The sequence below is a fragment of the Pseudomonas sp. LBUM1678 genome (assembly GCF_059695575.1).
Genome location: NZ_CP166775.1, coordinates 6286840 through 6402182, shown reverse-complemented (window position 1 = coordinate 6402182; position 115343 = coordinate 6286840). Strand labels below are relative to the sequence as shown.

Genomic DNA, 115343 nt, shown 5'->3' with positions numbered 1-115343 from the left:
GCCTGGAACGATTTGATTGCAGCTTCCGTGGTGCCCGCAGGCGAGGTCACGCGACGACGCAATTCTGCGGCGTCGACATCGCTGGCCACGGCCATGTGCGCGGCGCCCAACGCGGTTTGCACCGTCAATTGTGCGGCGATGTCCGCTGGCAGACCGAGCTTCACGCCGGCGGCGGTCATCGCTTCAATCAGCAAAAAGAAGTACGCAGGGCCGCTGCCGGAAACGGCGGTGACCGCGTCCAGTTGCTGCTCTTCGTTCAGCCACAGGGCAATGCCCACGGCCGACAACAGTTCTTCAGCTTGCTGGCGTTGTTCAGCGTTTACTTCGCTCGTGGCGAACAAGCCGCTCACGCCCTGACGCAGCAGCGCCGGGGTGTTGGGCATGCAGCGCACGATCGGCTGGGCACCGAGCCAGTTGTTCATGCTGGCGCAGGTGATGCCGGCCGCAATCGAGACCACCAGTTGATTTGGCTTCAAGCTTGGGCGAATCGCTTCGCACACGGCTTTCATCGCCTGGGGTTTGACCGCCAGCACGACCACGTCTGCGTCTTGAATGGCATCGGCGTTGTCGGCGAAAACTTCAATGCCGTGTTCGGCCTGCACTTTGGCGCGGGTTTCGGCGCCCGGATCGCTGGCGCGGATCTGTGCGGCGTCCAGACCTTTGGCACGCAGGCCGCCGATCAGGCTGGCGGCCATGTTTCCGGCACCGATAAAGGCAATACGAGTCTTGCTCATGTCAGGTCCTTATAGAGAGGTGCGTCAGCCATGGTTCATGGCTGACTGTAGTCGCGGGCGCCGAAAAGGGCCGTACCGATGCGGACCCAGGTGGCGCCCATGGCGATGGCCGACTCGAGGTCGTGGCTCATGCCCATGGAAAGTGTGTCGAGCGGCAGGTTCAGGCTGGCTTGCAGGCTTTGTACGGCAGCAAAAGCAGCGTCCTGGGCGGCGCGATCTTCAGTCGGCTCAGGAATCGCCATCAACCCGCGCAGCTGGATGCGCGGCAATTCGCTGATGGCCTTGGCCAGGGCTGGCAGGTCGGCCGGGGTGCAGCCGGATTTGCTGGCTTCACCGCTGACGTTGACTTGGATGCAGATATTCAAGGGGGGCAGATCGGCAGGGCGTTGTTCGGACAGGCGTTGTGCGATTTTCAAGCGATCCACGGAATGCACCCAGGCGAAGTGCTCGGCGATAGCGCGAGTCTTGTTCGATTGAATGGGGCCGATGAAGTGCCAGATCAAGGGCAGGTCGGCCAATTCGAGCTGTTTTCCCAAGGCTTCCTGCAGATAGTTTTCGCCAAAGTCCCGCAGGCCGGCGGCATAGGCTTCGCGCAGGGCCTCGGCGGGCTTGGTCTTGCTCACGGCCAGCAGCTGGACGCTGTGTTCGTCGCGGTGGGCGGCGAGGGCTGCGGCGTGGATGCGTGAACTAACCAGTGCAATGTTGTCTGCTATCGTGGACATTCAAGAGGCGCCAGCGGGTCTGAGGTTGGCGGCATTCTACTGGAATTGAGGAGCGCTATGGATATCACTGAGCTGCTGGCCTTCAGCGCTAAACAGGGCGCGTCCGACCTGCACCTGTCTGCCGGCCTGCCACCGATGATTCGCGTTGACGGCGATGTGCGGCGCATCAACCTGCCGGCCCTGGACCACAAACAGGTGCATGAGCTGATCTACGACATCATGAACGACACCCAGCGGGTGGACTTCGAGAAACACCTGGAAACTGATTTTTCTTTTGAGGTGCCCGGCGTGGCGCGTTTCCGGGTCAATGCCTTCAACCAGAATCGGGGTGCAGGCGCGGTGTTCCGGACCATTCCGTCGAAGGTCCTGAGCATGGACGACCTCGGCATGGGCGAGGTGTTTCGCAAAATTACCGAGGCCCCGCGCGGGCTGGTGCTGGTGACGGGGCCCACCGGTTCCGGCAAGTCCACCACCTTGGCGGCGATGATCGATTACCTCAACAACCATCGCCATCACCACATCCTCACCATCGAAGACCCGATCGAGTTCGTCCACGAATCACGTAAATGCCTGATCAACCAGCGCGAAGTCCATCGCGACACCCGCAGCTTCGCCACGGCCCTGCGCTCGGCATTGCGGGAAGATCCGGACGTGATTCTGGTGGGGGAGATGCGCGATCTGGAGACCATCCGCCTGGCGCTGACCGCCGCCGAGACCGGTCACCTGGTGTTCGGCACGCTCCACACCACGTCAGCGGCGAAGACCATCGACCGAGTAGTGGACGTGTTTCCGGGGGACGAGAAATCGATGGTGCGTTCGATGCTGTCCGAGTCGTTGCTGGCGGTGGTGTCGCAGACACTGATCAAGAAGATCGGTGGCGGACGCATTGCGGCACACGAAATCATGCTCGGCACCTCGGCGATCCGAAACCTGATCCGCGAAGACAAGGTGGCGCAGATGTACTCGTCGATTCAGACCGGGGGCAATTTGGGGATGCAGACGCTGGATATGTGCTTGAAGGACTTGGTGACCAAGGGCTTGATCAGCCGGGAGCATGCGCGGGAGAAGGCGCGGTCACCTGATAATTTCTGAAGGATTGAGCGCGGACCTGTGGCGAGGGAGCTTGCTCCCGCTGGAGTGCGCAGCGCTCCTTTTTTTAGGTCTGCTTCGCAGCCCAGCGGGAGCAAGCTCCCTCGCCACAAATGCCGTGAAGGCGTCAGCAGATCAGCGCTGAACAACCTGAAGGGTGTTCTTCTCTTTCGGCAGAACCCGCTTGGCAACAACGTAGTGGCTTTCCCAATACGGTTTCTTCAAGGTGTCGATGGTCACCGACTTGCCACGACGCGGTGCGTGGATGAAGCGGTCGTTGCCCAGGTAGATAGCAACGTGATTGACCCGACGGCTCTTGATGTTGAAGAAAATCAGGTCGCCCGGCTTCAGATCCTTGCGATCGACTTTCTCGCCATGACCGCTGGCCATGGCATTGGACGTGCGTGGCAGGTCGAACGTGGCGTCGTTGAACGCGTATTTCACCAGGCCGCTGCAATCGAACCCTTTACTTGGGCTGCTGCCGCCCCAACGGTAAGGAGTACCGAGGACGTTGACGGCGCGGCTCAGCACGTTGCTGCTTTCCTTGGTCGCCATCGGCGGAACAAGGCTGCTTTTGCTGACCAGCTGTGGAGCACGTTTTTCGGATTTCTTGTTTTTGCTCGAAGGAGCAGAAACATGGGATTTTGGGGTGTAACCATTAACGTTTGGAAGACGTTGCTCACGATTGGTGGCGTGGGCGGCCAGTGGCATCAAAAGGCAAATGGTTAGCCATGTCTTGAAAAATGGACGCATTAGGCAAGGCTCATATAAGTTAGCGCGCAACTTTATAACAGAGTTTTTTGACGTTCCGAGGCCGTTGGTCGATTCAAGTTGTGGTCAACGGAACCAAATAAGCGGCAAATGGACGCAATTGTCGGACAGAAGTCAGGTGGTATAAGGCTTTGACGGAACCGACATTAACATTTGCCATACGTCGGCTACCTGTAAAAAAGTCACAAAGAATTCAAGAATATTTATCTATCGTGTGAATCGAGGTCCTTCATGAACACCTATCAACAGGCCGGATCGCAGCAAGACACGCACAGCAAACTGATCGGCTACTTGCTGTGGATTTTTGGGTTTACCGGGGCTCACCGCTTCTATTACGGCAAGCCGGTGACCGGGACGATCTGGTTTTTCACCCTTGGATTGCTGGGCGTTGGCTGGCTGATCGACGTCTTCCTGATCCCGGCCATGGACCGTGAAGCAGACCTGCGTTTCACCGCCGGGCCTATCGAGTACAACGTTGCGTGGATTCTGCTGACGTTTCTTGGGGTATTCGGCGTACACCGGATGTATCAGGGGAAGTGGATCAGCGGATTGCTGTACCTGGTGACGGGCGGGTTGTTCTTTCTGGGGGTGTTGTATGACTTCTGGACGCTGAATGACCAGGTGTCCGTGCGTAACGCTCAGAATCGCGGCACTTTCCAGTAAGCCATCGCTAGCAGGCTAGCTCCCACACAGGATCTGTGAACAACACAAATCCCCTGTGGGAGCTAGCCCTGCTAGCGATTGGGACAACTCAGTCTCAAGCCTGGTGGCTGATCCGTCCATCCACCAGGGTGTAGCGCACCACGCTTGGCAAGCTATGTCCAATAAACGGGCAGTTCTCGCCCTTGGACAGCCAGGTTTCACCCGCAACGGTCGAAGCCGTCGGATCAAACAGCACGATGTCCGCCGGCCCACCTACGGCTAATTTGCCCGCTGGCAAACGCAACGCCTCGGCAGGTCCAGTGCTCAGGCGCGCCAACAACGTCGGCAGATCCAGCAACCCATCCTCCACCAACGTCATCGCCAGCGGCAGCAGCAGTTCAACACTGCTGATACCCGGCTCGGTCGCGCCAAACGGTGCCAGTTTGGCGTCCCGCTCGTGCGGCTGGTGATGGCTGGAGATCGCCGAAACCACGCCCGACTTCACCGCTGCACGCAAGCCATCGCGGTCGGCGCGGGTGCGCAGCGGCGGCTGGACGTGATAGAGGCTGCTGAAGTCGATCAGCGCTTCGTCGGTCAGGATCAGTTGATACAGCGCCACATCGGCGGTCACGGGCAAGCCACGGGCCTGGGCCTGAGCGATCAGGGCGACGCCGCGAGCGCTGGTGAGCTGGCTGAAGTGCGCACGCACGCCACTTTGCTCGACCAGCAGCAGGTCCCGGGCCAGAGCCACGGTTTCAGCGGTTTCCGGAATGCCCGGCAAGCCAAGGAAACTCGCGGTCGGGCCTTCGTGGGCCAGGCCACCTTCGGCCAGGTCGTGGTCCTGAGAGTTGAAAATCACCGTCAGGTCGAAGGTCGCCGCGTATTCCAGCGCCCGGCACAGCGTGCGGGTGTTGCGGAAACTGTCCAGGCCGTTGCCGAAGGCCACACAACCGGCATCGCGCAAAGCAACGAGTTCTGCAAGCTGTTCGCCTTCCAGGCCTTTGCTCAGGGCGCCGATCGGGAAAACTTTGGTGTTGCCGGCCTCGCGGGCACGGTCGAGGATCAGTTCGGCCACGGCCGAGGTGTCCAGCACCGGTCTGGTTTTCGGCGGGCAGCACAGGCTGGTCACGCCACCGGCGGCGGCGGCGCGGGTTTCACTGATGATCGAGCCTTTGCGGCTGTAACCCGGCTCACGCAGGGCGACGTTCAGGTCAACCAGGCCAGGCGCGGCCACCAGGCCTTTGGCGTCAATGGTGTCGACGGGCACAAAACCGGCGGGCGCGGCACCAAGGGCGACGACCTTGCAGGCTTCAATATGAATGTCGGTCACTTTATCCAGGCCAGTGGCTGGATCGATGACACGGGCGCCGAGAATGCTGAGCTTCACTGGGCGTTCTCCTGCTCGAATTGGCGCTGGGCAGTCTGCCCGCTCATGGCCATGGACAACACGGCCATACGAATCGCGATGCCGTAGGTGACCTGGTTGAGGATCACCGAGTGCGGACCGTCGGCCACCGCCGACTCAATCTCCACCCCACGGTTGATCGGCCCCGGGTGCATGACGATGCAATCCGGTTTGGCCCCGGCCAGCCTCGCGGTGGTCAGGCCGAACAGGCGGTAGAACTCGCCCTCGCTCGGCAGCAGGCCACCGGCCATGCGCTCGCGTTGCAGGCGCAGCATGATCACCACGTCGACGTCTTTGAGGCCTTCGGCCATGTCGGTGTAAACCTTCACACCGTATTGCTCGATGCCGATCGGCAGCAGGGTTTTCGGTGCGATGACGCGGATGTCCGGGCAACCGAGGGTTTTCAGCGCCAGCATGTTCGAGCGTGCCACCCGCGAATGCAGGATGTCGCCGACGATGGCCACCGAGAGGTTTTCGAAGCCGCCCTTGTGCCGACGGATCGTCAGCATGTCGAGCATGCCCTGGGTCGGGTGCGCGTGACGGCCATCGCCGCCGTTGATGATCGCCACTTGCGGGCAGACATGTTCGGCGATGAAGTGCGCCGCGCCGGAATCACCGTGACGCACGACGAACATGTCGGCAGCCATGGCTTCCAGGTTGCGCAGGGTGTCGAGCAGGGTTTCGCCCTTGCTCGCCGACGATGTCGACACGTTCAGCGTGATCACGTCGGCCGACAGGCGCTGGGCTGCCAGTTCGAAGGTGGTGCGGGTGCGGGTGGAGTTCTCGAAGAACACGTTGCACACGGTTTTGCCGCGCAGCAACGGGACTTTCTTCACTGCCCGGGCGCCGACTTCGAGGAACGAGTCGGCGGTGTCGAGGATTTCCGTCAACAACTCGCGGCGCAAACCGTCGAGCGAGAGGAAGTGTTGCAGCTGGCCCTGATCATTGAGCTGCAGCGGGCGCTTGGTTTCTAGAGGCGTCATCGCGAAGGGGACTCTCAATAGGGCGAATTAAAGGGCGAGGTCTTGCAGTTCGAGCTTGAGCTCCGGACCGGACAGCTTCACGCGCTCGTGAGCAGCCAGTTCCAGCGTCGCGCCCACCACGTTCGGGCGGATCGGCAGCTCGCCGGCGTCCAGGTCCAGCAGGCACACCAGCGTTACGCTGGCCGGGCGGCCGTAGTCGAACAGCTCGTTCATGGCGGCGCGGATGGTCCGACCGCTCATCAGCACGTCGTCGATCAGCACCAGGTGCTGGCCTTCGATTTCGAACGGCAGCGCCGAGGGGCGCACTTGCGGGTGCAGGCCGTTCTGGCTGAAATCGTCGCGGTAGAAGGATACGTCCAGGGTGCCAAGGGGCGAATCGCTGCCCAGTTCTTCGAGCAACGCCTGGGCGACCCAGACACCGCCGGTACGAATGCCGATGTAGCGCGGTTCGCTGATGCCGCGGTGTTCCAGGTGTGCCTTGAGACTGATCGCCATCTGGCTGATCAGTTCGGCGGGATTGGGCAGGCTCATGGTTGCTCCTTCTTGGGCCCGAGCCCTGCCTTTGAGTAAGGCTGCGGGGTTTGGCTCGGGTTGTAGCTAAGAGAGACGCCGTGACGGCTCTTCAGGATTCGAACAGTGCGGTGTTTTCGTCGAGCCAGCCTTGCAGCAGCAGAGCGGCGGCGATGGCGTCGACCGGGTTGTCGCGGTAGCTGCCTTTTTGTCCGCCACGATCACGCCGTTCACCCTTGGCTTCGAAGGTGGTCAGGCGTTCGTCGTGGGTATAGAAGGGCAGGTTGTAGCGGCCATTGAGGCGACGGGCGAATTTCTCCGCGCGCAGGCACATGTCGCTCGGCGTGCCGTCCATGTTCAGCGGCAGGCCGACGACCACAGCGTCAGGCTTCCACTCTTTAATGAGGGCCTCGACCTGGTTCCAGTCGGGAATACCGTTTTGCGCTTTCAAGGTACACAGCTCGCGGGCCTGGCCGGTAATCACCTGGCCGACCGCAACGCCGATCTGTTTGGTGCCGTAGTCAAACCCCAGAATCAGTCGCAGGGCCATCAGGCGTGGCCCGCCTGGCTGGTGAGCAGGCTGAGATTGACGCCGAGGTGCTTGGCCGCCGCTTCCAGGCGCAGTTCGCTGCTGGTGTTGAACAGGATGTCGGCTTCGAACGGGCAGGTCAGCCAGGCGTTCTGCGCCAGTTCGGCTTCGAGCTGCCCGGCTTCCCAGCCGGCGTATCCAAGGGCGATCACGCTTTTCGCCGGGCCGACGCCGTCAGCGATGGCGAATAGCACATCCTGGGAGGTGGACAAGGAAAGGTCGCCTTCCAGATCAACGGTCGCCTGAAAGGTCTTGCCCGAGGGGTGCAGGACAAATCCGCGATCGGTCTGGACCGGGCCGCCGATAAAGATCGGCACATGCTGGCAGAGCACGGGCGGTTCGATGTCAGGGCGCAATTGCTCGAGGATATCGGCCAGATTCAGGTCTTGCGGCCGGTTGACCACCAGCCCCATGGCACCATTGGCCGTGTGCTCGACGATGTAGGTCAAGGTGTGCGCAAAGTTCGGGTCGGCCATGTGAGGCATGGCGATCAGGAAGTGATGCTTGAGGTAGCTGGGGCTGACGTTCTTCATGAGCGCTAGTGTGGCGTTGGAGGGGCGAACTGACAAGCTGGGGATGCACAGGAATTGCCGCAAATGCCAGCAACAACACAGATTAACTGTGGGAGCTAGCCTGCTAGCGATTGCGGTCTTTCAGGCACTTTGATGCTGAATGTGATGCCGCTATCGCGAGCAGGCTCGCTCCCACAGGGGCTTGTGGGGTGTCAGTTGCTGGAAAGCCGATCGCCGCGGGCGAATTTCCACGTACGGATGATTTCCAGCCGGTCAATGTCCGACAAATCCCCGGTAAACGGTGAAAACGGCGCCGCCAGCCGCACAATCCGCTGTGCCGCCTGATCCAGCAGCGGTTGCCCGGAGGATTCCAGTACCAGCACTTCATACAGCGAGCCGTCGCGGTTGATTGAGACCATCAGGCGCAAATTGCCGTAGATCTGCTTGCGTCGCGCTTCGTCGGGGTAATTCAGGTTGCCGATGCGCTCGACCTTCTTGCGCCATTCGTCCTTATACCAGGCGCCCTTGTCTTTCATGGTCGAAGCAGCGCTCAGGCGGTGGATGCGCGGGCGCTTGGCGTACAGCTGTTGTTCGTTGGCCAATTCCGCTTCCAGGCTGGCGATGTCGCTGGACAGTTGCTCGGTGTCGAACGTCGGCGCCGCCACGGCGGGTTTGGTGAGTGGCTTGACCTCTTCGTTCTTGGCCGGGGCTTTTTTCGGCTTCGGCGCAACGGTGGTCACGGCAGCCTTGGGCGCGGCTTCCGGCACTGGCGGCTTGGCGGCCGGCGGTGGCGTGACTTTCTGCACCTTGTTGTCCTGGAACGGCGCGACCTCGGTGGTCTTGGGAATCGCCTTTTTATCCAGGGTGCCGCTGCCTTCCTGATTCTCCTGGGCGAGGAAATCCGCTTTCGCAGGCTTTTTTTCGCTTTTGAAGGTGGCGAGGGTGATTTCCAGGGTTTTGCTGATCTGCTTGGGTTCGACCATCGTAAAGCCGACGCCCAACAGCAAGGCCAGGTGAATCAACGCCGCGAGAAACAGGGTAAATCCGAGGCGATCGGCCGCGCGCACGCCACGATGGGCGAGTTCAGGGGGCAGATCGGACGGGAGCGTCATGACAAAAAGACCAACATCGCGTTTTTCACAGGCCGCGGATGATAACGCAATGTTGGTCGTTTCTTGGCTGTTCTATATCAACGAGCCTTGAGCTTCTGATCGATGGCATCCATCAGCAGGCCGCCAATGTCGGTGCCGAACGCGTTATCAATCTCGCGAATGCAGGTCGGGCTGGTGACGTTGATTTCGGTCAGGTGCTCGCCAATCACGTCCAGGCCAACGAACAACAGGCCTTTCTCACGCAGGGTCGGGCCGACCTGGGCGGCGATCCAGCGATCCTTGTCGCTCAGCGGACGGGCTTCGCCACGGCCACCGGCGGCGAGGTTGCCACGGGTTTCGCCTGCGGCAGGAATCCGCGCCAGGCAGTAATCCACCGGCTCGCCGTCGATCATCAGGATGCGTTTGTCGCCGTCCTTGATCGCCGGCAGGTAGGCCTGGCCCATGATCTGCTGGGTGCCCAGCGCGGTCAGGGTTTCCAGAATCACCGACAGGTTCGGATCGCCCGCGCGATGACGGAAGATCGAGGTGCCGCCCATGCCGTCCAGCGGCTTGAGGATCACGTCGCCATGTTTGGCGGCGAATTCACGCAGCACGTCGGCGCGACGGCTGACCACGGTCGGCGGCGTGCACTGCGGGAACAGCGTGGCGAACAGCTTTTCGTTGCAGTCACGCAGGCTTTGCGGCTTGTTGACCACCAGCACGCCCGCGCGCTCGGCTTGTTCCAGCAGGTAAGTGGAGTAGACGAATTCCATGTCGAACGGCGGATCCTTGCGCATCAGGATCACGTCCAGATCGCTCAGCAACGCGTCGGTCTCGGCTTCCAGTTCAAACCATTTTTCCGGATTGGCGAAGACTTTCAACGGACGCATCCGCGCACGGGCCTCGCCTTCGCCCTGATACAAATCGCGCTGTTCCATATAGAACAGTTCCCAGCCGCGCTTCTGTGCGGCCAGCAGCATGGCCAGCGAGCTATCCTTTTTATAGGAAATGCTGGCAATAGGATCCATGACAATCCCGACGCGAACGCTCATGGGTTTTTCCTCGAATTTGGGTGGTCCGAATGGACACGAAAAAGTGGCGTCAGATTGGCGCCCAGTGTGTTTCCGGTCAAGGAAAAACCACCGCGCCAGTCCCCCGATAGATTGCATTTAGAGACTGTGCTAAAAAGGCTGCCATATCGTTCCGGCCCTTAAACATCAAGGGTTTCGAGCCTCCGGTTATCGGAAATGGACAATTTGATTCGCAAAGGCGACGGCAGAGCATTTATGGACCAGCATTCCAGCGCCTTGAAGGTCATGGTGATCGACGATTCGAAGACGATTCGTCGCACCGCCGAAACGCTGTTGAAGAACGTGGGTTGTGAAGTCATCACGGCGATCGATGGTTTCGATGCCCTGGCCAAGATTGCCGACAATCACCCCGGCATCATCTTTGTCGACATCATGATGCCGCGCCTGGATGGCTATCAGACCTGCGCGCTGATCAAGAACCACAGTGCGTTCAAGTCCACGCCAGTGATTATGCTGTCGTCCAAGGACGGGCTGTTCGACAAGGCCAAGGGGCGCATCGTCGGCTCCGACCAGTTTTTGACCAAGCCTTTCAGCAAGGAAGAGCTGCTGAACGCGATCCAGGCCCATGTACCGGGCTTCGCCGCTGTTTTGCCGCAGTAGGACACGCACAGTGACGCTCGGCCAGCGGGCCCGGCGTCGACAAGAATGGGGAAGACCATGGCACGTATTCTGATCGTCGATGATTCGCCGACCGAAATGTACAAACTGACCGGCATGCTGGAAAAGCACGGTCATGAAGTGTTGAAAGCCGAAAACGGCGCCGACGGCGTGGCCCTGGCCCGCCAGGAAAAACCTGACGCCGTGCTGATGGACATCGTCATGCCCGGCCTCAACGGTTTCCAGGCGACCCGCCAGCTGACCAAAGACCCGGACACCGGGCACATCCCGGTGATCATCATCACCACCAAGGATCAGGAAACCGACAAGGTCTGGGGCACACGCCAGGGCGCGAAGGATTACCTGACCAAACCGGTCGACGAAGACACCCTGATCAAAACCCTGAACAACGTGCTGGCCGGTTGATCGTGCGGCCATGACCGAGTCGCTGACGGCTTTCGAACTGCTGCTGCAGATCGACCAGCGCTGTCGTCTGCTGGCGGCGGATCTGCCGTCCCAGCCGACCCGGCAGGATCGCTGGAGCGGCATCGGTTTTCGCCTGGGCGAGCACTGGTACGTCGCGCCCATGGGTGAAGTCAGCGAAGTCCTGCACGAACCGCGTTTCACCCAATTGCCGGGCGTCAAACCCTGGGTCAAGGGTGTGGCCAACCTGCGCGGGCGATTGCTGCCGATCATGGACTTGTGCGGCTTCTTCGGTCATGAACAGTCGACCCTGCGCAAACAGCGGCGGGTGTTGGTGGTGGAACACGGCGAAGTGTTTGCCGGGTTGATGGTCGACGAAGTCTTCGGCTTGCAGCACTTTGCCCAAGACAGTCTGGAACCGGTGTCGATGACTGATGTGCACGGGCCGATTGCAGCGTTCGTCCAGGGCCGGTTTCAGCGTGAGCAGACGTGGCAGGTGTTCAGCCCGTTTACGTTGGCGCAGTCGCAAAGCTTTATGCATGTAGCGCTGTAAACGCGGACCCTTGTAGGAGCGAGCCTGCTCGCGATTGAACGATAACGCGGTGTTCCTGAGACACCGAGGCGCCTGAATCGCGAGCAGGCTCGCTCCCACAGGAGACCTTCGTTGTGCTTTAGGGTGTTGGTTAACAGGCGAGGACCGATGATAAAAACAAAGACAGGCAAGCCAGAAGGATCGCGCAGCCGCTCGCAGATCATCGTGCTGTTCATCGCGCTGATCATCTTCATCATGCTGCTGTTCGCCAACTTCGCTTACCTCAACACTCAAGCCACGTACGACAAACAGTACATCGGCCACGCCGGTGAGTTGCGCGTGCTGTCCCAGCGCATCGCCAAGAACGCGACCGAAGCCGCTGCCGGCAAGGCTGCGGCCTTCAAGCTGCTGAGCGATGCACGCAACGACTTCGCCCAGCGCTGGGGTTATCTGAAGAAGGGCGACCCGGCCACCGGCCTGCCGCCGGCGCCGTCCACCGTGCGCCCGGAAATGCGCGCGGTGCAGCTCGACTGGGAACGTCTGCTGAAAAACACCGACGCGATTCTCTCCAGCGAGCAGACCGTGCTGTCGCTGCATCAAGTCGCCGCGACGTTGGCCGAAACCGTGCCGCAGTTGCAGGTCGAATACGAAAAAGTCGTCGAGATTCTCTTGCAGCGCGGCGCTCCGGCCGCTCAGGTGGCCATGGCCCAGCGTCAGTCGCTGCTGGCTGAACGCATTTTGGGCGCGGTGAATACCGTGTTGTCCGGCGATGAAAACTCGCAGCAAGCCGCCGACGCTTTCGGTCGTGACGCCGCGCGATTCGGTCAGGTGCTCAATGGCATGCTCCAGGGCAATGCGTCGCTGCGGGTCAGCCAGGTCGAAGACCGCGATGCGCGCATCCGGTTGACCGAGATTTCCGAACTGTTCGAATTCGTCTCCGGCTCTGTGGATGAAATCCTCGAAACCTCGCCGGAGCTGTTCAAGGTTCGCGAATCGGCGACCAACATTTTCACCTTGTCGCAAACCCTGCTCGACGAAGCCTCGCACTTGGCCACCGGTTTCGAAAACCTGGCCGGCGGGCGCGACACCGACACCATCGGCGGCTATGTATTGGGCCTGCTGGCCCTGATGTCGATCATCCTCATCGGCCTGGTGATGGTGCGCGAAACCAATCGCCAGCTGCGTGAAACCGCCGAGAAGAACGAGCGCAACCAGAACGCGATCATGCGCCTGCTCGACGAGATCGAAGACCTCGCTGATGGCGACCTCACCGTGACCGCCTCGGTGACCGAAGACTTCACCGGGACCATCGCCGACTCGATCAACTATTCCGTCGATCAACTGCGGGATCTGGTGGCAACCATCAACCTCACCGCCGGCCAGGTCGCCGCCGCCGTGCAGGAAACCCAGGCCACCGCCATGCACCTGGCCCAGGCCTCGGAGCATCAGGCCCAACAGATCAGCGAAGCCTCGACCGCGATCAACGACATGGCGCAGTCCATCGACCAGGTCTCGGCCAACGCTGCCGAGTCCTCGGCGGTGGCCGAACGTTCGGTGGAAATCGCCAACAAGGGCAACGAGGTGGTGCACAACACCATCCATGGCATGGACAACATTCGCGAGCAGATTCAGGACACCGCCAAGCGCATCAAGCGTCTGGGCGAGTCCTCTCAGGAAATCGGCGACATTGTCAGCCTGATCGATGACATTGCCGATCAGACCAACATCCTTGCGCTCAACGCGGCCATCCAGGCCTCGATGGCAGGTGATGCCGGGCGCGGTTTTGCGGTGGTGGCCGACGAAGTGCAGCGGCTGGCCGAGCGATCGTCCGCCGCCACCCGGCAGATCGAAACCCTGGTGCGGGCAATCCAGACCGACACCAACGAAGCCGTGATTTCCATGGAACAGACCACCACCGAAGTGGTGCGCGGCGCGCGTCTGGCGCAGGATGCCGGAGTGGCCCTGGAAGAAATCGAAGGCGTATCGAAGACCCTGGCAGCGCTGATCCAGAGCATTTCCAACGCCGCGCAGCAGCAGACGTCTTCGGCCGGTCAGATTTCCCTGACGATGAACGTGATCCAGCAGATCACCACGCAGACGTCATCGGGCTCCACCGCCACCGCCGAAAGCATCGGCAACCTGGCGAAAATGGCCAGCCAGCTGCGGCGTTCGGTGTCCGGTTTCACCTTGCCAGCGGCCAAGGCGCAAGCTGTGGATAAAGTGTGAAGGCCCGCAGGCGTTTGCGTTTTTTTGAGTAGAGCAGTGATTTGGAGTGGTTATGGGTGATCGGCACGACTATGTGGCCCTCGAATGGGTCAAAGGCGAGATTGCCGAAACGCTGAAAGTGGCTCATCAAGCGATCGAAACCCTGCTTGATGACCCTCAGGCGACGCACGCCCTGAGCGATTGCCTGGCGTGCATCCATCAGGTTCACGGCAGCTTGCAGATGGTCGAATTCTACGGCGCGGCCCTGCTCGCCGAAGAAATGGAACACCTGGCCACCGCCTTGCAGCAGGACCGCGTCAGCCATCGCGACGAGGCGCTTCATCTGTTGCTGCAAGCCCTCGGGCAATTGCCGATCTACCTCGACCGGGTTCAAGGCGCGCGCCGTGACCTGCCCTTGGTGGTGCTGCCGTTGATCAACGATTTGCGCAGTGCCCGGGGCGAAAGCCTGTTGTCGGAAACCAGTCTGTTCAGCCCGCAATTGCTCGACCTGCCGGCGCTGGACGAAGAGTCGCTGGCCCTGCTTGAACCGGCGGAGTTACCCAATGTGCTGCGCAAGTTGCGGCAGATGCTGCAAATGGCCCTGGTCGGGTTGCTGCGTGAACAGGATGACGACACTAATCTCGGATATCTCACCAAGGTTTTTTCACGCCTTGAAGGGCTGTGCGGCAATGCGCCCTTGAGCCCGTTGTGGCAGGTCGCCTCGGCGCTGGTCGAAGGCATGCGCGGTGGCTCGATTGCCAACAGCCCGGCGCTGCGCAGCCTGTTCAAGGACGCCGACAAAGAACTCAAACGCCTGCTCGAACAGGGCATACGCGGCATCAATCAACCGGCACCGCCGGAGTTGCTCAAGAGTTTGCTGTTCTATATTGCCAAGGCCGAACATCCCACCGGGCAGATGCTGACCATGAAAGATCGTTACTCACTGGACGACGCGCTGCCTGACAGCGCAATGGTCGACGAAGAACGCGCTCGCCTGGCAGGTCCCGACCGTGACGCCATGCGCTCGGTGCTCGCCGCACTCTGTGAGGAGCTGGTGCGGGTCAAGGAGCGCCTCGATCTGTTCGTGCGCAGTGACCGCCAGCACACTTCGGATCTCGAAACACTGTTGGCGCCGCTGCGGCAAATCGCCGACACCCTGGCGGTGCTGGGTTTCGGCCAGCCGCGCAAAGTCATCATCGATCAACTGGCGGTGGTGCTGAGCCTTGCTCAGGGCCAGCGCCAACCCAACGACGCCATTCTCATGGACGTCGCCGGGGCCTTGCTCTACGTCGAAGCGACGCTGGCCGGCATGGTCGGCACCGTAGAGCCGGAGAGCCAGGAAGAAAGTCACCTGCCGACCACCGACCTGACGCAGATCCACCAGATCGTGATCAAGGAAGCGCGCATCTGCCTGCAACAAGCCAAGGACATGATCGTCGACTACATCGACGCCGACTGGGACCGCCAGCATTTGCAGGCATTGCCGGCGTTGCTGACCCAGGTGCGCGGCGCACTGTCGATGATTCCGTTGAGCCGTGCGGCAAGCCTGATCGAGACCTGCAATCACTTCATTCGCGAACATCTGCTGCTGGACCCGGACCAGCCCGGCTGGCAGGAGCTGGACAGCCTGGCTGACGTCATTACCAGCATCGAGTACTACTTGGAACGTCTCAGCGACGATCCCGAGGCACCGGGCGAACAATTGCTCGATGTGGCGGAAAAAAGCCTGGCGTCACTTGGATTTTTCCCTAGCGAACAGCATGTGCCGATGCTTGAGGATGTGCTCAGCCCGAGTGAAGCCCAGGTGATGCAGGACCTGCAAGAACTCGATGATCCCGATACCGTCCAGTCGCTGGCCGATGTCTTGGCCAGCCCGGTGTCTTCGGTCAATCCGCCAGCGCTGACCACCCCGGGCAGCCTGTTGCCGCCGCCCGCCGGCGAAGAGCCGGTGGACGATGAGCTGCGGGAAGTCTTCCTCGAAGAAACCGGTGAAGTCCTGGATATCCTCCGGGAATACTTGCCGCGCTGGACGGCCAGTCCGGACGACAAAGCCGCGTTGAGTGAATTGCGCCGGGCGTTCCACACCTTGAAAGGCAGTGGCCGGATGGTCCGCGCGTTGGTGCTGGGCGAACTGGCGTGGGCCGTGGAAAACCTGCTCAACCGCGTGCTGGAACACAGCGTTGCGCCCGGGGCGGCGGTGCAACAATTGCTCCGCGATGCACTGGACCTGCTGCCGGAGCTGGTGGCCGAATTCGCCGCCAATGCCCAGCGCCAGCGCAACGACGTCGACCAATTGGCCGCTCGCGCCCATGCCCTCGCCAAGGGCGATTTACCTGCCAGCGACGAAGACACCCAGGACGTCGCGGCCCTCGATCCGCTGTTGCTGGAGATCTTCCGCAAGGAAGCCGAGACCCATCTCGCCAGCCTCAATCGCTTCCTCGATCAAGCCGCCGAGCATGTGCCGCTGCAGGCCAGCGACGAGTTGCAGCGCGCATTGCACACCTTGAAGGGCAGCGCCTCGATGGCTGGCGTGTTGCCGATCGCCGAACTGGCGACGCCGCTGGATCAACTGGCCCGCGAGTACAAGGCGCACCTGATCGCCCTCGACCTCGACGAAGTCGAGCTGCTGCTGGAGGCCGAAGGCTTGTTTCGCCTCGGGCTGCGGCAACTCAAGGGTGATCCGCTGGCCGCGATTCCGGGCGCTCATTCGTTGATCGAGCGCACCAAGGCGCTGCTCGCCGAGCGTCTGGACGCGCTGTTGAAAGCGCCCAGCACCGCGCTGCGGACCAAGCGTGATCCACAACTGATCAACAACTTCCTGGCCCAGGGCATGGACATCCTGCTGGACGCCGAAAGCCTGTTGCAGCGCTGGCAGCAGCACCCCGGCGAGCGTCAGGAACTCAGCGCGTTGCTGGACGAATTGACCACGTTGGGCGAAGGCGCGCACCTCGCCGATCTGCACCCGGTGGATGAACTCTGCGAAGCGTTGCTCGACCTGTACGGCGCGGTGGAAGAAAGCAGCCTGGCGGTCAGCGACCGGTTTTTCCATGAGGCGCAAGGTGCCCACGAAGCGCTGATCAACATGCTCGACGAACTGGCCGCCGGCCAGGAAGTCAGCCCGCAGCCGGAACGCATCCGGGCCTTGCGCGGCTTGCTGGATGAAAGCCTTGATCCGACGTCCATGGGCCTGATCCGTAGCGACGGCAGCCGCGCCCTGAGCATCCGGGAACTGGGCAGGGCCACCGCGGAACTGGAACAGACCGCGACTCAGGTCGAGCTCGATGACGAGATCGTTTCGATCTTCCTCGAAGAAGCGGTGGATATTCTCGAGAGCGCCGGCCAGGCCTTGCAGCGCTGGCTGAGCGACCCGGAAAACGCCGCGCCGCTGTCGTCCTTGCAGCGGGATTTGCACACCCTCAAGGGCGGCGCGCGGATGGCCGAGGTCGAGCCGGTCGGCGACCTGGCCCATGAATTGGAAAGTCTTTACGAAGGCTTGGTGGACCGCCGTTACAGCCACAGTGAAACCCTGGCGCACCTGCTGCAACAGAGCCATGACCGCCTCGCGGTGCTGCTTGAGCAACTGCAAAGCCAGCACGCCCTGAGTGCCCCGAACGAGCTGATCGAAGCAATTCGCGAGTTCCGTCAGGGCAACGCCAACACCGCCGAAGTGACGGAGCCCGCCCCGGCCAATGACTCGCCGGGGCATGATCCCGAACTGCTGGACATCTTCCTTGAGGAAGGTTTCGACATTATCGAAAACTCCGGCGCGGCACTCGTGCGCTGGCAAGCCGAGCCGTCAAACCGTCAGGAAGTGGAAACCCTGCTGCGCGACCTGCACACGCTCAAGGGCGGCGCGCGGATGGTGGAGATTGCCCCCATCGGCGATCTCACCCATGAGCTGGAATTTCTCTACGAAGGCCTGTCCGCTGGCGTGCTGCAACCGACTCCGGCGCTGTTCGGGCTGCTGCAAAGCAGTCACGACCGACTGGCACAAATGCTCGATGCCACCCGCGCCGGTCAGCCCTTGCCGGCGGCCGATCGGTTGATTGACGCGATCAAGAACTTCAGTCATCCCGCCGTTCTCGATACGCCGGTGGTGCTGCCCGCCGCGCCGAAGCCCGATACCCCCGCACCGCAAGCCGACGCGGGCGCCGACATGGTCAAGGTCTCGGCAGAACTGCTCGACGACCTGGTCAATCTGGCCGGAGAAACGTCGATCTTCCGTGGCCGTATCGAGCAACAGGTCAACGATGCGCAGGTGGCCCTGAGCGAGATGGAAACCACCATCGAGCGGATGCGCGATCAGTTGCGCCGGCTCGATACTGAAACCCAGGGCCGGATTCTCAGCCGCCAGCAAGTCGAAGCGGAACGCTTGGGCTACGAAGAATTCGATCCGCTGGAAATGGACCGTCACTCGCAGTTGCAGCAGTTGTCGCGGGCGCTTTTCGAATCCGCCTCCGACCTGCTCGACCTCAAGGAAACCCTCGACCGACGCAATCAGGACGCAGAAAACCTGCTGCAACAGCAGGGCCGCATCAACACCGAATTGCAGGAAGGCCTGATGCGTACGCGCATGGTGCCGTTCGAACGCATGCTGCCGCGCTTGAAACGTATCGTCCGCCAGGTCTCTGGTGAGCTGGGCAAAGACGTCGAGTTCATTGTTGGCAACGCCGAAGGCGAGATGGATCGCAACGTTCTTGAACGCATGGCGGCACCGCTGGAGCACATGCTGCGCAACGCCGTGGACCACGGTCTGGAATCGGCCGAGGTACGTATCGCCGCGGGTAAACCGGCACAGGGTCAGATCACTCTTGACCTGTCGCGAGAGGGCGGCGACATCATTTTCGACATTCGCGATGACGGCGCGGGCGTGCCGCTGGACGCGGTACGGCGCAAGGCGATCAAGCGCGGCTTGCTGGCCCCGGACGCCGATATCAGCGACCGCGACGTGCTGCAATTCATCCTGCAACCGGGGTTTTCCACCGCCGAGAAAATCACCCAGATCTCCGGGCGTGGCGTGGGCATGGACGTGGTTCACGAAGAGGTTCGGCAACTCGGCGGCACCATGGTCATCGACTCGACACCGGGGCAGGGCGTGCACTTCCGCATTCGCCTGCCGTTCACCGTGTCGGTCAACCGCGCGCTGATGGTGCAATGCCTGGAGGATCAATACGCGATCCCGCTGAACACCATCGACGGCATCGTTCGCGTTCTGCCCAACGAACTTGAAGGGCATTACCGGCTCGATCCGCCGACCTACGAATACGCCGGGCAGCGTTACGAACTGTGCTACCTCGGTGAGTTGCTGAAAACCAGCACCCGCCCGAAACTGCTGGGCCAGAGCCTGCCACTGCCGGTCTTGCTGGTGCAATGCAACGAGCGGCATATCGCCGTGCAGGTTGACTCCATGGCCGGCACTCGGGAGATCGTGGTCAAAAGCCTCGGCCCGCAGTTTGCGTCGGTGCAGGGGCTGTCCGGGGCGACGATTCTTGGCGATGGCCGGGTGGTGCTGATTCTCGATTTACTGGCGCCAATCCGCGCCATGCAGGCGCAGGTGCCGCAACGCACGCAAACCCTGGACGTGGAAGTCGAGCCGCATAAACCGCTGCTGGTGTTGGTGGTCGACGATTCGGTCACCGTGCGCAAGGTCACCAGCCGTCTGCTGGAACGCCACGGCATGAACGTACTGACCGCCAAGGACGGGGTCGACGCCATGTTGCTGCTCGAAGAACACATGCCCGACCTGATGCTGCTGGACATCGAAATGCCACGCATGGACGGTTTCGAAGTGGCGACCCAAGTGCGCAGCGACGAACGTTTGCAGCACTTGCCGATCATCATGATCACCTCCCGCACCGGCCAGAAACACCGCGACCGTGCGATGGCCATCGGCGTCAACGACTACCTCGGCAAGCCGTATCAGGAATCGGTGCTGCTCGACAGCATCGCCCTGTGGAGCAAAACCCATGCTTGAGCACCGCACCAGCAATCTCACCGGGCTGCTGTTGCCCTTGGCTGACCGTAACCTGATTCTGCCCAACGTGGCGGTGGCGGAGTTGATTGACTATCAACCGGGGGCGTTCGATCTGGACACGCCACCGTGGTATCTGGGGCTGGTGAAGTGGCGGGACCGGCAGATTCCGTTACTGAGTTTCGAGTCGGCGTGCGGCCAGAAAATCGTCATCGGCGAGCGGGCGCGGATCGTCATCCTCAATGCTCTGGGAGGGCGCCCGGAGCTGAAGTTCATTGCGCTGCTGGTGCAGGGGATTCCACGGTCGTACAAGCTTGATAGTCAGTTGAGCTATGTCGATGTGCCGTTGTGTCCGCTGGAACAGGCAGCGGTGCAGGTGGGGGAGCAAGTGGCGAAGGTGCCTGACTTGCTGGCGTTGGAGGAGCTACTGGTAAGTGCAGGGTTGATCTGACCCGTATCCTGTGGCGAGGGAGCTTGCTCCCGCTGGGTTGCGAAGCAGCCCCAAAATCTCCAGCGAACCGATTATTTAGCGACTGCTGCGCAGCCGAACGGGAGCAAGCTCCCTCGCCACAGGGGTTATGCACTAGACTTTGGCGCGCAGCTGCATCTGCAACGCCTCGTTATGGTCCAGCGCCCGCTCCACCAACAACTGCACGCCATCGGCCATTCGACTGAGCGCCAGGGCTACCGAGCGCCGCGACCCTTCCACATCGTCCGCCAGATCGGCAGCGATAGCGCTAATGGACAGTAAATCTTCGGAGGCGTTGGCCAGCAGGGCTTCGGTGTCGATATCAGGGGATACGGTGAAGAGGGGGTGTTTACGGCGCTTGCCCGGTTTTTCGTGGGCTGGGGGGAAGTAATGAGCGAAGGCGCGGTCGGCGGCCTCCTTGAGTTTTTCTGCTTCGAGGGCTGCGTCGGAACCGGTGTCGGTTTCCGGGGGATTGGGAGTGGCTTTGAACATAGTGAATCTCCGCTTATGGTTTAGAGCTGTCCCTTTCGGTTTCCGATCGAATGGGTGGCAGCTGTACGCAGGATGGAAACCCGGGAAACGGCAACCCGGATGACCCGAAGGTCTCCCGCGCACAGCCGCCATAACGGAGTGCACACTTTAAAAGTGCGCAAGCATACGTCATGAGTGGCGCTTTTATGCCGTTTGCTCCTCGGGGTTTCCAATCCCGGTCGCTGAATTGGCAGCGACCCATAAACGATAAAGATCAACGTAAAACCCCACCAGTCAGCGGGTTCCCGCATTGCTGTAGGTAGCAACGTCAGACTGCGTAGTCGCTCACCCTTCCTGCCGCGCAACTTTTAAACACAAATCCCCATTCGGCTCGCGACAGGTTGAAGATTCCCAAAAAGGGACCTATCGTTCCCTTTTTGGGACTCATCGGTTGCCTCTGTGAAAAACCTTTCCCTCAGCGAAGCCCTGTTCACGACCACTCAGCAAAAAGTGCTGGGCTTGTTGTTCGGCAAACCCGACCGCAGTTTTTACGCTAACGAGATCGCCCGCTGGGCTCAAGTGGGTAAAGGCAGCCTCATGCGCGAGCTGGATCGATTGCAGCAGGCCGGCGTGCTGACCCTGACCCGTCAGGGCAACCAGACCCACTATCAAGCCAATCCGCAATGCCCGATCTATGCCGAACTGTCAGGCATCGTCCGCAAGACTTTTGGTATTGCCGAGCCTTTGCGCCAAGCGCTGCAACCCTTTTCCGAACAGATCACCTGGGCATTTGTGTACGGTTCAATCGCCAAGGATTCGGCAAACGCATCCAGTGACATTGATCTCATGCTGATCGGCGAAAGCCTCCACTACAGTGAAGTGATGGAGCGGCTCATGCCTCTGGAGGAACAACTGGGCCGCGTCCTCAACCCGACGCTCTACACCCCCGACGACTGGGCCGCAAAACTGGCGGCTGAAAACAGCTTTGTGGTGCGGGTGGCGCAGCAGGACAAGATCAACCTGATGGGGGGAAACCCTTTGGAGTCCAAGGATGGGCAGCAACGAGAATCTGGAGAACCTGTTACGTAGCGGTGGATTGAAAGCCGAGCCACCGGACCGCAAGGAATGCGAAGGGCTGAGTTGCTGGTTCGTGTGCAGCAGATGACAAGGCTGTAATGCTGAAATCTGCGGTGAATGTTCTGGCCCCATCGCGAGCAGGCTCACTCCTACAAGGTTTGTGTACGCCGCCGATCCAGTGTGGGAGTGAGCCTGCTCGCGATGGCGTCCGCCCAGTCGATCATTACCCTGACCGTAACTATCCGTCTCTCTGCTTGATTGATGCCCCCACCCAACACTCCTAAGGTGACTCCCACGACAGCGAACCCGTGGAGTGGTCATGACAACAACAATATCCCCCGACTCGCGATGGACGCGGCGGCGCAGCGAAAAGCAGCGGCGTCTCGAGCTTGTGCGAGGCCTGGCCGACGGTGTGGTGCTGCCCACCGACAACATCGTCGCAGCGCTGGAAGCCTTGATTCTGCCCGGCGACCGCGTGGTGCTGGAGGGCAACAACCAGAAGCAGGCGGATTTCCTCTCCCGCTCCCTGGCCAAGGCTGATCCTGCCAAGCTGCATGACCTGCACATGATCATGCCCAGCGTCGGCCGTTCCGAGCACCTGGACCTGTTTGAACGCGGCATCGCCCGCAAACTCGACTTCTCCTTTGCCGGCACCCAGAGCCTGCGCATCAGCCAATTGCTGGAAGACGGCCTGCTGGAAATCGGCGCGATCCACACCTACATCGAGCTCTATGCGCGGCTGGTGGTGGACCTGATTCCCAACGTCGTGCTCTCGGCCGGTTTCATGGCCGACCGCGCCGGCAATATCTACACCGGCCCGAGTACCGAAGACACCCCGGCATTGATCGAGCCGGCCGCCTTCAGCGACGGCATCGTCATCGTCCAGGTCAATCAGCTGGTGGACGATGTCAGCGACCTGCCGCGCGTCGACATCCCTGCGTCCTGGGTCGATTTCGTGGTGGTGGCCGACAAGCCGTTCTACATCGAGCCGCTGTTCACCCGCGACCCACGGCACATCAAGCCAGTACACGTGCTGATGGCGATGATGGCGATCCGCGGGATCTACGAAAAACACAACGTCCAGTCCCTGAACCACGGCATCGGTTTCAACACCGCCGCTATCGAATTGATCCTGCCGACCTACGGCGAATCCCTCGGCCTCAAAGGCAAGATCTGCCGCAACTGGACGCTCAATCCGCACCCGACCCTGATTCCTGCCATCGAAAGCGGCTGGGTCGAAAGCGTGCATTGCTTCGGCACCGAATTGGGCATGGAAAACTACATCGCCGCGCGGCCTGACGTGTTCTTCACCGGACGCGACGGCTCGCTACGTTCCAACCGGATGTTCTGTCAGCTCGCCGGGCAATACGCGGTGGACCTGTTCATCGGCGCCACCCTGCAAGTAGACGGCGACGGGCATTCCTCCACCGTGACGCGCGGTCGCCTGGCCGGTTTCGGCGGCGCGCCGAACATGGGCCACGACCCGCGCGGTCGCCGGCACAGCACGCCGGCCTGGCTCGACATGCGCCATGACGATGCGCCCGAAGCGCTGCTGGAACGCGGCAAAAAACTCGTGGTGCAAATGGTCGAGACCTTCCAGGAGGGCGGTAAACCGACCTTCGTCGAAACCCTCGATGCGATAGAAGTGGCGAAAAAAAGCGGCATGCCGCTGGCGCCGATCATGGTCTACGGCGACGACGTCACCCACCTGCTGACCGAAGAAGGCATCGCCTATTTGTACAAGGCGCGTTCGCTGGAAGAACGCCAGGCCATGATCGCCGCCGTGGCCGGGGTAACCGCCATCGGCCTGCGCCACAACCCGAAAGACACCGCGCGCATGCGCCGCGAAGGCCTGATCGCCTTGCCCGAAGACCTTGGCATCCGCCGCACCGACGCCACCCGCGAACTGCTCGCGGCTAAAAGCGTGGCCGATCTGGTGGAGTGGTCCGGTGGCCTTTACAACCCGCCCGCCAAGTTCAGGAGCTGGTAATGCACGCATTCAACCTGCAACCGAAATCGCTGTCCCTGGCGGAACAGCTGGCGGACATGGCCGTGGACGCGCTGATCGACGAAGCGGACCTGTCGCCCAAACCGGCACTGGTCGACCGTCGTGGCAATGGCGCTCACACCGATTTGCACCTTGGGCTGATGCACGCCTCGGCGCTGTCCCTGTGGCCTGCATTCAAGGAAATGGCGGAAGCGGCCATTGAATTTGGCGACGTTGGTTTGCCGCTGCGCGAAGCCATCGGACGGATTGGCCGGGAAGGAGAGCAAGCGATGCTCGCCACGACTGGCGGCGTGAACACTCATCGCGGGGCGATCTGGGCCTTGGGGCTTTTGGTCACTGCCGCCGCGCTGGAACCTGAGTCCAGCACCGCAAACGCGGTCACTTTGCGCGCCGCACGACTCGCTTTACTCGACGACCGTTACGCACCACGTCCACTCAGCCATGGCGCCCAAGTCGCCCAGCGTTACGGCGCTCGCGGTGCCCGTGAAGAAGCCCAGCTTGGCTTTCCTTCGGTCCTGCAACGCGCGCTGCCGCAACTCAAACGCAGCCGTACCTTGGGCCATGGCGAGCAGAACGCCCGGCTCGATGCCTTGTTGGCGATCATGACGAACCTGGCCGACACCTGCGTGCTCTACCGCGCCGGCGAACACGGTCTGCACGCCATGCAACGCGGTGCCCAGGCCGTGCTCGATGCGGGCGGCAGTGCCAGCCTCGCCGGTCGCCGCCGTTTGCATGAGCTGGACGAACACTTAATCGCATTGAATGCGTCGCCCGGTGGTGCAGCGGATTTACTCGCCGCCTGCCTGTTTATCGACCGCATCGAGTCCGGAGCTTGCTGATGGAAACCTTATCCTTTGAATTCCCCGCCGGGCAGCCGCCACGGGGCCGCACGCTGGTGGGCTGTGTTGGTTCGGGCGATCTCGAAGTGCTGATCGAACCGGGTCAGGCCGGCACACTGACGATCAAGGTACAGACCTCGGTCAATGGCGCCGAGCAACGCTGGCAGCATCTGTTTGCCCGGATGTTCGATGGCCAGACACCGCCGGCGATGGCCATCGATATCCACGATTTCGGCGCGACACCCGGCGTGGTGCGCTTGCGTCTGGAACAGGGCTTCGAGGAGATTGGCCATGACTGATCTCCTCCAGCCATCCCTACAAAGACACAGCTTCGTCGAACTCGGCGCTCGACAACGGGCGAAGGCCTTGCTCGACGCCGGCACCTTCCGCGAACTGCTCGACCCGTTTCAGCGCGTCATGTCGCCGTGGCTGTCGCGCCAGGGCGTGGTGCCGCAAGCCGACGACGGGGTGGTGATTGCCAAAGGCAGCATCGGTGGTTTGCCGGTGGTGATTGCTGCGATTGAAGGCGCATTCCAGGGTGGCAGCCTCGGTGAAGTCGGCGGGGCGAAAATGGCCGGCGCGCTGGAATTGGCCGCCGAAGATAACCGCAACGGCATTCCAACCCGCGCTGTGTTGCTCCTTGAAACCGGTGGCGTGCGCTTGCAGGAAGCCAACCTTGGTCTGGCGGCGATTGCCGATATTCACGCGGCGATTGTCGACCTGCGCCAATACCAGCCAGTCGTTGGTGTCGTCGCCGGTAGCGTGGGTTGCTTTGGCGGGATGTCGATTGCCGCCGGGTTGTGCAGCTATTTGCTAGTGACTCAGGAAGCGCGCCTTGGCCTCAACGGTCCGCAAGTGATCGAACAGGAGGCGGGGCTTGAGGAATATGACTCTCGTGACCGTCCTTTCATCTGGAGCCTGACCGGTGGCGAGCAACGGTTTGCCAGTGGTTTGGTGGACCGTTATGCCGCCGATGATGTGGCGCAGATTCAGCAGCAGATCAGTGAATTGCTCAAGCAAGGTCTGCCGGAACAACAACGCAGCCGTCAGGCCGATCTGTTCCTGCAACGGCTGGCCCGTCTGGACGCCGAGCCGCAAATCGAGCCGGCAACGGTTCGCGATCTGTATCAAGGAGAGCGCTCATGAGTTCGTATTCCCTGAGAGGCTTGAACTGGTTCAACGCCCTGAGTTCGGGCGCGGAACCGGTCGACGGTTTGCCGGCTTCGTTGAAAGTCGCTGATGGTGTGTTGGGTGATCAACCTGTTCGGTTTATCGCGGTGGTGGCTGATCCCGACAACCGCTTCGTCCGCGCCCGCAATGGCGAGGTCGGTCTGCTGGAAGGCTGGGGCCTGGCCAAGGCTGTGGAGGAGATCATCGCCGCAGACGCGGATAAACCGTACAAGCGCGCCTTGATCGCCATCGTCGATGTGCCGAGTCAGGCCTACGGTCGGCGCGAAGAAGCGCTCGGGATTCATCAGGCCTTGGCTGGCGCGGCGGACAGTTATGCCCGCGCCCGGTTGGCCGGCCATGCGGTGATCGGTTTGCTGGTGGGCAAGGCAATGTCCGGGGCGTTTCTAGCGCACGGGTATCAGGCCAATCGCTTGATTGCCCTGCGTGACCCCGGCGTGATGGTGCATGCGATGGGTAAAGCGTCGGCAGCGCGAGTGACCTTGCGCAGTGTCGAGGAACTCGAAGCGCTGGCCGCCAGCGTGCCGCCGATGGCCTATGACATTGACAGCTATGCGAGCCTTGGGTTGCTTTGGGAAACCTTGTCGGTGGAACAGATCGAGCAACCGACTGCGGCGGATCTGACGCGTGTGACTGAATGCCTGAACCAGGCGATTGGCGATGTTGCCGCCAACGGTCGCGACCTGAGCAGCCGCTTGGGCGCGACCAACCGCGCGGCATCGAGCAAGGTTCGCCAACTGCTGAGAGCACAGTGGTGAATACCTTTCTGGCCCACGACTTGCTCTGGGGCATGACTCCGGAGCAACTGCCGGTGGACGCGCCTGCATGGGTGATCGATTCGATCAGCGCTGGTCAGCCGGTGGTGGTTCGGCGTGCATTGAGTGCGCCGGATTACGTCGCGGTCGGGGTGCGTGGGCGGTTGCGTGAGCAGCGTTTTGCAACGGTGATGTCGATCGATGCGATTTCGCGTCGGGTTAAACCGGAAGAACTTTGTCATGTCTCGATTGATCGGGATGTACCGGTAGTGCACGCCCTCAATCATTTACGGCCGATGCTTGATGCCTGCGGTTGGGAGTGGGGTGTCAGCGGCAGTGCCGGGTTTGAATTGGCCAGCGGTTTTCAGGCCCTGCATGAGCGCAGCGATCTCGACTTGATCCTGCGCACGCCGCAACCACTGGATCGATTGAAAGCGCAGGTGCTGGTGAAGATTCTGGACACGGCTGCGTGCCAGGTAGACATGCAGTTGCAGACGCCTTTCGGCGCCGTCGCCCTGCGCGAATGGGCCGGTGCGGCCCGCCGGGTTTTGCTGAAAAACGCCCGTGAAGCCTGCCTGGTCATTGATCCGTGGGAGCAAGCAGCGTGAGCAGCTTGCTGGTGTTCCCAGGGCAAGGCGCGCAGCAGCCGGGCATGCTCCATCGTTTGCCTCGCGAAACGGTGATCGAGGCGAGTGAAGTGCTTGGCGAAGACGCGTTGCTGCTGGATTCTGCCGAGGCATTGAAGTCGACGAGGGCAGTTCAGCTTTGTCTGCTGATTGCCGGTGTCGCCGCTTCACGCCAGTTATCAATGACACCGGATTACGTCGCCGGTCTCTCCATCGGCGCCTACCCGGCAGCAGTGGTAGCCGGCGCCTTGAGCTTCAGCGATGCGCTTCATCTGGTCAGCCTGCGCGGCGACTTGATGCAGCGAGCTTATCCACAGGGCTACGGCATGACCGCGATCATCGGCCTCGATTTGTCCACAGTGGAAGGTTTGCTGGCGCAGGTTCATAGCGCCAATACGCCGGTTCATCTGGCCAATATCAATGCTGATAATCAGGTGGTCATCGCTGGCAGCGATGCAGCGATGAAAACCGTCGCAGAACTGGCGCGAGTTCGCGGTGCAGGCTTGGCCAAACGCCTGGCCGTCAGCGTGCCGTCCCATTGCCCGCTGCTGGAAACTCCTGCGAAAACCCTGGCCGAAGCCTTCACGCACGTGCAACTGAAAACCCCGACAGTGGGCTACCTGAGCGGCAGCCGCGCCCGGCCCATCATCAACACCGAAGCCTTGCGCGATGACCTGGCATTCAACATGTGCCGCGTCGTCGACTGGCGCGGCACCGTGCAAAGCGCTTACGAGCGTGGCGTACGTCTACAGATCGAACTGCCCCCCGGTGCGGTACTGACCGGGCTGGCGCGCCGGGTGTTCGAGCAAGGCACCGTGATCGCTTTCGACGGTGCTCGCCTCGATACCTTGCAGGCGCTGTTGCGTGAGGAGGGAAGCCGCCAACCCTAAACCACCGACTCAGGCCTTCGAACAACAAAAACAACATTCGACGATGCACTTTGAGGACTACAACAATGATTATTTACGGTGTGGCGTTTCTCGCCTTTTGTACCCTGACGGGTATTTTTATTGGCGAACTGCTCGGCAAGTTGATTGGCGTTCCGGCCAACGTGGGCGGGGTGGGTATTGCGATGCTGCTGTTGATCGGGCTCGGCAGCTATCTCAACAAAAGCGGTTGGTTCAAGGGCAAGACCGAGCAGGGTGTGGAGTTCTGGAGCGCGATCTACATCCCGATCGTGGTCGCCATGGCCGCGCAGCAAAACGTCTACGGTGCGCTCAAGGGTGGGCCGATGGCGATCCTGGCCGGTACGGTGGCCGTGGCCATTGCCTTCGCTCTGGTACCAGTGCTGGTGCGCATCGGCAACAAAGCGCCTGAAACCATCACGCCACCAAAAACCATAGGGTGATCGCCATGTACGAATCGATGATGAAGGTGATTACCGGTTACGGGCTGATCAGTGGCTTTGCGATTGTCGGCGTTACCATGTGGGTGTCCTACTGGATTTCCAACACGTTTACCAAAGGCCGTCTGCATGGCTCGGCCATCGCCATTCTGCTCGGCCTGTTGCTGTCTTACATCGGTGGCGCGCTGACGGGTGGCCAGAAAGGTGTGGTCGACATTCCTCTGCTCTCGGGCATCGGGCTGCTCGGCGGGGCCATGTTGCGCGACTTCGCCATCGTCGCCACGGCATTCGGCGTGAGTGTCGATGAACTCAAGCGCGCCGGTTTCGTCGGGGTACTGGCGTTGTTCGTGGGCGTCGGGACTTCGTTCATCGCGGGTGTCGCGGTGGCCATGGCGTTTGGATATACCGATGCGGTGAGCCTGACCACCATCGGTGCGGGCGCGGTAACTTACATTGTCGGGCCGGTGACAGGTGCGGCCATTGGAGCCAGCTCGGAAGTCATGGCGCTGTCGATTGCGGCGGGGCTGATCAAGGCGATTCTGGTCATGGTCATGACGCCGTTCGTGGCGCCGATGATCGGTTTGAACAATCCACGCAGTGCGGTGATTTTCGGTGGGTTGATGGGCACCTCCAGCGGCGTGGCCGGCGGATTGGCGGCGACTGATCCGAAGCTGGTGCCTTATGGTTGCCTGACGGCGGCGTTCTATACCGCACTGGGCTGCCTGCTCGGACCTTCGCTGCTGTACCTGATCATGCGCGGCTTACTCGGTTAGGTCTCGACAGGGCTGGCGCCTTCGCGAGCAAGCTCGCTCCCACATTGGAATGCATTCCCCTGTGAGAGCGAGCTTGCTCGCGATGGGCGCGACGCCGTCTCAAACCTGGCGATTGGCATACATCCGACACTCCGCCAACAACGCCAACAAATTCGGATCCCGCTCCTTGGCCTTCAAAAACACCACGCCGATGTGCTGCTGCAACCGATACTTTTCCTGCAACGGGATCAGCTTCACCCGATTCTCGTACACCGCCGCAATCCGCCCCGGCAGCAGCGCATAACCCACCCCTGAACTGACCATGCTCAGCAAGGTGAAGATGTCGTTGACCTGCATCGCCACCTTCGGCTCGAACCCCGCCTGCTTGAACACCCGGTTGCCGTCCTGGTGCGTGGCAAACCCTTGGGTCAGGGTGATGAAGGTTTCGTCGCGCACTTCGGCCAGGTCAACTTCCGTCCGTTGGGCAAACTTCGAATCCGCCGGCGTGGCCAGGAAGATGTCATCGGAAAACAGCGGAATCTGCTCGCAGTCCGGGTCGTTGACGCTGTCGTCCAGGGACACCAGAATCGCGTCGACTTCCATGTTCTTGAGCTTGTATAGCAAGTCGAAATTCGAGCCGAGGATCAGGTCAATGTTGAGTTCGCTGCGGCGGATTTTCAAGCCCATGATCAGCTGCGGCACGGTCTTCACCGTCAGCGAATATAACGAGCCGAGCTTGAAGCGTTCCGCCGAGAACCCGGCCGCTTCGCGGGTCAGGCGCACGGTTTCGACCACGTCCTGAATCAGTTTCTGCGCCCGCTCTTCCAGCACATAAGCGCTTTCCAGCGGCGTCAGGTTGCGGCCTTCGTGTTTGAACAGCGGGCAGCGCAGGGCGCTTTCCAGGGAGTGAATGGCGCGGTGCACGCTGACGTTGCTGGTCTGCAACTCGGCGGCGGCCCGGGCCAGGTTGCCAGTGCGCATGAAGGCGAGGAACACCTCGAGTTTTTTCAGGGTCAACTCTTCGTCGATCAGCATGGCGTGGACTCTTATTCGAATGGCTCGATTGTGCACGCATGCGATCTTTTGTAGCAGATGTCGAGTGAAACGAGGCTGCGATTTTTCAAGATCAAAAGATCGCAGCCTCGTTTCACTCGACAGCTCCTACAGTTTGCGCGATGTTGCAGTGAATTTTGAGGTGAGCAATACATGTATCACGGGGAAAGATTGAACGCCTGGACGCATTTGGTCGGGGCGGTGGCAGCGACGGTCGGGGTGGTGTGGATGCTGGTGATTGCCAGCATGGACGGCAGCCCGTGGAAGATCGTCAGCGTGGCGATTTACGGATTTACCTTGATGGTGCTTTACAGCGCATCGACCATTTACCACAGCGTGCGCGGACGCAAGAAAGCGATCATGCAGAAGGTCGATCACTTTTCGATCTACCTGCTGATCGCCGGCAGTTACACGCCGTTTTGCCTGGTGACCTTGCGCGGGCCGTGGGGCTGGACACTGTTCGGGATTGTCTGGGGGCTGGCGCTGATCGGCATCCTGCAAGAGATCAAGCCGCGGTCGGAAGCGCGGATTCTGTCGATCGTGATTTATGCGGTGATGGGCTGGATTGTGCTGGTGGCGGTCAAGCCGTTGCTCGCGGCGCTGGGCAGTACAGGGTTTGCCTGGCTGGCGTCGGGCGGGGTGCTGTACACCGTTGGGATTGTCTTTTTTGCCCTGGACAGCCGTTTGCGGCATGCGCACGGGATCTGGCATTTGTTCGTGATTGCGGGGAGTGTGCTGCACTTTGTCGCGATTTTGTTTTATGTCCTGTAGACCGCGTTGCGGCCAATCGCTAGCAGGCTAGCTCCCACAGGAGATCTCCAGTGAATATGAACCGGGTGAACACCCAAAATTCATTGTGGGAGCTAGCCTGCTAGCGATGGCGGCCTAGAAGTCACCCCAAAGCTGCTGGGCCACTGCCAGTGCAACCACCGGCGCGGTCTCCGTGCGCAACACCCGAGGCCCGAGGCGAGCGGCATGAAAACCAGCCCCTTTAGCCTGATCAACCTCAGCATCCGACAACCCGCCTTCCGGCCCAATCAAGAACGCCAGCGTCCCAGGCTTCTCATGACTCACCAACGGCTCAGCCACCGGATGCAGCACCAGTTTCAATTCAGCCTCGGTCTGCTTCAACCAGTCTGCCAGCAACAGCGGCGGATGAATCACCGGCACCCGTGAACGCCCGCATTGCTCGCACGCGCTGATCGCCACCTGGCGCCAATGCATCAAGCGTTTGTCGGCGCGTTCGTCCTTCAGGCGGACTTCACAGCGGTCGCTGAAAATCGGGGTGATTTCAGTGACGCCTAGTTCAGTTGCTTTTTGAATCGCCCAATCCATGCGCTCGCCACGGGACAAGCCCTGGCCGAGATGGATCGCAAGGGTCGATTCGACCTGCCCGGCGAAGCTTTCATCGATCTGCACGACGACGCGCTTCTTGCCGACCTCCGCCAGCGTGGCGCGGAACTCATGGCCCGAGCCATCGAACAGTTGCAGCGCATCACCCTCGGCCATGCGCAGCACGCGGCTGATGTAATGGGCCTGGGCTTCTGGCAATTCGTGTTGGCCGATGCTCAAGGGGGCGTCGATGAAGAAGCGGGACAGTCTCATGCTGGGTCTCTACTGAATCAGTAAGTTGGATCGAGTCGCAAATGTGGCTGGCTTTTGTGGCGAGGGAGCTTGCTCCCGCTGGGGTGCGAAGCAGCCCTGAAAAGGGACTGCTGCGCAGTCCAGCGGGAGCAAGCTCCCTCGCCACAGGGTTTCTCGGTGACTTTCAGCCCGGATCGCGGAAGCCGGGGTGGAAGTCTTTCGGCACGGACACACTGACGCCATCACGTGTCGCGATGTCGATGCCTTCACTGGCCACTTCGGCCAGAAAGTCGATCTGCTCCGGGGTGATCACGTACGGCGGCAGGAAGTACACCACGCTGCCCAACGGTCGAAGTAAAGCACCGCGCTCCAACGCATGCTGGAACACCTTCAAGCCGCGACGTTCCTGCCACGGGTAAGCTTCTTTCGTCGCCTTGTCCTTGACCATCTCGATGGCCAGGACCATGCCGGTCTGGCGCACTTCCGAGACGTTCGGGTGATCAGCCAAGTGCGCAGTGGCGGAGGCCATGCGCTGCGCCAATGCCTTGTTGTTCTCGATGACGTTGTCTTCTTCGAAGATATCCAGCGTCGCCAATGCCGCCGCGCACGCCAGCGGGTTGCCGGTGTAGCTGTGCGAATGCAGGAAGGCGCGCAGGGTCGGGTAGTCGTCGTAGAACGCGCTGTAGACGTCTTCGGTCGTCACGCAGGCCGCCAGCGGCAGGTAGCCGCCGGTCAGGGCCTTGGACAGGCAGAGGAAGTCCGGGCGGATGCCGGCCTGTTCACAGGCAAACATCGTCCCGGTGCGGCCGAAGCCGACGGCGATTTCGTCGTGGATCAGGTGCACGCCGTAGCGATCACAGGCTTCGCGCAGCAATTTGAGGTACACCGGGTGGTACATGCGCATACCGCCCGCGCCCTGGATCAGCGGCTCGACGATCACTGCCGCGACGGTGTCATGGTTCTCGGCCAGGGTCTGTTCCATGGCGGCGAACATGTTGCGCGAATGTTCTTCCCAGCTCATGCCTTCGGGACGCAGGTAGCAATCGGGGCTCGGCACCTTGATGGTGTCCAGCAGCAACGCCTTGTAGGTTTCGGTGAACAGCGGCACGTCACCTACCGACATCGCCGCCATGGTTTCGCCGTGGTAGCTGTTGGTCAGGGTGACGAAGCGCTTCTTGTTCGGCTGGCCGCGGTTGAGCCAGTAGTGAAAGCTCATTTTCAGCGCGACTTCGATGCAGGACGAACCGTTATCGGCGTAGAAGCACCGGGTCAGGCCTTCCGGCGTCATTTTCACCAGGCGCTCGGACAACTCGATCACCGGCTGATGGCTGAACCCGGCAAGGATCACGTGCTCCAGCTGATCGACCTGGTCCTTGATGCGCTGGTTGATGCGCGGGTTGGCGTGGCCAAACACGTTGACCCACCAGGAGCTGACGGCGTCGAGGTAGCGTTTGCCTTCGAAGTCTTCCAGCCACACGCCTTCACCACGCTTGATCGGGATCAGCGGCAGCTGTTCGTGGTCTTTCATCTGGGTGCAGGGATGCCACAACACCGCGAGATCGCGTTGCATCCACTGATTATTCAGGCCCATGTTCAGTCTCCTCGAGGCGGCTCGCTGGTTTCGCGGGCAAACAATCGCGCAAGCCTATGCAATGCATCGCACGGGGACAACCCATTGTGTCGATTGAGCTACTTTGTATAGGTCGATAGACGTTGCTAGCGGCGTTTTGATGGCTGACGTATTCTTCGCGGTTCTTTGAGTCGTCTGACTCGCAAAACCGCTATTTCCTCGTGTATTTCCGGAGTTCGCTGAATGTCTGCTGGTTGGCTGCGCGCCTGTGCGCTGGTGATGTTGGGGCTGTTCAGCGTGTCTGCGCTGGCCAAGGATAAAACGGCGATCGTGATCGGCGGCGGGCTCTCGGGTCTGACGGCGGCTTACGAACTGCAGAACAAAGGCTGGCAGGTGACCCTGCTGGAAGCCAAGCCGAACCTGGGCGGTCGCTCCGGTATGGCCACCAGTGAGTGGATCGGCAACGACAAGACCCAGCCGGTCCTGAACAAATACGTATCGACCTTCAAGCTGGGCACCACGCCAGCCCCTGAGTTCGTGCGGACTCCGAGCTACCTGATCGATGGCGTGTATTACACCGCTGCCGATCTGGCCACCAAGGAACCGGCCACTGCCGAAGCACTCAAGCGCTACGAAAAGACCGTGGATGATCTGGCGCGTTCGATCGAAGATCCTCAGAACCCGGCGGCCAACAGTACGCTGCACGCTCTGGATCAGATCAACGTCTCCAACTGGCTCGACCGTTTGAGCCTGCCAGCCACTGCACGCCAGTTGGTGAACCAGCAGATTCGTACCCGTTACGACGAACCTTCGCGCCTGTCGCTGCTGTATTTCGCACAGCAGAGCCGTGTTTACCGTGGCGTCTCCGACCGTGACCTGCGTGCCTCGCGCCTGCTCGGCGGTAGCCCGGTACTGGCCCAGGCCTTCGTCAAACAGCTGAAAACCATCAAGACCAGTTCCCCGGTGTCGTCCATCACCCAGGACAAGGACGGCGTGACCGTCAAAGTCGGCAGCGTTGGCTATCAGGCTGACTATGTCGTGGTAGCGGTGCCGTTGCGTGCACTGAACAAAATCCAGATGATCCCGGCGCTGGATGCCCAGCACATGGGCGCCATCAAAGGCACCAACTACGGCTGGCGTGACCAGATCATGCTGAAGTTCAAGACGCCAGTGTGGGAAAGCAAGGCGCGCATGTCCGGCGAGATCTACAGCAACACCGGCCTGGGCATGATGTGGGTCGAGCCGGCGCTGAAGGGCGGCGCCAACGTGGTGATCAACCTGTCCGGCGACAACGCGCGCGTCATGCAGGCGTTCGGCGACAAGCAAATGGTCGACCAGGTGCTGATTCGTCTGCACGCGTTTTATCCACAGGCGCGCGGTTCATTCACCGGCTATGAAATCCGCCGCTACAGCACCGACCCGTCGATGGGCGGCGCTTACCTGGCCTTCGGCCCGGGCCAGATCAGCAAGTACTGGCGCCTGTGGGAACGTCCGCTGCAACGTGTAGCGTTCGCTGGCGAACACACCGACACTTTGTACCCAGGCACGCTGGAAGGCGCATTGCGCACCGGTCAGCGCGCGGCCAGTCAGGTTGAAGACCTGGCGGCGGGCAAGTCGTTTGAACCGGCTAAGGTTGTTCCGGCAGCGACTGCTGTAGCGGCCGGCGCGGTGGCGGCGAAGAAAGGTAACTTCTTCACCAACCTGTTCGGCGGTTCGTCTGATGACGACAAGAAGCCGGAACTGGTCAAGGCACCAGAGCCTGTCGCTCCGCCAGCACCGGCTCCTGCTCCAGCGCCAACTCCGGCCCCTGCACCAGTTGAAGCAGCGAAGCCTGCTGTGCCGGTAAAAGCCGAGCCCGCCAAGAAGGCAGCCGCCAAGCCTGCGGCGAAGAAACCAGCGGCTAAAACCGAAGCCAAAAAGGCTCCGGCAAAAGCTCCTGCGAAGAAAGCTGAACCGGCGAAGAAGCCAGCGGACAAACCCGCTACGACTCCGGCAACAGATACCAAAGCGCAGTAAGCTTTGGGATTAAAGAAACGCGGCGCAAATGCCGCGTTTTTTTATGGCTGAAGAAAAGAACCGAATAAACCTCATTGGGCAGGTGTTCTTGATTTGGACGTCATTTTTTTCACACATTGGTCTTTAATCTTTCCTTAACTCACCGATTTCAGACTCTTGATCGTATTTCTCGATATTTCAAAGCGAAATTTTCCGCTTTAATTCGATAGGTAACTCGATAGTCTTGGTCGCAGTTCTCACAGGATTTGGGCAATGCAGCTACGTAACTCTACTTCCCGCTACGGTTGGGTCAGCATCTTCATGCACTGGGGCGTGGCGCTGGTGGTCGTTGGTTTGTTTGCGCTGGGCTTGTGGATGGTCGGTCTCGACTACTACAGCACCTGGCGCAAAGACGCGCCGGAATTGCACAAGAGCATTGGCCTGGTGTTGTTGGCCGTCATGGTCCTGCGGGTGTTGTGGCGCTTTGTCAGCCCGCCACCGCCGGCACTGGAAACGTATAGCCGCATGACGCGTCTTGGCGCCAAATTCGGTCATTCGTTTCTGTACCTCGGTCTGTTTGCTGTGATGATTGCCGGATACCTGATTTCCACCGCAGACGGTGTCGGGATTTCGGTGTTTGGCCTGTTTGAAGTTCCTGCGCTGGTTTCCGGACTACCGGACCAGGCAGACACCGCCGGTGTGATTCATCTGTATCTGGCGTGGGTGCTGGTAATTTTTTCCGGTCTCCATGCGTTGGCAGCATTGAAGCACCACTTTATCGATCGTGATGCGACCCTCAATCGAATGCTGGGCCGCAAAGCCTGAAGTTCAACCTCGACTCCAAAGGAATAGAAAGCATGTTGAAAAAAACACTCGCTGCTCTGGCAATCGGTTCGGCTCTGCTGTCCGCTAACGTGATGGCGGCTGACTACGTCGTCGACAAAGAAGGCCAGCACGCCTTCGTTGACTTCAAGATCAGCCACTTGGGCTACAGCTTCATCACCGGTACCTTCAAGGACATCGACGGCAAGTTCAGCTTCGACGCTGCCAAGCCAGAAGACAGCAAGATCGAGTTCAACGTGAACACCGCCAGTGTGTTTACCAACAACGCTGAGCGCGACAAGCACATCTCCAGCAAAGACTTCCTGGACGGGTCTAAAGCCAAGTTCGTCTCCACCAGCGTCAAATCCACCGGCAAAAACGCCGCTGGCAAAGACACTGCCGACGTGACCGGTGACCTGACTATCCTTGGCGTGACCAAGCCAGTCGTGGTCAAGGCTACCTTCCTGGGCGAAGGCAAGGATCCATGGGGCGGCTACCGTGCCGGCTTTGAAGGCACCACCAGCATCAAGCGTTCCGATTTCGGCAAGCAGAAAGACCTGGGCCCATCGTCCGATGCGGTCGAGTTGTACGTGACGTTTGAAGGTGTGAAAGCGAAGTAATATTCGCGCCTGACACAAAAACGCCCCCGATCTCGCGATCGGGGGCGTTTTTTATTGCCTGCCGCAATCTTCATGTACGCCACCCCCCCTGTAGGAGCGAGGCTTGCCCGCGAAGGCTTCACCTCGGTTTCCGTGGTGTCGCAGATGACCCCTTCGCGGGCAAGCCTCGCTCCTACAGTTAATCGGTGCGGCATAAAAAAATGCCCCGGATCGTGAGATCCGGGGCATTTTTCATTGCAGCGCTAAATCAGCGATTGCGGGTCAGCAACGCTGGTTTCTCACCACGAGGACGACCTGGCAGTTGATCAAGTTGCTCAGGAGTCGGGAAACGATCGGTTTTCGACTCCTTGTGAATGATCTTCGGTGCCGGGCCGCGCGGGTTTTGCACGGCCGGTTCCGAACGGGGCTGGTCGTCGGTGCGGGCCGGGCGACGGTTGCGCGACTCTTCGCGACGGGCCTGGCCGTCACGTGGAGCACCGTTGCGTGGACCGCTGCGCTTGGCCGGCGGCGTGCCGGTGGTGGCGCCGTCGCTGCTGCGCGGACCGCTTTGGCGACCCTGAGGCTTGCCGCCGGTGCGCGGAGCACCTGCGCCAGCGCCGGCTGCCGCGCCTTGTGCCGGAGCACCCGGACGACGACCACGGCCCTGGGCCGGTTTGGCCTGGGGAACGTAGTCAACGCGGTTACCGAAGTTATCCACGTCGTCGTCCAGGAACTCGTCCGGAGCACGATCAGCAGCAGCGCGTGGCGCCGGACGCTGTTGTTCGCGAGCCGGGGTGCCTTCACGTGGTTTGTGCTCACGGGCAGGGCGATCGCCACGGCCAGTGGCAGCAGGTTTTTCCTTGCCGCCCTTGTCCTTGCCTTTGTCCTTACGACCGCCGCCACCGCCAGTGCCGGTCGGGCCGTCGCCGCGCGGGCCACGTGGGTTGCGCGGGTTACGCACATCCGGACGCTCGCGGACTTCTGGCTTCTCGGCTTCTACAGCGCTGGAGTCGAAGCCCATCAGGTTGCCGTCGGCAATCTTCTGCTTGGTCATGCGCTCGATACTTTTCAGCAGCTTTTCTTCGTCCGGAGCGACCAGCGAGATCGCCTCGCCCGAACGACCGGCCCGGCCAGTACGGCCGATACGGTGAACGTAATCTTCGTCGACGTTCGGCAGTTCGAAGTTGACCACGTGTGGCAACTGGTCGATGTCGAGGCCGCGAGCGGCGATATCTGTGGCAACCAGGATGCGCACTTCACCGGCCTTGAAGTCGGCCAGGGCTTTGGTGCGGGCGTTCTGGCTCTTGTTGCCGTGGATCGCGACGGCAGCGAGGCCGTGTTTGTCCAGGTACTCGGCCAGACGGTTGGCGCCGTGCTTGGTGCGGGTGAACACCAGGACCTGTTCCCAGGCGCCAGCGGTGATCAGGTGCGCCAGCAGCGAACGCTTGTGGTTGGCTGGCAGGCGGAAGACGCGTTGCTCGATGCGCTCGACCGTGGTGTTCGGCGGCGTGACTTCGATGCGTTCCGGGTTGTGCAGCAGCTTGCCGGCGAGGTCGGTGATGTCTTTGGAGAACGTCGCCGAGAACAGCAGGTTCTGGCGTTTGCTCGGCAGACGAGCCAGGACCTTCTTCACGTCATGGACAAAGCCCATGTCGAGCATGCGGTCGGCTTCGTCCAGTACGAGGATTTCCACGTGGGACAGATCGACGCTGCCTTGGCCGGCGAGGTCGAGCAGGCGGCCAGGGCAGGCCACCAGCACGTCAACACCGCGGGACATGGCCTGAACCTGCGGGTTCATGCCGACGCCGCCAAAGATGCAGGCGCTGACGAACTTCAGGTCACGGGCATAAACCTTGAAGCTCTCGTGTACTTGAGCCGCGAGTTCGCGAGTAGGGGTCAGGACCAGTACGCGCGGTTGGCGCGGGCCGTGACGCTGGGATTTGTCCGGGTGACCGCCCGGAAACAACCGCTCCAGAATCGGAAGGGCGAAGCCGCCGGTTTTACCAGTACCTGTCTGAGCCGCAACCATCAGGTCGCGACCTTGCAACACGGCGGGAATAGCCCGCTGTTGCACCGGAGTAGGCTCGGTATAGCCCGCTGCCTCGATGGCGCGGACTAAAGCCTCGGAGAGACCGAGGGAAGCAAAGGACATGAGTAATCCTGTTTTAGTTAGGGCTTGGCCCAATGGGAGTCTTGCCTGGCGCGAATGGCGTTTAAGAAGAACGCAATCCCGTCCGGTCCTGCTGGGCCTTGAAAGCTCGTCTGGAGTGCTCGCGCGGGCTGAAAAGCTGCGCTGTAGCGGATCGAGATGCCTTGAACAAGTCCGAGCGTCCGGGCGTGAGCCTGGCGGGAACGCCGGAGTATAACAGAGCAATCACTGCGCGCCGCTTTCCTGCTGCTCAACGGTTTTTACCGTGGCCGTGGTGGCGGTGGTGGCTTGCCCCCCGGTGCCGGGACCCGCGCCGTAACGGGCGCTGAGCTCAGCGTAGGCGGGCTCGCGCTTGAAGCGCTTGAGCTCGGCACCGAAACGCTGCACCAGCAAATCCATGCCGGCGTTGCGCCGTACCGCCAAAAACTGGCTCTGATGGCTGATGACAGTCGGGTTTTCGGTGATCTTGTCGCGGATGCCCAATTCGTCGAGCAAGTGCTGCCCGACCCGGCGATCGGTGATCAGCAGGTCGATCCGCCCGCGGACCAGTTTGCCGAAGTTGGCTTCATGGGTCGGAGCCGGCTCCCGGGTGAACAGGGCCGATTCGCTGAAATCCTTGCTGTAGAGGTAGCCCGGCGAGGTGCCGATGGTCAGGCCTTTGAGGTCGCCCAGGGTGCGAAACGGATGGGGGCGCTCGTTTGCATAGAACATCACGAACTCGACTTCCGACAGCGGTTCGCTGGGGTAGAGCAAGGTGGCGTCGCGTTCATCGCTGTGAAAAATGTCCAGCGCGCCATCCGCCTGGCCCGTTTCAAGCATCGACAGGCAGCGTTTCCATGGCAGGAACTGCCAGTCCACTTCGATCCCCAGGCGTTTGAAGACGATGGCCGTGGTTTCGTAATCCAGGCCCAGGGATTTGCCGTCTTGCTCATAGACATAAGGCGCCCATGGCTCGGTAACAATGCGCAGCTTCTCGCCCCGAGCGGCAAAGCTCAGGCAAGTGAAAAGAAACACGGTCAGTAACTGGGCGATCAAAGGCATGGCTTGAGATTACGACGAGAAATCACAAAGAGCCAGAAACCGGATCCACAAGTGCGGGCCCGATGCGCAATCCATAAAAAAGGCCCTGGATTGCGCCAGAGCCTTATCGGAGTGCTGCACTGTTTCAGCGCGGCAGCTTCAGGTTGTTCCACACCGCCAGGCTCGCTTCAGCCTGATTCAGTGTGTAGAAGTGCAGCCCCGGCGCGCCACCTTGCAGCAGGCGTTCGCACATTTCGGTGATGACTTGCTCACCAAAGCCTTGAATGCTCTGGGTGTCGTCGCCGTAGGCTTCCAGCTGCTTGCGAATCCAGCGCGGGATTTCCGCACCGCAAGCGTCGGAAAAACGCGCGAGCTTGCTGTAGTTGGTGATCGGCATGATCCCCGGCACGATCGGGATGTTCACGCCCATCGCCCGTACACGCTCGACGAAGTAGAAGTAACTGTCGGCGTTGAAGAAGTACTGGGTGATCGCACTGTTGGCGCCAGCGTTGGCCTTGCGCACGAAGTTGTTCAAATCGTCTTCGAAATTGCGCGCTTGCGGATGCATCTCCGGATAAGCAGCAACTTCGATGTGGAAATGATCGCCGGTTTCTTCACGAATGAATTGAACCAGGTCGTTGGCGTGGCGCAATTCGCCGCTGGCCATGCCCATACCCGAAGGCAGGTCACCGCGCAGGGCAACGATACGCTTGATGCCGGCAGCCTTGTATTCAGTCAGCAGGCCGCGCAGATCGTCCTTGCTGTCGCCAACACAGGACAGATGCGGTGCGGCCGGGACTTTGACTTCGCTTTCGAGCTGCAACACGGTGTTGAGCGTGCGATCACGGGTCGAACCGCCTGCGCCGTAGGTGCAGGAGAAGAAATCGGGGTTGTACGTAGCCAGCTGACGAGCAGTGGCGAGTAGCTTTTCATGCCCAGCGTCGGTCTTCGTAGGGAAGAACTCGAAGCTGTAGCGACGGTCTTGGGACATGGTCATATCCTTTAAAACGCGTAAGCCTGTGGGGCCGGTTTGTCCGCAATCGCCAGCAAGCCGGCTCCTACAGGGGAGCGGTCGTACGTGAGTAACGTGTACGACACAAACCCTGTAGGAGCCGGCTTGCTGGCGATGCAGGCAACGCGGTGTATCAGAACACCGCTATTGCCGGTCAGCGAATCAGTAGCGGTAAGCGTGCGGCTTGAACGGGCCTTCGACGGTCACGCCGATGTAGTCGGCCTGGGTCTTGGTCAGTTGAGTCACAACGCCGCCGAAACCGCGGACCATTTCCAGGGCCACTTCTTCGTCGAGTTTCTTTGGCAGTACTTCAACAGTCAGACGCTCGGCTTTCTGGGCTGGCGACAGGTCGGCGTACTTCTGGCCGAACAGGAAGATCTGTGCCAGAACCTGGTTGGCGAACGAACCGTCCATGATGCGGCTTGGGTGGCCAGTGGCGTTACCCAGGTTAACCAGACGGCCTTCGGCCAGCAGGATCAGGTAGTCGTCGTTCTGGGCATCGAATGCGCCAGCGCCGGTACGGTGAATTTTGTGAACCTGTGGCTTCACTTCTTCCCATGCCCAGTTCTTGCGCATGAAAGCGGTGTCGATTTCGTTGTCGAAGTGGCCGATGTTGCAGACAACAGCGCGCTTCTTCAGGGCTTTGAGCATGTTCGCGTCGCAAACATTGACGTTGCCGGTGGTGGTCACGATCAGGTCGATCTTGCCCAACAGTGCTTTGTCGATGCTGGCTTCGGTGCCGTCGTTGATGCCGTCGATGAACGGCGAAACCAACTCGTAGCCGTCCATGCAGGCTTGCATGGCGCAGATCGGGTCGACTTCGGAGACTTTAACGATCATGCCTTCCTGACGCAGGGACTGAGCGGAGCCCTTGCCCACGTCACCGTAACCGATGACCAGCGCTTGCTTGCCGGACAGCAGGTGGTCGGTACCGCGCTTGATTGCATCGTTCAGGCTGTGACGGCAGCCGTACTTGTTGTCGTTCTTGCTCTTGGTCACCGAGTCGTTGACGTTGATGGCCGGGATTTTCAGCTCGCCTTTGGCCAGCATGTCCAGCAGGCGGTGAACGCCAGTGGTGGTTTCTTCTGTGACGCCGTGAACGCGGTCCAGGATCGCCGGGTATTTCTTGTGCAGCAGCTCGGTCAGGTCGCCGCCGTCGTCGAGGATCATGTTGGCATCCCAAGGCGCGCCATCTTTCAGGATGGTTTGCTCAAGGCACCACTCGTACTCTTCTTCGGTCTCGCCTTTCCAGGCGTAAACCGCGATGCCGGCAGCGGCGATAGCAGCAGCGGCCTGGTCCTGAGTCGAGAAAATGTTGCAGGACGACCAACGCACTTCGGCACCCAGGGCAACCAGGGTTTCGATCAGCACGGCAGTCTGAATGGTCATGTGGATGCAGCCGAGGATCTTGGCGCCTTTGAGTGGCTGCTCACCGGCGTACTTGCGGCGCAGACCCATCAGGGCTGGCATCTCGGATTCGGCGATGATGGTTTCGCGACGGCCCCAGGCAGCCAGGGACATGTCGGCGACTTTGTAATCGGTAAAATCTGCAGGCGTGATAACAGCGCTCATGATGAGCCTCCATTCGTAATGTATGCGAATGGGCGCCGTTGTGCGTTTAGTGTCCGGCCGATCATGGCCAGTCAACGCCCCATCCGAGCCTGACAGGTCGAACCTGCTGCAGCGCCCCTCGGACAGGTGGCGGGAAAACGGTATCAATCGAAGATGACCGTTTTGAAACGGTGGCGATTATAGCGGGCTATTCTTATCTTCCAAAGCGTTTCTGTTGATCAATGTCCGAACGGTAATCGAGGCCATAGTCGATGCTGAATAGAGCTCTAGGTCGGGCTCTGCCATGATGCCCCCCATCATTCGGCAAGACGCTCAGGAGTGAATATGAATTTCCACACCCGCAAATGGGTAAAACCCGAAGACCTCAACCCCAACGGCACGCTGTTCGGCGGCAGTCTGTTGCGCTGGCTTGACGAAGAAGCGGCGATCTACGCCATCGTCCAGTTGGGCAATCAGCGTGTGGTCACCAAGTACATTTCCGAAATTAACTTTGTCAGCGCCTCGCGCCAGGGCGACATCATCGAACTGGGCATCACCGCCACCGAGTTCGGTCGCACCTCCATCACCCTGAAGTGCGAAGTGCGCAACAAGATCACCCGCAAAAGCATCCTGACGGTGGAGAAGATTGTCTTCGTCAATCTGGGTGAAGACGGTTTACCCGCGCCGCATGGCCAGACTGAGATCAAGTACGTCAAAGACCAGTTCAAGGACGAGTAATGCGAGTCCGTAGGAGCCGGCTTGCTGGCGATGGCGCCTTAAGCGTCACCGCAGAAACCGAGTCGGTCCCATCGTCGGAACGCCGTCCGCAGCAAGCCGGCTCCTACAATTTGTGTGACCAGTGAACAGCTCCGAACCAAGCGTGTCGTACCTACATGACACACTACCGGTTCCGGAGCTTTATGGACGCCAAGAAAGAAGGCAAGACCCCAAACCTGTCGCCGGAAGAACGGCACGAGGTCGACAAGAACCAGCCACCGCGCGCCGCGGTGCTGCACGAAATCATCCGCACCCAGGGCGATCAGGAGCTCGAGCGCAGTGTCGCCGCCTTGTGGTGGTCGGCGCTGGCCGCCGGCCTGACCATGGGTCTGTCGCTGATGGCTATGGGGCTGCTCAATTCCCGACTGCCGGACGGTGAAGGCTTCAAGGTCATCGCCAGTTTTGGCTACTGCGCAGGCTTTCTCGCGGTGATCCTCGCCCGTCAGCAGTTGTTCACCGAGAACACCCTGACGGCCGTGCTGCCGATCATGACCAAACCCACACTGAACAATTTCGGCCGGTTGTTGCGCCTGTGGTCGGTGGTGCTGGTGGGCAACCTATGCGGCACGTTGCTGGTGGCCTACGTGATGCTGAATCTGCCGATTTTCGACAGCAAGACCGACCTGGCTTTCCTTGATATCGGGCGCAAGATCATGGAGAACGACGCCAGCCAGATGTTCGCCAAAGGCATCGTATCGGGCTGGATGATTGCCACCATGGTCTGGATGATCCCGTCCATGGAGAGCGCGAAGATGTGGATCATCATCCTCATCACCTACCTCATGGCGCTGGGGGATTTCACCCACATCGTGGTGGGTTCGGCCGAGGTCTCGTACCTGGTGTTTGCCGGCGAGTTGCCGTGGAAGGATTTCTGGATGGTATTCGCCGGGCCGACGCTGGCGGGGAACATCATCGGCGGCAGCTTCATCTTTGCGCTGATCAGTCATGCGCAGATCCGCAGTGAGAGCGGACCGCCGAAGAAGACTGCGGATCAGGGCTCGGAGTCCGATCCCGACCCGCAGAAGAGCAAGAAGTAATCAGTGATGCTCAGCCTGTGCCGCTGGCGCAGGCTCATCCCGGGTCACGTGCTTGACCAGTTTGCCGATGCTCAAACCCTGCAGCAGGATCGACGACAGCACCACGATGTAGGTGATGCTCAGCAGCAAGTCACGCTCCGGGCCCAGTGGCAGGGCCAACGCCAGCGCCACCGAAACACCACCGCGCAAACCACCCCAGGTCAGAATCCGGATCGTCCCGCGCGGGACGGTGCGCCAGCGACGCAGCAACACAATGGCAGGCGCGACCGTCAGCAGGCGCGACAGCAAAATCGCCAAGGCCAGCAAGCTCGCGGCCAGCACGTGCAGCCAGTTGAACGGCAGCAGCAACAGCTCCATGCCAATCAGGGCGAACAGCAGGGCGTTGAGCATGTCGTCGAGCAGTTCCCAGAAACCGTCCAGGTACTTGCGCGTCATGTCGTTCATCGCCAGGTTGCGGCCCAGGTTGCCGATGATCAGCCCGGCAACGACCATTGCGATCGGTGCGGAAACATGCAGCTCCGACGCCATGGCCGAGCCGCCGATCACCAGCGCCAGGGTCAGCATGACCTCGATCTGATGCTGCTCGATGCTCTTGATCATCAGGTACACCAGATACCCGATCAGCCCACCAAACAGCACGCCGCCAATCGCTTCGTGGGCGAACAGCATCGCCGTGGCGCCGACGGTCGGGGTTTCGCCGAGTTGCGCGATGCCCAGCAACACGGTGAAGACCACCACGGCCGTGCCGTCGTTGAACAGCGACTCGCCGACGATGGTGGTTTTCAAAGGCTTGGACGCATTGGCGGTCCGTAGCACGCCGAGGACCGCGATCGGGTCGGTGGGGGAAATCAGCGCGCCGAACAGCAGGCAATAAAGGAAGCTCACGTGCCAGCCGAACAGGGCGAAAATGTAATAGGCGAGGCTGCCGATCACCGCGGTCGCGATCAAAACGCCGAACGTCGCCAGTAAACCGATGGGCCAGCGATAGCTGCGCAGGTCATTCAAGTTGACGTGCAAGGCGCCGGCGAACAGCAGGAAGGACAGCATCCAGTTCATCAGCAGATCGCCAAAGTCGATCTGGCCGATCAGCTGCTGAATGCGCTCTTCGAGGCCGGGGTAGCCGAGGAAGCTCAGGCCTTGCAGCAGCAGGGAAAACATCAGCGCAGTAACCATGACCCCGATGGTCGGGGGCAGGCCGATGAAGCGGAAATTGACGTAGGTGAGGAGTGTGGTGAGGCAGATAAAGGCAGCGACAAGTTCGAGCATCCGGGGTCCTTGGATGGGAGGAGGGAAACAGGTTTGGGCAGATACACCGCGTCAGCTTCTTCGCGGGCAAGCCTCGCTCCTACAGGATTTACGGGATCCCCTGTAGGAGCGAGGCTTGCCCGCGAAGGCAATATCAAGGGCAACGAAGCAACTATTCAGCCGGACACATTGACCGCAGCCGTACCGCGACGTTGCAGATAGATGTAGAACAGCGCCGTCAGCACCGTCAGGCCACTGACCAGCGCACCGGTCCACGGCAGGTCCGCCAGATCGGCACCGCTGGCAACCACCAGCCCGCCAATCCACGCCCCCGCCGCATTTCCGAGGTTGAAGGCGCTCTGGTTCAGCGTCGAACCGAGGTTCGGTGCTTCATGCGCCTGATCGATGATCAGCAGTTGCAGGATCGGGCACAGGGCAAACGCGAAAATCCCCCACAGCACCAGGGTGATCGCCGCCGGAATCACCGAGTGACTGGTCTGGCTGAAGGCAGCCAATACCACCACTACGGCCAGCGCCATGCCGACCAATGAAGGCAGCAATCGACTGTCCGCCAGGCGACCGCCAAGCATGCTGCCCGCCGTCAATCCCACGCCAAACAACAGCAGCATGATCGTCACGCCATGGGGGCTGACACCGGTGATGTCCTGCAGGATGGGCGCGATGTAGGTGAACACGCTAAACAGACTGGTCGACGCCAGCACGCTCATGCCCAGGGCCAACAACACATTGACCTTGCCCAGCACTTTGAACTCGCTGGCGAGGTTGGCCTTGTCCATTGCGATGTCTTTCGGCAGCCAGAGCCACTGTGCGATAGCGGCAATGACACCGATCACGGAGACCGCCCAGAACGTCGAACGCCAGCCTGCGTATTGCCCGAGCGCAGTGCCCAGAGGCACGCCGAGCACGTTGGCCAGCGTCAGGCCGGTGAACATCATGGCAATGGCCTGCGCCCGTTTGTTAGGTGCGACCAGGCCGGCCGCGACCACCGAGCCGATGCCAAAAAATGCACCGTGGCACAGCGCGGTGACCACTCGCGCGGCCATCAACGTGGCGTAGTTCGGCGCCAATGCGCAAAGCACGTTGCCGAGGATGAACATCAGCGTCATGCCCAGTAGCGTGGCTTTGCGCGGCATGTTGGCGGTACCGATCGCGAGGATCGGCGCGCCGAACACCACGCCCAGGGCGTAGCCGGTGATCAGCAGGCCTGCGTGGGGAATGCTCACGGCGAGGTCGCGGGCGACGTCGGGCAGCAAACCCATGATGACGAATTCAGTGGTGCCGATGCCGAACGCGGCAACAGCGAGGGCAAGCAAGGCGAGTGGCATGCGCAAGGTCTCTGTCGGTAGTCTTGACGCTCTGATCAGGCATACGCATGCCGATGACCGTTCTCGAGGAGAGCGGGCAGGGGCAAAAATTATTGGAATTAGTCTGTGCGCAACTGAGTGCGGCGTGGTTGCTTGCAGTATAAACAGCTGCTGACATATGGCGAATCAATTATCCCTCGCCCCTTGTAGGAGCCGGCTTGCTGGCGATGCAGGCACTGCGGTCCAACAAACGGACCGCGTCATCGTTCATCGCCAGCAAGCCGGTTCCTACAGGGCAGGGGGATCAACAAAAAAGGAGTATGCCGTGCTTGCAACGGCTCTGGTGTTGGTGGCGGCGCTGTTGCACGCGGCGTGGAATACCCTGATCAAGTTCAGCGCCGAACGGTTGCTGGTGGTGGCGTGCATGGACAGCGTCGCGATGCTGTTTGTCGCCCTGATGCTGCCGTTCGTGGCGCTGCCACCGATTGAAATCTGGCCGTGGATTCTGGCGTCGGCGGCGTTCGAATTGCTCTATCGCTATCTGCTGATCCAGGCCTATCGGGTCGGAGACCTCGGTTTGGTCTATCCGCTGATGCGTGGGTTGTCGCCGCTGGTGGTGCTGGCACTGACGCTGATCTTCGCCGGCGAAGTGCTGACGAATCAGCAGATCTTCGGAATTCTGTTAATCCCGTTTGGCATGCTGTGCCTGCTCTGGCAGGGCGGCGGCGGTGCGCGTTTGCCGTGGTCGATGTTGCCGGTGGTGGTGCTGATCGGCCTGTGCATCGGCTGCTACACCTTCATCGATGGCCAGGCGTTGCGGCGCTGGTCGCATCCTCTGGACTACCTGGTCTGGGTCACGTTTCTCAGCGCCTGGCCGTTCCCGTTGCTGGCGTTGGTGCGCAAGCGCCCGGCATTCATGCTGTTCTGGCGCGAACAGTGGCGACTGGGGCTGGCGGTCGGGTTCTGCGTGTTGTTCAGCTACGCTTTGGTGCTGTGGGCAATGCAGCTGGGGTCGATTGCGGAAGCGGCGGCGTTGCGCGAGATCAGCGTGATCCTGGTGGTGCTGTTCGGCATGCGCTACCTGAAAGAACCTTTCGGCAGGCCAAGGCTCTTAGCCTGTGGGCTGGTGCTGGTCGGTATTTTGGTGATGAAGTTCTGACGGCTATTCAACATTCTAAAACTGAAGAAAGGACTGCTTTATGACGGTTGCTCTATGGTGCATTTTGATCGCGATCTTCCTGCCCTATCTCTGCACGGGAATCGCGAAGATCGTTGGTGGCTACAGGCTGAAAGACAACCATGACCCCCGGGACTTTCTCGAATCGCTGAATGGTTTGGGTAGACGCGCACACGCAGCGCAATTGAACAGTTTTGAAGTGACCCCGGCGTTCGCGGCGGCAGTGATTGTTGCGCACCTGGCGGGCAATGCCGAGCTGGTGACGATCAATGTGTTGTCGGTTTTGTTTATCACCAGCCGGTTGCTCTACATCATTTGCTACCTGGCGGACTGGCATATTTTGCGGTCGTTGGTGTGGTTTGTGGGAATGGGGTTGATTGTCAGTTTCTTTGTGGTGTCGGTCTGAAAAAATTGCGGTGATTTTGCTGGCCTCATCGCGAGCAGGCTCGCTCCCACAGTTGATCTTCAGTGAACACAAAAGCTGTGTACAACCGAGATCCACTGTGGGAGCGAGCCTGCTCGCGATGACTATCTAACTGCAAATACAAGGCTTACGGATTGGCCTTCGCCGCATCGGCAACCTGCGGCACTTGCGGCAACGCCGCGCCTTTAGGCCACAGCATCCAGATTTGCCCCTGCTGTTTCATGTCCCCGGCCAATTGCCCAGCCGCCTCGCCAGTGCCCCAGAACAGATCCGCACGTACTTCGCCGGCAATCGCGCCGCCGGTATCTTGCGCCGCCACCGGCCGTACCAGCGCGGTGCCGTCGGGTTTAGTGGTTGATAACCACAGCAGACTGCCCAGCGGAATCACTTTGCGATCCACCGCCGCGCTATAACCGGCCGTCAGCGGAACGTTCAGCGAGCCGCGCGGGCCTTCGTTGCTGTCCGGGTTGCGGGTGAAGAACACGTAACTCGGGTTGCTGCCCAGCAGTTCCGGAATACGCGATGGATTGGCCTTGGCCCAGGTGCTGATGGCGCCCATGGTCACGTCTTCTTTCTTCAGCTCGCCTTGTTCCACCAGCCAGCGCCCGATCGGCCGATACGGATGGCCATTCTGGTCGGCGTACGCAATGCGCAGTTGGCGGCCGTCGTCGAGCTGGATGCGACCCGAACCCTGGATTTGCAGGAATTGCAGGTTCATCGGGTCGGTCAACCAGGCAACCACCGGTGCCTTGACCCCTTTGGTCTCAATTGTTGCGGCATCGTCGTAAGGCTTGAGCACGCGACCTTCGAGGCGACCGCGCAGGCGTTTGCCTTTGAGTTCCGGGTAGATGCTGTCCAGGGAGACGATGATCATGTCCTCGGGCACGCCGTACACCGGAATGTTCGCCACTTCGGTCTGGGTCAGGCTGCCGGGGTAGACGGGCTCGTAATAGCCGGTGATCAAACCGTTGGGATTGTCATTGGCGGCGCGCAGGCCGTAGACGTCGAGGTTCTGCTTGAGGAAGCCGCGGATGTCGTTGGCGGTTAGCGGCACGTTGGCGGATGCCGCGCAGGTCGAACCCCAGACCGCGTCGGCCTTGAGTCGGGTACAGGCGCTGCGCCACGAGCCGAAGCCGGCGACCAGGTCGTTGTCGGACACTGCCGGTAGAGCTTCCCAAGTGGCACTGGAGTAGGTCGCCAGCGCGTGGGTTTTAGGGGTGTTTTTATCGCCGCCAGTGCAGCCAGCGAGCACGGCCACCATTGGAAGAGTCCACACGAGGTGGTGATGCCATGCCTTGAAACGGCTGTTCATGGAGTAATTCCTTTGCCGGTTGCCTGAGTGCTCCATGCGCTCAAACAACCCGTATTGATAATAGGGCTATTGGTCTTTGCCGATGACGCGAGGATACTGGCGGCCGTTTCCCGTGACCTGAAGCCACCATGACTCTCAAAAGACTTTCTGTTGTATTGCTGGCCTGCCTGACCTTGTCTGCCTGCGGTGGAGTCGACCCGAATTCGCCGCTGGGCCAACGCAAGGCGATCTTCAAACAGATGCTCAAGACCGGCGAAGATCTGGGCGGTATGTTGCGTGGTCGTATCCCGTTCGACGGTCCGAAATTCGAGGAAGGCGCTGTGAAACTCGACGCCTTGTCCCGTGAACCGTGGAAGCATTTCCCGCAGGTGCGCGAAGAAGATCACACCAGCGCCAAGGACAATGTGTGGCAGCAGCAGGCACGCTTCCAGGAAATGGTCCGCACCCTTGAAGCCGCCACCGGTGAATTGGTGATTGCCAGCAAGGTTCAGCCTTACAAGGCCAGTAATCTGGGCCCGGCGGTGCAGAAAGTCGAAGATGCGTGTAGTGCCTGCCATAAAGAGTTTCGGGATCATTGATCTGATGTTGCTCATGCCCTGTGGCGAGGGAGCTTGCTCCCGCCCGGCTGCGCAACAGTCGTATAATCAGCGGCTGTGTAAATGCTGACACTGCGCGGTTACAGGGTCGGGGCTACTTCGTAGCCCAGCGGGAGCAAGCTCCCTCGCCACAAAGTTCGCTCTCTGATCCTGCGAATTACTTATCCAGCTCGTCGAGCGCGTTCTGCAATTCCTTGCGGGACTCGGCAAGTTTGTTTTTGCGCTTGTCGATCTTCTCCGGATCGCCTTTTTTCATGGCTTTGTCCAGGTCGGCCTGACGCTTGCTGACGTCATGCTTGGCGTCGAGCACCTTGTTTTCCCGTTCCTTCTTCAGCGAGGCGTCGGTGCAATGGGCGGTGACTTCGCTCAAAGCCGTTTCGAGGCCGGCCTGTTGATCGGCGTTGCCGTGGGATTTGGCCAGTTCGATCTGATTGATGATGCCTTGTTTCTTCGCGGCGCAGCCGGTCAGCTCAGGGGCTTCTTCGGCAGCCATCAGGGGAGCGGCCATCACGCTGCAAAGGGTTAACAAGGCGAGCGGTGAAAGAAATTTCATAAAAGCTCCGTGTGCAAAGACAATCGGGTCGATGTGGCGATGGGCGTTTGAGCCCGTCGGTAACTTTGGGTTCCCGGGCTGTCGGATGTCTCGGCGTTTAAAAGCCGTCAATCCCGGCCATGCGTAATGTTTGACTCAGTGCCAGGACGTGCGGGTCGCGAAAAAAGGCGTTCAATTGCGCCGCGCGTCCCGGGCCGATACCAGCTTCTGCCTGCCATTGTTCGGTGTTTCGATTCGCCAGTTCCTGCCATGAATCGGCAAGCCGTGCCTGGCCGGTGGGCGGCAACCCCAAGGCTTTGAGCCAGCGAGCGAACGGACGTTGCCGGGCGCTGTTGAAGCTGTTTAAAAGGCGAGCCGCGCTGCGCTCGCCGAAGCCATCAATGTTAGCAAGCTCTTGAGCATCGAGGGTCAACCAATCCAGCAGGCTGTTGAGGTGGCCTGTTTCGAAAAGTTTCTCCCAGGTGCCAGGGCCGAGATGGGGCAAGGCCAGTCCCTGCTTGCTGCTGAGCCAGGTCAGGCGTGCGAGGAATTGACTCTCGCAGCCTGATGTCGGTTGCCAGCAACTCAGCTGATGAAAGTCTGCTGCCAATGGCACGTTCAATTCAGTGCGTTCGGAACTGCGCATAACGACACCATCGAGCCTAGGAATGGTCAGACCGGCCAGGCTGACGGACACCTGATCCCCGGGGCGGATATCCAGCTCCTCCCAGCGTCGCAGTGAGCTGACGCTCACACGCTTGATCTGTCGGTCATCGAGCTTTACTGGCGCCAGATCCAGCACCGGTGTAATCCGGCCAGTTCGCCCAATTTTGAAGTGAACCTTGCGCACTTCGGCCAGGGCCTGGGCGAAAGGATACTTCCAGGCAACGCTCCAGAAGGACGGCCGCGCCTGCCAGCGCTCGGCGGGTGGGCGCTGGCTCTGACGCAAAACAACGCCATCGCTGGCGAAGGGCAAGGGCGTGCGATACCAGTGATCGCGCCATCGTTCAGCGTCGGCAAATACCTTGATTGGCTGACTATAAGACGCAGTGCTCGGAAAACCCATTTCATCGAGAGCCGCTACCCGGGCGGGCAGGCTTGCCGGACCTTGCGGCCAATCCCAGACAAACAACCCGATACCACCGGCCTGTTCGGCGTTCAGCTCTTTGCGGGCCATCAATCCGGCCACCGTGGAGCGGGCATTGAGGCTGCCTGCCTTGGCTTGCACATGGTCGTTCAGGCGCCAATAGAGTTCGCCTTGTACCAGTAAATCCATTGAATGCGGCAGTTGACGGGGGATGGCCTCGATCATTCGGGCCGAAGCGGTCCAGTCCTGGCCGTTTACTCCGTCACCTCGACTGATCGCCTGATGCAAAGCGCCGTTGCGATAGATCAATGTCACGGCCACACCGTCGACCTTGGGTTGTATCCAGAGGTCATTGCGTTCGCGTAGCCAATGCTCGACCGCACGACCGTCGCGCAGTTTTTCCAGGCCCGTGTGGGCGATGGGGTGGGTGATTTTGCCCCCCGCCGTGCGCAAGGGGTCGGGCGCAAGACTCAAGTCAAAACACTCACGCCATTCGCTCAATCGCGCGCGGGATTGATCATAGATTTCGTCGGCGACCAGTGAGCGTCCGTGGCGGTGGTAATTGTCGTCCCAGAAGTCGATCTGTTTTTGCAGGGCGGTAATTTCGTCCAGGGCGCGGGCGGGTGACCAGTCGGGGCAGTCGTTGGCAGTTGAGTTCAGGCAAAACAAGGTCAGGAACAAACCGGAAAACAGGCGCAGAAGCATCGTGAGCGTCCTTGCTCAGGGGGAATGCTTTCAAGGTTAGTCAGCTTTCGGGCGTCGGCAGCTAGGATGTTTTTCGGTGTGTTTCGAAACAAAAGAACGCAGCCTCGTTTCACTCGACAGCTGCTACACGAATCTCTGTAGCAGCTGTCGAGTGAAACGAGGCTGCGTTCTTTCGATTTTCGCGCAATAAAAAGCCCCGCACGGCGAACCGTGCGGGGCTTTTGGTACCGCCAGGAAAGTCTTACAGGCCGGCTGCAGTACGCAGGTCGTCGGCGCGGTCGGTCTTTTCCCAGGTGAAGGTGGTGAAAGTATCTTCGCCCACAGTCTTGGTCGCCGGGGTGCGACCGAAGTGGCCGTACGCTGCGGTTTCCTGGTACATCGGGTGCAGCAGGTCGAGCATGGTGGTGATTGCGTAGGGACGCAGGTCGAAAATTTCGCGAACCAGTTTGACGATTTTGTCGTCGCTGATTTTGCCGGTGCCGAAGGTGTTCAACGAGATCGAAGTCGGCTGGGCAACACCGATCGCGTAGGAAACCTGAATCTCGCAGCGCTCGGCCAGGCCGGCGGCAACGATGTTCTTGGCCACGTAACGACCGGCGTAGGCCGCCGAACGGTCAACCTTCGATGGATCCTTACCGGAGAACGCGCCGCCGCCGTGACGGGCCATGCCGCCGTAGCTGTCGACGATGATCTTGCGACCGGTCAGGCCGCAGTCGCCCACCGGGCCGCCGATGATGAACTGGCCAGTCGGGTTGATGTGGAACTGGGTGTCTTTGGTCAACAGTTCGGCAGGCAGCACGTGCTTGACGATCAGCTCCATCACGCCTTCGCGCAGGTCTTTGTATGACACTTCAGGGTTGTGCTGGGTCGACAGAACAACGGCGTCGATACCGACAACCTTGCCGCCTTCGTAGCGGCAAGTCACTTGCGACTTGGCGTCCGGGCGCAGCCAAGGCAGCAGGCCGGATTTACGGGCTTCGGCTTGCCTTTGCACAAGCTGGTGCGAGAAGGTGATCGGTGCTGGCATCAGCACGTCGGTTTCGTTGCTGGCGTAGCCGAACATCAGGCCCTGGTCGCCGGCACCCTGATCTTCTGGCTTGGCACGGTCGACACCCTGGTTGATGTCAGGGGACTGCTTGCCGATGATGTTCATCACGCCGCAAGTGGCACCGTCGAAGCCGACATCGGAGCTGTTGTAGCCGATGTCCAGGATGACGTTACGCACGATTTCTTCCAGGTCGACCCAGGCCGACGTGGTGACTTCACCTGCGATGATTGCCACGCCGGTTTTAACCAGCGTCTCGCACGCTACGCGGGCGAACTTGTCTTCAGCAATGATGGCGTCCAGCACCGCATCGGAAATCTGGTCGGCGATTTTGTCCGGATGCCCTTCGGACACGGACTCTGAGGTGAAGAGGGAGTATTCGCTCATCTCGATTTTTTCCTGAATTTACCGATGGTGAGTGTCGCCAGCCGGTCGCTGAAAATGGCGGACCTGGATCTGGAAACCATTACGTAAGCCTACATAGAGGCTTTCCCCGGGAACGAGTCCCGCAGCGGTGGCCCAACGGGCCAAATCGTCCTGTTCAAACCCCAACCACAGATCACCGCAGGCCTCCCTGGCCCAACTCTGGTTGTGGCTACATAACTCTGTCACGAGCAGGCTACCGCCCGGTTGCAGCAAATCGGCCATGTGCTTGAGCGCTTCGGCCGGCGCGGCGAAATGGTGCAGCACCATGTTCAGTACAACGCAATCGGCCTGAAGGCTGACGCCATTCAATGCATCGGCCAATTGCAGGCTGACGTTAGCCAGCGTTTCACGTTCGCAGACCTGACGCGCCAGTTCGAGCATCGCCGGGCTGTTGTCCAGCGCCGTGACCTGGGTGAAGCGGCGCGCCAGTTCCGGCAGGAATCCGCCATCGCCGGGGCCGACTTCGATGGCCGTCGCGCCGTCACTGAAACTCAGCTTGTCGAGCAATGCCACCACGCTTTCGCGGTATTGCGGCAGGCCGGCGATCAAGTCTTGCTGGGCGCGAAACTTCTCCGCGACCCGTGAGAAAAAGTCCTGGCTGGCCGCCGCTCGTTGCCCATGGACCTGAGCGATCCGCGACTGCACATCGGCCGGCAGGGTCAGGTTGTCCACTTCTTCCAGCAGCGCAGCGTGCAGCTTGCCGCCCAGCAGATCGGTGTGGGGCAGGGCGCGACGGTAAAAAATCGCGTTGCCTTCACGGCGGGTCGCCACCAGGTCGGCCTGGGCCAATACCTTGAGGTGGTGACTCATGCCGGACTGACCCATCCCGAAGATCTGCGCCAGTTCCAGTACGCCAAACGAATCGTTGGCCAGCGCGCGCAATACATTTAGCCGCAGAGGATCGCCGCCGGCCTTGCACAAGGTCGCCAGCTCATCGCAATCGTCATGTCGAATGGAAGGCACGCGTAAATTCATAAGGCCAGCAGTCTAGTGACGGTCAGAAATCACCGCAAGAGCAATATCAAAAAGTTTTGATATTGCTCGATAGATGGCACTTCTCGGCGTTAGGTTCAGTCAACAAACGAACAGCGGAAAGGTTTCATCAGTCGAAACCGCTGTTAACAATTGGAAAAACGCCTCCAGATGACTATCTGTCATTGCCCCGAGGCGGGTGGGTGAGGGAAAATGCTCGCCTTTTTTCCGTTTCGTTTTATTCAGCCCCCAGGAGATCAGCGATGCCCAGCCGTCGTGAGCGTGCCAACGCCATTCGTGCCCTCAGCATGGATGCCGTGCAAAAAGCCAACAGCGGCCATCCCGGTGCCCCTATGGGTATGGCGGATATCGCCGAAGTACTTTGGCGTGACTACCTGAAGCACAATCCGAGCAATCCATCGTTCGCCGACCGTGACCGCTTCGTGCTGTCCAACGGTCACGGCTCGATGTTGATCTACTCGCTGCTGCACCTGACCGGCTATGACCTGTCGATCGATGACCTGAAAAGCTTCCGCCAACTGCACAGCCGTACCCCGGGTCACCCGGAATTCGGCTACACCCCGGGCGTTGAAACCACCACCGGTCCACTGGGCCAAGGCCTGGCCAACGCTGTAGGTTTCGCCCTGGCTGAAAAAGTCCTGGCGGCGCAGTTCAACCGTCCTGGCCACAACGTTGTCGACCACCACACCTACGTGTTCCTGGGTGATGGCTGCATGATGGAAGGCATTTCCCACGAAGTCGGCTCCCTGGCCGGTACTTTGGGCCTGGGCAAACTGATTGCCTTCTACGATGACAACGGCATCTCCATCGATGGCGAGGTCGAAGGCTGGTTCACCGACGACACGCCTAAGCGTTTCGAAGCCTACAACTGGCAGGTGATCCGCAACGTCGACGGTCACGATCCGGAAGAGATCAAGACTGCGATCGAAACCGCGCGCAAAAGCGATCAGCCAACCCTGATCTGCTGCAAGACCACCATCGGTTTCGGTTCGCCGAACAAGCAAGGTAAAGAAGACTGCCACGGCGCCCCGTTGGGTGACGCGGAAATCGCTCTGACCCGCGCTGCACTGAAATGGAACCACGGTCCGTTCGAAATCCCGGCTGACATCTACGCCGAGTGGGACGCCAAGGAAGCCGGCCGCGCGGCAGAAGCCGAGTGGGATCAGCGTTTCGCTGCCTATTCCGCGGCTTTCCCTGAGCTGGCCAACGAACTGGTCCGTCGCCTGGGCGGCGATCTGCCTGAAGACTTCGCCGAAAAAGCCTCGGCTTATATTGCTGAAGTCGCGGCCAAGGGCGAAACCATCGCCAGCCGTAAAGCCAGCCAGAACGCACTGAATGCCTACGGCCCGCTGTTGCCTGAACTGCTGGGCGGCTCCGCTGACCTGGCCGGTTCCAACCTGACCCTGTGGAAAGGTTGCAAAGGTGTTTCGGCTGAAGACGCCAGCGGCAACTACATGTACTACGGCGTTCGCGAGTTCGGCATGAGCGCGATCATGAACGGAGTGGCATTGCACGGCGGCCTGGTGCCTTACGGCGCGACCTTCCTGATGTTCATGGAATATGCGCGCAACGCCGTGCGCATGGCCTCGCTGATGAAGAAGCGCGTGGTGTTCGTCTACACCCACGACTCCATCGGCCTGGGCGAAGACGGCCCGACTCACCAGCCGATCGAGCAACTGACCAGCCTGCGCAGCACACCGAACCTCGACACCTGGCGTCCAGCCGATGCCGTTGAATCGGCCGTTTGCTGGAAAGAGGCCATCGAGCGCAAGGACGGCCCTTCGGCGCTGATCTTCTCGCGTCAGAACCTGCAGCATCAGGAGCGCAGTGCGCTGCAGATCGCCGACATCGCCCGTGGTGGTTACGTCTTGAAGGACTGCGAAGGCGAGCCTGAGCTGATCCTGATCTCTACCGGTTCGGAAGTAGGCCTGGCGGTTCAGGCTTACGACAAGCTGACCGAGCAAGGTCGTAAGGTGCGCGTTGTTTCGATGCCTTGCACCAGCGTGTTCGATGCCCAGGACGCCGGCTACAAGCAAGCGGTTCTGCCGTTGCAGGTCAGCGCCCGTATCGCCATCGAAGCCGCTCATGCAGACTTTTGGTACAAATACGTGGGCCTGGAAGGTCGCGTGATCGGTATGACCACCTTCGGCGAGTCGGCGCCTGCGCCTGCCTTGTTCGAAGAGTTCGGCTTCACCCTGGAAAACATCCTGGGTCAGGCTGAAGAGCTGCTGGAAGACTGATCACGGACGTGGCAGTCATGTTTTCATGCCTGCCGCGATCCCTGTAGCAGCTGCCGAAGGCTGCGTTCGGCCGCGAAGCGGTCGTAAACCTGACAACGCGTATCTTCAACTGGAGCGCGGTGCCTGATTTTACGACCGCTTCGCGGCCGGACGCAGGCTGCGCCAGCTGCTACAGGTCCGTGTTGTTACAAAGAATTCGTCTGCCCGCGTCTATCGAGAACCCCATGCCTCAACCGCGTCCCTACAAAGTTGCACTCAACGGCTACGGCCGGATTGGTCGTTGCGTCTTGCGTGCGTTGTTTGAGCGAGGCTCGACGGCCGGGTTTGAAATTGTCGCGATCAACGATCTGGCTGACATGGCCAGCATCGAATACCTGACACGCTTCGACTCCACTCACGGGCGTTTTCCCGGCGAAGTGAAGGTCGATGGCGATTGTCTGCATATTAATGGTGACTGCGTGAAGGTCCTGCGCAGTGCCACCCCCGAAGGCATCGATTGGGCGTCCCTGGGCGTCGATCTGGTGCTGGAATGCTCCGGCGCTTATCACACGCGTGCCGATGGCCAGCGCTTCCTCGATGCCGGTGCGCCGCGTGTGCTGTTTTCCCAGCCCATGGCCAGCGAGGCAGATGTCGACGCCACCATCGTCTACGGCGTGAACCAGGATTGCCTGACCGGCGACGAGCTGCTGGTGTCCAACGCGTCCTGCACCACCAACTGCGGCGTGCCGCTGTTGCGCCTGCTGGATCAGGCCATTGGTCTGGAATACGTGTCGATCACCACCATCCACTCGGCAATGAACGATCAGCCGGTCATCGACGCCTATCATCACGAGGACCTGCGCCGTACGCGTTCGGCGTTTCAGTCGGTGATTCCGGTGTCCACTGGTCTGGCGCGTGGCATCGAACGCCTGCTGCCGGAACTTGCCGGGCGAATTCAGGCCAAAGCCGTGCGGGTGCCGACGGTTAACGTGTCTTGCCTCGACATTACGATGCAGACCGTCAGCGACACCGACGCCACCGAGGTCAACCGGATTCTGCGGGAGGCCGCCACCAGCGGCCCGCTCAAAGGCCTTCTGGCCTACACCGAGTTGCCTCACGCCAGCTGTGATTTCAACCATGACCCACATTCGGCCATCGTCGATGCCAGTCAGACCCGAGTTTCCGGCCCACGGCTGGTGAACATCCTGGCCTGGTTCGACAACGAATGGGGTTTTGCCAACCGAATGCTGGACGTTGCAGAGCATTATCTGCAAACAGCAGCCTCTCCAAAACAGTAGGAAATGCGACCCATGACCGTGTTGAAGATGACCGACCTCGATCTGCAAGGTAAGCGCGTACTGATCCGCGAAGACCTCAACGTCCCAGTCAAGGACGGTGTAGTCACCAGCGATGCGCGAATCCTGGCTTCGCTGCCGACCATCAAGCTGGCCCTGGAAAAAGGCGCGGCCGTGATGGTCTGCTCGCACCTTGGCCGTCCGACCGAAGGCGAGTTCTCGGCCGAGAACAGCCTCAAGCCTGTCGCTGACTACCTGAGCAAGGCCTTGGGCCGCGAAGTTCCGCTGGTCGCCGATTACCTGGGCGGCGTCGATGTGAAGGCAGGCGACATCGTCCTGTTCGAAAACGTGCGCTTCAACAAAGGCGAGAAAAAGAACGCTGACGAACTGGCCAAGCAATACGCCGCCCTGTGCGACGTGTTCGTGATGGACGCTTTCGGCACCGCTCACCGTGCCGAGGGTTCGACCCACGGCGTGGCCAAGTTCGCCAAAGTCGCCGCTGCTGGCCCGCTGCTTGCTGCTGAACTGGACGCACTGGGCAAAGCCCTTGGCGCCCCGGCCCAGCCGATGGCTGCCATCGTGGCCGGTTCCAAGGTGTCGACCAAACTCGACGTGCTGAACAGCCTGAGCCAGATCTGCAACCAGCTGATCGTCGGCGGCGGCATTGCCAACACCTTCCTGGCCGCTGCTGGTCACCCGGTCGGCAAGTCCCTGTACGAGCCGGACCTGCTGGACACCGCGCGCGAAATCGCCGCCAAAGTCAGCGTGCCGCTGCCGGTCGACGTTGTGGTTGCCAAGGAATTTGCTGAAAGCGCCACGGCCACCGTCAAGCTGATTGCCGACGTGGCCGCCGACGACATGATCCTGGACATCGGCCCGCAGACCGCAGCGAATTTCGCTGAACTGCTGAAGTCGTCCAAGACCATTCTGTGGAACGGCCCGGTCGGCGTGTTCGAGTTCGACCAGTTCGGTAACGGCACCAAAGTCCTGGCCCAGGCCATCGCGGACAGCTCGGCGTTCTCGATCGCTGGTGGCGGTGACACCCTGGCTGCCATCGATAAATATGGCGTTGCCGATCAGATCTCCTACATTTCTACCGGTGGCGGCGCGTTCCTCGAGTTCGTGGAAGGCAAGGTTTTGCCAGCCGTTGAAGTCCTGGAAAGCCGGGCCAAGGCCTGAGGTCGTCCATTTGACCACGCAAAGGAGTGTTCTCATGGTCAAGCCGTTAGCGCTGTTGATCGCTGCGGGTATGCTGGTGGCTTGCGGGAGTAACCCGAAAGCCAAGCCGGAACCTGCGCCGCAGTCAGTGGAAAAAGGCTGCTACCAGGCCGACTGGCAAGCGGAGACCAACCCGGTGATCAACAAGCGTTCCGGGCCTGATGGCCTGGAGAAATACGAGACCCAGACCCCGGCCAAGGAACATGGTTGCCCTTGACGGGTCTGACACATTACTCAGGGCTGGCGGCGTGCGCCGTCAGTCGAGGAACATGGATGAAAGGTTTTATCGCCGTTATGGCGTTGGCATTGCTGGCCGGTTGCTCGAATTTCAACCTGTTCAAGCCTGCCGAATCGACGGACAACTGGACCACCTGGACCTGCGACAGCCAGGCCAAAGTGCTCTGGCGCTACACCGATGACAGCCGCAAGGAAGTCGACGTACGCCTCGGCGGGGCCGATCAGGTCTACCGCTTGAAGCATGAGCCGGGCGCCGACGGCTCGCTGTACAGCAACGACATGCTGGCGTTTCACGTAAAAGGTGAGGAAGGCCTGGTTTACTGGGTCGCCACCAATGATTTGATTGGCCGCGGTTGTAAAGCGCCGTAGGAGCCGATCGCAAGGCTTTTGTGGCGAGGGAGCTTGCTCCCGCTGGAGTGCGAAGCGCTCCCAAAGCCAGTCGATACCGTGTTTGAGAAAGACCGAGTCGATCGGTTTACGACTGCTTCGCAGCCGAACGCGAGCAAGCTCGCTCGCCACAGGTTCTTCGTCACACTCAGGATTTATGTTGTACCGAATTCGCAGCCCGGGCCAACCCCCGATCTGCAATAACTTGAATAGCCGCCGCCGCTACGGCAGGCTGGCACGATTAACGACCCAAACCGGGAGAGACACACACAATGGCACTTATCAGCATGCGCCAGATGCTGGACCACGCAGCCGAGTTCGGCTACGGCGTTCCAGCCTTCAACGTCAACAACCTTGAGCAGATGCGCGCCATCATGGAAGCCGCTGACAAGACTGACTCCCCGGTGATCGTCCAGGCTTCGGCCGGTGCTCGCAAATACGCCGGCGCACCGTTCCTGCGTCACCTGATCCTGGCCGCCATCGAAGAATTCCCGCACATCCCGGTGTGCATGCACCAGGACCACGGCACCAGCCCTGACGTCTGCCAGCGCTCCATCCAACTGGGCTTCAGCTCGGTGATGATGGACGGTTCCTTGGGCGAAGACGGCAAGACCCCGACCGACTACGACTACAACGTCCGCGTTACCCAACAAACCGTAGCCTTGGCTCACGCCTGCGGCGTTTCGGTAGAAGGCGAGCTGGGCTGCCTGGGTTCGCTGGAAACCGGCATGGCCGGTGAAGAAGACGGCATCGGCGCCGAAGGCGTTCTGGACCACAGCCAAATGCTGACCGACCCGGAAGAAGCCGCTGACTTCGTCAAACGCACCCAGGTCGACGCCTTGGCCATCGCCATCGGCACCAGCCACGGCGCGTACAAATTCACCAAGCCGCCTACCGGCGACGTGCTGGCCATCGACCGCATCAAAGAGATCCACAAACGCATCCCGAACACCCACCTGGTGATGCACGGTTCGTCTTCGGTTCCTCAAGACTGGCTGGCGATCATCAACCAGTACGGCGGTGACATCAAAGAAACCTACGGCGTGCCGGTTGAAGAGATCGTTGAAGGCATCAAGCACGGCGTGCGTAAGGTCAACATCGACACCGATCTGCGTCTGGCCTCCACCGGCGCAATGCGTCGCCTGATGGCTACCAATCCGAGCGAATTCGATCCACGTAAATTCTTCGGTGCGACTGTTACTGCGATGCGTGATGTTTGTATCGCTCGTTATGAGGCGTTTGGTACTGCTGGCAATGCTTCGAAGATCAAGCCGATCTCGTTGGAAGCGATGTATCAGCGTTACCTGAAAGGTGAGTTGAACGCCAAAGTTAACTAAACCTTTAGCGTTTTAGTCGCATAAAAAACCCGCCGAGAGGCGGGTTTTTTTATTGCCTGGATTCCTCCCGGACCTACGGCGCTTGAAATGTCCGCTAAAGTGGACATAATCTCGTAATCTAGGATTAAAAGTCCGATATAGGTAACATTATGCTGATTCTGAATCCTCCAGCCCTTGGGGAGAGAATACGACTGCTGCGCCGTGCTAAAGGCTATAGCCAGCATCAGCTAGCGGATAAAGCCAAGTGTAATCGCAAAACAATTATCGACTTGGAAGCCGGTGAAAACGTGGCGGTCTACACCCTGTTCAGGGTCATATCGGCGCTGGGGATGGCGCTCGAAATCGTCGATAAACGAATCGACCTCAAATCCCTCTCTGATTTGGTAGAACACGATGAGTAAAGTCAAACTGCTCGACGTCATGACACCACAAGGGCTGTCAGGGGAGCTTTCCAAAGGTTCGCAGTTCTCATTTGGCTACGCGTCTGCCGAGGCAGCGCGTGAAGTCTCGCTGGTCATGCCCTATGACCCGACGCCTTCGGTCAGCAACGTGCTGCATCCAATATTCGATATGAACGTGCCAGAAGGGTTTCTGGCGGACCAGATCAAGCGTCGGATGGCCAAGCATATGCAGGTGGATGAAATGCGCCTGTTGTCGGTGATCGGGGGAAATCAGATTGGGCGTCTCAGTTATCAGAATCCTGCTGAGGCCCCCGTGTCCGTTCGTGCCCAGGTCGGGCTACAAGAAATTCTGTCTGCTGACGCCTCGCAAAGCGTCTTCGCATTCCTCGTAGACACCTACTTCGAGTCGGGTATTTCGGGCGTTCAGCCTAAAGTGTTGGTGCCCGATCTGGACAAGCTCACCGGTGCTCGAAAAACCATGCTCAGCTCCGACCTGATTGTTAAGTCGGGGGCTGACGAGTACGCGTACCTCGCTCAAAACGAATTTCTTTGCCTGGAAGCGGCTCGTCTAGCCTGGCTCGAAACTCCACCATTCTGGCTTTCTGAAAACGGCGATCTGTTCGTGATGGAGCGATTCGACCTGACATCTTCTGGTCGCCTTGGCTTTGAAGACATGGCCGTATTGCTGAGTCTCAACAAGGATCCTCATGACAATTACAAGTATTCCCAGAGTTACGAAACAGTGGCGGCGGTGATTGGTCAGGTGTGCCGGTATGGTGATCCGATCCGTGAGCTTGAACGGTTTTTTTCCTCGGTTTGTCTTTCCGTCATGGTTCGCAACGGCGACGCGCATCTGAAAAATTTCGGAGTGATTTATACCCACCCTGATGCACTGGATGGGGTGCGATTGGCGCCTGTATTTGATGTGACAACCACAACGGTCTACGAGAACTACAACCCAAAGTCTGGCGGGTCATTAGTTGATCGCACCTTGGCCATCAAGATGAACAAGGTAAAAACCTACCCTGACCGTCAGCAGTTGATCGAATTTGGTCGTAAACACTGTGCTGTGGATAGGCCGGCGTTAGTCATCGAACGGATTGCCGAGGCGATGACTGAGGCACTCGCGGCCAATAAACACCGTATAGACGGTGAACTGTTTTCAGGTATGCAGAGTGAATGGGATGCAGGGCGGCTGATGGCGCTTAACGATTCGATAAAACCGGGGCTGCGGCGCAAGCCTGTCGTATTGGGCGTGAATAATCGGGACACCTGATCAGCGCTGGCTGGCGATCCTGTCGCCGACAGCTGTCAGCGACGGGGCGAACTATAAGCGGCGACTTTGATGGCAGCAACCGGGGTGTAGGACCGTTGCGCGACATTGTGGCGAGGGAGCTTGTCGGAACGCCGCATCGTCCCGTTCGGCGGCGCAGCCGTCGTGAATTGGGTGCTTGGGTGTGTCTGTAGGAATGAGGTGGTAGGGTTTGGGGATGCTTTGCATCCCAACGGGGGTAAACCCCCTCGCCACAATGGGTGATTTCCTACGGGATTTGCGGAGGGGCGGAGATTGATGGGGATGCTTCGCATCCCGACGGGAGCAAGCTCCCTCGCCACAGTGAGGGAGTGTTTCCGTTATTTGTCGTGATCAATATCCAGCTTGCTGAACGTCACTTTCCCGCCTTCGCTGGTGTACCCGGTGTGGTCTTGCACATAAACCCCGGCCTTGAAATACAGCGGCTTGTCGCGCCAGGTCGCGCTGATGTCGGTGTCCCATTGATAACCCGCCGCACTGATGCCCAACGCTCCGCCCGGGCTCAGGTGGATGAGGTAGGAAAACTCCCGATCCAGCTTCACGCCAGTAGCAATGGTAATCACCCGTCCTTCACCGTCATCAGGGCGCATACGAACCTTGGCGACGATGTTGCCCGACTGTGTACTGGTCTTGTACTGATACTCGAGTTTCACCATGGGTTTCTGGCTTTCATAGGCGTGGATCTGACCGATGACGATTTTGCCTGAACTCGGTACCTGGTTGACCACGAGGGTCGCGCGCAGGGAATTGTCGGCGTCCGGGTAGAGCCAGTTTTTCAGGGTGCCGTTGCTGTAGGTTTCGCGAAGTTCGGTGCGGGGGTACTTTGCGTTTGCGGTTTTGGAACCGGTCACCGGGGACCAGAAAAACAGGGTGCCGGTGTCGGAGTGGAAGTATTGATCCTTGAAGCCGTTCACCAGTTTTGGCGTGTCAACGGTGTACGGCGGATTGCCGACAGGAACACTGAGGTTCCAGGTTGCGAGATCGATCATAGACAAAAGCTTCCACGAATTTTTTACTGCACGCGCGTGCCAGAAGCTCTGGCGCGCACCTTGGGGGCAATCCTTATAAGCGCAGAAGTTCAATTTGTTAATGCGTAAATGACAAACGGATGACGTCAAAATCCTGTTAAAAGGCCATCTTTCCCGGTTTCAGGGGGCTGTAGAAGCGACCGTTAGTCGGCAAATGTACGTGATGGTTAAATGATGGCGCACTGATAGCTTCTGCTTTTGCGGATCCCGGTCTAGAGTGAAGTCTCAGTATTTGTCCGGTTTTCACGAGAAACCGGCCTGACGCCCCGAATAAGAGAAGCAGCATGGAATGCGCGCAACCCACGCCAGCCGAAGGCAGCTCGATCCTTTTAATCGTCGATGATTACCCTGAAAACCTGACCAGCATGCGCGCGTTGCTCCAGCGCCAGGATTGGCAGGTCATTACCGCGGCTTCCGGTTTTGAAGCCCTCAGTCTGTTACTCGAACACGATGTCGACCTGGTGCTGCTGGATGTACAGATGCCGGGCATGGACGGTTTTGAAGTGGCGCGCCTGATGCGCGGCAGCCAGCGAACTGCGCTCACCCCGATTATTTTCCTCACCGCCAACGAACAGTCCCAGGACGCCGTGATCAAGGGCTATGCCAGCGGTGCGGTGGATTACCTGTTCAAGCCGTTCGACCCGCAAATTCTCAAGCCAAAAGTGCAGGCTCTGCTCGAGCATCAGCGCAATCGCCGCGCGTTGCAGCGCCTGAGCCGCGATCTGGAGGTCGCTCGCGCGTTTAACGCCTCGGTGCTGGACAACGCCGCCGAAGGCATCCTGGTGGTGGGTGAGGACGGTCTGATTCGCTTTGCCAACCCGGCGATGTCGCGGTTGCTCAATGCCACGGTGAAGGACCTGCAAGGCCGGGAGTTTCTGGATTTCCTGCAGAAACCGCATATCCCGGTCTGGGCAGACTCTGACTTTTATACCGGTTACAAACGCGGCGAAACCCTGCGACTGCACGACGCGCTGCTGCGAACGGCGCCCGGCCAACAAGTGCCGGTGGCGCTGTCTTGCGCGCCATTGCCCAGCGAACAGCATGCGATGGTGGTGACGGTGCTGGACATGTCGGTGGTGCGCCATCTGCATCAGCAACTGGAATTCCAGGCGGTGACGGATCCTCTGACCGGGCTGCTCAACCGTCGCGGCTTTTACCAGACGGTTGAAAATCTGCTGCTGCGTGGCGAACGGTCCGATGGCGCCTGGGTGCTGCTGTACCTGGACCTTGACGGCTTCAAACGCGTCAACGATTCCCTCGGTCACGATGCCGGCGACAGGGTGTTGCGCTGGGTGTCCGAGCAATTGAAAGCCTGTCTGCGGCCCTTCGACATTCTGGCGCGCATGGGCGGCGACGAATTCACGGCGCTGCTGGATCTGGAATTCCCGGAGCAAGCGGCCAAGATTGCTGAGAAACTCATTGAGCGGGTGTCGATCTGTCAGCAGATTGATGGTCTGGATATCGCGTTGGGCGCCAGCATCGGCATTGCCACTTACCCGGACTGCGGTTCGAATCTCGATGGTTTGCTGCGTGCGTCGGACATTGCGATGTACGAAGCGAAACGTGCCGGCCGGCAGCAATACCGTTTCTACGATCACGACATGAATGGCCGGGCGCGCTCGCGGCTGATGCTCGAAGAGAGCGTGCGCACGGCCATTGATAACCGTGATTTCACCCTCGTGTATCAGCCGCAGGTGGCGATCAACAGCGGGCAGATTCGTGGTTTTGAAGCGCTGCTACGCTGGCAGCACCCGAGCGTCGGCGACGTACCGCCGGGGCTGTTTTTGCCGTTGCTGGAAGAGGCGCGGCTGATCAGTCGTCTTGGCAGCTGGATTTACCATCGCGGCGCCGGCCAGCGCAAAGCCTGGGAAACCTTGTTTGCCGAGGATCTGGTGCTGGGCGTCAGTTTGAGCAGCACTCAGTTCGGCATGCCCAACCTTGTCACTGAATTGCGCCAGGTGCTGGAACGTCACGGCGTGCAACCGCGTTATCTGGAAGTCGAAGTGACGGAAGAAGCGTTGATGCAAAACCCCGAAGAAACCCGCAAGACGCTGCGCTTGTTGCGCAATCTAGGGGTGCGGGTGGCGCTGGATGACTTCGGCTCCGGGCCGTGCTCGCTGGCGCATCTGCGCGATCTGGAGCTGGATACGCTCAAGCTCGACCGGCATTTGATCGCTCGATTACCGGAGTCCGAACGGGATGCGGCGCTGGTGCGCAATGTGATCGACCTGTGCAAGCAATACGGGATGCTGGTGATTGCCGAAGGGGTGGAAACCGTTGCGCAATATGAATGGCTGCAAGCCAATGGTTGCCAGTACGTGCAAGGTTTTCTGGTGAGCCGGCCGATGATGGCCGAGGATGCCGGCGACTTTGTCGCGCCGTTTGACTGGAGCGCGCTGACCCGCTGAATTCGCTACACTGGCGACCTTTTCGTGATTCGTGTTGCCGCCCCCAATGACCGCGTTGAAATACCTCCAGGCCTATCCCGCTGCGTTGCAGGACCAGGTGCGTCAGCTGATCGCCGAAGGTCGGCTGGGCGATTACCTGAGCCAGCGCTACCCGGAAAAGCATGCGGTGCAGAGCGACAAGGCGCTGTACACCTTTGCGCTGGACCTCAAGCAGGAATACCTGCGCAACGCGCCGGCCATCGACAAGGTGTTGTTCGACAACCGCCTCGACCTGACCCATCGCGCGCTAGGCCTGCACACGACGATCTCGCGGGTGCAGGGTGGCAAGCTCAAGTCCAAGAAGGAAATCCGCGTGGCCTCGTTGTTCAAGGAAGCGCCCTCAGAGTTTCTGAAAATGATCGTGGTGCATGAGCTGGCGCACTTTAAGGAATCGGATCACAACAAGGCGTTCTACAAGCTCTGCGAACACATGTTGCCGGGGTATCACCAGGTGGAGTTTGACCTGCGGGTGTACCTGACGTGGCGGGATATGCAATAAAAACAACAAGGAGCGCACAGGTGGATGTGAGCAAGACAAAAAGCAGTTTTTACCGCCGGTTGTACGTGGCGTACCTCATCGACAGTGGGTTGGCCAGCAGCGTCCCGGCCCTGACCGAGGTCACCGGCATGCCCCGGCGTACGGCGCAGGACACGATTGCGGCGTTGGCGGATCTGGACATCATTTGCGAGTTCGAGCAGGAAGAGGGCGCGCGCAACCATGCGGGGCGCTATCGGATTCGCGAGTGGGGGGCGATTGATCGGGGATGGATTGAGCGCAATTTACGGCAGATTAAAGCGGTGCTGGAATACCCGTGATTTGTGGCGTTGCAGCTGACGCCTTCGCGGGCAAGCTCGCTCCTACAGGTGCGGTGAAATCCCTGTAGGAGCAAGGCTTGCCCGCGAAGAGGCCCTCAGGAGCGACGCATCCCGATATGCGGAATGTCATCCTCAAGGTATTCCTCGCCCGTCACAACAAACCCGTAACGCCCGTAATACCCCTGCAAATGGGATTGCGCCGATAGATAGATCGGCACCTCAGGCCAGCGTTTCCCGGCCTGCTTCAACGCCTGCGCCATCAACTCATGCCCAAGCCCGGTGCCACGCGCTCCAGGCGCAATAATCACTCGCCCAATCACCACGTCGCCGCCCTGTGTTTCCGGGTCGAGCAGACGTAGATAAGCCACCAGCCGATCCTCGTCCCACGCCATCAAATGGCAGGTGTCACCTTCCAGATCCTGGCCATCGACATCCTGATAAGCGCATCTCTGTTCGACGACGAACACCTCCGCACGCAACTGCAGAATGGCGTACAGCTGCTCTTTTCCCAGATCGCTGTGGTGTTTGCAGACCCAATCGATTGTCATCTTCACTTTCCTTGAGCAACGTCGCTCCGATACTAAGCGCCCCGACGAAATATGTCTGTATGGCGGAGAAATCTGTGACAAAGGCCAAAATGCCACCATTCATTTCGCGCGGCGCTGTCTTCTTTGTGTAATCTGCGATGAAGCGCTGTGCAGTGGCTCCAATGAGCTAATGTTGAGTACCTGAGTGTCGGTACACGGGTCTTGGAGTTTTGGCAGAAAAATACGCCGGGCAGCCCGCCCGCTAAGGATTTTCTAGCATGCCGCGATTGCATCGAGCGTTTGCTTTGATTGGATTGCTGTTGCTGGCCCAGAGCGCGGCAGCGGAAAGGCTGCGTCTGGTCGCCGACGCCTGGCCACCCTTTACCGATGCCACGCTGGTCAACGGAGGCTTGGCCACCGACATTGTCAGCACCGCGCTGGCCCGGGCCGGTTATGCCAGTGATTTCGAACAGGTGCCATGGGCGCGAGCGTTGCTCGGGGTGGGCGAAGGTCGTTACGACGTGCTGGTTAACGCCTGGTACACCGACGAACGCACCAAACTGGGCCAGTTCTCCGGCGAATATCTGCTCAACCGCGTGCGCTTTCTCAAGCGCAAGGACGCGCCCATCGAGTTCAGCAATCTGCAGCAACTGCACACCTATCCGATTGCGGTGGTGCGCGGTTACGCCTACTCATCGGAATTCGATGAAGACGTGTCGTTGCAGAAAGTCCCTGTGCATAACTTCGCCATGGCCGTACGGATGGTGGCGGCGGACCGGGTCAAGTTGACACTGGAAGACGAATACGTCGCCCGTTATTACCTGGCTCGGGAATCCTCCGAGGTGCGCAATGCCGTGGAGTTCCTGCCCAAGGCGTTGAGCGAGAACAGCCTGCATATCTTGGTCAGCCTGAAGAATCCGCAGCATAAGCAAATCGTCGCCAGTTTCGATCGCGAGATTGCGGAGATGAAGGCTGATGGGAGTTATGAGCGGTTGATGAAGCAGCATGGGATGTGAGTAGGCTTGATCCGGTGCTTGTGGTGCGGCTGATGGCCCTATCGCGAGCAGGCTCGCTCCCACATTGATCTATGGCGTGACACAAATCCCTGTGGGAGCGAGCCTGCTCGCGATAGGGCCGGCCCAGTCACCACTAATCTCAGTCTTCGCTAGTGTCCTTTATAAGGTGCGCCGCCAACGTCCGCAACGGCCCCAACTGCCGACAGATCAGCGCCAATTGCGTCTGCACCAATCGCTGCCCTTCATCGATTTCATCCGGCATATGTTCAAGCGTATTAGCCAGCGCCTCTTCCTCATCGCTCTGAATCGCAATCGGCTGTTTGCTCGCCAAGCCTTGGGCTATTTCATCGATGCTGGCCGCCAGGCTCACGCCCGCGCCGTCGATCAAGTGCTCGCGCACATCCGGCGGTAGTTGGGTTTCACGGTGCGCACCCAATCCCGACAGGTAACTGAGCAAGGTGTGCGACAGCACCAGGAAGCGAAACCCGACATCCGCTTCCTTACGAAAATGCCCCGGCTCCATGAGCATGTTGGCCAGCGTCGTCGACAGTGCCGCGTCAGCGTTGTGCGCGTTGCGCCGGGCCAGGCGATAAGCCAGGTCATCGCTTTTGCCGGCGGCGTATTGCTGCATGATTTGGCGCAGGTAAATGCTGTTGCAGGTCAGGGTGTTGGCCAGCACTTTGTTCAGACGTCGGCCCTGCCAGTCCGGCAAGAACAGGAACACCGCGAGGCCGGCGATCAGACTGCCGAGCAAGGTATCGAACAGCCGCGGCAGGAACAGCCCGTAACCATCCCCGACCTGATTGAAGCAGAACAGCACCATCAGGGTGATCGCGGCGGTGGCCAAGGTGTAGCGGGTGGTGCGGTTGATAAAGAACACCACCCCGGCTGCGATCGCGAAGCACGACTGGACCAGCGGATTGGGAAACAGGTCGAACAGCGCCCACGCCACCGTCAGGCCAATCGCGGTGCCGATGATCCGCTGCCCGAGCTTGCGGCGAGTGGCGCCGTAATTCGGCTGGCAGACAAACAGGGTGGTGAGGATGATCCAGTAACCCTGCGACGGGTGAATCAAATGCACCATGCCGTAGCCGATGCTCAGCGCCAGGGGCAGGCGCAGTGCATGACGGAACAGCAGCGAGGTCGGCGTCAGCTGCGTGCGCAAGCGAATCCACACATCCTTGAGGCTGCGCGGCGAACGGTCGAGCAGGCTGCTGTCGGTGGCGTCGGCCAGGGCGTCGGGGTTGCTGGCGTCGCTGAGCAACCGGTCGAGGGTGCCGAGATTGGCGGCCAGTGCGCGCAAAGAACGCAGCAAGCCGCGCCAGGCCGGGTTGCTCTGGGTGCGCAGGTGTTCGATGGAGGCATGCAGGTCGCTCAATGCTTCGGCGAAGCTGGCGTCATAGATGAACGGCTGGCGCATCTGGATCGATTCCGCCAGCGCCCGGCAAGCCTTGCCTTGTTGACGCAGCAGGCGCTGACAGCGGAACAGCACGTCGCTGTGGAAGAACGCGTCGGCCAGCGCGTTGTAAGGGTAGTGCGAAGAGCTGGCGCGCTCGTGGATGTCCTGGGCGAGGAAGTACAGCTTGAGGTAACGACTGACTTTCGAACCCGGCCGACCGTTGCCAACCCGGTGCAGAATGATTTCCTTGGCGGCGTTTAGTGCCGCCACCACCCGACCGTTTTGCTGAGCCAGTTCCAGTCGGCGTGCTTCCACGTCCATCTGCCGGATCGGCTCGAACAGCGACGCCTTGAGTTTCAGGTAATAACCCAATTCACGGAACAACCGCGCCAGGCTCTGCTGCACCGGCTGGTTGGAAAACATCGCCTGCCACAGCACCGACAGCAAGCCATACCAGGCGGCGCCGGCGACAAGCAGCACCGGTTCGTGCCAGAAGTCGGTGACCGCGCCGCCACGCTGGTCCACGCCGATCATGGTGTAGACCGACAGAATCAACGTCGCCGAGGCAATCGCGCCATAGCGTTCGCCCAATGCGCCGAGCATGGTCAGGCAGAAGGCGGCGAGGGCGAAGGCGATGATGAAAAAGACGGGATAAGGGAACAGCAGTTCGACCGAAAGCGCGGCGACCAGAAAACACACCAGCGTCACGGCCAGCGCGTTGAGGCGGCCCTGCCAACTGTCGTCGGTCTCGGCCAGGGCGCTGGCGATGATGCCCAGGAACAACGGGATCAACAGCCCCATTTCATCCTGATACCAACAGACGGCCATGCTGCCGGTCAGGGCGATGAACACCCGCACGCTGTAGCTGAATTTATCTAGCGCCCAGAGACGGCGCAGAGACTGACGAAATGAAGTCGATGACATGAAGTGCGAAGGCCTTCCGAGGCAATGACGCTAAATTGAGCCAGTAATGACGCCGACGCAATGGCGTCGATCACATCTGACAGCAAAATCTGTTCCTTCCTGGTGGAGGTGTCAGGTCTGCATTGAATCCTGTGGCGAGGGAGCTTGCTCCCGCTCGGCGGCGAAGCCGTCGTAAATCCTATGCATGTGATGTGTCAGGCAAACAGTGATGGCAGGTTTTGGGCCTGCTGCGCAGGCCAGCGGGAGCAAGCTCCCTCGCCACAAAACTCAGGCCCGCATCGAAGTAGTTCAGACAAATTGCGCAGCGGCGTAGCCCGAGGCCCAGGCCCACTGGAAGTTGAAGCCGCCCAGGTGGCCGGTCACGTCGAGCACTTCACCGATGAAGTACAAGCCCGGGCTTTTCAGCGATTCCATGGTCTTGGACGACACCTCGTGAGTGTCGACGCCACCCAAGGTCACTTCCGCGGTGCGATAGCCTTCAGTGCCCGCAGGCACCACTTTCCAGCTCGCCAGTTTTTCGGCGATGTCGGCGATTTCCGCGTGGGTGTATTGCTTCATCGGTTTGGAGACGAACCAGTTGTCCGCCAGCAGGTTGGCCATCTTCTTGGTGAAGATTTCCCCCAGCAGGGTTTTCAACTCGCTGTTCGGGCGTTCGGCTTGCTGCTGTTGCAGCCAGGTCGGCACATCGTGGTCCGGCATCAGGTTGATCTCAACCGTGTCGCCGGATTCCCAGAAAGAGGAAATCTGCAAAATCGCCGGACCGCTGAGGCCGCGATGGGTGAACAGGATGTTCTCGCGAAAGCTCTGGTCGTTGCAGCTCACCAGGCAATCCACCGACGTACCGGACAGCTCGGTGCAAAGCTCCTTGAGCTGATCGGTGATGGTGAACGGCACCAAGCCGGCGCGGGTCGGCAGCAGGTCGTGGCCGAATTGCTTGGCGACCTGATAACCGAAACCGGTGGCGCCCAAGGTCGGGATGGACAGACCGCCCGTGGCGATCACCAGCGATTCACAAGTCAGTTGACCGAGCGTGGTGTCCAGCAGGTAACCGCTTTCGAGCTTTTCGATGGTCTGGATCGACGTGTCCAGGTGCAAACTCACGCCAACCTGATCGCATTCATTGAGCAGCATCTCCAGGATGTCGCTGGACTTGTTATCGCAGAACAACTGGCCAAGTTTTTTCTCGTGGTACGGCACGCCGTGCTTGGCGACCATGCCGATGAAATCCCACTGGGTGTAACGCGCCAGTGCGGATTTGCAGAAGTGTTCGTTCTGCGAGAGAAAATTGCCCGGTTCGGTGTACATGTTGGTGAAATTGCAGCGGCCACCACCCGACATCAGGATTTTCTTGCCGGCCTTGTTCGCATGGTCGAGCAACATCACCTTGCGCCCGCGCCCGGCGGCGGTCAGCGCACACATCAACCCTGCGGCGCCAGCGCCAATGATCACGACTTCGGTAGAGCGCAAAACGGTGTCCTCACACAAGAGCTGATGTGGAATGCAATCAAATGTGGGAGCTGGCCTGCCGGCGATGGCATCGACTCGGTTTGCCAGTCAGACCGAGTCGATGCCATAGCTGGCAGGCCAGCTCCCACAGGGGTTCGCGGCGTTCTTAGAGGATACGAACGCGCAGCGAACGGCCTTTGATCTTGCCGTCGTTCAGGCGTTGCAACGCTTGCTTGGCGATCCCGCGTTCCACGGCCACGTAGGCCTGGAAGTCGAAAATCGCGATCTTGCCGACCTGGGCGCCTGGAATGCCGGCATCGCCCGTCAGTGCACCCAGAATATCGCCCGGGCGAACCTTGTCTTTACGGCCTGCGCCAATGCACAGGGTGCTCATCACCGGCAGCAGCGGTGCGCCGCCCTGGGAGGTGAGGTTGTCGATTTGATCCCAGCTCAACGGCGACTGCTGCAGCTTCTCGATGGCCTGGGCGCGGTGCGCTTCGGACGGGGCGACGAGGCTGATCGCGATGCCTTTCTCGCCGGCGCGGCCAGTTCGGCCAACACGGTGGATGTGGATTTCCGAGTCACGGGCCAGTTCGACGTTGATCACCATGTCCAGCGCATCGATATCGAGACCGCGAGCGGCGACGTCAGTGGCCACCAGTACCGAAGTACTGCGGTTGGAGAACATCGCCAACACCTGGTCGCGGTCACGCTGTTCCAGATCGCCGTGCAGGCCGACGGCGGAGATGCCTTTGGAGGTCAGGTGATCAACGGTTTCCTGGACCTGCTGCTTGGTGAAGCAGAAGGCGACGGTGGACGCCGGGCGGAAGTGGCCGAGGACCTTGGTCACGGCGCTCATGCGCTCTTCCGGGGAAATTTCGTAGAAGCGCTGTTCGATCTGCGTGTCGTCATGGAACGCCTCGGCCTTCACGATCTGAGGGTTGCGCATGAACTTCGCGGCCAACTGCTTGATGCCCGTCGGGTACGTGGCGGAGAACAGCAGGGTCTGGCGACGCTCCGGGCACTGGGCGATGATTTCTTCGATGGAATCGTAGAAACCCATGTCGAGCATGCGGTCGGCTTCGTCGAGGATCAGCGTGTTCAGGCCATGGAGCACCAGCGAACCTTTGCGCAAATGCTGCTGAAGGCGGCCCGGGGTGCCGACGATGATGTGCGCGCCGTGTTCCAGCGAGCCGATCTGTGGGCCGAAGGACACGCCGCCGCACAGGGTCAGGATCTTGATGTTGTCTTCGGCGCGGGCCAGACGACGGAGTTCCTTCGCGACCTGGTCAGCCAACTCACGCGTCGGGCAAATGACCAGCGCCTGGCAACCGAAGAAGCGCGGATTGATCGGGTTCAACAGGCCGATACCGAAGGCGGCGGTCTTGCCGCTGCCAGTCTTGGCCTGGGCGATCAGGTCCATCCCCTTGAGGATCACCGGCAAGCTTTGCGCCTGGATCGGCGTCATCTGGGCATAACCGAGGGAGTCGAGGTTAGCCAGCATGGCGGCGGACAGCGGCAAAGTATTAAAAGCGGTGGCGATGGTGGTCACGGGACTGGCCTGCAAAACAAAATGTCGCGCAGTGTATCAGTCCCGCGCTCTCCACCTGCAAATTCTGGACGAATAGTCGTAGCAGCTGCCGAGGCACGAGGCTGCGTTGGGCTGCGAAGCGGCCCCGAGGACCCCGGGCGGTCCTGCGGACACGCGACGCAGCCTCGTGCCTCGGCAGCTGCTACAAGTCAGTGCTCTATATCGTGCTCGCGGCTGACCGTCCGTCGGCCATCCTTTGGTGAAAGCTGCGAAAAGATCGTCGCAGCCAGCATCGCCATGATTCCGACCGTCACGAACGTAAGCTGAAACGCGCCCAGAACCGTGTCCACACCGTCGTTGCCGATCTCTGCGGTAAAGCCGCCGAGCAAGGCACCCGCGCAGGCAACGCCGAGGCTCAGGGACAATTGCGCGACCACCGACAGCAGGCTGTTGCCGCTGCTGGCGCTGGCGTCGTCGAGGTCGATCAGGGTCACGGTGTTCATGGCGGTGAACTGCAAGGAGTTGATCGCGCCGAGAATGGCCAGCATCCCCAGCAGCAGCCAGTACGGCGTCTGTTCGCTGACCAGGCCCATACTCGCCAGCATGAGTCCCAGCGCCAAGGTGTTACCGGTAAGCACGATGCGATAACCCAGGCGCTCAATCAGCGGTCGCGCCACCGACTTGGCGACCATCGCCGCAGCCGCCAGCGGCAACATGCTCATCCCGGCCTGGGACGGCGAGTAACCCAGCGCCACTTGCAGCAGCAACGGCACCAGGAACGGCAAGGCGCCGCTGCCCAGGCGGGCGAACAGGTTGCCGAGGATGCCCACGGCAAACGTCCGGGTCTTGAACAGTGACGGTGCGAACAGCGGATTATCGATGTGCCCGGCCCGCAACCAATACGCCGCCAGACACGCCATGCCACCGAACAGCAACAGCATCACCCGCAAGTGCGGCAGGTGCAGTTCGCCGAGGCCTTCCATGGCGATGGTGATCAGCACCATCGCCGCACCAAACAGCAAAAAGCCAAGGCTGTCGAAACGGGTGCGTTCGCTGCCACGCAGGTCGGGTATGAACCTCCACACGGCGTAGCAACCGACGGCGCCCACCGGCAGGTTGATCAGGAAGATCCAGTGCCAGGTCAGGTATTCGACCATCCAGCCGCCCATGGTCGGGCCGATCAACGGGCCGAGCAGGCCGGGAATGGTGATGAATCCCATGATCCGCACCAGTTCCGAGCGCGGGTAGGCGCGTAGCACCACCAACCGCCCGACCGGCAGCATCAACGCACCGCCCAGGCCCTGAATCACCCGGGCGCCGATCAACATGCTCAGGGTGCTCGACAAGGCACAGAGCAGTGAGCCGAGGCTGAACAACAGAATGGCGCCGAAGAATATTTTCTTGGTGCCGAAACGGTCGGCGATCCAGCCCGAGGCGGGGATCAGCAGGGCGACGGTGAGCATGTAGGCAATGATCACGCCCTGCATGCGCAGCGGATTCTCGGCCAGGTCTCGGGCCATGGCGGGCAGGGCGGTGTTAAGGATAGTCCCGTCGAGGGATTGCATGAAGAAAGCGATGGCGACGACCCACGGCACCCAGCGGGCGGTGACAGCGTCGAGAGGCGGGCGGTTGGGCATGGGACCTCTTGTCAGTGTGAAATGACACGATCTGCAGAACGATGAACCCCTGTAGCAGCTGCCGAGGCACGAGGCTGCGTTGGGCTACGAAGTAACCCCCGAGGGCGGTCCTGCGGACACGCAACGCAGCCTCGTGCCTCGGCAGCTGCTACAGGGTGTTTACAGCGTTAACGTGAGTCGGCTGACAAGCGCCCCCGGCAACAACGCCGAGGCAGTCGCCCGCTGACTGTACGTGCTGGCCGACAACATCAGCTCGCGCTCCTCGGTCAACGCTTCGAGCTGCGAACCGAGCAAACTATAGGCACTGTCATCAAACCGCATCGTGCTCACCGGCGCCTGAATCTCGCCGTTCTCGACCCAGAAGGTCGCGAACCGGGTCATGCCGGTCAGGCGCGCCGCCGGTTGGTCCGAGTAGTTCAGGTACCAGAGGTTGCTGATGTACAAGCCAGTGCCCAGTTGCTTGAGAATCTCTGCGTCAGGCAACGCGCCCGCCGCCATGTTCACTGCACTCGGCATTTCACCGCCGCTGGCGCCGTTGGCGGTCAGGCCGTACTCGGCCGCGCTGCGTGAGCTGACCATCTGCGCACTCGCCTTGCCTTTGACGATCAAGCCAAGATCGCTGCGCGGATAACCTTCGCCGGAAAACGCCGGGCTCAACGAACCGCTGACCTTTTCATCGACGGACACCAACGGGCTGAACGAACTGTCGCCCGCATACAGCTTCTGCAGCGGACTGTTTTTGCTGGCAATCGACTGCGCCGAGAAACCGCCCCAGCCCAGCATGTCCATGATTTCTCCCAAGGCGGCCGGCGCCAGGTAGGCGCGGTACTGACCCGGCGCCAGGGTGCGTTGCGGTCTGCCCAGGAATGCCAGCTGCTCGCGTGCCTGAGCAAAGCGTTTGGCAAACCCTTCGCTGTTCCAGTCGTGCCCGGCGTAGCTGGCCTTTACCGCTTGGCCATTGTCGTGAAACAGGCTGAAATCGAAATTGAAGCTGTTAGCCTGATGCCAGCCGAACGCGCCCGAGGAACTGGCGAAACCACGGCTGATCGGCCCGGCGGCATAGAAACCCACCAGATCCAGCCCTTTGGCCGCCTGGGTGATTTCGGCCACCACCTGCTCGGTGTCAGGCAGCGGATGATCCTGCACGTTCTTGCTCTGCCAGCCATTGTGGTTGAGCAGCAGGTACGGATCCTGCGGCAGCAACGGCAAGGTTTCGCGCAGCTGTTGCAGACCTTCGGCCAGCCGCTGAAAGTCGACTTCCGCATCGCCGGCCAACGTAATGTTGAGGTCGGCATGCCGGCCTTCGTTGATCAGTTTGAAACCAACGCTCGCTTGCTGCACCTGACCGGCCTGTCGCACCTTGGCGTGGTTGAAACGCACGAAGGCCGAGGACTCGGCGGCGTAGCTGAGGGTGAACTGTTCCGGCTCGCGAATCGCATCGCGCAGCCAATTGACCAAAGTCTTGAACGACTCGGCCTGATTTTTTGAAGTACTCATCAGGCGTCTCCCCCAAATACATCCACGTTGCTGAACACGCAGGCCGGCGAGGCGTGGCCGACACGGATCACCTGATTCGGCTCGCCCTTGCCGCAGTTCGGCGTGCCCAGGACCTTGGAGGTGCTGGCGTCGCCGACGGCGCTGAGGCTCTTCCAGAAGTGCGCGGAAATCGCCCGGTAGTTCGGATTTTTCACCACGCCTTTGAGCTCGCCGTTTTCGATCAACTGCGCCCATTCGCAACCGAACTGGAATTTGTTGCGCGCATCGTCGATGGACCACGAGCGGTTGGTCGACATCATGATGCCGTGCTCGATGTTGCCGATCAGTTGTTCCAGCGGCTGATCGCCGGGCTCGATATTCAGGTTGGCCATACGGTCGATCGGCGGACGATTCCAGCCACAGGCGCGGCTGTTGGCGACACCGTCCATGCCTGCTCGGAATTGCGACAGCGCGCCGCCGAGTGGACGCAGCAGCAGGCCTTCTTTAATCAGGAATTGCTTGCTCGCGGCGGTGCCGTCGTCGTCATGGCCGTAGCTGGCGAGCTGCTCGGGAATATCGGGATCGAAGGTTACGTTCAGCAGTTTCGAGCCGTATTGCAGGCTGCCGAAGTCTTCTGCCTTGACGAAACTGGTGCCGGCGTAATTGCGTTCATCGCCGAGGATGCGGTCCAGTTCCAGCGGGTGACCGATGGATTCGTGGATCTGCAGCATCATCTGGTCGGGCATCAGCAACAGGTCGCGCGGACCTTGCGGCGTGTTGGGCGCCAGCAGCAATTGCAGCGCTTGATCGGCGACTTTCGGGCCGGCACCGACCAGGCCGCAGCGGCTGATGACATCGGCACTGCCTTGCTGGCCGAAGTTCTCGCGGCCCAGACTACGGGTCTGGCTGTCGCTGCCGTCGTAGGCGGTGACGTCGAGGCTCGGGTAAACGAAACGTTGGGCCTGACGCAGTTCGGCGCCGGCGCTGTTGAGGTAGATCTGCTCGACATGGGTGATGCCAATGCTCACCTGCCAGTTCACCAGTCGCTCGTCCTTGGGCACGGACGCGGATTCGGCGCCGAGCAATTGGTAGCAATCGCTCAGGGACGGGAAGGGCTGGTCGAGGTTCGGCGAAAAGTAATCGGCGCGGTCGCTGGAGACGGCTTGCTCGCGCAGGTCGAGCAGGGCGTGGGGCTTGAGTCGACGGGCTTGTTGCTCGGCGCGCTCAAGGGCCGCTTGCAGGCCTTGTTGCGACAGGTCGTTGGTCGCGGCGTAGGCTTCGACGCCGTTGACGCGCACGGTCAGCATCGCGCCTTCGTCGCGGCTCAGGCTTGGAGGTTCGGCGACATTCTTGCGCACCGACAGGTACTGGCCGGACTCGCGCACATAACGCAGCGAAAAGAATTCAGCGCCCGTGCGCAAGGCAGCGAAGCGCTGCTTGAGCTGGGGGTGGAAATCGAACATTCGGGAACCTCCTTGGTCTGGAGTGGCGGTGTAGCGGTGTTGCGAAGGGGGGGTGAAACGTTTGCGTGGCGCTAGATTAGGCCTGGGCGGGGGGTAGGATCAAGCTTGGATCGGTGTAGGAAGGTATTGCCGGGGTGTGTCAGAAAGAGATGTGTTGTTTGGTCGGGCCCCTTCGCGGGCAAGCCTCGCTCCTACAGGAGAATGCGATTCCTGTAGGAGCGAGGCTTGCCCGCGAAGGCCGTGACGCGGTGTTACGCCTTACTGAGCAGTAAGGCTCACATCACGCATCGGCTTGCCACGCACCGGTGCATCGCCGGCCACGAAGTAGTCGGCGGTGCTGCGCGGCAACGGCTGCCGACCACGAATCTTGTCGGCGATTTTCTCGGCGATCATGATCGTTGGTGCGTTCAGGTTGCCGGTGGTGATGATCGGCATGATCGAGGCGTCGACCACACGCAGACTCTGCATGCCATGCACACGACCTTCGCCATCGACCACGGCCATTTCGTCGGTGCCCATCTTGCACGAGCAGGACGGGTGGAACGCGGTTTCGGCGTGCTCGCGGATGAACTTGTCGAGCTGCTCATCGGTTTGCACGTCGATGCCCGGGCTGATTTCGCGGCCACGGTATTGGTCCAGAGCCGGCTGTTGCATGATTTCACGGGTCAGGCGGATGCCATCGCGAAATTCCTGCCAGTCCTGCTCGGTAGCCATGTAGTTGAACAGGATGCTCGGGTACTCGCGCGGATCCTTGGACTTGGCCTGGATGCGACCGCGACTCGGCGAACGCATGGAACCCATGTGTGCCTGGAAACCGTGCTCTTTCACGCCGTTGCTGCCGTTGTAGTTAATGGCAACTGGCAGGAAGTGGTACTGGATATTCGGCCAATCAAATTCTTCGCGGGTGCGGATGAAACCGCCGGCTTCGAACTGGTTGCTGGCGCCGATGCCGGTGCCGTTGAACAGCCACTCGGCACCGATGGCCGGCTGGTTGTACCAGAGCAGCGACGGGTACAGCGAGACCGGCTGGGTGCAGGCGTATTGCAGGTACAACTCGAGGTGATCCTGCAGGTTTTCGCCGACGCCTGGCAGGTCATGGACCACCGGGATGTCGAGCTTGTTCAGCAGTTCGGCCGGGCCGACGCCGGAGCGTTGCAGGATCTGCGGCGAAGCGATGGCGCCGGAGCACAGCAGCACTTCTTTGCGGGCGAGGGCTTCAACGCGCTCTTCAGCGGCGCCGATCAAGTAACGCACGCCGACGGCACGCTTGCCTTCGAACAGGATCTTGTCGGTCAGGGCGTGGGTGACGATGGTCAGGGTCGAACGCTTCTTTGCCGTGTCCAGGTAGCCGCGAGCGGTGCTGGCGCGACGGCCGTTCGGCGTCACGGTACGGTCCATCGGGCCGAAGCCTTCTTGCTGGTAACCGTTCAAGTCTTCGGTGCGCGGGTAACCGGCTTGCACGCCTGCTTCAACCATCGCGTGGAACAGCGGGTTGTTGCCGGCTTTCGGCGTGGTCACGCTGACCGGACCGTCGCCACCGTGGTAGTCGTTCGGGCCGATGTCGCGGGTTTCGGCCTTGCGGAAATACGGCAGGCAGTTCAGGTAATCCCAGTCTTCAAGACCTGGCAGCTTGGCCCAGTTGTCATAGTCCATCGCGTTGCCGCGGATGTAGCACATGCCGTTGATCAGCGAAGAACCGCCCAGGCCCTTGCCGCGACCGCACTCCATCCGGCGACCGTCCATGTGTGGCTCTGGATCGGTTTCGTAGGCCCAGTTGTAGCGACGACCTTGCAGCGGGAACGCCAGGGCTGCCGGCATTTGCGTGCGGAAGTCCAAGCGGTAGTCCGGGCCGCCCGCTTCGAGCAGCAGGACGGTGACGCCTTCGTCTTCAGTCAGACGGGTCGCCAGGGTGTTACCGGCCGAGCCGGCCCCGATGATGATGTAATCGAATTCTTGGGACATTGAATGCACCCTCTTTGAAGTTGGTCAGGTCTGGCCCTGGCGAGTGCTGCGCACTCGATCGCCAGCAGGCTGGCTCCCACATTGGAATGCGTGCTCTGTGGGAGCCAGCCTGCTGGCGATGACGGCCTCGCAGGCGAAGCGGATATCGCCTTAGAAAACCGAGGCGTAATCGCCCAGTTCGACCTGTACCGATTTGATGCGTGTGAAGTTGTTCAGCGAGCTGATGCCGTTCTCACGGCCCACGCCCGACTGCTTGTAGCCACCGACCGGCATCTTCGCGTCGGATTCGCCCCATGCGTTGATCCAGCAGATACCGGCTTCCAGTTGATGAATCACGCGGTGAGCGCGGTTCAGGTCCTTGGTGACGATACCGGCAGCCAGGCCGAAGTCGGTGTCGTTGGCACGACGGATCACTTCTTCTTCGGTGTCGTAAGTCAAGATCGCCATCACCGGGCCGAAGATTTCTTCGCGAACGATGGTCATCTCGTCGGTGCAGTCAGTGAACACGGTCGGGGCCACGAATGCGCCTTTGGCGAATTCGCCTTCGGTCAGACGACCGCCGCCGCACAGCACGCGAGCGCCTTCTTCCTTACCTTTGGCGATGTAACCCAGCACGCTTTCCATGTGGGCGAAGCTGACCAGCGGGCCAAAGTTAGTGTTTTCGTCTTCCGGGTTGCCGATGCGGATGCGCGCAACGCGCTCAGCGATCTTGGCTTCGAAAGCGGCTTTCAGGTGAGTCGGTACGAACACGCGAGTACCGTTGGTGCAGACCTGACCGGAGCTGTAGAAGTTGGCCATCATCGCGGTGTCGGCGGCGCGATCGAGGTCGGCGTCGTCGAAAATGATCAGCGGGGATTTGCCGCCCAGTTCCATGGTCACGTCTTTCAGCGAGGAAGCGGAAGCGCTGGCCATGACCTTCTTGCCGGTGTCGGTGCCGCCGGTGAAGGAGATTTTTTCGATGCGCGGGTGCTCGGTCAGCCAGGTGCCGACTTCACGGCCGCTGCCGGTCAGGACGTTGAACACGCCGGCTGGCAGGCCTGCTTCGGTGTAGATTTCGGCCAGTTTCAGCGTGGTCAGGGAAGTGACTTCGCTTGGCTTGAAGATCATCGCGTTACCGGCTGCCAGGGCAGGGGCGGATTTCCACAGGGCGATCTGGATCGGGTAGTTCCACGCGCCGATACCGGCCACGACGCCCAGCGGCTCGCGACGGGTGTAAACGAACGACGTGGTGCGCAGCGGAATCTGCTCGCCTTCGATGGCGGGCACCAGGCCTGCGTAGTATTCCAGCACATCAGCACCGGTAACGATGTCGACATACTTGGTTTCGGAGAACGACTTGCCGGTGTCCAGGGTTTCCAGGGCGGCCAGTTCATCGTTGCGCTCGCGCAGGATGTCCACGGCACGACGCAGGATGCGCGAACGCTCCATGGCAGTCATCGCGGCCCAGATTTTCTGGCCCTTTTCGGCGCTGACGACAGCGCGCTCGACGTCTTCCTTGGTCGCACGTTGTACTTTTGCGAGGACTTCACCGTTAGCCGGGTTGATGGCTTCGAAAGTGGCGTCGCTGCTGGCGTCACTGTAGCCGCCATCGATGTAGAGTTTTTGCAGTTCGAAACGGGCCATAAAGTCCTCGCAAGTGCATAAGTGGTTGGCGTTGACCACTGGGCGTGCCTTATAGCTTTGGGCAACGCTGATCAGTGGCGGTTCAGGGGTTGAGCGGTTATGTGTGCTCTAACTCACCTGCTTTGCCAGTTGGAAATCCATGTATTCGTAAGCGATCTGGTGCGCTTGCTCAGTGTCGAAAGCATCTCCCGACAGCGCGCCGCGCAACCACAAACCGTCAATGAGGGCTGCCAGGCCCCGGGCTGCACTGCGCGCGTCATCGAGCGGCAATACACGGCGGAACTGGCAGCACAGGTTGGAATACAGACGGTGATCGTTGATCCGCTGCAACCTGTGCAAAGACGGGTGGTGCATGCTGGTGGCCCAGAAGGCCAGCCAGGTTTTCATTGCCGGGCCATTGACCTGGCTGGCGTCGAAGTTGCCTTCGATGATCACCTGCAGATGCGCCCGTGGGCTGTCATCCAGCAGCGCCTGACGGCGCGCGGTGACGTTCTCGCTGAGGACACTCATCAGGTACTGCGCCGTGGCAGCGATCAGGCCGTTCTTGTCCTGAAAATAGTGACTGATGATGCCATTCGAGACACCGGCCAAACGGGCGATCAGCGCAATGCTGGCGTCCCCCATTCCGACCTGATCGACGGCCTGCAATGTGGCTTCGATCAATTGCTGGCGGCGGATGGGTTGCATACCGACCTTGGGCATCTTGCACATCTCCTTAGGCCTTCCGATGGACGTCAAACGTCTATCGGATTGAGGGCCAGTCTATTTTGTTTTGATTGAACGTTCAATCAACAAAGAATAAGATCTGCGACAAATCGTCGCTGCCTACAGGTTTTTCCTACGTGTAGTGGGCGGAAAAACGACATCCGAAATCGCTCGAAACCCACGCGCACTGGCGCTCCCGGGCTTCGGGCTTTTTTCGGGGTGTCTTTATATCACCCGTCGGTCGGCTGCCAACTAACCGATTAGTCGGGTAACGCGTTGCCTTGTGTTCTTCTCTCGCACTGCCTGGAGCATCTGTGCCATGAGTTCTGCCTCTCTTATAAAGACCCCGCCCGAGAAGGTGACGGTCAACGGTTGGGTGTTCTACACCTCTACCGCGCTGATTCTGTTGTTGACCGCCATTCTGATCATCGCCCCGCAAGAGGCCGGCAGGTTGCTCGGCATCGCCCAGGCCTGGTTGTCCCGCAGCTTCGGCTGGTACTACATGGTGGTGATCGCCGCCTATCTGGTGTTCGTCGTTGGCTTGGCGTTTTCGTCCTACGGCAAACTCAAACTGGGCAGCAAGGACGACACCCCGGACTTCAGCTACGGCGCCTGGGCGGGGATGCTGTTCTCGTCGGGCATCGGCATCTCGCTGTTGTACTTCGGTGCTTCCGAACCGCTGGACCACTACTTCAATCCGCCGGAAGGCGTGGCCGGCAGCAACCTTGCCGCACGTCAGGCGGTACAGCTGACGTTCCTGCACTGGGGCCTGCACGGCTGGGCGATCTACGCCTTGGTCGGCTTGGCCGTGGCTTACTTTGCTTACCGTCATAACCAGCCGCTGGCGTTGCGTTCTGCGCTGTACCCGCTGGTCGGCGAGCGTTGGGTCAAAGGCGCGGCCGGTCACGCGGTGGACGGCTTCGGCATGTTCGTGACCCTGCTGGGTCTGGTGACGAACCTGGGGATTGGTTCGCTGCAAGTGTCGTCGGGCCTTGAAAACCTGTTCGGCATGGAACACAGCAACACCAACCTGCTGATCGTGATCATCGTGATGAGTACCGTGGCGACCATCGCGGCCGTGTCCGGCGTGGAAAACGGCATCCGCCGTCTGTCCAACCTGAACATCGTGCTGTTCAGCGGCCTTCTGATTTTCGTGCTGCTGTTCGGCCCGACCCTGCACCTGCTCAACGGCTTCGTGCAGAACATCGGCGACTACCTGAACGGCATCGTGCTGAAAACCTTCGACCTGTATGTGTACGAAGGCAGCGGCGAGAAGTCTGAGCGCTGGATGGGCCTGTGGACTCTGTTCTACTGGGCATGGTGGATTTCCTGGGCCCCATTCGTAGGCATGTTCATCGCGCGTATTTCCCGTGGTCGCACGGTGCGTGAACTGGTGGCCGGCGTGCTGTTGATTCCGCTGGGTTTCACCCTGGCATGGCTGTCGATCTTCGGTAACTCGGCCCTGGACCTGGTGATGAACCATGGGGCGGTGGAGCTCGGGAAGACGGCGCTCGAACAGCCGTCGATGGCGATTTATCAGTTGCTTGAGCATTACCCGGCGTCGAAGATTGTGATCGGCGTGTCGATTTTCGTCGGTTTCGTGCTGTTCCTGACCCCGGCGGACTCCGGCGCGGTGATGATGGCCAACCTTTCCTGCAAGGGCGGCAATGTCGACGAAGATGCGCCGCACTGGCTGCGGATCTTCTGGTCGGCGGTGATCACGCTGGTGACCATCGGCCTGCTGTTCGCCGGTAACTTCGAAGCCATGCAAACCATGGTGGTGCTGGCCGGTCTGCCGTTCTCGGTGGTGCTGGTGTTCTTCATGTTCGGTTTGCACAAGGCCATGCGCCAGGACGTGCAGATCGAACAAGAGCAAGCGGAGCTCGCTGCGCGCGGTCGTCGTGGTTTCAGCGAGCGTTTGACGCAGCTGGACTTGCAGCCGAACCAGTCGATCGTTCAGCGTTTCATGGACAAGCAAGTCAGCCCGGCGCTGGAAGATGCGGCGGTGCAATTGCGTGCCCAGGGTCTGGACGTGCAAACGTTGCTGGGCAAGTCCAAGCGTTGCATGGGCGTGCGGATCGAGATGGAAGAGGGCAACCCTTTTGTCTACGAAGTGAGCCTGGATGGCTATCTGGCGGCGGCGAGCGACACGGTCTCGGCTGAAAGTGCTGATGAACCGCGTGCGCGCTATTACCGCGCCGAGGTGTACCTGCACAACGGCAGTCAGGATTACGACTTGATGGGCTTCACTCAGGATCAGATCACCCGTGACGTGCTCGATCAGTTTGAAAGCCATCGGCAGCTCCTTGGCCGGGTTTATAGCTGAGTAATCAAGGACGCGTTGTTTCGGTCTGAAGCACCGCGTCGGCTTCATCGCCAGCAGGCTGGCTCCCACAAGAGAATTCATTCCAATGTGGGAGCCAGCCTGCTGGCGATGGGGGCTTCAACTTCAACACTGCATCACCCGATATCCCATAAACAAAAACGCCGCGATCCTTTCGCGGCGTTTTTGTATCTGCTGCCTTACCCCAGGTTCTTGCCAAGCAACGCGTGATACAACTCGCTGTCGCCCAGAATCCCGACGACCTTGTTGTTGTCGTGCAGCACCAGTTTGTTGCCCGTCTGATAACGAATCTGCAGCGCATCGCGCATGCCGATGTTCGAATCCACCAGCGTTGGCCGACGACCCAAACCTTCAACCGCTTGCCCTGGAATCCAGTTCTGCAGGTCCAGGCTCGCGCCGTTCTGGCGTGCGCCTTTGATGGTGTTGCCTTCAGCCAGATCCAGCCACGAATCGCCACCCGGATCGAGGCACACCGAACCGTTGATGCGTTTGCAGTTGTCCAGGGTGCGCATCAGGCTGCGACCGCACAGAACGTTCAGCGGGTTGGTGTGCGCGACGAAGGTCCGCACGTAATCGTCCGCCGGGTTCAACACGATCTCTTCCGGCTTGCTGTACTGAACGATCCGACCGTCCTTCATGATCGCGATACGGCTGCCCAGCTTCAGGGCTTCATCGAGGTCGTGGCTCACGAACACGATGGTTTTGTTCAGCTTGCTTTGCAGTTCCAGCAGTTCGTCTTGCAGGCCCTGGCGAATCAGCGGGTCGAGTGCCGAGAACGGTTCGTCCATCAGCAGAATGTCCGCGTCCATCGCCAGCGCACGGGCCAGGCCCACACGTTGCTGCATACCGCCGGAGAGTTCGTCGGGTTTCTTGTTGCGCCACTGGGTCAGGCCCACCAGCTCAAGCTTGTCGTCCACCAGTTTGCGCCGTTCTTTTTCCGGGCGACCTTGCATTTCCAGACCGAAACTGATGTTCTCGCGCACCGTCAGCCAAGGCATCAGGGCGAATTTCTGGAACACCATGGCGATACGCTTGGTGCGCATCATTTTCAGCTCTGCCGGGGTGCAGGAAGCGATATCGATCTGCTTGCCTTCGTGCTCGACGAACAGCTTGCCGCGGCTGACGGTGTTGAGGCCGTTGATGCAGCGCAGCAGGCTGGATTTACCGGAGCCGGACAAGCCCATCAATACGCAGATTTCACCTTTTTCGACATCCAGGCTGGCTTTTTCAACGCCAACAATCTGCCCGGTCTTTTTCAGGATCTGGTCGCGGGTCATGCCCTGGTCGAGAAGCTTGAGCGCCTCACGCGGATCTTTGGAAAAGATTACGTCGACGTCTTCGAACCGAATAATGCTCATGCGTCACCCCCTACTTTAGCGTCGGGTTGTTTGCAGATACGGTCGAGCATGATCGCCAGCAATACGATCGCCAGGCCGGCTTCGAAGCCCAGGGCGATATCAGCAGTGTTCAGTGCGTTGACCACGGGTTTGCCCAGGCCGTCGGCGCCCACCAGTGCCGCGATCACCACCATCGACAACGACAGCATGATGCACTGGGTGATGCCGGCCGCGATGCTTGGCATGGCGTAGGGCAGTTCGATGCGTGCGAGCAGTTGACGACGCGAGCAGCCGAAGGCTTTGCCGGCGTCCATCAATTCAGCGGGAACATCACGGATACCCAGGTAGGTCAGGCGGATAGGCGCGGCAATCGCGAACACTACCGTCGAGATCAGACCCGGGACCACACCCAGCCCGAAGAGGGTCAGGGTAGGAATGAGGTACACGAAAGTCGGCACGGTCTGCATCAGATCGAGCACCGGCCGCATCAGTGTGTAGAACATCGGTTTGTGCGCGGCGACGATGCCCAGCGGCACGCCGATGACCACGCAGACCAGGGTGGCGAACAACACCTGGGCGAGGGTTTCCATGGTTTCCTGCCAGTACCCCAGATTGAGGATCAGCAGAAAGGAGGCAATGACGAAAACGGTCAGCCCCCACTTTCGTTGAATGAAGTGAGCCAGTAGCGCGATGAGGCCGATCAATGCCAGCGGGTTGAACCAGGTCAGCGCAAAAGTCACGCCGTGGATCATCGTTTCCAGTGTCACGGCGATCGCGTCGAAGGTGTTGGCGCCGTGTTGCGTCAACCATTCAACGAAGCCCGCGATGTACTGGCCTAGAGGTATTTTCTGATCAATCAGCATGGTAGTGAACGTCCGCATGCAAGGAAATAAACAGCCCGGACGACCGAAGTCGTCCGGCGTAAGCGATGCTTCTTAATTCAAGGCTGCGCGAGCTTGGCTTTCACGGCCTCCAGGCCTGGTTTACCGTCAATGGTGGTCACGCCAGCGAGCCAGGTATCGAGCACCTGTGGATTCTTTTTGAGCCAGGCCTTGGCGGCCGCGTCAGGCTTCATCTTGTCGTCCAGGATGTTGCCCATCAGTGAGCTTTCCATGTCGACGGTGAACTCCAGGTTTTTCAGCAAAGTGCCAACGTTGCTGCATTCCTGGACGTACCCCTTGCGGGTATTGGTAGCGACGGTGGCGGCACCGAAGTCGGGGCCGAAGAAGTCATCGCCACCGGTCAGGTACTGAATCTTGAAACGCTTGTTCATCGGGTGCGGCGCCCAGCCAAGGAACACCACAGCGGTGTCGCGTTTCTGCGCGCGGTCGACCTGCGACAGCATGCCGGCTTCGCTGGATTCGACGATCTTGAAACCGGCGTCTTTCAGGCCGAAGGCGTTCTTGTCGATCATACTCTGGATCAGACGGTTGCCGTCGTTACCCGGCTCGATGCCGTAGATCTTGCCGTCGAGTTCTTTCTTGAATTTGGCGATGTCGGCGAAGTCATGCAGCCCTTTGTCGTACAGCGCTTGCGGCACGGCGAGGGTGTACTTGGCGCCGGTGAGGTTGGTGCGCACGACATCCACGGTGCCGGCATCGCGGTAGGCCTTGATGTCGTTTTCCATGGTCGGCATCCAGTTACCGAGGAAAACGTCCATGTTCTTGCCGTCGGCCAGGGACTTGTAGGTCACCGGCACGGAAATCATGGTGGTTTTGGTCTTGTAGCCCAAAGCATCGAGGACGACGCTGGTGGTGGCGGTTGTCGCGGTAATGTCGGTCCAGCCGACATCGGAGAAGTTTACGGTGCTGCACTGAGCGGGTTCTGCGGCTTGAGCCAGTAACGGCAGACTCAGCATGGCGGCCAACAACAACGACGGGGAACCTTTCATGGATGGACTCCTTGGTGTTTTTTTTGGCAGTGTTCCGACTGGACCACCGCACTTATAGGTTGCGGTTGGATGGCGTTTTGGAGACAGCTCTACCACGGCGCCTTGCAATCGAGTCGATACGATCATGTACCAGTGAAAATCTGACGCCTACAGGGTGCGTCGTAACCAGTACAGGGATGGTCGCATCCAGTGTCGGTGACGTCGTTTACAGCTTTTTTCAGCCCCCTTTACCCCTCTGATCCGCAAAAAACCGGCGAAAACGCAGCGTAAAACGCCCGCGGCGTTGGTGGGCATGAGTGCGTCGGTGTGAGACGTCGAACGACACGGCAAAAGCCTGATGATGCGGCCATCTCGGCGGATTGCAGCTTGAGCGTAGCAGCTCCGTCACTGGGCGCTTTTGCGCCTGGAGTAGGCACATCCAGGAGTTCGGCAGTAATGGCTATCAGTGTTTTCGACCTGTTCAAAATCGGCATCGGCCCTTCCAGTTCGCACACCGTGGGACCGATGCGGGCCGCCGCGCTGTTCGTGCAAGGTTTGCGTGAGCAGGGTCTTTTGGAACAAGTGCGGCGCGTCGAAGTTCAGCTTTATGGGTCGCTGTCGGCCACCGGCATCGGTCATGGCAGCGACAACGCGGTGATCATGGGGCTGATGGGCGAGTGGCCGGATGCAATCGATCCGTCGCAAATCGGCATCCGTATCGCCACCCTGCGCGAGACCCACACCCTGTTGCTCGACGGTCGCCTGTCGGTGCCGTTTATCTGGGCTCGCGACATGCGCCTGATCGACGAAAACCTGCCGTTTCACCCCAACGCCATGACCCTGATCGCCGAAGACAATCATGGGGAGCTGCATCGCGACACCTACTATTCCATCGGCGGCGGTTTTGTCGTGGATGAAGCACAGGCTTCCAGCGGTGTGGTGGATCTGGATCGCACGGTGTTGCCGTACGATTTCTCCAGTGCCGTCGAACTGCTGAGCCTGTGCCAGAAGCACAACCTGCGCGTTGCCGAATTGATGATGGCCAATGAGAAGGTCTGGCGCAGCGAGGAAGAAATCCGCAGCGGCCTGATGACACTCTGGCGCGCCATGCAGGATTGCGTCGACCAGGGTCTGAAACACGAAGGCATCCTGCCCGGCGGGCTGAATGTGCGCCGTCGTGCGGCCAAGTTGCACCGCAGCCTGCAAGAGCTGGGCAAACCCAACGTGATCGGCTCGACCTTGAGCGCCATGGAGTGGGTCAACCTGTTCGCGCTGGCCGTCAACGAAGAGAACGCTGCCGGCGGGCGCATGGTCACGGCACCGACTAACGGCGCGGCGGGGATCATTCCGGCGGTGTTGCACTACTTTATGAAGTTCAGCGAGGTGGTGACGGAGGCCAATGTCGTCGACTATTTCCTCAGCGCCGCAGCGGTGGGGATTCTGTGCAAGAAAAACGCTTCGATTTCCGGTGCGGAAGTTGGTTGCCAGGGCGAAGTCGGTTCAGCCTGCGCGATGGCGGCGGCGGGGTTGGCGGAGATTCTTGGCGCGACACCGGAACAGCTGTGCAACGCGGCGGAAATCGGTCTGGAACACAACCTCGGTCTGACCTGCGACCCGGTGGGCGGGCTGGTTCAAGTGCCGTGTATCGAGCGCAATGCGATTGCCGCGGTGAAAGCGATCAACGCGGCGCAGATGGCGCTGCGTGGCGATGGTCAGCACTTTATCTCGCTGGATCGGGTGATCCGCACCATGCGCGATACCGGCGCCGATATGCATGACAAATATAAAGAGACATCGCGGGGTGGGTTGGCGGTTAGCGCAGTGGAATGCTGAGGTGACCGATCTCTGTAGGAGCCGGCTTGCTGGCGATGAACGATAACGCAGTCCCTCTGAAAAACCGCGTCGATCCGATCGCCAGCAAGCCGGCTCCTACAAAAAACCGCCAGACCAGTCAAAACTGCGCGCTAAGTGAACACACAATCCCAAACGCGCCACGTTTTAGCGCGTCGCTTACAGATAAGCGACTTCACCCAAGTCAGGGATCCAACTTAGCCATTACCGCCCGTCACCCGTGCTTGCGGTGACACTCTCCATCAGGACGCCGCAGCCCTGTTCCCACAAGTGCTACCGATTTGCTCACACGCAACGGGACAGAGCGCTTGCTGCCATTGATGGCACTTATATCCCCCCACTCTGCGCGGTCATATATAGACACATTCCGACGTCGTTTTCAGGAGTTATTGAATGACCATTCAACTTTAGGCATGGCAATTGCTCTGTCATTACAAAGCCCGTCTCCCACGCGAGAACGATGGCAATAACAAGAGCCTCCGCCTGAGGCCATCACCCGCTTTGTGTGAGGAGATACCGCGATGACGACGTTCAACTCCGGGGCCCAACCCCAGAACCGTGCGCCTCAATCCATCGGCTTTTTGCTGCTGGACAATTTCACGCTTATTTCTCTGGCCTCCGCAGTCGAACCCCTGCGCATGGCCAACCAATTGTCCGGTCGCGAGCTGTATCGCTGGACCACCCTCACCGTCGACGGCGGTCAAGTCTGGGCCAGTGACGGTCTGCAGATCACCCCCGATTGCTCCATGCACAAAGCGCCCCCTCTGGACACCATCATTGTTTGCGGTGGCATCGGCATTCAGCGCACGGTGACCCGCGAACACGTGTCGTGGCTGCAAAGCCAGGCGCGTCAGTCCCGCCGTCTCGGCGCGGTCTGCACCGGCAGCTGGGCCCTGGCGTGCGCCGGCCTGCTGGACGGTTTTGATTGCAGCGTGCACTGGGAATGCCTGGCCTCGATGCAGGAAGCTTTCCCGCGTGTGGCCATGAGCACACGCTTGTTCACCCTCGACCGTAACCGTTTCACCAGCTCCGGCGGCACCGCGCCGCTGGACATGATGCTGCACCTGATCAGCCGCGATCACGGCCGTGAACTGTCCGCCGCGATTTCGGAGATGTTCGTCTACGAGCGCATCCGCAACGAACAGGATCACCAGCGCGTGCCGCTCAAGCACATGCTCGGCACCAACCAGCCGAAGCTGCAGGAAATCGTCGCGCTGATGGAAGCCAACCTGGAAGAGCCGATCGACCTCGACGAACTGGCGGTGTATGTCGCTGTTTCGCGCCGTCAGCTGGAGCGCCTGTTCCAGAAGTATCTGCACTGCTCGCCGTCGCGTTACTACCTCAAACTGCGCCTGATCCGTGCTCGGCAGCTGCTCAAGCAAACGCCAATGTCGATCATCGAAGTGGCGTCGGTCTGTGGCTTCGTGTCCACGCCGCACTTCTCCAAGTGCTACCGCGAATACTTTGGCATTCCGCCGCGTGACGAGCGCGTAGGTTCCAACACCACGCAACAAGTGGCGATGATGCCGCTGCCGCAAGCGTTGGTGCTGTCGCCGTTGTCCGGGCCGTTGTCGGCGTTGAGTCAGGCGCGTAATGAGTCGACGTTCGCTAGCGTAAGACTCTAAACCGAGGCGCCTTCATCGCGAGCAGGCTCGCTCCCACAGGTTTTGTGTCGATGCACCAATTGGGTAAACGACGCAAAACCACTGTGGGAGCGAGCCTGCTCGCGATTGGATCTATCAGGCGCTACGGCTTTGCTGATACTCCGCCAACGCAGGCAGCAACTGCCTATCAATGGCCTGGCGAACAGCCGGCAGGATGGTCGCGCTGCTGGTGTACATCTGCTTGACCATGGTCCGCAGTTCCGTTGCCCGTTCGTTGTTCAAGCCCCGTACCGCGCATTCGCAGGCCTGCTCGGCGGTTGCGCCGGGGGGCACGGCAAATCCCAACGCCTTGAGCTGGCCCAGCAGGTCTTCCTGGTCTATCAAATCGGCGTACATCATGACGCAATCCTTCTTCAGGGAACGGTGTCGTGGCTCGATTCTCGTAGGGGCCGTGGGCGTCGGCAAGGACGATTTGTCGCAATGGCCGCGATACCTATGAACAGGTCGTTTTCGGCTAACTTGCGAAAGGCGAGAGTGGGCACACTGGATTCAGCTGGCTTCACGAAGGTTTGGTCACCCTCGCGCAACGGCTCCTCAACAGTACCCTCCTCAGCTCCGATCTTGTCACGGCTTGATCGGGGTTTTTTTTGCCTGGGAATCAGGGTTTTTTTATGTCGCCTGTGCAGACGCCATCGTCGGAACGCCGCCCGGAGCCGGCTCGCTCCCACAGTTGATTTGTGCACGACGCAAAACCAATGTGGGAGCGAGCCTGCTCGCGATGAACGATGACGCGGTTTAACGCTGTAAAACGAGAATCCGCGACAACAATTCATCCCGGTCCACATAGCACCCCTGAAAATGCCGGGCGCCGCTGGTAGGGTCGAACGCGTTGCGGGCGTGGAGGGTGCGGCGGTTGTCGAAGCACCACAATTCGCCGGGGTTGAGCCGCGTCATCACCCGGAATCGCGCTTCACGGGTCATGGCAATAAAGCGCCGATAAGCGCGGTAGAGCTTGGGCATGTCCTCGATCGACGCATCAAACGGCCCACGCAGAAAGTTCGCCATGCGGATCTCCGACACCTGCCCCAACGCATCCAGGGCGATGATCGGTGCCAGGCAACGGTAGTCGCTGTGGCGGTCCTTGTTGCGGAACTCCACGGGGATTTCACACAGGGCCTTGAACGACTCGGGATCTTCCTCTCTCAACGCGTGGGCGATGGCAAATCCGTCGACGAAAATACTCTCGCCACCTTCGGCGCCATTGACCAGACAATGCAAAAATTGCAGCCCCGGTTGCAACTCTCGGGTCGGCAAGTCGCTGTGCAAGGGCAGGTTGAAAGCGGTGTAGGCGTTGCTGTCGGCATCGGCCTTGGATTGCACGTTGAACAGCACACCGAAATTGCTCTCGCGGATGAAAGAAATCCGCTGAGCGATCATCTTCAGCGAACCGGGCTCGGTGGGCACGCCGCGCACTTGAGTCAGGCCGATATCGCGCACCGCCAGCAGCCATTGCAGCAAGGCGTCGTTGTCATTCATCAGCGCGTGGTATTCGAAAACCGGCAGCTGCAAATCGCTTTTCCATAGCCTGGATTTTGGCTTGCCGGCCCGTCGCTCGGCGCGGGATTCATCGTCATAGGCGTGAGCCCGCAACCAGCCCGGATCGAAGCGGCTGAGGTGGCCGTCCTGCCATTCGACACTGAGGCAACCTTCGGCATCGACGTTTGCTTCTGTTGGCACCAGGTTTTCTTCAACATCGACGATTTCCAGCACTTGCTCGCGGGTCACGGTGTAGACGCATTGCGGGCACGGGCAGTTGTCCCGCAGCCATTGATGATGAAAGGGGCTGACTCGACCGTCGGCCCATTTCACTTGAATTCGATCCGCCAGGGTTTGCACGGCGGTCAACGCGCTGATCAACGGGTAGGTACGGAAGTCGGCAAAAGCGGCGGCGGTGTTCAATGGCGATCTCCTTGTTATTTTTTAGGCGGTAATGCGATCACTCGGCCAATGTAGGCGGGGGTGGGCAGGTCGGTCTGCTCGGCGACGATGGCTTGCAGCTTGCTCAAGGTGTCTTCGCGGAACGGTGCGGAACGCGGCCCGTCGAGGTCGACATGCAGCAGCATTTGTTCGTTGCCCGCCAGTTCCTTGTCATCGCCGACAAGGTGCAGGCTGTGATAGAGGTGCAGGCGTTTACTGTCGTGGCCGATGATTTGAGTGTGCACTTCGACGTCGGCGTCGAGCTTCACTTCGTGCAGGTAATTGAGGTGCAGTTCGAGGGTGAACAGCGAATTGCCGCTGGCTTCGCGGTTGTTGCTGTCCATGCCCAGCCGATCCATCAGCGCGTCGGTGGCGTAGCTGAAAATCAGCAGGTAGAAGGCATCGCGCAGGTGGCCGTTGTAGTCGACCCAGTCGGGGATGATTCGGGTTTGGTAGGTGGTGAGGGTGGGCATGAAGGAACTCCACAGACATTAGCTGGCATATACATTTGTGGCGAGGGAGCTTGCTCCCGCTGGACTGCGAAGCAGTCCCAAAACCTCAAAACGCGGTCTAATAGAGAGATCGCATTCGCTGGTTTTACGACCGCTGCGCGGCCGAGCGGGAGCAAGCTCCCTCGCCACAGGGGACTGCGGTTATTCGCTGAAGGCCATCCCATGCTTCTCTTTGGTGGTCTTCACCGCTTCCAGCACCGCCAGCAAGCAATCATCACGATAGCGCTCCAGCGCGGAAATGCTGTGCTTGCCCAGCTGATCACTGGTCCCGTCCACCACGTCATCGATCAACTTGTCGGTCAGTTCCGGCGCTGGCAGGTACGTCCACGGCAACTGCAACGCCGGGCCGAACTGTGCCATGAAGTGCCGCATCCCCGCATCGCCACCCGCCAGGGTGTAGGTCAGGAACGTGCCCATGAACGACCAGCGCAACCCCGCGCCGAAGCGGATTGCATCGTCAATTTCGCCTGTAGTTGCCACACCGTCATTGACCAGGTGCAGCGCCTCACGCCACAGTGCTTCGAGCAAGCGGTCGGCGATAAAGCCCGGCACTTCCTTGCGCACATGCAGTGGACGCATCCCTAAGGATTCATACACTTTCATCGCCGCTTGAACCGCTTCAGGCGCAGTGTTCTTGCCACCGACCACTTCCACCAAGGGCAGCAGGTAAACCGGGTTGAACGGGTGCCCGACGACGCAGCGTTCCGGGTGCGTCGAGCTCTCGTAGAACTCGCTCGGCAACAGGCCCGAGGTACTGGAACCGATCAACGCATTGGGTTTGGCCGCCGCGCTGATTTTGCTGTGCAGTTCCAGTTTCAGATCGAGGCGTTCCGGAGCGCTTTCCTGAATGAAATCCGCGTCGCGAACGCATTCTTCAATCGTCGCGACAAAGCGCAAGCGATCCTGCGAGGCACCAGGCGCCAAGCCTTGTTTCTCCAGCGCACCCCAGGCATTGGCAACGCGTTTGCGCAACGCGGCTTCGGCACCGGGCGCCGGGTCCCAGGCGACAACGTCGAGGCCGTGGGCGAGGGCGCGGGATACCCAACCGCTGCCGATGACACCGCTGCCTAACGCTGCAAAGGTTTTGATTTCGGTGATAAAGCTCATGGCGACTTCCTAAGGAAATTCGGTGATCCCTGTAGGCGCGAAGCTTGCTCGCGAAGACGGTGTTTCAGCCACAGGTCCTGTGGCGGATGTACCGGCCTCTTCGCGGGCAAGCCTCGCTCCTACAGGGTTGTGTGTGGGTTACCCGCGCTTGGTCAGGCCCATTTTCGCCCGGCCTTCCGCCGGCGTCAGAACGCGGGCGCCGAGGCGGCTGAGGATTTCCGAGGCGCGTTCGACCAGCTGACCATTGGTCGCCAGCACGCCCTTGTCCAGCCAGATGTTGTCTTCCAGGCCGACCCGCACGTTGCCGCCGAGCAGCACCGCTTGTGCGGCCATCGGCATTTGCATGCGACCGATGCCGAAGCCGGCCCACACCGCATTCGCGGGCAGGTTGTCGACCATGGCTTTCATGGTGGTGGTGTCGGCCGGTGCGCCCCACGGGATGCCCAGGCACAGCTGGAACAGCGGGTCGTCGAGCAGGCCTTCCTTGATCAGCTGTTTGGCGAACCACAGGTGACCGGTGTCGAAGATTTCCAGCTCGGCCTTCACACCCAGCTCTTGAATGCGTTTGGCGCCCGCCCGCAGCTGCGCCGGGGTGGACACGTAGATGGTGTCGCCGTCGCCGAAGTTCAGGGTGCCGCAATCGAGGGTGCAGATTTCCGGCAGCAGTGCTTCAACGTGGGCCAGACGGGTCAGCGGGCCGACCAGATCGGTGTTCGGACCGAACTCCATCGGGTTCTCGCCCGCGCCGATTTCCAGGTCACCGCCCATGCCGGCGGTGAGGTTGACGATGATGTCGACGTCGGCCTCGCGGATGCGCTCCATCACTTCGCGGTACAGCGCCACGTCACGGCTGAACTTGCCGGTTTCAGGGTTGCGCACGTGGCAGTGAACGACGGTGGCGCCGGCCTTGGCGGCTTCCACGGCGGCGGCGGCAATTTGTTTCGGGGTGACCGGCACGTGTGGGCTCTTGCTGGTCGTGTCGCCAGCACCGGTAAGTGCGCAGGTGATGATGACGTCGTGGTTCATGAGGCGGGTTCCTTGCAGGCGTGATGATTCCGTTCGCAGCCCGGTCGGGCTGCGAGTCGGTGGTTCAATCGGGGTTTATTTGCCGGTCAGTTTCAGATTCTCAGCCGCCGGTTTGCCATCGAAGGTGGTCACGCCTTCGAGCCAGCGTTGCTTGTCTTGCGGGTGATCGTTGAGCCATTGCCTGGCCGACTCGAAAGCGTCCTTGTGATCGAGCAGCGGCTGCATCATCCGGCTCTCGTCTTCGGCGGTGTAGGTCAGGTTGCTCAGCAATTTGCCGATGTTCGGGCATTGCTGCGAGTAGTTCGGCGAAGTGACGGTCCAGACCGTGGCCATGCCTTCGTTCGGGCCGAGGGCGTCTTCGCTGCCGGTGAGGTACGTCATCTTCACGTTGACGTTCATTGGATGCGGCGCCCAGCCGAAGAACACCACGGCCTCTTTACGGCGCACGGCGCGATCCACCGCCGCGAGCATGCCGGCTTCGCTGGACTCGACCAGCTGGAACTTGCCGAGGCCAAACTGGTTCTTGGCGATCATCGCCTTGATCTGGGTGTTGGCGCCCGAGCCGGGCTCGATGCCGTAGATCTTGCCGCCCAGTTCTTTTTCGAACTTGGCGATGTCGGCGAAGGTTTTCAGGCCCTTGTCGGCGAGGTAAGTCGGTACGGCGAGGGTGGCGCGAGCGTCTTTCAGGCTCGGCGCTTCAAGCACTTTGACCTGATTGCCATCGACGAACGGCGTGATGGTCTGGGTCATCAGCGGGTTCCAGTAGCCCAGGAACAGGTCCAGGCGCTGGTCGCGGATCCCGGCGAAGATGATTTGCTGGGAAGCGCTGGTTTGTTTGGTGTTGTAGCCGAGGCCATCGAGCAGGACCTGGGTCATGGCGCTGGTGGCGATTACGTCGGTCCAGTTCACTACGCCCATGCGCACGTTCTGGCATGAGGCAGGTTCGGCGGCCATGACGCTGGCGCTCAGGAAAGCGGTACCACTGAGTGCAAGAACACAGCTGCTGATCAGTCGTTTCATCTCAGGTTTCCTCGGCAGTTCGTTATTGTGGGTCCGGGCGTCTTCGTGCGCCGGTGATGCCCAAGTTACGCAGCTAAGCACCAGTGAAAGCGCACTACGGCGACCAGCTCTTGCACTGCAGCGACCTACGCTCTTGAATGCCGCTCGCAAGTGGCGTATCAACGTCCACACGCTCCCCGCCCTCTCGCTACCTGCCAATCGAGTGCGATCCATGTCCCAGGATTTCTACTTCATGTTGATGCCGGGTTTCTCGGCCATCGGTTTTATCTCGGCCATCGAGCCGTTACGGGTCGCAAACCGCTTTCGCGGCGAGCTGTATCGCTGGCATGTGTTGAGTGCCGATGGCGGGGCGGTGCTGGCCAGCAACGGCATGTCGGTCAACGCCGATGCGGCGCTGGAACCGTTGAAGAAAGGTGCAACCCTGCTGGTAGTCGCCGGTTTCGAACCGCTGAAGTTCGCCACACCCGCGCTGGAACACTGGCTACGCCGCCTGGACAACGAAGGCGTGACACTCGGCGCCATCGACACCGGCAGTTTCGTCCTCGCCGAGGCAGGCCTGCTCGAAGGCCATCGCCTGACCCTGCACTGGGAAGCCATCGACGCCTTCAAGGAGTCTTATCCACAGCTCAGCGTCACCCAGGAGCTGTTCGAGATCGACCGCCGCCGCATCACCTCCGCCGGCGGCACCGCTTCCATCGACCTGATGCTCGACCTCATCGCCCAGGCCCATGGCCCGGAGCTGGCGATCCAGGTCAGCGAACAATTCGTGCTTGGCCGCATCCGCCCACGCAAAGACCACCAGCGCATGGAAGTCGCCACGCGGTATGGCATCAGCAACAAGAAGCTGGTGCATGTGATTGGGGAGATGGAACAGCACAGCGAACCGCCGCTGAGCACGCTGGAACTGGCGGAATCGATCAAGGTGACGCGGCGGCAGCTCGAACGCCTGTTTCGCCTGCACCTGAACGACACACCGAGCAATTTCTACCTGCGATTACGGCTGGAAAAGGCCCGGCAGTTGCTGCGGCAGACCGACATGAGCGTGCTGGAAGTGAGCATCGCGTGCGGGTTCGAATCGCCGTCGTATTTCACCCGAAGCTATCGAGCGCGGTTTGCGCGGTGCCCGCGCGAAGATCGCCGACAAACCCAGAAGGCCTGAGCTGTGGCAATGGTGCCAAGCCGAACCCTGTAGGAGCGAGGCTTGCCCGCGAAGAGGCCGGTACATTCAACTTCAGTGTCGCCTGACACACCGCCTTCGCGGGCAAGCCTCGCTCCTACAAGTGGTATGACGTTACTTCTTCACCAGGGCGGAGCAGGCCGCTTTAAACGCTTCATGCTGATACTTGTTCAGCGTCTCCGGCAGTGCAAAATCAAACTTCTTGTTCTGCGCATTAATCGTCTGCGGCGACAGCAACGTCACCTCGCAACTCTCCAGCAACTGAAAGACGCCCTCAATCTTGAACGTGGTCGGCCCACCGGCGAATTCACCTTTCTTGCTGCGTTTCTTGATCACGATTCGATCAACGGAGTTCTCGCGCACGAACGACGCCACCTGAGCGGCAAACACTTTGACGTTGGCGGCTTCGTCATCATCGTCCAAAGCGATTTTCTTGGTGGCCAGGGGGACGTGGCTAAGCGTCTGACCGTCGAGGGAGGCCACGGCGATGATTGCTTCACTGCCTTTGATTTCGATTCCGCAGATTTTCATTTCAATCCCTTTCACAAATGGTTGTGTGCAGCCTACAGCTCAAGTTGATTAGCTGTGATGCCAAACGCCGCGGCAATTTTCTCGCGGGTGGCCTTGCGAGGCTTCGCTACAGTCTCTTGCTGGGCAAAAGCAGGTTGAGAAATGCCCATGCGTTTGGCCACTTCATCCTGTGTAAGGTTCAGGTGTTCACGCCAGGCGCGAATCGGCGTCGCGCCATCGACTATGCGGCTGACCACTTCATGGGGAATCAGATCGGGCTCAATCTTATGCGCCACATATTGCGCGTAGGGAATGACCACAAACGCAGGATTCCCCTCTGCGTCGTTAATGATTTGAACGTCAGTAGGTGCGTTCATCGCGTTTTTTGACCTCTTGAATACTGACCACTTTGATTGCGCCATCCCAGTCGAACATGACTCGATAGTTACCCACTCGAAGTCGATAGGCGTAGTCATGACCGACCAGTGCTTTGACATTGCCTATATCAGGCATGTCAGTCAGCACCGTGACGGCATCACGAACCTGGATCTGGTGAGCGGAATGCAATTTCAGAAGCTGCTTAACGGCCTTTCGAGTCCAGTGAATGCTGTTCATGGGAGAATATAAGTCTTTTATAAGATTTCCAATCTTTACTTATAATTCTCAGTCGGCCAATTAACGAAGCATGTCGGGATGTTGCCCGGCCAACAGGGTCTGCTGCGAGGTGCTGGGAGTGCTGTCGGCTAAGTCGGCGATGTTTGTAGGAAACAGCATTTCTTGAGGATCGAAAGCCGGCGACGGTGCCAGCTTCCGACGGAAATTCAGGATCACTCCTGCCCAATCGACTCCAAAAACTCCGACCTCTCATCACTCATCCGCGCCACGCAATCATTCTGCGCAATGGTAAACGCCTTGCTACCACTGGTCGCCGGAAACGCTTCAACCGCGCAATCCGCATCTCTAGTCTTCAACCACTGCTGCTGCGCAGCCTTGAGCTTGGCGGTGATGTCGGCCAGTTGTGCCTGATTCTTGCCGTAGGCCGTTTGCATGCGCTCGTTCAGGCTTCGGTAGTTGTCTTTGAGCAGGTCTTCGGCAGTGGTCCTGCTGTAGGCGGAGCATTCCAGGGTCTGGACGTCGTTTTCGACTTTGTCGCAGGGGTTGTCGTCGGACTCTTCAGCCGCATGTACGCCGGTCGCTATCAGTGCCAAAGCCAGGAAGATCGTTCTCATTGCGACGCAGCCCCTTTTTTTCAGTGCCTATTCAGTAATGCAGCGAATTCTGGCCCAAGCCGCGGCCCTTGAACAGGTGGGTGATTGCGTCCATCAACGACCCTTTGTCGCGGATTGACGCTTTCGGCAAACCCCCTGTCGTTTTTGCACCCGGCTACCCCGTCCCTCAGGCATATGCTGGCCCCAAAGCGCCGGCACACGATTCGGCGCACGAATCGCTAATAGGGGACAGCCTGATGAGCCCAGCCGAATTGCACGCCGACAGCATCGTTATCGACGGGCTGATTATTGCCAAGTGGAACCGTGAGCTGTTCGAAGACATGCGCAAGGGCGGTCTGACCGCGGCCAACTGCACCGTGTCGGTGTGGGAGGGCTTCCAGGCCACCGTCAACAACATCGCCGCCAGCCAGAAGCTGATCCGCGAGAACAGCGACCTGGTGATACCGGTTCGCACCACCGCCGATATCCGCAAAGCCAAGGAGCAGGGCAAGACCGGCATCCTCTTCGGCTTCCAGAATGCTCACGCGTTTGAAGACCAGATCGGCTACGTCGAGGTGTTCAAGCAGCTGGGCGTTGGTATCGTGCAGATGTGCTACAACACCCAAAACCTGGTCGGTACCGGCTGCTATGAGCGTGATGGCGGCCTCTCGGGTTTCGGTCGCGAGATCGTTGCCGAGATGAACCGTGTCGGCGTCATGTGCGACCTGTCCCACGTCGGCTCGAAGACTTCCGAAGAAGTCATCCTCGAATCCAAAAAACCGGTTTGCTACTCCCACTGCCTGCCGTCGGGTCTGAAAATTCACCCGCGCAACAAATCCGATGAAGAACTGAAGTTCATTGCCGATCACGGCGGTTTCGTTGGCGTGACCATGTTCGCGCCGTTCCTGGCCAAGGGCATCGATTCGACCATCGACGATTACGCCGAAGCCATCGAATACACCATGAACATCGTCGGCGAAGACGCCATCGGCATCGGCACCGACTTCACCCAGGGCCATGGCCAGGACTTCTTCGAATACCTGACCCATGACAAGGGCTACGCCCGCCGTCTGACCAGCTTCGGCAAGATCATCAACCCGCTGGGCATCCGCACCGTCGGCGAGTTCCCGAACCTTACCGAGACGCTGCTCAAGCGCGGCCATTCCGAGCGCGTGGTCCGCAAGATCATGGGCGAGAACTGGGTCAACGTCCTCAAGGACGTCTGGGGCGAATAAACCCCCTTTAAAGCAACGATTTCTGTAGCAGCTGCCGAGGCACGAGGCTGCGTTGCGGTCCGCAGGACCGCCCTCGGGGGCCGCTTCGCAGCCCAACGCAGCCTCGCAGGCTCGCAGGCTCGACAGCTGCTACGGCCACCTATCGCCTCAACATAATGAATTCCGGAGTTTTAACCATGGCCAAGATCGCCCCGCAATTGCCAATCGAAGTCGACAGCGAAACCGGTGTCTGGACCTCCGACGCCCTGCCGATGCTGTACGTACCGCGTCACTTCTTCGTCAACAACCACATGGGCATCGAAGAGGTTTTGGGCGCTGAAGCCTACGCCGAAATCCTCTACAAGGCCGGCTACAAGTCCGCCTGGCACTGGTGTGAAAAAGAAGCTGAATGCCACGGCCTGGAAGGGGTCGCGGTGTTCGAGCACTACATGAAGCGCCTGTCGCAACGTGGCTGGGGCCTGTTCAAGATCCAGGACATCGACCTCGACAAAGGCACCGCCAGCGTCAAGCTCGAACACTCGGCGTTCGTCTACGTGTACGGCAAGGTCGGGCGCAAGGTCGACTACATGTTCACCGGTTGGTTTGCTGGTGCCATGGACCAGATTCTGCAAGCTCGCGGCAGCAAGATCCGCACCGTTGCCGAACAGGTTTACGGTGGCTCCGAAGAAGGCCACGACGACGGTTTGTTCACCGTCAAGCCGTTGTAAGTCGAGGAACCCGCCATGGCTTTCGAAGCAATGTTCCAGCCGATCCAGATCGGCAAACTGACCATCCGTAACCGCGTGCTCAGCACCGCGCACGCCGAGGTCTACGCGACCGACGGCGGCATGACCACCGACCGGTACGTCAAGTATTACGAAGAGAAAGCCAAGGGCGGGATCGGCCTGGCGATTTGCGGCGGTTCCTCCAGCGTGGCCATCGACAGCCCGCAAGGCTGGTGGAAGTCGGTCAACCTGGCCGACGACCGGATCATTCCGCACTTCCAGAACCTGGCCGATGCCATGCACAAGCATGGCGCCAAGATCATGATCCAGATTACCCACATGGGTCGTCGCTCGCGTTGGGACGGCGAGCACTGGCCAACCCTGCTGTCGCCGTCGGGTATCCGTGAACCGGTGCACCGTGCGACCTGCAAAACCATCGAGCCGGAAGAAATCTGGCGGGTGATCGGCAACTACGCCAGCGCTGCGGCACGGGCCAAGGCCGGAGGCCTGGACGGCGTGGAATTGTCGGCGGTGCACCAGCACATGATCGACCAGTTCTGGAGCCCGCGAGTCAACAAACGTACCGACGAATGGGGCGGCAGCTTCGAAAACCGCATGCGTTTCGGCCTGGAAGTGATCAAGGCTGTAAGGGCTGAAGTCGGCCCGGATTTCTGCGTCGGCATCCGTCTGTGCGGTGACGAATTCCACCCGGACGGCTTGTCCCACGAGGACATGAAGCAGATCGCCAAGTACTACGACGACACCGGCATGATCGACTTCATCGGCGTGGTCGGCTCGGGTTGCGACACCCACAACACCCTGGCCAACGTTATCCCGAACATGAGTTATCCACCGGAGCCGTTCCTGCACTTGGCGGCCGGTATCAAGGAAGTGGTGAAGGCCCCGGTGCTGCACGCGCAGAACATCAAGGACCCGAACCAGGCGACCCGTATTCTGGAAGGCGGTTACGTGGACATGGTCGGCATGACACGCGCCCACATCGCCGACCCGCACCTGATCGCCAAGATCAAAATGGGCCAGGTTGACCAGATCAAACAATGCGTCGGCGCCAACTACTGCATCGACCGTCAATACCAGGGCCTGGACGTGTTGTGCATCCAGAACGCCGCTACTTCCCGTGAATACATGGGCGTGCCGCACATTATCGAGAAGTCGACCGGTGTGAAGCGCAAGGTTGTGGTGGTCGGTGCCGGCCCTGCCGGGATGGAAGCCGCTCGCGTGTCCGCCGAGCGTGGCCACGACGTGACCCTGTTCGAGAAGAAAGAATTCATCGGCGGGCAGATCACCACCGCCTCGAAAGCTCCGCAACGGGACCAGATTGCCGGTATCACTCGCTGGTTCCAGCTGGAACTGGCGCGTCTGAAAGTCGATCTGCGTTTGGGCGTGGCGGCGGATGCGGCGACCATTCTCGACCTGCGTCCAGACGTGGTGGTACTCGCCGTCGGCGGCCATCCATTCCTGGAGCAGAACGAACACTGGGGCGCGGCTGAAGGCCTGGTGGTCAGCAGCTGGGACATCCTCGATGGCAAGGTTGCGCCGGGCAAGAACGTGCTGGTCTACGACACCATTTGCGAGTTCACCGGGATGTCCACCGCCGACTTCCTCGCCGACAAGGGCAGTCAGGTCGAGATCGTCACTGACGATATCAAGCCGGGCGTAGCGATTGGCGGCACCTCGTTCCCGACGTACTACCGCAGCATGTACCCGAAAGAAGTGATCATGACCGGCGACATGATGCTGGAGAAGGTCTACCGCGAAGGCGACAAGCTGGTGGCGGTGCTGGAAAACGAATACACCGGCGCCAAAGAGGAGCGGGTGGTGGACCAGGTGGTCGTCGAAAACGGCGTGCGTCCGGACGAAGAAATCTACTACGCCCTGAAGGAAGGCTCGCGCAACAAAGGCCAGATGGACATCGAAGCTTTGTTCGCGATCAAGCCGCAGCCTTCGCTGAGCCAGGCGGGCGACGGCTACTTGCTGTTCCGCATCGGCGACTGCGTGGCGCAGCGTAATACACACGCCGCGATCTACGACGCGTTGCGGTTGTGCAAGGATTTCTAACGGCATCAACACCATCACCTGTGGCGAGGGAGCTTGCTCCCGCTGGGCTGCGCAGCGGCCCCAAAATCTGCAGTCGAGGTGCATCAGATAAGCACCTGCGACTGTTTTGGGAGCGCTTCGCACTCCAGCGGGAGCAAGCTCCCTCGCCACAAGTAGGTGCGTCGCTCTCATCGGCGCGCACATGACCCCGAGGTCTTTGGGAGCTCCACCATGTTGAACACCCTTCTTCCAATCCTGTTGTTCGCAGCTCTGGGCCTCGCTGTCCTCGGCGCGTTGCGGCGGGTGGCTATGTGGCGTCGAGGCCGGGCTTCGAAAGTCGACCTGATCGGCGGCCTGTTCGCCATGCCCAAGCGCTACATGGTCGATTTGCACCACGTCGTCGCGCGGGACAAATACATTGCCAACACCCACGTCGCCACGGCCGGTGGTGCGGTGGCGTCGATGGTGCTGGCGATACTGGTTCACGGTTTCGGCCTGCACAATCGCATTCTCGGTGTTGCCCTGTTGATTGCCTCGGCGGTGATGTTCGTCGGTGCGATTTTCATGTTTCTGCGTCGTCGCAATCCACCCGCTCGCCTGTCCAAAGGGCCTTGGATGCGCCTGCCGAAAAGCCTGTTGGCGTTTTCGGCGAGCTTTTTCCTGTTGACCCTGCCGGTCGCCGGCATCCTCCCGGAAAACTTCGGCGGTTGGGTGGTGGCAGCGATCCTCTTCGTCGGTGTGCTGTGGGGCGTCTCGGAATTGTTCTTCGGCATGACTTGGGGCGGGCCGATGAAACATGCCTTCGCCGGTGCCCTGCACCTGGCCTGGCACCGTCGCGCCGAACGTTTTGGCGGCGGTCGTTCCACCGGTTTGAAACCGCTGGACCTGAACGATCCAACCGCGCCACTGGGCGTGGAAAAACCCAAGGATTTCACCTGGAACCAACTGCTCGGCTTCGACGCCTGCGTGCAGTGCGGTAAGTGCGAAGCCGCGTGCCCGGCATTCGCCGCCGGCCAACCGCTGAACCCGAAAAAGCTGATTCAGGACATGGTGGTCGGCCTGGCCGGTGGCACCGATGCCAAGTTCGCCGGCAGCCCTTATCCGGGCAAAGCCATCGGCGAACACGCCGGCAACCCGCATCAACCGATCGTCAACGGTCTGGTCGACGCCGAAACCTTGTGGTCCTGCACCACCTGCCGCGCCTGCGTCGAGGAGTGCCCGATGATGATCGAGCACGTCGATGCCATCGTCGACATGCGCCGCCATCTGACCCTGGAAAAAGGCGCGACCCCGAACAAGGGCGCCGAAGTCCTGGAAAACCTGATCGCCACCGACAACCCGGGCGGCTTCGCTCCAGGCGGGCGGATGAACTGGGCGGCGGACTTGAACCTCAACCTGCTCAGCGACAAGAAATCCGTCGACGTGCTGTTCTGGGTTGGCGACGGTGCCTTCGACATGCGCAACCAGCGCACCTTGCGCGCCTTCGTCAAGGTGCTGAAAGCGGCCAAGGTCGACTTCGCGGTGCTGGGCCTTGAAGAGCGTGACAGCGGTGACGTGGCCCGACGTCTGGGCGACGAAGCAACCTTCCAGTTGTTGGCCAAACGCAACATCCAGACCCTGGCCAAATACAGCTTCAACCGTATCGTCACCTGCGACCCACACAGCTTCCACGTGCTGAAAAACGAATACGGCGCCTTCGACGGCCACTACCTCGTGCAGCACCACAGCACTTACATGGCCGAAATCATCGGCGCTGGCGCCCTGAACCTTGGCCAGCACAAAGGCAGCAGCGTGACCTATCACGACCCGTGCTACCTCGGCCGCTACAACGGCGAGTACGAGGCGCCGCGTGAAGTGCTGCGTGCCCTCGGCATCGAAGTGAAAGAGATGCAACGCTCCGGTTTCCGTTCGCGCTGCTGCGGCGGTGGTGGCGGTGCGCCGATCACCGACATTCCGGGCAAGCAGCGGATCCCTGACATGCGCATGGAAGACATCCGCGAAACCGGCGCCGAACTGGTGGCCGTGGGTTGTCCACAATGCACCGCGATGCTCGAAGGCGTGGTTGAACCCCGGCCGCTGATCAAGGACATCGCCGAACTGGTGGCCGACGCGTTGCTCGAAGACGCAGCCCCAAGCAAGCCAACCACCCCGGCCCAACGTGAACCTGCGGAGGCCCACTAATGAGCGACATTATCCGCCGTGACCCCCGCGCCGAATGGATCGCCCGTAACCGCCTGCACCCGCTGCACGCGGCCATGCAACCGGCGCAACACAGCTGGATGGGGCCTAACGGCGTCATCCGCAAGAATCCCCATGGCATCGGTTTTATCGGTCCCAACGGTATCAAACGCATCGACCGCAGCGGCGCTCAGCAGGGCGGGGCAACCAAACGCTCGGCCGCGGTTGAAGTGCAATTGCCGCTGCATCAAGTGCCTGCACCTGCGTTCTACATCAGCGTGGTGCCGGACATGGTCGGCGGTCGCTTGAGCAGCCACGACCGCGACTTGCTTGGCCTGGCGCATCAATTGGCCGGCAAGGACGGTGCGGTATTGGCCGTGGTCTTCGGCGAACACAAGGAAAACGCCTTCGCCACCGCTGGCGTCGATCGCTTGCTGGTGCTGGAAGGCGACGAATTCAGCGGTTATGCACCGGAACAACGAGTCCAGGGCCTGCGGGCTGTGGATAACCAGTTCAACCCGCGTCATTGGCTGCTGCCCGATAGCCGCAGCGGCGGCGGTGAACTCGGTCGGCGCTTTGCCGCCGCACTGGGCGAACGCCCGGCCACGCGGGTCTGGCAGGTCAAGGATCAGGAATGCATCGGCCGCGCCGGCGCCGGGTTACAAGACCTTGCACGTCCGGTTGCACGCCTGATTCTGGCCGCCGTCGAGTGCGCCGAACCGGTCAGCGAAACCCGTCACGAAGCCTTGCCGGTGGAGTTATCCACAGCGGTGGCGCGCAGCCTGTCGCGCATCGAGGATTTGGGCGCAGTGGCGGTGGATCCGGCGGCAATTCCGATGGCCGAAGCCGAGTTCATCTTCTCCGGCGGCAACGGGGTCAAGGACTGGGGACTTTTCCACAGGACCGCCGAAGCCCTGGGCGCCACCGAAGGCGCGTCCCGGGTGGCCGTGGACGACGGCTTCATGGCCCGCGACCGCCAGGTCGGCGCGTCCGGCACCTGGGTCACCGCGCGGGTCTACGTGGCGGTTGGGATTTCCGGGGCGATCCAGCACCTGCAAGGCATCGGTGCCTGCGACAAGGTGGTGGCGATCAACCTCGATCCGGGTTGCGACATGATCAAACGGGCCGACCTGTCGGTGATCGGCGAGAGCGCCGAGATTCTTCAAGCCTTGATCGCGGCGGTAGAGGCTTACCGCAACGAAGCCAAGCGCGATGCGGCTTAAGGAAAGGAAAGGGTTATGAGCACGAAAATCATCAGCCTGGTGTCCATCGGCGCCCACCCGACCTCCGGCCGGCCACGTCGCGCGGAGCAGGATGCGCGGGCGGTGGAACTGGGTCTGCAACTGGCTGGGGATAACCTGCAAGTGCTGCATGCAGGCGACGTCGCGGAACCGGCGCTGCGCGCGTATCTGGGCATGGGCCTGAAGCAGTTGCATGTGCTGGAACAACCCGAAGGTGCCGACGCATTGCCGGCGTTGACCGCGTATTTGCGTGACGCCGGAGCACGGGTGGTGCTGACCGGCAGCCAGGCGGAAACCGGTGAAGGCTCGGGCATGTTGCCGTTCCTGCTGGCGGAAAGCCTCGGCTGGCCGCTGGTGGTCGGGCTGGCTCAGGTGGAATCCATCGATGGCAGTTCGGCGCTGGTGCTGCAAGCCTTGCCCCGTGGCCAGCGTCGGCGTTTGAAGGTTCGGCTACCGTTTCTTGCCACTGTGGATAACGCGGCACCCAAGCCTCGGCAGAGCGCTTATGGCCCGGCGCGGCGCGGGGTGCTGCAGGCCGATGAAGTCGAAGTGATCGACGATGAATTGCTGGCCGTCGCCACGTTGCAACCGGCGAAGCCACGGCCTAAACGCTTGAAGGTAATCAAGGCCAAGAGCGGCGCGGACCGGATGAAAGCGGCAACGGCCAAGGCCAGTGGCGGGGGTGGGCAAGTGCTCAAAGGCGTGACTGCGCAGGCGGGTGCCGATGCCATTCTCAAGTTACTGATCGAAGAAGGCGTCGTCCGCTAACCGAAAATCAGCGCAGAACCAATGTAGGAGTGAGCCTGCTCGCGAATGCTATCTGTCAGCTGCCATGAGTCGACTGACCCACCGCTATCGCGAGCAGGCTCGCTCCTACAGGGGCTGGTTTGACCGACATTTATGGGGAAACAATGGCAGTTGAATTTCGTTCGGCAGTGCGCGCGGATGCGCGTGAGATTGCGCGTCTGTTTCAAATCACATCGGAGGGTGCTGCCGATTACATCTGGAGCCAGCTGGCGCAGCCCGGTCAGGATCTGCTGGACGTAGGCGCCATTCGTTACGCCCGTGACGACGTGGATTTTTCCTACCAGAACTGCCTGATTGCCGAGTCCGATGGCAACGTCATTGGCATGCTGCACAGCTACGTGATGCGTCACGATCCCCTGGCAGAGCCGACGACCGATCCGGTCCTGGCGCCCTACGCGAAGATGGAAATCCCCGACACCCTCTACATTTCCAGCCTGGCGCTGCATGAGGGCTGGCGAAACCTGGGCCTGGGCAAGCAATTCCTCGCGTACGCTTACGACCGTGCCAGCCAGCTTGGGCTCAATGGCTTGAGCCTGATCGACTACGCCGCCAACACCGGCGCTCGCCGGTTTTACGAGCGCCATGGCTTTCGAATCGTCGACACCTGCCAGATCACGCCGCATCCGATGATTCGGGTCACGGGGGAGGCGTACCTGATGTATCGGCCCTAGTGAGCTACATTTCACTATGAGTTGCCCAACGCGGCAGCAGCGCTAATTCATAAAACTTGTGTTCAACAATGGGTTGACCATGAACGCGGTCAGTCGCCGTGAGACATGTCTGATCTGTGCCGTGATGGTGCTGCTGGTGGTGTCGACGTTTTCATCGGCTGAGACCAGCACAGAACCTGACTTTTACCAATGGCTGGCGTCGGAACCGGGACGAAAAGCCTCTCTGGCGCAGATGCAGCAGCAGTGCGACAAGGTGCTTGCTGCTGATGAAAACCTCAACTGTTCAGTGTCCGTGTTCGCCCGAATATTCGAGACCAAAGCTGCCAACCAGCTTCCCGACTACTATCTGGCGGTCAAGCGTCGTCATGCCCGGGCAATCGCGAACGACCCTGAACTCAAGGTGTTGTTTTCCATGTTCGGCAGCCAATCGATCGCGACTTTGCGCAAGGTCGCTGATTTTTCCGTGGAGAGAACGAAGCATCCTGAAGTACTCGCGATTTATCCCTACGTCAGTGACGATTACGTGATTGACGAGGTGCTGCCCTACATCAATGTCAAAGCGGCCAATGGTTTCTCGTCACGCTTCATTCTGGACACGGGCGCCCCTCAAACCCGGGTCAACTCCGCGACGGCGAAGCGGATGGGGATCAAGTTGTTGACCGACTCCCATTATGGCTACAGCACGTTTTATGGTGAGCGCGACCTGTCGGCCAAACTCGGGATCCTCAAGTCGTTAAAGATCGGCGCGAGTGAGTTCAGGAATGTGCTGGTGTTTGTCAGCGACCGGGACAACTTGTTGGGGCTGGACCTGATCAGTAAGTTGGGGCGCCTGAAAGTCACGAAAAAAACCTTGGAGCTTAACGCCCAGCCTCCCGCCCGATGCGATTCGCCAATTACGTACACGCGCATGGACATCAATCAACGATTGACCGTTGCCGCGCGGCTTGATCGTCGGGCAACCCTGGGGATTATCGATACCGGCAACGTTGATTACCTGACGTCCGCGTTACCGGGCAGCTCACCCGTTCACGTCGCCGCCAGGCCCCACTCCCAAACCTTCCAGGGCGAGTTGAATCTGTCAGGTCATACCGCGCCGGTCACCTATAAACACTACCCGAGCTTTACGATTCCGCCGTCGTTGTTGGCGGGGCGGTACGTGCCTTCGATTCTGTTCGGGTGGCGCGCATTCGATGAATATGAGCTCAATCTGGACATCGACTCTGGCCGGTCGTGTTTCAACAGGCTCTGATCAGCTTTACCCACAATCCCTGTTAGCGCTTCTGTGGATAACATGTTCACCCCTCGCTATACCCCATACAAACCAAGCCCTGCAACCCTTCGTACAAAAAACAACCAGGCTAACTAACGGTTTTTTCGAGCTTTTTCCAGAGGATAACTTTTCGCGCGTGCCAATACTTGCCCCCAATCTCTGTTAGCGCATCTGTGGATAAGATGTTCGCTGTCCTCTACAGGCTATATAAACCGGGCTTATCCGGTGGGTGGTTAAAAAACGATCAAATCAACGGTTTTGGGTGGTAAACCGCTCGCAAACCCTGATTTTTCGCGGTTTTCGAGGGTTTTCCACAGATTCGTCAAAGTTGCCCCCAAAGTCTGTTGGCGCTTCTGTGGATAAGGTGTTCGCCATCCGCTGCAAGCCACGTAGAACGTGCCTTACAAGCTGTAGATCAAAAAACAACCAATCGTTGTTCAAAACCCAGCTTCTGGATAAGTCACGGTTTTTATTCACTTTATGAAGAGAAAGTTTCGAGCAAATCCACACTTGTCCCCATTAGCTGTGGGTGGAGGTGTGGATAACTTGTTTGCGAATCGCTACAGCCCCATGCCAGCGGCACTTCTAAAGCACTTGATCGAAATTTGCACAATAAAAAACCGCGAAACATGTTCGCGGTTTTTGTCTCAGCGGATCGGTCAGCCCTGAACCGGCACGCCTTTGAGGTACGGCGCAGGTTCCGCGCCCAGGTTGCTCAGCAACCGCTCGCTGTACCAGTCCACAAAGTTCACCACGCCAAATTCATAGGTCTTGGAGTAAGGCCCTGGCTGGTAAGCCGTGGAGTTGATGCCGCGCTGGTTCTCTTCGGCCAGGCGACGGTCCTGATCGTTGGTCGCATCCCAGACCTGACGCATACGGTCCACGTCGTAGTCCACACCTTCAACCGCGTCTTTGTGCACGATCCACTTGGTGGTGACCATGGTTTCCTGAGCGCTGATCGGCCACACCGTGAACACGATGATGTGGTCGCCCATGCAGTGGTTCCACGAGTGCGGCAGGTGCAGGATGCGCATCGAGCCCAGGTCCGGGTTCTTGATGCGGCCCATGAGTTTGGCGCAGCCCTGTTTGCCGTCGATGGTCATCGACACGGTGCCCTTGAGCAGCGGCATGCGCACGATGCGGTTACGCAGGCCGAAACTGGCGTGGGCGTAAGGAATCTTTTCGGCTTCCCAGGAAGCGGCGGAGGCGGCGACGTGGTCCTTGAAGGCCTGGTCGGCGCGCGGGTCGGTGACGTCGTCCCATTCCAGCAGGGTTTTCAACAGTTCCGGGTGCGACGCGTTGCAGTGATAGCACTCGCGGTTGTTTTCCAGCACCAGTTTCCAGTTGGCCTTTTCCATCAAGGTGGTGGTGATCGCCACCTTGGTGTTCTCCATGTCGTACGGTTCCATGTAATGGTTCAGCGTCGACAGGAAGTCATCAATGGCCGGCGGGTTCTCCGACAGGCTGATGAAGATGTAGCCGCCGGCGGTCTTCACGTTCACCGGTTTGAGGCCGTACTCCTTCATGTCGAAGTCGGCGCCCATTTCGGTGCCGGCGAACAGCAGGCGACCGTCCAGTTCGTAGGTCCACTGGTGGTAATGGCAAACCAGCTTGGCAACCTTGCCTTTTTCACTGGTGCACAGACGCGAACCGCGGTGACGGCAGACGTTGTGGAACGCATGGATCACGCCTTCGGCGCCACGAATCACGATGATCGGATTCTTGCCGACTTGCAGGGTCAGGTAGTTGCCCTTGGTCGGGATTTCGCAGGCCATGCCGGCGATCAACCACTCTTTCTGGAAGATTTCCTGCATGTCGATATCAAACAGCCGCTCGTCAGAGTAAAACGGCTGCGGCAGCGAGAAAGTACGCTCGCGCTCTTGCAGCATCTGCGCGGTGGCCTTGCGTGCGGGTTCCAGCGGATCGCCCAGGCTGATTTTTGCGGTGACGTCCATCGATGTGATCCTCAAGGCCTTTCTGTGAGGCCGGCGAAAGTGGCTAATCAGGGTTACTACGCAAGGTGTAAGGAATATGTATTGGTATGGAGCGAGTGTGGGGCCCGCGCTGGCCAGAACCTTATCCATGGGCGACATGGCCCAATCTGTTCCCGACGCGCAACCCCCGGTAGTTGGGGGCTGGTCGCGATAAGTATGTGAATGTCGCAGATAGGTAAATGGGTGGCTCGCGCTATACGCAGAATCGCCAACATAAGGCCGACCATCGGCGGTGGAGAACAGCATGTCCAACAGCTTCCTGAATCCGGTAACCACCCAGACCTGGGCCAACGGTAGACACATCGTCCGTTGCGTCAAAGTCATCCAGGAAACCTGGGATGTGCGCACCTTCTGCTTCATGGCCGACCAGCCGATCCTGTTCTTCTTCAAGCCTGGGCAATTCGTCACCCTGGAGCTGGAAATCGAAGGCGTGCCGATCATGCGCTCCTACACCATTTCCAGCTCGCCATCGGTGCCATACAGCTTTTCGGTAACGATCAAGCGTGTGCCGGGCGGCAAGGTGTCGAACTGGCTGCACGACACCCTGCATGAAGGTCAGGAGCTGGCCGTGCACGGGCCGGTCGGGTTGTTCAACGCCATGGACTTCACCGCGCCGAAGGTGCTGTACCTCAGCGGCGGCGTCGGCATTACGCCGGTCATGTCGATGGCCCGCTGGTTCTACGACACCAACGGCAACGTCGACATGGTGTTCATCCACAGCGCCCGCTCGCCCAAAGACATCATTTACCACCGCGAGCTGGAACACATGGCGTCGCGGATCGAAAACTTCAGCCTGCACCTGATCTGCGAAAAGCATGGCCTGGGCGAGCCGTGGGCCGGTTATCGCGGCTACCTGAACCACAAAATGCTCGAACTGATGACGCCGGACTTCATGGAGCGCGAAGTGTTCTGCTGCGGCCCGACGCCGTACATGAACGCGGTCAAGCGCATGCTCGAAGCGGTCGGCTTCGACATGTCGCGTTATCACGAGGAATCGTTCGGTGCCACGCCGCCGGAAGCCCGTGCGGATGCGGTGGAACAGGCCGAAATTGCTGCCGACGCGCCGGAAGTCGATCTGGCGGACCTGCATCAAGTCGAATTTATCTCGTCCGGCAAGAGTATTCGCGTAGCCCCAGGTGAAACCGTGCATGCGGCGGCGGCCAAGTTGGGTCTATTGATTCCGAAGGCTTGCGGGATGGGGATTTGTGGGACGTGCAAGGTGATGAAGCTGGGGGGCGAGGTCGAGATGGAACACAACGGCGGGATTACCGAGGAAGACGAAGCCGAGGGCTACATCCTGTCGTGCTGCAGCGTGCCGAAGGGGGACGTGCGCATCGAGTTTTGAACCTGTGGGAGCGAGCCTGCTCGCGATAGCGGTGGATCAGTCAATATCAATGTTGAATGTTCCGGCCTCATCGCGAGCAGGCTCGCTCCCACAAGGGTTGGTATTTCAATCGATAAACAGATCCGGCATCAGCTTGTCGTTGCTGCCGGGCTCGAAGCGGTAATGATCGAATTCGGTCACGCCATGCTCCCGCAGAATTTCCTCATCAATCAGCAATCGCCCCGAAATGCTGCGACCGCTGCTGTCCAGAATGACGTGGGCGGCATCCGCCATGATTGCAGGCGTGCGCGCATGCTTGAAGGACTCCCGTGAACCCAGCTGAAACTCGATGGCGGCGGTCGCAATCATCGTCTGCGGCCACAGCGAGTTGACGCTGATGCCGTAGTTCTTGAATTCCTCGCTCATGCCCACCGTCAGCATGCTCATGCCGTATTTGGTCACGGTGTAAGGGCTGTACT

Annotated in this window: 103 protein-coding genes and 1 riboswitch (2 of these 104 only partly in view); of the genes, 52 read left to right on the top strand and 51 right to left on the bottom strand. The window is 60.2% G+C overall.

Annotated elements, in window-relative coordinates; translation table 11 throughout:
* Both proC and ACA070_RS29175 read right to left on the bottom strand, forming a co-directional pair.
* Positions 1–734 carry the 5' portion of a pyrroline-5-carboxylate reductase gene (gene proC, locus ACA070_RS29180; protein WP_497449307.1) on the bottom strand. It extends 85 nt beyond the left edge of the window, so only the first 734 of its 819 coding nucleotides appear in the window; it begins with the start codon at positions 732–734; its stop codon lies off the left edge, out of view.
* 35 nt (positions 735–769) lie between these two features.
* Positions 770–1456 (bottom strand): YggS family pyridoxal phosphate-dependent enzyme, encoded by a 687-nt coding sequence (locus ACA070_RS29175; protein WP_497449306.1) that lies wholly within the window; start codon positions 1454–1456, stop codon positions 770–772.
* A gap of 57 nt (positions 1457–1513) precedes the next feature.
* Between ACA070_RS29175 and ACA070_RS29170 the strand changes: the two genes are divergently transcribed.
* Complete coding sequence (locus ACA070_RS29170; RefSeq protein ID WP_109635591.1) at positions 1514–2548, top strand: type IV pilus twitching motility protein PilT; 1035 nt, start codon at positions 1514–1516, stop codon at positions 2546–2548.
* A 132-nt stretch (positions 2549–2680) separates the two neighbouring features.
* Here ACA070_RS29170 and ACA070_RS29165 read toward each other — a convergent pair whose 3' ends face one another.
* On the bottom strand, positions 2681–3298 hold the full coding sequence (locus ACA070_RS29165) for a C40 family peptidase (RefSeq protein ID WP_497449305.1): 618 nt from the start codon (positions 3296–3298) through the stop codon (positions 2681–2683).
* Positions 3299–3547: 249 nt separating this feature from the next.
* On the opposite strand from ACA070_RS29165, the gene ACA070_RS29160 reads away from it, so the two are divergent.
* Positions 3548–3979 (top strand): NINE protein, encoded by a 432-nt coding sequence (locus tag ACA070_RS29160; protein ID WP_497449304.1) that lies wholly within the window; start codon positions 3548–3550, stop codon positions 3977–3979.
* Between the two features lie 94 nt (positions 3980–4073).
* On the opposite strand, the gene ACA070_RS29155 is transcribed toward ACA070_RS29160, so the two are convergent.
* The 7 genes from ACA070_RS29155 to gshB form a co-directional block, all read right to left on the bottom strand.
* Positions 4074–5345 (bottom strand): dihydroorotase, encoded by a 1272-nt coding sequence (locus ACA070_RS29155; RefSeq protein ID WP_497449303.1) that lies wholly within the window; start codon positions 5343–5345, stop codon positions 4074–4076.
* Positions 5342–6346 (bottom strand): aspartate carbamoyltransferase catalytic subunit, encoded by a 1005-nt coding sequence (locus ACA070_RS29150; protein ID WP_497449302.1) that lies wholly within the window; start codon positions 6344–6346, stop codon positions 5342–5344. Before ACA070_RS29150 ends, ACA070_RS29155 begins: the two co-directional genes overlap by 4 nt.
* A gap of 27 nt (positions 6347–6373) precedes the next feature.
* Positions 6374–6877, bottom strand: a complete 504-nt coding sequence (gene pyrR / locus ACA070_RS29145) for a bifunctional pyr operon transcriptional regulator/uracil phosphoribosyltransferase PyrR (protein ID WP_497449301.1) — start codon at positions 6875–6877, stop codon at positions 6374–6376.
* Between the two features lie 91 nt (positions 6878–6968).
* A complete protein-coding gene (ruvX, locus tag ACA070_RS29140) occupies positions 6969–7406 on the bottom strand; it encodes a Holliday junction resolvase RuvX (protein WP_005792259.1) in 438 nt (145 codons plus the stop codon).
* Positions 7406–7978 (bottom strand): YqgE/AlgH family protein, encoded by a 573-nt coding sequence (locus ACA070_RS29135; protein ID WP_461956128.1) that lies wholly within the window; start codon positions 7976–7978, stop codon positions 7406–7408. The genes ruvX and ACA070_RS29135 overlap by 1 nt, the downstream gene beginning before the upstream one ends.
* A gap of 191 nt (positions 7979–8169) precedes the next feature.
* A complete protein-coding gene (locus ACA070_RS29130) occupies positions 8170–9069 on the bottom strand; it encodes an energy transducer TonB (protein ID WP_497449300.1) in 900 nt (299 codons plus the stop codon).
* 77 nt (positions 9070–9146) lie between these two features.
* Positions 9147–10100, bottom strand: coding sequence for a glutathione synthase (gene gshB / locus ACA070_RS29125; RefSeq protein WP_131060578.1), 954 nt, complete (start codon positions 10098–10100; stop codon positions 9147–9149).
* Between the two features lie 234 nt (positions 10101–10334).
* Between gshB and pilG the strand changes: the two genes are divergently transcribed.
* The 6 genes from pilG (at position 10335) to ACA070_RS29095 (ending at position 20318) form a co-directional block, all read left to right on the top strand.
* A complete protein-coding gene (pilG, locus tag ACA070_RS29120) occupies positions 10335–10739 on the top strand; it encodes a twitching motility response regulator PilG (protein ID WP_219095115.1) in 405 nt (134 codons plus the stop codon).
* 57 nt (positions 10740–10796) lie between these two features.
* Positions 10797–11162 (top strand): twitching motility response regulator PilH, encoded by a 366-nt coding sequence (pilH, locus tag ACA070_RS29115; RefSeq protein ID WP_109635579.1) that lies wholly within the window; start codon positions 10797–10799, stop codon positions 11160–11162.
* Positions 11163–11172: 10 nt separating this feature from the next.
* Positions 11173–11712, top strand: a complete 540-nt coding sequence (locus ACA070_RS29110) for a chemotaxis protein CheW (RefSeq protein ID WP_497449299.1) — start codon at positions 11173–11175, stop codon at positions 11710–11712.
* Between the two features lie 147 nt (positions 11713–11859).
* Entirely contained in the window at positions 11860–13917 is a 2058-nt protein-coding gene (locus ACA070_RS29105; RefSeq protein WP_497449298.1) for a methyl-accepting chemotaxis protein, read from the top strand.
* Between the two features lie 52 nt (positions 13918–13969).
* Positions 13970–19870 (top strand): Hpt domain-containing protein, encoded by a 5901-nt coding sequence (locus ACA070_RS29100; protein WP_497449297.1) that lies wholly within the window; start codon positions 13970–13972, stop codon positions 19868–19870.
* Complete coding sequence (locus ACA070_RS29095; protein WP_497449296.1) at positions 19863–20318, top strand: chemotaxis protein CheW; 456 nt, start codon at positions 19863–19865, stop codon at positions 20316–20318. The genes ACA070_RS29100 and ACA070_RS29095 overlap by 8 nt, the downstream gene beginning before the upstream one ends.
* Positions 20319–20450: 132 nt before the next feature.
* Here ACA070_RS29095 and ACA070_RS29090 read toward each other — a convergent pair whose 3' ends face one another.
* Entirely contained in the window at positions 20451–20828 is a 378-nt protein-coding gene (locus ACA070_RS29090) for a DUF6124 family protein (protein WP_497449295.1), read from the bottom strand.
* Between the two features lie 438 nt (positions 20829–21266).
* On the opposite strand from ACA070_RS29090, the gene ACA070_RS29085 reads away from it, so the two are divergent.
* The 10 genes from ACA070_RS29085 (at position 21267) to madM (ending at position 29418) form a co-directional block, all read left to right on the top strand.
* Complete coding sequence (locus ACA070_RS29085; RefSeq protein ID WP_497449294.1) at positions 21267–21896, top strand: nucleotidyltransferase domain-containing protein; 630 nt, start codon at positions 21267–21269, stop codon at positions 21894–21896.
* Between the two features lie 307 nt (positions 21897–22203).
* Positions 22204–23874, top strand: a complete 1671-nt coding sequence (gene mdcA, locus ACA070_RS29080; protein ID WP_010466882.1) for a malonate decarboxylase subunit alpha — start codon at positions 22204–22206, stop codon at positions 23872–23874.
* A complete protein-coding gene (locus tag ACA070_RS29075) occupies positions 23874–24731 on the top strand; it encodes a triphosphoribosyl-dephospho-CoA synthase (protein WP_497449293.1) in 858 nt (285 codons plus the stop codon). Before mdcA ends, ACA070_RS29075 begins: the two co-directional genes overlap by 1 nt.
* On the top strand, positions 24731–25030 hold the full coding sequence (locus ACA070_RS29070) for a malonate decarboxylase subunit delta (RefSeq protein WP_150767551.1): 300 nt from the start codon (positions 24731–24733) through the stop codon (positions 25028–25030). Before ACA070_RS29075 ends, ACA070_RS29070 begins: the two co-directional genes overlap by 1 nt.
* A complete protein-coding gene (locus tag ACA070_RS29065) occupies positions 25023–25877 on the top strand; it encodes a biotin-independent malonate decarboxylase subunit beta (protein ID WP_497449292.1) in 855 nt (284 codons plus the stop codon). The genes ACA070_RS29070 and ACA070_RS29065 overlap by 8 nt, the downstream gene beginning before the upstream one ends.
* A complete protein-coding gene (gene mdcE / locus ACA070_RS29060; protein WP_497449291.1) occupies positions 25874–26677 on the top strand; it encodes a biotin-independent malonate decarboxylase subunit gamma in 804 nt (267 codons plus the stop codon). Before ACA070_RS29065 ends, mdcE begins: the two co-directional genes overlap by 4 nt.
* On the top strand, positions 26671–27282 hold the full coding sequence (locus ACA070_RS29055; protein ID WP_497449290.1) for a malonate decarboxylase holo-ACP synthase: 612 nt from the start codon (positions 26671–26673) through the stop codon (positions 27280–27282). The genes mdcE and ACA070_RS29055 overlap by 7 nt, the downstream gene beginning before the upstream one ends.
* Positions 27279–28190: a malonate decarboxylase subunit epsilon gene (gene mdcH / locus ACA070_RS29050; protein WP_497449289.1), complete on the top strand. Its 912-nt coding sequence runs from the start codon at positions 27279–27281 to the stop codon at positions 28188–28190. The genes ACA070_RS29055 and mdcH overlap by 4 nt, the downstream gene beginning before the upstream one ends.
* A gap of 65 nt (positions 28191–28255) precedes the next feature.
* Complete coding sequence (gene madL, locus ACA070_RS29045; protein WP_497449288.1) at positions 28256–28648, top strand: malonate transporter subunit MadL; 393 nt, start codon at positions 28256–28258, stop codon at positions 28646–28648.
* A 5-nt stretch (positions 28649–28653) separates the two neighbouring features.
* Positions 28654–29418: a malonate transporter subunit MadM gene (gene madM, locus ACA070_RS29040; RefSeq protein WP_497449287.1), complete on the top strand. Its 765-nt coding sequence runs from the start codon at positions 28654–28656 to the stop codon at positions 29416–29418.
* A 99-nt stretch (positions 29419–29517) separates the two neighbouring features.
* Here the strand turns inward: madM and ACA070_RS29035 are convergent, their stop codons facing one another.
* Positions 29518–30432, bottom strand: a complete 915-nt coding sequence (locus tag ACA070_RS29035) for a LysR family transcriptional regulator (protein WP_497449286.1) — start codon at positions 30430–30432, stop codon at positions 29518–29520.
* A gap of 171 nt (positions 30433–30603) precedes the next feature.
* Between ACA070_RS29035 and trhA the strand changes: the two genes are divergently transcribed.
* Positions 30604–31221 (top strand): PAQR family membrane homeostasis protein TrhA, encoded by a 618-nt coding sequence (gene trhA / locus ACA070_RS29030; RefSeq protein WP_497449285.1) that lies wholly within the window; start codon positions 30604–30606, stop codon positions 31219–31221.
* Between the two features lie 114 nt (positions 31222–31335).
* Here the strand turns inward: trhA and ACA070_RS29025 are convergent, their stop codons facing one another.
* Complete coding sequence (locus ACA070_RS29025) at positions 31336–32055, bottom strand: 16S rRNA (uracil(1498)-N(3))-methyltransferase (RefSeq protein ID WP_497449284.1); 720 nt, start codon at positions 32053–32055, stop codon at positions 31336–31338.
* Between the two features lie 163 nt (positions 32056–32218).
* Positions 32219–33625 (bottom strand): adenosylmethionine--8-amino-7-oxononanoate transaminase, encoded by a 1407-nt coding sequence (locus tag ACA070_RS29020; protein ID WP_438658942.1) that lies wholly within the window; start codon positions 33623–33625, stop codon positions 32219–32221.
* Positions 33626–33847: 222 nt separating this feature from the next.
* Here ACA070_RS29020 and ACA070_RS29015 point away from each other — a divergent pair, with 222 nt between their 5' ends.
* From ACA070_RS29015 to ACA070_RS29005, 3 genes are all read left to right on the top strand, one after another.
* Complete coding sequence (locus ACA070_RS29015; protein ID WP_497449283.1) at positions 33848–35620, top strand: flavin monoamine oxidase family protein; 1773 nt, start codon at positions 33848–33850, stop codon at positions 35618–35620.
* A 252-nt stretch (positions 35621–35872) separates the two neighbouring features.
* Positions 35873–36424, top strand: a complete 552-nt coding sequence (locus ACA070_RS29010) for a cytochrome b (RefSeq protein ID WP_497449282.1) — start codon at positions 35873–35875, stop codon at positions 36422–36424.
* Positions 36425–36456: 32 nt separating this feature from the next.
* Positions 36457–37041 carry a YceI family protein gene (locus tag ACA070_RS29005; RefSeq protein ID WP_497449281.1) on the top strand — a complete coding sequence of 195 codons (585 nt, stop codon included), beginning with the start codon at positions 36457–36459 and terminating at the stop codon, positions 37039–37041.
* Positions 37042–37288: 247 nt separating this feature from the next.
* Here the strand turns inward: ACA070_RS29005 and rhlE2 are convergent, their stop codons facing one another.
* The 4 genes from rhlE2 to ahcY form a co-directional block, all read right to left on the bottom strand.
* Positions 37289–39172, bottom strand: coding sequence for an RNA helicase RhlE2 (gene rhlE2 / locus ACA070_RS29000; RefSeq protein ID WP_497449280.1), 1884 nt, complete (start codon positions 39170–39172; stop codon positions 37289–37291).
* 222 nt (positions 39173–39394) lie between these two features.
* A complete protein-coding gene (locus ACA070_RS28995) occupies positions 39395–40210 on the bottom strand; it encodes a substrate-binding periplasmic protein (protein WP_497449279.1) in 816 nt (271 codons plus the stop codon).
* A 124-nt stretch (positions 40211–40334) separates the two neighbouring features.
* A complete protein-coding gene (metF, locus tag ACA070_RS28990) occupies positions 40335–41180 on the bottom strand; it encodes a methylenetetrahydrofolate reductase [NAD(P)H] (RefSeq protein ID WP_497449278.1) in 846 nt (281 codons plus the stop codon).
* Positions 41181–41363: 183 nt separating this feature from the next.
* Positions 41364–42773 carry an adenosylhomocysteinase gene (gene ahcY, locus ACA070_RS28985; RefSeq protein ID WP_462029669.1) on the bottom strand — a complete coding sequence of 470 codons (1410 nt, stop codon included), beginning with the start codon at positions 42771–42773 and terminating at the stop codon, positions 41364–41366.
* Between the two features lie 23 nt (positions 42774–42796).
* Positions 42797–42899, bottom strand: a riboswitch (S-adenosyl-L-homocysteine riboswitch).
* A gap of 198 nt (positions 42900–43097) precedes the next feature.
* Between ahcY and ACA070_RS28980 the strand changes: the two genes are divergently transcribed.
* Both ACA070_RS28980 and ACA070_RS28975 read left to right on the top strand, forming a co-directional pair.
* Positions 43098–43490 carry an acyl-CoA thioesterase gene (locus ACA070_RS28980; RefSeq protein WP_497449277.1) on the top strand — a complete coding sequence of 131 codons (393 nt, stop codon included), beginning with the start codon at positions 43098–43100 and terminating at the stop codon, positions 43488–43490.
* Between the two features lie 182 nt (positions 43491–43672).
* Entirely contained in the window at positions 43673–44566 is an 894-nt protein-coding gene (locus tag ACA070_RS28975; RefSeq protein WP_497449276.1) for a formate/nitrite transporter family protein, read from the top strand.
* Here ACA070_RS28975 and ACA070_RS28970 read toward each other — a convergent pair whose 3' ends face one another.
* Entirely contained in the window at positions 44567–45832 is a 1266-nt protein-coding gene (locus tag ACA070_RS28970; RefSeq protein ID WP_497449275.1) for a cation:proton antiporter, read from the bottom strand.
* 155 nt (positions 45833–45987) lie between these two features.
* Entirely contained in the window at positions 45988–47157 is a 1170-nt protein-coding gene (locus tag ACA070_RS28965) for an MFS transporter (RefSeq protein WP_497449274.1), read from the bottom strand.
* Between the two features lie 304 nt (positions 47158–47461).
* Between ACA070_RS28965 and ACA070_RS28960 the strand changes: the two genes are divergently transcribed.
* Positions 47462–48295 carry an EamA family transporter gene (locus ACA070_RS28960; RefSeq protein ID WP_497449273.1) on the top strand — a complete coding sequence of 278 codons (834 nt, stop codon included), beginning with the start codon at positions 47462–47464 and terminating at the stop codon, positions 48293–48295.
* Positions 48296–48335: 40 nt separating this feature from the next.
* Entirely contained in the window at positions 48336–48719 is a 384-nt protein-coding gene (locus ACA070_RS28955) for an MAPEG family protein (protein ID WP_497449272.1), read from the top strand.
* A gap of 145 nt (positions 48720–48864) precedes the next feature.
* Here ACA070_RS28955 and mltA read toward each other — a convergent pair whose 3' ends face one another.
* Positions 48865–50049 carry a murein transglycosylase A gene (gene mltA / locus ACA070_RS28950; protein WP_497449271.1) on the bottom strand — a complete coding sequence of 395 codons (1185 nt, stop codon included), beginning with the start codon at positions 50047–50049 and terminating at the stop codon, positions 48865–48867.
* Between the two features lie 128 nt (positions 50050–50177).
* Here mltA and ACA070_RS28945 point away from each other — a divergent pair, with 128 nt between their 5' ends.
* Positions 50178–50627, top strand: coding sequence for a c-type cytochrome (locus ACA070_RS28945; RefSeq protein ID WP_497449270.1), 450 nt, complete (start codon positions 50178–50180; stop codon positions 50625–50627).
* Positions 50628–50802: 175 nt separating this feature from the next.
* On the opposite strand, the gene ACA070_RS28940 is transcribed toward ACA070_RS28945, so the two are convergent.
* The 4 genes from ACA070_RS28940 to ACA070_RS28925 all read right to left on the bottom strand — a co-directional run bounded on the left by ACA070_RS28940 (position 50803) and on the right by ACA070_RS28925 (position 55415).
* Positions 50803–51198 (bottom strand): DUF1090 domain-containing protein, encoded by a 396-nt coding sequence (locus ACA070_RS28940; protein ID WP_497449269.1) that lies wholly within the window; start codon positions 51196–51198, stop codon positions 50803–50805.
* Positions 51199–51295: 97 nt separating this feature from the next.
* Positions 51296–52969: an NAD-dependent DNA ligase LigB gene (gene ligB / locus ACA070_RS28935; protein ID WP_497449268.1), complete on the bottom strand. Its 1674-nt coding sequence runs from the start codon at positions 52967–52969 to the stop codon at positions 51296–51298.
* A gap of 241 nt (positions 52970–53210) precedes the next feature.
* Positions 53211–54401, bottom strand: coding sequence for a methionine adenosyltransferase (gene metK, locus ACA070_RS28930; RefSeq protein WP_010466931.1), 1191 nt, complete (start codon positions 54399–54401; stop codon positions 53211–53213).
* Between the two features lie 18 nt (positions 54402–54419).
* Entirely contained in the window at positions 54420–55415 is a 996-nt protein-coding gene (locus ACA070_RS28925; protein WP_497449267.1) for an ArsR/SmtB family transcription factor, read from the bottom strand.
* A 260-nt stretch (positions 55416–55675) separates the two neighbouring features.
* On the opposite strand from ACA070_RS28925, the gene tkt reads away from it, so the two are divergent.
* From tkt to ACA070_RS28885, 8 genes are all read left to right on the top strand, one after another.
* Positions 55676–57673 carry a transketolase gene (gene tkt, locus ACA070_RS28920; protein ID WP_438658960.1) on the top strand — a complete coding sequence of 666 codons (1998 nt, stop codon included), beginning with the start codon at positions 55676–55678 and terminating at the stop codon, positions 57671–57673.
* Positions 57674–57897: 224 nt separating this feature from the next.
* Positions 57898–58950 carry an erythrose-4-phosphate dehydrogenase gene (gene epd / locus ACA070_RS28915; protein WP_497449266.1) on the top strand — a complete coding sequence of 351 codons (1053 nt, stop codon included), beginning with the start codon at positions 57898–57900 and terminating at the stop codon, positions 58948–58950.
* Between the two features lie 12 nt (positions 58951–58962).
* On the top strand, positions 58963–60126 hold the full coding sequence (locus tag ACA070_RS28910) for a phosphoglycerate kinase (RefSeq protein ID WP_497449265.1): 1164 nt from the start codon (positions 58963–58965) through the stop codon (positions 60124–60126).
* A gap of 34 nt (positions 60127–60160) precedes the next feature.
* Positions 60161–60382, top strand: a complete 222-nt coding sequence (locus tag ACA070_RS28905; RefSeq protein WP_010466937.1) for a hypothetical protein — start codon at positions 60161–60163, stop codon at positions 60380–60382.
* Positions 60383–60438: 56 nt separating this feature from the next.
* Positions 60439–60771 (top strand): MliC family protein, encoded by a 333-nt coding sequence (locus ACA070_RS28900; protein WP_497449264.1) that lies wholly within the window; start codon positions 60439–60441, stop codon positions 60769–60771.
* A 290-nt stretch (positions 60772–61061) separates the two neighbouring features.
* The gene (gene fba / locus ACA070_RS28895; RefSeq protein ID WP_219095091.1) at positions 61062–62126 is read left to right on the top strand and encodes a class II fructose-bisphosphate aldolase; all 1065 of its coding nucleotides are present in this window, start codon (positions 61062–61064) and stop codon (positions 62124–62126) included.
* Between the two features lie 149 nt (positions 62127–62275).
* The gene (locus ACA070_RS28890; protein ID WP_497449263.1) at positions 62276–62527 is read left to right on the top strand and encodes a helix-turn-helix transcriptional regulator; all 252 of its coding nucleotides are present in this window, start codon (positions 62276–62278) and stop codon (positions 62525–62527) included.
* Entirely contained in the window at positions 62520–63803 is a 1284-nt protein-coding gene (locus tag ACA070_RS28885) for a type II toxin-antitoxin system HipA family toxin (RefSeq protein ID WP_497449262.1), read from the top strand. Before ACA070_RS28890 ends, ACA070_RS28885 begins: the two co-directional genes overlap by 8 nt.
* 356 nt (positions 63804–64159) lie before the next feature.
* On the opposite strand, the gene ACA070_RS28880 is transcribed toward ACA070_RS28885, so the two are convergent.
* Complete coding sequence (locus tag ACA070_RS28880; protein WP_497449261.1) at positions 64160–64828, bottom strand: polysaccharide lyase family 7 protein; 669 nt, start codon at positions 64826–64828, stop codon at positions 64160–64162.
* Between the two features lie 323 nt (positions 64829–65151).
* Here ACA070_RS28880 and ACA070_RS28875 point away from each other — a divergent pair, with 323 nt between their 5' ends.
* The 3 genes from ACA070_RS28875 to ACA070_RS28865 are packed head-to-tail and all read left to right on the top strand — an operon-like array spanning position 65152 to position 68130.
* On the top strand, positions 65152–67275 hold the full coding sequence (locus tag ACA070_RS28875) for a putative bifunctional diguanylate cyclase/phosphodiesterase (protein ID WP_497449260.1): 2124 nt from the start codon (positions 65152–65154) through the stop codon (positions 67273–67275).
* Between the two features lie 46 nt (positions 67276–67321).
* Entirely contained in the window at positions 67322–67813 is a 492-nt protein-coding gene (locus tag ACA070_RS28870) for a M48 metallopeptidase family protein (protein ID WP_219095096.1), read from the top strand.
* Positions 67814–67833: 20 nt separating this feature from the next.
* The gene (locus ACA070_RS28865; RefSeq protein WP_090178776.1) at positions 67834–68130 is read left to right on the top strand and encodes a winged helix-turn-helix domain-containing protein; all 297 of its coding nucleotides are present in this window, start codon (positions 67834–67836) and stop codon (positions 68128–68130) included.
* Between the two features lie 95 nt (positions 68131–68225).
* Here the strand turns inward: ACA070_RS28865 and ACA070_RS28860 are convergent, their stop codons facing one another.
* The gene (locus ACA070_RS28860; protein ID WP_497449259.1) at positions 68226–68678 is read right to left on the bottom strand and encodes a GNAT family N-acetyltransferase; all 453 of its coding nucleotides are present in this window, start codon (positions 68676–68678) and stop codon (positions 68226–68228) included.
* 257 nt (positions 68679–68935) lie between these two features.
* Between ACA070_RS28860 and ACA070_RS28855 the strand changes: the two genes are divergently transcribed.
* Positions 68936–69673, top strand: coding sequence for a substrate-binding periplasmic protein (locus tag ACA070_RS28855; protein ID WP_497449258.1), 738 nt, complete (start codon positions 68936–68938; stop codon positions 69671–69673).
* 139 nt (positions 69674–69812) lie between these two features.
* Here ACA070_RS28855 and yccS read toward each other — a convergent pair whose 3' ends face one another.
* The 9 genes from yccS to betI form a co-directional block, all read right to left on the bottom strand.
* Positions 69813–71996 carry a YccS family putative transporter gene (gene yccS, locus ACA070_RS28850; RefSeq protein ID WP_497449257.1) on the bottom strand — a complete coding sequence of 728 codons (2184 nt, stop codon included), beginning with the start codon at positions 71994–71996 and terminating at the stop codon, positions 69813–69815.
* A gap of 288 nt (positions 71997–72284) precedes the next feature.
* On the bottom strand, positions 72285–73463 hold the full coding sequence (locus ACA070_RS28845) for a BaiN/RdsA family NAD(P)/FAD-dependent oxidoreductase (RefSeq protein WP_497449256.1): 1179 nt from the start codon (positions 73461–73463) through the stop codon (positions 72285–72287).
* A gap of 145 nt (positions 73464–73608) precedes the next feature.
* Positions 73609–74994, bottom strand: coding sequence for an ATP-dependent RNA helicase DbpA (gene dbpA, locus ACA070_RS28840; protein ID WP_497449255.1), 1386 nt, complete (start codon positions 74992–74994; stop codon positions 73609–73611).
* A gap of 188 nt (positions 74995–75182) precedes the next feature.
* A complete protein-coding gene (gene mdtD, locus ACA070_RS28835; RefSeq protein ID WP_497449254.1) occupies positions 75183–76610 on the bottom strand; it encodes a multidrug transporter subunit MdtD in 1428 nt (475 codons plus the stop codon).
* Positions 76611–76769: 159 nt separating this feature from the next.
* Complete coding sequence (locus ACA070_RS28830) at positions 76770–78107, bottom strand: TldD/PmbA family protein (protein ID WP_497449253.1); 1338 nt, start codon at positions 78105–78107, stop codon at positions 76770–76772.
* On the bottom strand, positions 78107–79549 hold the full coding sequence (locus tag ACA070_RS28825; protein ID WP_497449252.1) for a TldD/PmbA family protein: 1443 nt from the start codon (positions 79547–79549) through the stop codon (positions 78107–78109). Before ACA070_RS28825 ends, ACA070_RS28830 begins: the two co-directional genes overlap by 1 nt.
* 258 nt (positions 79550–79807) lie before the next feature.
* Positions 79808–81511, bottom strand: coding sequence for a choline dehydrogenase (gene betA / locus ACA070_RS28820; RefSeq protein WP_497449251.1), 1704 nt, complete (start codon positions 81509–81511; stop codon positions 79808–79810).
* Between the two features lie 150 nt (positions 81512–81661).
* A complete protein-coding gene (gene betB / locus ACA070_RS28815; RefSeq protein WP_109635480.1) occupies positions 81662–83134 on the bottom strand; it encodes a betaine-aldehyde dehydrogenase in 1473 nt (490 codons plus the stop codon).
* Between the two features lie 108 nt (positions 83135–83242).
* Positions 83243–83836, bottom strand: a complete 594-nt coding sequence (gene betI, locus ACA070_RS28810; RefSeq protein WP_462029701.1) for a transcriptional regulator BetI — start codon at positions 83834–83836, stop codon at positions 83243–83245.
* A gap of 379 nt (positions 83837–84215) precedes the next feature.
* Between betI and ACA070_RS28805 the strand changes: the two genes are divergently transcribed.
* Positions 84216–86165 (top strand): BCCT family transporter, encoded by a 1950-nt coding sequence (locus ACA070_RS28805; RefSeq protein ID WP_438659019.1) that lies wholly within the window; start codon positions 84216–84218, stop codon positions 86163–86165.
* A gap of 197 nt (positions 86166–86362) precedes the next feature.
* Here ACA070_RS28805 and choV read toward each other — a convergent pair whose 3' ends face one another.
* The 3 genes from choV to ACA070_RS28790 all read right to left on the bottom strand — a co-directional run bounded on the left by choV (position 86363) and on the right by ACA070_RS28790 (position 89411).
* Positions 86363–87541, bottom strand: coding sequence for a choline ABC transporter ATP-binding protein (gene choV, locus ACA070_RS28800; RefSeq protein WP_131060629.1), 1179 nt, complete (start codon positions 87539–87541; stop codon positions 86363–86365).
* A complete protein-coding gene (gene choW / locus ACA070_RS28795) occupies positions 87538–88383 on the bottom strand; it encodes a choline ABC transporter permease subunit (RefSeq protein WP_133835662.1) in 846 nt (281 codons plus the stop codon). Before choW ends, choV begins: the two co-directional genes overlap by 4 nt.
* A 77-nt stretch (positions 88384–88460) precedes the next feature.
* Entirely contained in the window at positions 88461–89411 is a 951-nt protein-coding gene (locus ACA070_RS28790) for a choline ABC transporter substrate-binding protein (protein WP_462029703.1), read from the bottom strand.
* A 435-nt stretch (positions 89412–89846) separates the two neighbouring features.
* Between ACA070_RS28790 and ACA070_RS28785 the strand changes: the two genes are divergently transcribed.
* Positions 89847–91223, top strand: a complete 1377-nt coding sequence (locus tag ACA070_RS28785; protein WP_497449250.1) for an L-serine ammonia-lyase — start codon at positions 89847–89849, stop codon at positions 91221–91223.
* Between the two features lie 539 nt (positions 91224–91762).
* Entirely contained in the window at positions 91763–92866 is a 1104-nt protein-coding gene (gene gbdR / locus ACA070_RS28780) for a choline metabolism transcriptional regulator GbdR (RefSeq protein ID WP_109635472.1), read from the top strand.
* A 114-nt stretch (positions 92867–92980) separates the two neighbouring features.
* Here gbdR and ACA070_RS28775 read toward each other — a convergent pair whose 3' ends face one another.
* The 6 genes from ACA070_RS28775 to choX all read right to left on the bottom strand — a co-directional run bounded on the left by ACA070_RS28775 (position 92981) and on the right by choX (position 98487).
* Positions 92981–93244, bottom strand: coding sequence for a hypothetical protein (locus tag ACA070_RS28775; protein ID WP_149416450.1), 264 nt, complete (start codon positions 93242–93244; stop codon positions 92981–92983).
* Between the two features lie 396 nt (positions 93245–93640).
* Positions 93641–94804, bottom strand: a complete 1164-nt coding sequence (locus tag ACA070_RS28770; RefSeq protein WP_497449249.1) for a gamma-butyrobetaine dioxygenase — start codon at positions 94802–94804, stop codon at positions 93641–93643.
* Between the two features lie 14 nt (positions 94805–94818).
* Positions 94819–95295 (bottom strand): thioesterase family protein, encoded by a 477-nt coding sequence (locus tag ACA070_RS28765; RefSeq protein ID WP_497449248.1) that lies wholly within the window; start codon positions 95293–95295, stop codon positions 94819–94821.
* A 180-nt stretch (positions 95296–95475) separates the two neighbouring features.
* Positions 95476–96441 carry an L-carnitine dehydrogenase gene (locus ACA070_RS28760; protein ID WP_429511716.1) on the bottom strand — a complete coding sequence of 322 codons (966 nt, stop codon included), beginning with the start codon at positions 96439–96441 and terminating at the stop codon, positions 95476–95478.
* A gap of 138 nt (positions 96442–96579) precedes the next feature.
* Positions 96580–97467, bottom strand: a complete 888-nt coding sequence (gene cdhC, locus ACA070_RS28755) for a 3-dehydrocarnitine:acetyl-CoA trimethylamine transferase CdhC (RefSeq protein ID WP_008151915.1) — start codon at positions 97465–97467, stop codon at positions 96580–96582.
* A 75-nt stretch (positions 97468–97542) separates the two neighbouring features.
* Positions 97543–98487, bottom strand: coding sequence for a choline ABC transporter substrate-binding protein (gene choX, locus ACA070_RS28750; RefSeq protein ID WP_497449247.1), 945 nt, complete (start codon positions 98485–98487; stop codon positions 97543–97545).
* 211 nt (positions 98488–98698) lie between these two features.
* Between choX and ACA070_RS28745 the strand changes: the two genes are divergently transcribed.
* The gene (locus ACA070_RS28745; protein WP_497449246.1) at positions 98699–99646 is read left to right on the top strand and encodes a GlxA family transcriptional regulator; all 948 of its coding nucleotides are present in this window, start codon (positions 98699–98701) and stop codon (positions 99644–99646) included.
* Between the two features lie 132 nt (positions 99647–99778).
* Here the strand turns inward: ACA070_RS28745 and ACA070_RS28740 are convergent, their stop codons facing one another.
* The 4 genes from ACA070_RS28740 to ACA070_RS28725 form a co-directional block, all read right to left on the bottom strand.
* Complete coding sequence (locus tag ACA070_RS28740) at positions 99779–100195, bottom strand: DUF3010 family protein (protein ID WP_497449245.1); 417 nt, start codon at positions 100193–100195, stop codon at positions 99779–99781.
* A gap of 32 nt (positions 100196–100227) precedes the next feature.
* Positions 100228–100551, bottom strand: coding sequence for a helix-turn-helix domain-containing protein (locus tag ACA070_RS28735; protein ID WP_497449244.1), 324 nt, complete (start codon positions 100549–100551; stop codon positions 100228–100230).
* Positions 100535–100789 carry a type II toxin-antitoxin system RelE family toxin gene (locus tag ACA070_RS28730; RefSeq protein ID WP_131060643.1) on the bottom strand — a complete coding sequence of 85 codons (255 nt, stop codon included), beginning with the start codon at positions 100787–100789 and terminating at the stop codon, positions 100535–100537. Before ACA070_RS28730 ends, ACA070_RS28735 begins: the two co-directional genes overlap by 17 nt.
* A gap of 212 nt (positions 100790–101001) precedes the next feature.
* On the bottom strand, positions 101002–101403 hold the full coding sequence (locus ACA070_RS28725; protein WP_497449243.1) for a lysozyme inhibitor LprI family protein: 402 nt from the start codon (positions 101401–101403) through the stop codon (positions 101002–101004).
* A gap of 236 nt (positions 101404–101639) precedes the next feature.
* On the opposite strand from ACA070_RS28725, the gene ACA070_RS28720 reads away from it, so the two are divergent.
* From ACA070_RS28720 to ACA070_RS28685, 8 genes are all read left to right on the top strand, one after another.
* On the top strand, positions 101640–102617 hold the full coding sequence (locus ACA070_RS28720) for a dipeptidase (protein ID WP_008033250.1): 978 nt from the start codon (positions 101640–101642) through the stop codon (positions 102615–102617).
* Between the two features lie 176 nt (positions 102618–102793).
* A complete protein-coding gene (locus ACA070_RS28715; protein ID WP_007947752.1) occupies positions 102794–103324 on the top strand; it encodes a DUF5943 domain-containing protein in 531 nt (176 codons plus the stop codon).
* A 15-nt stretch (positions 103325–103339) separates the two neighbouring features.
* Complete coding sequence (dgcA, locus tag ACA070_RS28710; protein ID WP_046052432.1) at positions 103340–105400, top strand: dimethylglycine demethylation protein DgcA; 2061 nt, start codon at positions 103340–103342, stop codon at positions 105398–105400.
* Between the two features lie 210 nt (positions 105401–105610).
* A complete protein-coding gene (gene dgcB / locus ACA070_RS28705) occupies positions 105611–107560 on the top strand; it encodes a dimethylglycine demethylation protein DgcB (protein ID WP_497449242.1) in 1950 nt (649 codons plus the stop codon).
* The gene (etfA, locus tag ACA070_RS28700; protein ID WP_497449241.1) at positions 107560–108780 is read left to right on the top strand and encodes an electron transfer flavoprotein subunit alpha; all 1221 of its coding nucleotides are present in this window, start codon (positions 107560–107562) and stop codon (positions 108778–108780) included. The genes dgcB and etfA overlap by 1 nt, the downstream gene beginning before the upstream one ends.
* A gap of 15 nt (positions 108781–108795) precedes the next feature.
* Positions 108796–109566, top strand: coding sequence for an electron transfer flavoprotein subunit beta (gene etfB, locus ACA070_RS28695; RefSeq protein WP_497449240.1), 771 nt, complete (start codon positions 108796–108798; stop codon positions 109564–109566).
* Positions 109567–109709: 143 nt separating this feature from the next.
* Complete coding sequence (locus tag ACA070_RS28690; RefSeq protein ID WP_497449239.1) at positions 109710–110276, top strand: GNAT family N-acetyltransferase; 567 nt, start codon at positions 109710–109712, stop codon at positions 110274–110276.
* A gap of 124 nt (positions 110277–110400) precedes the next feature.
* Complete coding sequence (locus ACA070_RS28685) at positions 110401–111525, top strand: retropepsin-like aspartic protease (protein ID WP_497452037.1); 1125 nt, start codon at positions 110401–110403, stop codon at positions 111523–111525.
* Between the two features lie 680 nt (positions 111526–112205).
* Here the strand turns inward: ACA070_RS28685 and gbca are convergent.
* Positions 112206–113501 (bottom strand): glycine betaine monooxygenase oxygenase subunit, encoded by a 1296-nt coding sequence (gene gbca / locus ACA070_RS28680; protein WP_497449238.1) that lies wholly within the window; start codon positions 113499–113501, stop codon positions 112206–112208.
* Positions 113502–113784: 283 nt separating this feature from the next.
* On the opposite strand from gbca, the gene gbcB reads away from it, so the two are divergent.
* Positions 113785–114885, top strand: coding sequence for a glycine betaine monooxygenase reductase subunit (gbcB, locus tag ACA070_RS28675; protein WP_497449237.1), 1101 nt, complete (start codon positions 113785–113787; stop codon positions 114883–114885).
* A 105-nt stretch (positions 114886–114990) separates the two neighbouring features.
* Here the strand turns inward: gbcB and ACA070_RS28670 are convergent, their stop codons facing one another.
* Positions 114991–115343 carry the end of an SDR family oxidoreductase gene (locus ACA070_RS28670; RefSeq protein ID WP_497449236.1) on the bottom strand. The gene runs 472 nt beyond the window's last position, so only the last 353 of its 825 coding nucleotides appear in the window; its start codon lies off the right edge, out of view — the gene reads right to left on this strand; the stop codon is at positions 114991–114993.

What these genes read in the sequence shown, in the direction of transcription:
- ACA070_RS28975 (WP_497449276.1), top strand. Translation starts at nt 43,673, where the DNA reads ATGGACGCCAAGAAAGAAGGCAAGACCCCAAACCTGTCGCCGGAAGAA.
- gshB (WP_131060578.1), bottom strand. Translation starts at nt 10,100, where the DNA reads ATGAGCGTTCGCGTCGGGATTGTCATGGATCCTATTGCCAGCATTTCC.
- mdcE (WP_497449291.1), top strand. Translation starts at nt 25,874, where the DNA reads ATGAGTTCGTATTCCCTGAGAGGCTTGAACTGGTTCAACGCCCTGAGT.
- metK (WP_010466931.1), bottom strand. Translation starts at nt 54,401, where the DNA reads ATGAGCGAATACTCCCTCTTCACCTCAGAGTCCGTGTCCGAAGGGCAT.
- ACA070_RS28735 (WP_497449244.1), bottom strand. Translation starts at nt 100,551, where the DNA reads ATGAACGCACCTACTGACGTTCAAATCATTAACGACGCAGAGGGGAAT.
- ACA070_RS29175 (WP_497449306.1), bottom strand. Translation starts at nt 1,456, where the DNA reads ATGTCCACGATAGCAGACAACATTGCACTGGTTAGTTCACGCATCCAC.
- ACA070_RS29105 (WP_497449298.1), top strand. Translation starts at nt 11,860, where the DNA reads ATGATAAAAACAAAGACAGGCAAGCCAGAAGGATCGCGCAGCCGCTCG.
- betA (WP_497449251.1), bottom strand. Translation starts at nt 81,511, where the DNA reads ATGTCCCAAGAATTCGATTACATCATCATCGGGGCCGGCTCGGCCGGT.
- choV (WP_131060629.1), bottom strand. Translation starts at nt 87,541, where the DNA reads ATGAGCATTATTCGGTTCGAAGACGTCGACGTAATCTTTTCCAAAGAT.
- ACA070_RS29110 (WP_497449299.1), top strand. Translation starts at nt 11,173, where the DNA reads ATGACCGAGTCGCTGACGGCTTTCGAACTGCTGCTGCAGATCGACCAG.
- ACA070_RS29130 (WP_497449300.1), bottom strand. Translation starts at nt 9,069, where the DNA reads ATGACGCTCCCGTCCGATCTGCCCCCTGAACTCGCCCATCGTGGCGTG.
- ACA070_RS28765 (WP_497449248.1), bottom strand. Translation starts at nt 95,295, where the DNA reads ATGCCCACCCTCACCACCTACCAAACCCGAATCATCCCCGACTGGGTC.
- ACA070_RS29070 (WP_150767551.1), top strand. Translation starts at nt 24,731, where the DNA reads ATGGAAACCTTATCCTTTGAATTCCCCGCCGGGCAGCCGCCACGGGGC.
- ACA070_RS28760 (WP_429511716.1), bottom strand. Translation starts at nt 96,441, where the DNA reads ATGAGCTTTATCACCGAAATCAAAACCTTTGCAGCGTTAGGCAGCGGT.
- choX (WP_497449247.1), bottom strand. Translation starts at nt 98,487, where the DNA reads ATGAAACGACTGATCAGCAGCTGTGTTCTTGCACTCAGTGGTACCGCT.
- dgcA (WP_046052432.1), top strand. Translation starts at nt 103,340, where the DNA reads ATGGCTTTCGAAGCAATGTTCCAGCCGATCCAGATCGGCAAACTGACC.
- ACA070_RS28885 (WP_497449262.1), top strand. Translation starts at nt 62,520, where the DNA reads ATGAGTAAAGTCAAACTGCTCGACGTCATGACACCACAAGGGCTGTCA.
- ACA070_RS28690 (WP_497449239.1), top strand. Translation starts at nt 109,710, where the DNA reads ATGGCAGTTGAATTTCGTTCGGCAGTGCGCGCGGATGCGCGTGAGATT.
- ACA070_RS28785 (WP_497449250.1), top strand. Translation starts at nt 89,847, where the DNA reads ATGGCTATCAGTGTTTTCGACCTGTTCAAAATCGGCATCGGCCCTTCC.
- ACA070_RS28775 (WP_149416450.1), bottom strand. Translation starts at nt 93,244, where the DNA reads ATGATGTACGCCGATTTGATAGACCAGGAAGACCTGCTGGGCCAGCTC.
- ACA070_RS29160 (WP_497449304.1), top strand. Translation starts at nt 3,548, where the DNA reads ATGAACACCTATCAACAGGCCGGATCGCAGCAAGACACGCACAGCAAA.
- ACA070_RS28890 (WP_497449263.1), top strand. Translation starts at nt 62,276, where the DNA reads ATGCTGATTCTGAATCCTCCAGCCCTTGGGGAGAGAATACGACTGCTG.
- ACA070_RS28945 (WP_497449270.1), top strand. Translation starts at nt 50,178, where the DNA reads ATGACTCTCAAAAGACTTTCTGTTGTATTGCTGGCCTGCCTGACCTTG.
- ACA070_RS28715 (WP_007947752.1), top strand. Translation starts at nt 102,794, where the DNA reads ATGGCCAAGATCGCCCCGCAATTGCCAATCGAAGTCGACAGCGAAACC.
- ACA070_RS29135 (WP_461956128.1), bottom strand. Translation starts at nt 7,978, where the DNA reads ATGAAGAACGTCAGCCCCAGCTACCTCAAGCATCACTTCCTGATCGCC.
- choW (WP_133835662.1), bottom strand. Translation starts at nt 88,383, where the DNA reads ATGCTGATTGATCAGAAAATACCTCTAGGCCAGTACATCGCGGGCTTC.
- gbca (WP_497449238.1), bottom strand. Translation starts at nt 113,501, where the DNA reads ATGGACGTCACCGCAAAAATCAGCCTGGGCGATCCGCTGGAACCCGCA.
- ACA070_RS29015 (WP_497449283.1), top strand. Translation starts at nt 33,848, where the DNA reads ATGTCTGCTGGTTGGCTGCGCGCCTGTGCGCTGGTGATGTTGGGGCTG.
- etfA (WP_497449241.1), top strand. Translation starts at nt 107,560, where the DNA reads ATGAGCGACATTATCCGCCGTGACCCCCGCGCCGAATGGATCGCCCGT.
- ACA070_RS28910 (WP_497449265.1), top strand. Translation starts at nt 58,963, where the DNA reads ATGACCGTGTTGAAGATGACCGACCTCGATCTGCAAGGTAAGCGCGTA.
- ACA070_RS28995 (WP_497449279.1), bottom strand. Translation starts at nt 40,210, where the DNA reads ATGCCTTTGATCGCCCAGTTACTGACCGTGTTTCTTTTCACTTGCCTG.
- mdcA (WP_010466882.1), top strand. Translation starts at nt 22,204, where the DNA reads ATGACAACAACAATATCCCCCGACTCGCGATGGACGCGGCGGCGCAGC.
- epd (WP_497449266.1), top strand. Translation starts at nt 57,898, where the DNA reads ATGCCTCAACCGCGTCCCTACAAAGTTGCACTCAACGGCTACGGCCGG.
- ACA070_RS29150 (WP_497449302.1), bottom strand. Translation starts at nt 6,346, where the DNA reads ATGACGCCTCTAGAAACCAAGCGCCCGCTGCAGCTCAATGATCAGGGC.
- ACA070_RS28940 (WP_497449269.1), bottom strand. Translation starts at nt 51,198, where the DNA reads ATGAAATTTCTTTCACCGCTCGCCTTGTTAACCCTTTGCAGCGTGATG.
- ACA070_RS29035 (WP_497449286.1), bottom strand. Translation starts at nt 30,432, where the DNA reads ATGCTGATCGACGAAGAGTTGACCCTGAAAAAACTCGAGGTGTTCCTC.
- rhlE2 (WP_497449280.1), bottom strand. Translation starts at nt 39,172, where the DNA reads ATGTCCTTTGCTTCCCTCGGTCTCTCCGAGGCTTTAGTCCGCGCCATC.
- ACA070_RS28875 (WP_497449260.1), top strand. Translation starts at nt 65,152, where the DNA reads ATGGAATGCGCGCAACCCACGCCAGCCGAAGGCAGCTCGATCCTTTTA.
- trhA (WP_497449285.1), top strand. Translation starts at nt 30,604, where the DNA reads ATGTATCACGGGGAAAGATTGAACGCCTGGACGCATTTGGTCGGGGCG.
- pilH (WP_109635579.1), top strand. Translation starts at nt 10,797, where the DNA reads ATGGCACGTATTCTGATCGTCGATGATTCGCCGACCGAAATGTACAAA.
- betI (WP_462029701.1), bottom strand. Translation starts at nt 83,836, where the DNA reads ATGCCCAAGGTCGGTATGCAACCCATCCGCCGCCAGCAATTGATCGAA.
- cdhC (WP_008151915.1), bottom strand. Translation starts at nt 97,467, where the DNA reads ATGAACCACGACGTCATCATCACCTGCGCACTTACCGGTGCTGGCGAC.
- pyrR (WP_497449301.1), bottom strand. Translation starts at nt 6,877, where the DNA reads ATGAGCCTGCCCAATCCCGCCGAACTGATCAGCCAGATGGCGATCAGT.
- ACA070_RS28880 (WP_497449261.1), bottom strand. Translation starts at nt 64,828, where the DNA reads ATGATCGATCTCGCAACCTGGAACCTCAGTGTTCCTGTCGGCAATCCG.
- tkt (WP_438658960.1), top strand. Translation starts at nt 55,676, where the DNA reads ATGCCCAGCCGTCGTGAGCGTGCCAACGCCATTCGTGCCCTCAGCATG.
- madM (WP_497449287.1), top strand. Translation starts at nt 28,654, where the DNA reads ATGTACGAATCGATGATGAAGGTGATTACCGGTTACGGGCTGATCAGT.
- ACA070_RS29075 (WP_497449293.1), top strand. Translation starts at nt 23,874, where the DNA reads ATGCACGCATTCAACCTGCAACCGAAATCGCTGTCCCTGGCGGAACAG.
- ACA070_RS28685 (WP_497452037.1), top strand. Translation starts at nt 110,401, where the DNA reads ATGGTGCTGCTGGTGGTGTCGACGTTTTCATCGGCTGAGACCAGCACA.
- ACA070_RS28980 (WP_497449277.1), top strand. Translation starts at nt 43,098, where the DNA reads ATGAATTTCCACACCCGCAAATGGGTAAAACCCGAAGACCTCAACCCC.
- ruvX (WP_005792259.1), bottom strand. Translation starts at nt 7,406, where the DNA reads ATGGCCCTGCGACTGATTCTGGGGTTTGACTACGGCACCAAACAGATC.
- ACA070_RS28825 (WP_497449252.1), bottom strand. Translation starts at nt 79,549, where the DNA reads ATGTTCGATTTCCACCCCCAGCTCAAGCAGCGCTTCGCTGCCTTGCGC.
- ACA070_RS29095 (WP_497449296.1), top strand. Translation starts at nt 19,863, where the DNA reads ATGCTTGAGCACCGCACCAGCAATCTCACCGGGCTGCTGTTGCCCTTG.
- dgcB (WP_497449242.1), top strand. Translation starts at nt 105,611, where the DNA reads ATGTTGAACACCCTTCTTCCAATCCTGTTGTTCGCAGCTCTGGGCCTC.
- metF (WP_497449278.1), bottom strand. Translation starts at nt 41,180, where the DNA reads ATGTCCCAAGACCGTCGCTACAGCTTCGAGTTCTTCCCTACGAAGACC.
- etfB (WP_497449240.1), top strand. Translation starts at nt 108,796, where the DNA reads ATGAGCACGAAAATCATCAGCCTGGTGTCCATCGGCGCCCACCCGACC.
- ACA070_RS29090 (WP_497449295.1), bottom strand. Translation starts at nt 20,828, where the DNA reads ATGTTCAAAGCCACTCCCAATCCCCCGGAAACCGACACCGGTTCCGAC.
- ACA070_RS28955 (WP_497449272.1), top strand. Translation starts at nt 48,336, where the DNA reads ATGACGGTTGCTCTATGGTGCATTTTGATCGCGATCTTCCTGCCCTAT.
- ACA070_RS28725 (WP_497449243.1), bottom strand. Translation starts at nt 101,403, where the DNA reads ATGAGAACGATCTTCCTGGCTTTGGCACTGATAGCGACCGGCGTACAT.
- ACA070_RS29170 (WP_109635591.1), top strand. Translation starts at nt 1,514, where the DNA reads ATGGATATCACTGAGCTGCTGGCCTTCAGCGCTAAACAGGGCGCGTCC.
- ACA070_RS28905 (WP_010466937.1), top strand. Translation starts at nt 60,161, where the DNA reads ATGGTCAAGCCGTTAGCGCTGTTGATCGCTGCGGGTATGCTGGTGGCT.
- ACA070_RS29020 (WP_438658942.1), bottom strand. Translation starts at nt 33,625, where the DNA reads ATGGGCCTGAATAATCAGTGGATGCAACGCGATCTCGCGGTGTTGTGG.
- fba (WP_219095091.1), top strand. Translation starts at nt 61,062, where the DNA reads ATGGCACTTATCAGCATGCGCCAGATGCTGGACCACGCAGCCGAGTTC.
- ligB (WP_497449268.1), bottom strand. Translation starts at nt 52,969, where the DNA reads ATGCTTCTGCGCCTGTTTTCCGGTTTGTTCCTGACCTTGTTTTGCCTG.
- ACA070_RS28900 (WP_497449264.1), top strand. Translation starts at nt 60,439, where the DNA reads ATGAAAGGTTTTATCGCCGTTATGGCGTTGGCATTGCTGGCCGGTTGC.
- ACA070_RS29065 (WP_497449292.1), top strand. Translation starts at nt 25,023, where the DNA reads ATGACTGATCTCCTCCAGCCATCCCTACAAAGACACAGCTTCGTCGAA.
- ACA070_RS28965 (WP_497449274.1), bottom strand. Translation starts at nt 47,157, where the DNA reads ATGCCACTCGCCTTGCTTGCCCTCGCTGTTGCCGCGTTCGGCATCGGC.
- ACA070_RS28860 (WP_497449259.1), bottom strand. Translation starts at nt 68,678, where the DNA reads ATGACAATCGATTGGGTCTGCAAACACCACAGCGATCTGGGAAAAGAG.
- mltA (WP_497449271.1), bottom strand. Translation starts at nt 50,049, where the DNA reads ATGAACAGCCGTTTCAAGGCATGGCATCACCACCTCGTGTGGACTCTT.
- gbdR (WP_109635472.1), top strand. Translation starts at nt 91,763, where the DNA reads ATGACGACGTTCAACTCCGGGGCCCAACCCCAGAACCGTGCGCCTCAA.
- ACA070_RS29005 (WP_497449281.1), top strand. Translation starts at nt 36,457, where the DNA reads ATGTTGAAAAAAACACTCGCTGCTCTGGCAATCGGTTCGGCTCTGCTG.
- ACA070_RS28870 (WP_219095096.1), top strand. Translation starts at nt 67,322, where the DNA reads ATGACCGCGTTGAAATACCTCCAGGCCTATCCCGCTGCGTTGCAGGAC.
- madL (WP_497449288.1), top strand. Translation starts at nt 28,256, where the DNA reads ATGATTATTTACGGTGTGGCGTTTCTCGCCTTTTGTACCCTGACGGGT.
- ahcY (WP_462029669.1), bottom strand. Translation starts at nt 42,773, where the DNA reads ATGAGCGCTGTTATCACGCCTGCAGATTTTACCGATTACAAAGTCGCC.
- gbcB (WP_497449237.1), top strand. Translation starts at nt 113,785, where the DNA reads ATGTCCAACAGCTTCCTGAATCCGGTAACCACCCAGACCTGGGCCAAC.
- mdtD (WP_497449254.1), bottom strand. Translation starts at nt 76,610, where the DNA reads ATGCCCAACCGCCCGCCTCTCGACGCTGTCACCGCCCGCTGGGTGCCG.
- betB (WP_109635480.1), bottom strand. Translation starts at nt 83,134, where the DNA reads ATGGCCCGTTTCGAACTGCAAAAACTCTACATCGATGGCGGCTACAGT.
- ACA070_RS29025 (WP_497449284.1), bottom strand. Translation starts at nt 32,055, where the DNA reads ATGAGACTGTCCCGCTTCTTCATCGACGCCCCCTTGAGCATCGGCCAA.
- ACA070_RS28925 (WP_497449267.1), bottom strand. Translation starts at nt 55,415, where the DNA reads ATGAATTTACGCGTGCCTTCCATTCGACATGACGATTGCGATGAGCTG.
- ACA070_RS29165 (WP_497449305.1), bottom strand. Translation starts at nt 3,298, where the DNA reads ATGCGTCCATTTTTCAAGACATGGCTAACCATTTGCCTTTTGATGCCA.
- ACA070_RS28790 (WP_462029703.1), bottom strand. Translation starts at nt 89,411, where the DNA reads ATGAAAGGTTCCCCGTCGTTGTTGTTGGCCGCCATGCTGAGTCTGCCG.
- ACA070_RS28830 (WP_497449253.1), bottom strand. Translation starts at nt 78,107, where the DNA reads ATGAGTACTTCAAAAAATCAGGCCGAGTCGTTCAAGACTTTGGTCAAT.
- ACA070_RS28740 (WP_497449245.1), bottom strand. Translation starts at nt 100,195, where the DNA reads ATGAAAATCTGCGGAATCGAAATCAAAGGCAGTGAAGCAATCATCGCC.
- pilG (WP_219095115.1), top strand. Translation starts at nt 10,335, where the DNA reads ATGGACCAGCATTCCAGCGCCTTGAAGGTCATGGTGATCGACGATTCG.
- ACA070_RS28855 (WP_497449258.1), top strand. Translation starts at nt 68,936, where the DNA reads ATGCCGCGATTGCATCGAGCGTTTGCTTTGATTGGATTGCTGTTGCTG.
- ACA070_RS28745 (WP_497449246.1), top strand. Translation starts at nt 98,699, where the DNA reads ATGTCCCAGGATTTCTACTTCATGTTGATGCCGGGTTTCTCGGCCATC.
- ACA070_RS29100 (WP_497449297.1), top strand. Translation starts at nt 13,970, where the DNA reads ATGGGTGATCGGCACGACTATGTGGCCCTCGAATGGGTCAAAGGCGAG.
- ACA070_RS28970 (WP_497449275.1), bottom strand. Translation starts at nt 45,832, where the DNA reads ATGCTCGAACTTGTCGCTGCCTTTATCTGCCTCACCACACTCCTCACC.
- yccS (WP_497449257.1), bottom strand. Translation starts at nt 71,996, where the DNA reads ATGTCATCGACTTCATTTCGTCAGTCTCTGCGCCGTCTCTGGGCGCTA.
- ACA070_RS29010 (WP_497449282.1), top strand. Translation starts at nt 35,873, where the DNA reads ATGCAGCTACGTAACTCTACTTCCCGCTACGGTTGGGTCAGCATCTTC.
- ACA070_RS28720 (WP_008033250.1), top strand. Translation starts at nt 101,640, where the DNA reads ATGAGCCCAGCCGAATTGCACGCCGACAGCATCGTTATCGACGGGCTG.
- ACA070_RS28730 (WP_131060643.1), bottom strand. Translation starts at nt 100,789, where the DNA reads ATGAACAGCATTCACTGGACTCGAAAGGCCGTTAAGCAGCTTCTGAAA.